This is a genomic window from Antribacter sp. NEAU-D49 (assembly GCF_057158775.1).
The window spans coordinates 1-83770 of sequence record NZ_JBXTSN010000024.1; the positions used below are offsets into that span (position 1 = coordinate 1).

The 83770-nt window shown below is 72.0% G+C and carries 71 protein-coding genes; 36 read left to right on the plus strand and 35 right to left on the minus strand.

The genetic code is table 11. From position 1 onward, the window contains the following. The 5 genes from AC060K_RS17010 to AC060K_RS17030 all read left to right on the plus strand — a co-directional run. A partial coding sequence (locus AC060K_RS17010) for an SRPBCC family protein (RefSeq protein ID WP_483766596.1) occupies positions 1–451 on the plus strand: 451 nt, incomplete at its 5' end. 182 nt (positions 452–633) lie between these two features. Continuing rightward, the gene (locus tag AC060K_RS17015; RefSeq protein ID WP_483763613.1) at positions 634–1902 is read left to right on the plus strand and encodes a sensor histidine kinase; all 1269 of its coding nucleotides are present in this window, start codon (positions 634–636) and stop codon (positions 1900–1902) included. Further along, positions 1899–2564, plus strand: coding sequence for a response regulator (locus AC060K_RS17020; RefSeq protein WP_483763612.1), 666 nt, complete (start codon positions 1899–1901; stop codon positions 2562–2564). Before AC060K_RS17015 ends, AC060K_RS17020 begins: the two co-directional genes overlap by 4 nt. A gap of 141 nt (positions 2565–2705) precedes the next feature. Then, entirely contained in the window at positions 2706–3041 is a 336-nt protein-coding gene (locus AC060K_RS17025; protein ID WP_483763611.1) for an SHOCT domain-containing protein, read from the plus strand. Between the two features lie 273 nt (positions 3042–3314). Next, positions 3315–3758: a hypothetical protein gene (locus AC060K_RS17030; RefSeq protein ID WP_483763610.1), complete on the plus strand. Its 444-nt coding sequence runs from the start codon at positions 3315–3317 to the stop codon at positions 3756–3758. Positions 3759–3910: 152 nt separating this feature from the next. On the opposite strand, the gene AC060K_RS17035 is transcribed toward AC060K_RS17030, so the two are convergent. The 7 genes from AC060K_RS17035 to AC060K_RS17065 form a co-directional block, all read right to left on the minus strand. After that, the gene (locus tag AC060K_RS17035; RefSeq protein WP_483763609.1) at positions 3911–6151 is read right to left on the minus strand and encodes a penicillin-binding transpeptidase domain-containing protein; all 2241 of its coding nucleotides are present in this window, start codon (positions 6149–6151) and stop codon (positions 3911–3913) included. Between the two features lie 205 nt (positions 6152–6356). Beyond that, positions 6357–7670, minus strand: a complete 1314-nt coding sequence (locus tag AC060K_RS17040) for a MalY/PatB family protein (protein ID WP_483763608.1) — start codon at positions 7668–7670, stop codon at positions 6357–6359. Further along, complete coding sequence (locus AC060K_RS17045) at positions 7657–7815, minus strand: hypothetical protein (protein ID WP_483763607.1); 159 nt, start codon at positions 7813–7815, stop codon at positions 7657–7659. The genes AC060K_RS17040 and AC060K_RS17045 overlap by 14 nt, the downstream gene beginning before the upstream one ends. Positions 7816–7929: 114 nt before the next feature. After that, positions 7930–8616, minus strand: a complete 687-nt coding sequence (locus AC060K_RS17050; protein WP_483763606.1) for a TY-Chap2 family putative peptide chaperone — start codon at positions 8614–8616, stop codon at positions 7930–7932. Between the two features lie 50 nt (positions 8617–8666). Further along, positions 8667–10004: an RNA polymerase sigma factor gene (locus tag AC060K_RS17055; RefSeq protein WP_483763605.1), complete on the minus strand. Its 1338-nt coding sequence runs from the start codon at positions 10002–10004 to the stop codon at positions 8667–8669. A gap of 12 nt (positions 10005–10016) precedes the next feature. Further along, on the minus strand, positions 10017–10388 hold the full coding sequence (locus tag AC060K_RS17060; protein ID WP_483763604.1) for a YciI family protein: 372 nt from the start codon (positions 10386–10388) through the stop codon (positions 10017–10019). 84 nt (positions 10389–10472) lie between these two features. Continuing rightward, the gene (locus AC060K_RS17065; protein ID WP_483763603.1) at positions 10473–11180 is read right to left on the minus strand and encodes a hypothetical protein; all 708 of its coding nucleotides are present in this window, start codon (positions 11178–11180) and stop codon (positions 10473–10475) included. A 293-nt stretch (positions 11181–11473) separates the two neighbouring features. On the opposite strand from AC060K_RS17065, the gene AC060K_RS17070 reads away from it, so the two are divergent. The 9 genes from AC060K_RS17070 (at position 11474) to AC060K_RS17110 (ending at position 21573) form a co-directional block, all read left to right on the plus strand. Then, positions 11474–11692 (plus strand): hypothetical protein, encoded by a 219-nt coding sequence (locus tag AC060K_RS17070; RefSeq protein WP_483763602.1) that lies wholly within the window; start codon positions 11474–11476, stop codon positions 11690–11692. An 89-nt stretch (positions 11693–11781) separates the two neighbouring features. Then, positions 11782–14922 (plus strand): helix-turn-helix transcriptional regulator, encoded by a 3141-nt coding sequence (locus AC060K_RS17075; RefSeq protein ID WP_483763601.1) that lies wholly within the window; start codon positions 11782–11784, stop codon positions 14920–14922. Between the two features lie 76 nt (positions 14923–14998). Further along, the gene (locus AC060K_RS17080) at positions 14999–17227 is read left to right on the plus strand and encodes a SpoIIE family protein phosphatase (protein WP_483763600.1); all 2229 of its coding nucleotides are present in this window, start codon (positions 14999–15001) and stop codon (positions 17225–17227) included. A gap of 3 nt (positions 17228–17230) precedes the next feature. Then, on the plus strand, positions 17231–18262 hold the full coding sequence (locus AC060K_RS17085; RefSeq protein WP_483763599.1) for a sigma-70 family RNA polymerase sigma factor: 1032 nt from the start codon (positions 17231–17233) through the stop codon (positions 18260–18262). A 24-nt stretch (positions 18263–18286) separates the two neighbouring features. Then, on the plus strand, positions 18287–18757 hold the full coding sequence (locus AC060K_RS17090; protein ID WP_483763598.1) for a universal stress protein: 471 nt from the start codon (positions 18287–18289) through the stop codon (positions 18755–18757). After that, on the plus strand, positions 18754–19293 hold the full coding sequence (locus AC060K_RS17095) for a fluoride efflux transporter FluC (protein ID WP_483763597.1): 540 nt from the start codon (positions 18754–18756) through the stop codon (positions 19291–19293). The genes AC060K_RS17090 and AC060K_RS17095 overlap by 4 nt, the downstream gene beginning before the upstream one ends. Next, complete coding sequence (gene crcB / locus AC060K_RS17100; protein ID WP_483763596.1) at positions 19290–19679, plus strand: fluoride efflux transporter CrcB; 390 nt, start codon at positions 19290–19292, stop codon at positions 19677–19679. The genes AC060K_RS17095 and crcB overlap by 4 nt, the downstream gene beginning before the upstream one ends. A gap of 150 nt (positions 19680–19829) precedes the next feature. Continuing rightward, positions 19830–20771, plus strand: coding sequence for a 5'-3' exonuclease (locus AC060K_RS17105; RefSeq protein ID WP_483763595.1), 942 nt, complete (start codon positions 19830–19832; stop codon positions 20769–20771). A 40-nt stretch (positions 20772–20811) separates the two neighbouring features. Further along, positions 20812–21573, plus strand: coding sequence for a VOC family protein (locus AC060K_RS17110; RefSeq protein WP_483763594.1), 762 nt, complete (start codon positions 20812–20814; stop codon positions 21571–21573). Positions 21574–21580: 7 nt separating this feature from the next. Here the strand turns inward: AC060K_RS17110 and AC060K_RS17115 are convergent, their stop codons facing one another. The 7 genes from AC060K_RS17115 to AC060K_RS17145 all read right to left on the minus strand — a co-directional run bounded on the left by AC060K_RS17115 (position 21581) and on the right by AC060K_RS17145 (position 32474). Next, positions 21581–22315: a sirohydrochlorin chelatase gene (locus AC060K_RS17115; RefSeq protein ID WP_483763593.1), complete on the minus strand. Its 735-nt coding sequence runs from the start codon at positions 22313–22315 to the stop codon at positions 21581–21583. An 84-nt stretch (positions 22316–22399) separates the two neighbouring features. Further along, the gene (locus tag AC060K_RS17120; RefSeq protein WP_483763592.1) at positions 22400–25087 is read right to left on the minus strand and encodes a phosphoenolpyruvate carboxylase; all 2688 of its coding nucleotides are present in this window, start codon (positions 25085–25087) and stop codon (positions 22400–22402) included. A 69-nt stretch (positions 25088–25156) separates the two neighbouring features. Then, positions 25157–26023: a DNA/RNA non-specific endonuclease gene (locus AC060K_RS17125; RefSeq protein WP_483763591.1), complete on the minus strand. Its 867-nt coding sequence runs from the start codon at positions 26021–26023 to the stop codon at positions 25157–25159. A gap of 98 nt (positions 26024–26121) precedes the next feature. Continuing rightward, entirely contained in the window at positions 26122–26904 is a 783-nt protein-coding gene (locus AC060K_RS17130; protein ID WP_483763590.1) for a deoxyribonuclease IV, read from the minus strand. A gap of 66 nt (positions 26905–26970) precedes the next feature. After that, positions 26971–28521 carry an outer membrane protein assembly factor BamB family protein gene (locus AC060K_RS17135; protein WP_483763589.1) on the minus strand — a complete coding sequence of 517 codons (1551 nt, stop codon included), beginning with the start codon at positions 28519–28521 and terminating at the stop codon, positions 26971–26973. Beyond that, positions 28518–30419, minus strand: a complete 1902-nt coding sequence (locus tag AC060K_RS17140) for an outer membrane protein assembly factor BamB family protein (RefSeq protein ID WP_483763588.1) — start codon at positions 30417–30419, stop codon at positions 28518–28520. Before AC060K_RS17140 ends, AC060K_RS17135 begins: the two co-directional genes overlap by 4 nt. 162 nt (positions 30420–30581) lie before the next feature. Beyond that, the gene (locus AC060K_RS17145) at positions 30582–32474 is read right to left on the minus strand and encodes an outer membrane protein assembly factor BamB family protein (protein WP_483763587.1); all 1893 of its coding nucleotides are present in this window, start codon (positions 32472–32474) and stop codon (positions 30582–30584) included. A 280-nt stretch (positions 32475–32754) separates the two neighbouring features. On the opposite strand from AC060K_RS17145, the gene AC060K_RS17150 reads away from it, so the two are divergent. Then, complete coding sequence (locus tag AC060K_RS17150) at positions 32755–34326, plus strand: HNH endonuclease signature motif containing protein (protein WP_483766597.1); 1572 nt, start codon at positions 32755–32757, stop codon at positions 34324–34326. Positions 34327–34521: 195 nt separating this feature from the next. Here AC060K_RS17150 and AC060K_RS17155 read toward each other — a convergent pair whose 3' ends face one another. Then, positions 34522–34686 (minus strand): hypothetical protein, encoded by a 165-nt coding sequence (locus AC060K_RS17155; RefSeq protein WP_483764987.1) that lies wholly within the window; start codon positions 34684–34686, stop codon positions 34522–34524. 456 nt (positions 34687–35142) lie between these two features. On the opposite strand from AC060K_RS17155, the gene AC060K_RS17160 reads away from it, so the two are divergent. After that, a complete protein-coding gene (locus AC060K_RS17160; RefSeq protein WP_483764986.1) occupies positions 35143–35616 on the plus strand; it encodes a M15 family metallopeptidase in 474 nt (157 codons plus the stop codon). 52 nt (positions 35617–35668) lie between these two features. On the opposite strand, the gene AC060K_RS17165 is transcribed toward AC060K_RS17160, so the two are convergent. From AC060K_RS17165 to AC060K_RS17205, 9 genes are all read right to left on the minus strand, one after another. Next, positions 35669–36925: an ABC transporter permease gene (locus tag AC060K_RS17165; protein ID WP_483764985.1), complete on the minus strand. Its 1257-nt coding sequence runs from the start codon at positions 36923–36925 to the stop codon at positions 35669–35671. Further along, entirely contained in the window at positions 36922–37860 is a 939-nt protein-coding gene (locus AC060K_RS17170; RefSeq protein WP_483764984.1) for an ABC transporter ATP-binding protein, read from the minus strand. Before AC060K_RS17170 ends, AC060K_RS17165 begins: the two co-directional genes overlap by 4 nt. A 96-nt stretch (positions 37861–37956) precedes the next feature. Next, positions 37957–38691, minus strand: coding sequence for a response regulator (locus AC060K_RS17175; RefSeq protein WP_483764983.1), 735 nt, complete (start codon positions 38689–38691; stop codon positions 37957–37959). Continuing rightward, positions 38688–40163, minus strand: a complete 1476-nt coding sequence (locus AC060K_RS17180) for a sensor histidine kinase (protein WP_483764982.1) — start codon at positions 40161–40163, stop codon at positions 38688–38690. Before AC060K_RS17180 ends, AC060K_RS17175 begins: the two co-directional genes overlap by 4 nt. A 96-nt stretch (positions 40164–40259) precedes the next feature. Continuing rightward, positions 40260–41078 carry an MBL fold metallo-hydrolase gene (locus AC060K_RS17185; RefSeq protein ID WP_483764981.1) on the minus strand — a complete coding sequence of 273 codons (819 nt, stop codon included), beginning with the start codon at positions 41076–41078 and terminating at the stop codon, positions 40260–40262. Between the two features lie 40 nt (positions 41079–41118). Then, positions 41119–41307 carry a YbdD/YjiX family protein gene (locus AC060K_RS17190; protein ID WP_483764980.1) on the minus strand — a complete coding sequence of 63 codons (189 nt, stop codon included), beginning with the start codon at positions 41305–41307 and terminating at the stop codon, positions 41119–41121. Then, positions 41304–43565 (minus strand): carbon starvation CstA family protein, encoded by a 2262-nt coding sequence (locus AC060K_RS17195; protein WP_483764979.1) that lies wholly within the window; start codon positions 43563–43565, stop codon positions 41304–41306. The genes AC060K_RS17190 and AC060K_RS17195 overlap by 4 nt, the downstream gene beginning before the upstream one ends. 145 nt (positions 43566–43710) lie before the next feature. Next, a complete protein-coding gene (locus AC060K_RS17200; RefSeq protein ID WP_483765097.1) occupies positions 43711–44757 on the minus strand; it encodes a S8 family serine peptidase in 1047 nt (348 codons plus the stop codon). Then, a complete protein-coding gene (locus AC060K_RS17205; protein ID WP_483764978.1) occupies positions 44664–45914 on the minus strand; it encodes a hypothetical protein in 1251 nt (416 codons plus the stop codon). The genes AC060K_RS17200 and AC060K_RS17205 overlap by 94 nt, the downstream gene beginning before the upstream one ends. Positions 45915–46053: 139 nt before the next feature. On the opposite strand from AC060K_RS17205, the gene AC060K_RS17210 reads away from it, so the two are divergent. Beyond that, on the plus strand, positions 46054–46899 hold the full coding sequence (locus tag AC060K_RS17210) for a CPBP family glutamic-type intramembrane protease (protein ID WP_483765096.1): 846 nt from the start codon (positions 46054–46056) through the stop codon (positions 46897–46899). Positions 46900–46902: 3 nt separating this feature from the next. Here AC060K_RS17210 and AC060K_RS17215 read toward each other — a convergent pair whose 3' ends face one another. Continuing rightward, positions 46903–47655, minus strand: coding sequence for a DUF305 domain-containing protein (locus tag AC060K_RS17215; protein ID WP_483764977.1), 753 nt, complete (start codon positions 47653–47655; stop codon positions 46903–46905). Between the two features lie 102 nt (positions 47656–47757). Next, complete coding sequence (locus AC060K_RS17220) at positions 47758–49218, minus strand: LVIVD repeat-containing protein (protein WP_483764976.1); 1461 nt, start codon at positions 49216–49218, stop codon at positions 47758–47760. 130 nt (positions 49219–49348) lie between these two features. On the opposite strand from AC060K_RS17220, the gene AC060K_RS17225 reads away from it, so the two are divergent. Next, complete coding sequence (locus AC060K_RS17225) at positions 49349–50053, plus strand: DUF305 domain-containing protein (protein ID WP_483764975.1); 705 nt, start codon at positions 49349–49351, stop codon at positions 50051–50053. Positions 50054–50146: 93 nt separating this feature from the next. On the opposite strand, the gene AC060K_RS17230 is transcribed toward AC060K_RS17225, so the two are convergent. Continuing rightward, positions 50147–51904: a hypothetical protein gene (locus AC060K_RS17230; protein WP_483764974.1), complete on the minus strand. Its 1758-nt coding sequence runs from the start codon at positions 51902–51904 to the stop codon at positions 50147–50149. Between the two features lie 273 nt (positions 51905–52177). On the opposite strand from AC060K_RS17230, the gene AC060K_RS17235 reads away from it, so the two are divergent. The 8 genes from AC060K_RS17235 (at position 52178) to rplI (ending at position 59085) form a co-directional block, all read left to right on the plus strand. Beyond that, positions 52178–52447 (plus strand): DUF7218 family protein, encoded by a 270-nt coding sequence (locus tag AC060K_RS17235; protein ID WP_483764973.1) that lies wholly within the window; start codon positions 52178–52180, stop codon positions 52445–52447. Positions 52448–52781: 334 nt separating this feature from the next. After that, positions 52782–55217, plus strand: a complete 2436-nt coding sequence (locus AC060K_RS17240) for a transglycosylase domain-containing protein (protein ID WP_483764972.1) — start codon at positions 52782–52784, stop codon at positions 55215–55217. Positions 55218–55401: 184 nt separating this feature from the next. Next, positions 55402–56109, plus strand: a complete 708-nt coding sequence (locus tag AC060K_RS17245; protein WP_483764971.1) for a PadR family transcriptional regulator — start codon at positions 55402–55404, stop codon at positions 56107–56109. Beyond that, positions 56106–57185 (plus strand): inositol-3-phosphate synthase, encoded by a 1080-nt coding sequence (locus AC060K_RS17250; RefSeq protein ID WP_483764970.1) that lies wholly within the window; start codon positions 56106–56108, stop codon positions 57183–57185. Before AC060K_RS17245 ends, AC060K_RS17250 begins: the two co-directional genes overlap by 4 nt. A 137-nt stretch (positions 57186–57322) precedes the next feature. Then, positions 57323–57613, plus strand: a complete 291-nt coding sequence (gene rpsF / locus AC060K_RS17255; protein ID WP_125772676.1) for a 30S ribosomal protein S6 — start codon at positions 57323–57325, stop codon at positions 57611–57613. Positions 57614–57725: 112 nt separating this feature from the next. Further along, positions 57726–58286 carry a single-stranded DNA-binding protein gene (locus tag AC060K_RS17260; protein WP_483764969.1) on the plus strand — a complete coding sequence of 187 codons (561 nt, stop codon included), beginning with the start codon at positions 57726–57728 and terminating at the stop codon, positions 58284–58286. Positions 58287–58378: 92 nt separating this feature from the next. After that, positions 58379–58615: a 30S ribosomal protein S18 gene (gene rpsR, locus AC060K_RS17265; protein ID WP_483764968.1), complete on the plus strand. Its 237-nt coding sequence runs from the start codon at positions 58379–58381 to the stop codon at positions 58613–58615. A gap of 20 nt (positions 58616–58635) precedes the next feature. After that, positions 58636–59085: a 50S ribosomal protein L9 gene (rplI, locus tag AC060K_RS17270; protein ID WP_483764967.1), complete on the plus strand. Its 450-nt coding sequence runs from the start codon at positions 58636–58638 to the stop codon at positions 59083–59085. A 94-nt stretch (positions 59086–59179) separates the two neighbouring features. Here rplI and AC060K_RS17275 read toward each other — a convergent pair whose 3' ends face one another. Continuing rightward, on the minus strand, positions 59180–59620 hold the full coding sequence (locus tag AC060K_RS17275; RefSeq protein WP_483764966.1) for an SRPBCC family protein: 441 nt from the start codon (positions 59618–59620) through the stop codon (positions 59180–59182). Between the two features lie 99 nt (positions 59621–59719). Here AC060K_RS17275 and AC060K_RS17280 point away from each other — a divergent pair, with 99 nt between their 5' ends. Continuing rightward, positions 59720–61357: an early set domain-containing protein gene (locus AC060K_RS17280; protein WP_483764965.1), complete on the plus strand. Its 1638-nt coding sequence runs from the start codon at positions 59720–59722 to the stop codon at positions 61355–61357. Between the two features lie 94 nt (positions 61358–61451). Here AC060K_RS17280 and AC060K_RS17285 read toward each other — a convergent pair whose 3' ends face one another. After that, a complete protein-coding gene (locus AC060K_RS17285; protein WP_483764964.1) occupies positions 61452–65522 on the minus strand; it encodes a S8 family serine peptidase in 4071 nt (1356 codons plus the stop codon). Between the two features lie 419 nt (positions 65523–65941). Between AC060K_RS17285 and AC060K_RS17290 the strand changes: the two genes are divergently transcribed. Further along, positions 65942–66793: a winged helix-turn-helix domain-containing protein gene (locus AC060K_RS17290; RefSeq protein WP_483764963.1), complete on the plus strand. Its 852-nt coding sequence runs from the start codon at positions 65942–65944 to the stop codon at positions 66791–66793. Here the strand turns inward: AC060K_RS17290 and AC060K_RS17295 are convergent. Beyond that, positions 66777–68171 carry an MATE family efflux transporter gene (locus AC060K_RS17295; RefSeq protein WP_483765095.1) on the minus strand — a complete coding sequence of 465 codons (1395 nt, stop codon included), beginning with the start codon at positions 68169–68171 and terminating at the stop codon, positions 66777–66779. The two genes, AC060K_RS17290 and AC060K_RS17295, sit on opposite strands and share 17 nt — an antisense overlap. A 331-nt stretch (positions 68172–68502) precedes the next feature. On the opposite strand from AC060K_RS17295, the gene dnaB reads away from it, so the two are divergent. After that, the gene (gene dnaB / locus AC060K_RS17300) at positions 68503–71094 is read left to right on the plus strand and encodes a replicative DNA helicase (RefSeq protein ID WP_483764962.1); all 2592 of its coding nucleotides are present in this window, start codon (positions 68503–68505) and stop codon (positions 71092–71094) included. 161 nt (positions 71095–71255) lie between these two features. Here the strand turns inward: dnaB and AC060K_RS17305 are convergent, their stop codons facing one another. Both AC060K_RS17305 and AC060K_RS17310 read right to left on the minus strand, forming a co-directional pair. Beyond that, entirely contained in the window at positions 71256–71771 is a 516-nt protein-coding gene (locus AC060K_RS17305) for a hypothetical protein (RefSeq protein ID WP_483764961.1), read from the minus strand. Beyond that, on the minus strand, positions 71741–72430 hold the full coding sequence (locus tag AC060K_RS17310) for a serine/threonine-protein kinase (protein WP_483764960.1): 690 nt from the start codon (positions 72428–72430) through the stop codon (positions 71741–71743). Before AC060K_RS17310 ends, AC060K_RS17305 begins: the two co-directional genes overlap by 31 nt. Before the next feature lie 207 nt (positions 72431–72637). Between AC060K_RS17310 and AC060K_RS17315 the strand changes: the two genes are divergently transcribed. Genes AC060K_RS17315 through AC060K_RS17330 form a run of 4 tightly spaced genes read left to right on the plus strand, consistent with a single transcriptional unit; the run spans position 72638 to position 79732 of the window. Then, a complete protein-coding gene (locus AC060K_RS17315; protein WP_483764959.1) occupies positions 72638–74188 on the plus strand; it encodes a DUF3375 domain-containing protein in 1551 nt (516 codons plus the stop codon). Beyond that, entirely contained in the window at positions 74188–75048 is an 861-nt protein-coding gene (locus AC060K_RS17320; RefSeq protein ID WP_483764958.1) for a DUF4194 domain-containing protein, read from the plus strand. Before AC060K_RS17315 ends, AC060K_RS17320 begins: the two co-directional genes overlap by 1 nt. Continuing rightward, complete coding sequence (locus AC060K_RS17325) at positions 75045–78530, plus strand: ATP-binding protein (protein ID WP_483764957.1); 3486 nt, start codon at positions 75045–75047, stop codon at positions 78528–78530. The genes AC060K_RS17320 and AC060K_RS17325 overlap by 4 nt, the downstream gene beginning before the upstream one ends. After that, on the plus strand, positions 78527–79732 hold the full coding sequence (locus tag AC060K_RS17330) for a Wadjet anti-phage system protein JetD domain-containing protein (RefSeq protein WP_483764956.1): 1206 nt from the start codon (positions 78527–78529) through the stop codon (positions 79730–79732). The genes AC060K_RS17325 and AC060K_RS17330 overlap by 4 nt, the downstream gene beginning before the upstream one ends. Before the next feature lie 167 nt (positions 79733–79899). Here the strand turns inward: AC060K_RS17330 and AC060K_RS17335 are convergent, their stop codons facing one another. Together AC060K_RS17335 and AC060K_RS17340 are read right to left on the minus strand one after the other, a co-directional pair. After that, the gene (locus tag AC060K_RS17335) at positions 79900–81027 is read right to left on the minus strand and encodes a HigA family addiction module antitoxin (RefSeq protein ID WP_483764955.1); all 1128 of its coding nucleotides are present in this window, start codon (positions 81025–81027) and stop codon (positions 79900–79902) included. Continuing rightward, on the minus strand, positions 81027–81395 hold the full coding sequence (locus tag AC060K_RS17340; protein WP_483764954.1) for a hypothetical protein: 369 nt from the start codon (positions 81393–81395) through the stop codon (positions 81027–81029). Before AC060K_RS17340 ends, AC060K_RS17335 begins: the two co-directional genes overlap by 1 nt. 105 nt (positions 81396–81500) lie before the next feature. Here AC060K_RS17340 and AC060K_RS17345 point away from each other — a divergent pair, with 105 nt between their 5' ends. From AC060K_RS17345 to AC060K_RS17355, 3 genes are read left to right on the plus strand one after another with little or no spacing between them, the layout of a single operon-like run. Further along, positions 81501–81782, plus strand: a complete 282-nt coding sequence (locus tag AC060K_RS17345) for a multiubiquitin domain-containing protein (protein WP_483764953.1) — start codon at positions 81501–81503, stop codon at positions 81780–81782. A gap of 2 nt (positions 81783–81784) precedes the next feature. Beyond that, positions 81785–82927 carry a ThiF family adenylyltransferase gene (locus AC060K_RS17350; protein WP_483764952.1) on the plus strand — a complete coding sequence of 381 codons (1143 nt, stop codon included), beginning with the start codon at positions 81785–81787 and terminating at the stop codon, positions 82925–82927. Then, complete coding sequence (locus AC060K_RS17355; RefSeq protein ID WP_483764951.1) at positions 82924–83322, plus strand: ubiquitination-like system serine protease family protein; 399 nt, start codon at positions 82924–82926, stop codon at positions 83320–83322. The genes AC060K_RS17350 and AC060K_RS17355 overlap by 4 nt, the downstream gene beginning before the upstream one ends. An 88-nt stretch (positions 83323–83410) precedes the next feature. On the opposite strand, the gene AC060K_RS17360 is transcribed toward AC060K_RS17355, so the two are convergent. Beyond that, on the minus strand, positions 83411–83770 hold a 360-nt coding region (locus AC060K_RS17360), incomplete at its 5' end, for a transposase (protein ID WP_483766598.1).

The window sequence follows — 83770 nt, forward strand, 5'->3', positions numbered from 1 at the left end:
CGTCCCCGTCGACGTCGACACCGCCTACGCGGTGTCGCAGACCACGGGCGAGGTGCGGCTCCTCTGGGACCCGTTCATCCGGCGGCAGCGGCTGCTCGACGGCGCCGCCCGCCCGGCCAAGGGGGTCCGCGTCGCCACCACGCACCGTTCGGGGCTGCGGATGACGAGCGAGTACGTGTCGTACAACCCGCCCCGGAACGTCGGCATGAAGATGCTCACGGGCAGCTGGTTCTTCCAGCACTTCGCCGCGGGCTGGCGGTTCACCCCCGAGCCCGACGGCCGCACGCGCGCCGTCTGGCGGTACTCCTTCAGCTGCCGTCCGCGCTGGCTCGCGCCGCTCGCCGAGCGGGTCGGCGTCGTCCTGCTGCGCAAGGACATCGACCGGCGGATCGCGGGCTTCGCGCGCGGTTGCCAGGACCCGCGGGTGCTGGACGCGGTCCGGGAGGGGTGACCGCGCCCGCCGCCCCGCCGGCCCGCGGCGCCCGCCGCCCCGCCGCCCCGCTGCCCCGCAGAGACAGTCACCTCGTCCGACGAGCGCACTGTCTCGGCGACCAACCGACCGGCACCACGGGACCACCCCGCCCGGCACCGCAGGACGACGCGTCGCACCGGCCGGCGGCGTAGCGTGCTGGCATGATGCCCGGCCCGGCCGGTCCCTCGGACCGCCTCACCGGTCCGCTGGACCGCCGTCGTCCGCGGATCTTCCTCGCCGTCCTCGCCCTCGTGGTCACCGTGCTGGGCTCGTTCGGCGCGGCGCACGGCCCGTGGGCCGGACCAGGCCGAGGCAGCGGACCGGGTCGTGGCCGGTGGAACCCCGGGACGTGGGAGTCCCTCGGGGCGCCCCCCGACGGCCTCGGGCTCGCCCTGCTGCTCGTCCCGCCGCTGGCCCTGGTGCTCCTGCTGCCGCGTCGCCCCGTCGTCGCGGTGGCTGCGTCGACCGCCGCGGCGGGCCTCTTCCTCACCCTGGGGTACGCGTGGGGGCCTGTGCTGGTCGGTCCGGTGACGGTGCTGGTCGGGGCGCTCCTCAGCGGTCCGTCGGCCCGCGGCCGGTGGGTGGCGTGGTCGGGAGCCGCGCTGCTCGGCGTCACGGTCGCTGTCGCCGGCCTGCTGCGCACCGCGCCCGGCAACCCCAGCCCCGCGTCCCTCGTCGCCGGTGGCGCCTGGGTCGCGGTGGTGCTGCTCGTGGCGGGCACGGTCCGCGACCGCGCCGGGCGCCTGGCCGCGGCCCGGGAGGCGGAGCTCCGCAGCGCGGCGGAACGGGAGCGCACCGCGGTGACCGCCGAACGCCTCCGGATCGCCCGCGAGCTGCACGACGTCCTCGCGCACTCCCTCTCCGCGATCACCGTCCAGGCGGGGGTCGGGCTGCACCTGCTCGACCGCGACCCCGGCCAGGCCCGGACAGCCCTCACCAACATCCGCGACACGAGCCGCGACGCCCTCGACGAGGTCCGTGAGGTGCTGGGCATCGTCCGGGACGACGCTCCCCTCGCCCCCACGTGGGACCTCGCGAGCCTGGAGCGGCTCGCCGCCCAGGCCCGCGCCGACGTCGCCGTCGCGCTCGACGTGGACCCCGCCGCCCACGACCTGCCCGACCGTCTCGCCGGCGTGGTCCATCGCGTGGTCCAGGAGTCGCTCACCAACGTGCGCCGCCACGCGGCGGGCGCCACCCGCGTCGACGTCGTGGTTCGCCGCCAGGGCGGCACGGTGGAGGTCACGGTGTCCGACGACGGCCGCGCACCCCGGGCGGAACCCTCGCCCGGGTACGGGCTGCTCGGCATGCGGGAGCGCGTCGAGGGGGCTGGCGGCACGCTGGAGGCCGGGCCGCGCGACCCCGGCCCGGGCTGGGAGGTCCGGGCCGTCCTGCCCGTCCACGCGCGCACCACGACCGAGGGAGACACGTGATCGACGTCCTGCTGGCCGACGACCAGGCGCTCGTCCGGGGAGGCTTCCGGGCCCTCGTGGACTCCGAGGACGACATGCGGGTCGTGGCCGAGGCCGCCACCGGCGACGACGCCGTGCGACTCACGCTCGAGCACCTGCCCCAGGTGGTCCTCATGGACATCCGCATGCCGGGGCTCGACGGCCTGGAGGCGACCCGCCGGATCGTGGCGTCGCCACGGGCCTCGGGCGTGCACGTGGTCGTCGTGACCACGTTCGAGCTCGACGAGTACGTGACCGAGGCGATCCGGGCCGGGGCGTCGGGCTTCCTCGTCAAGGACACGGAGCCGGCCGACCTGGTGCGCGCGGTGCGGGTCGCCGCGGCGGGCGACGCGCTGCTCTCGCCCACGGTGACCCGGAGGCTGCTGGCGCGGGTCGCCGAGGCCACCCGCGCCGTCGCGCCGGTGCCGGGCCTCGACGAGCTCACGCCGCGCGAGCGGGAGGTGCTGGTCGAGGTGGCGGGCGGGCTCGCCAACGACGAGATCGCCGCCAGGCTGTACCTCTCCGAGTCCACGGTGAAGACGCACGTGTCCCGGGTGCTCACCAAGCTCGGTGCGCGCGACCGGGCACAGCTCGTGGTGCTGGCATACGAGGCGGGCCTGGTTCGGCCGGGCTGGGCGGGGTGAGCAGGCCTCAGACCTCGCGCACAGGCGGTACCAGGGCGGTACGCGGGACGGTACGGCAGGCCGACGCGCCGCCCGGCGTCGGACGGGAGCCTTGAGGGGTTCCCGCCGGACCGTCCGGCGCGACCGACACTGGAGGTCGAGATGCTCACCACCCTCGCGGACGCCGTCGCGTCCGGGCCGCACGGTCACTGGGGCCCGGGCCCCTGGTGGTTCGTCTTCCCCCTGCTCTGGTTCCTGCTGTTCGCCACGCTGATCGTGCTGTTCGCGCGCCGGGCGCGGAACGGTCTCGGCCGGGGCCACGCCGGCCCGCCGCCGTGGGCGGGCCACCAGGGCTACCCGGGCTATCCGCCCATGGCCGGCAGCGACCCGGTCGCGATCCTCGCCGAGCGGTTCGCCCGCGGTGAGATCGACGAGCCGGAGTTCCGGTCACGGCTGGCAGCGCTGAGGTCGCCAGGCACGCCACCCACCGACGCCTGACCCCAGCCCGCGGGCCGGGGGCCCGGGCCCCGGGGCCCGGGCTCCGACCGTGTGATCGGTAGTTCGGTGCGTGTTCGGCAGTTCGAACTGCCGAACACGCACCGAACTGCCGATCACACGGTCCAGGGCGCGGACGCGCAGCCACCGGTGTGACCCGCAGACGTGAACCTGACCACACCAGACCCGGACCACCCGCAAGAAGCCGGGCATCTCGCTCGGATCGTTTCGATATCGACTTGCGAACGAGCCCCGCCACGGGATCAAATCGTTAGCATGCGTAAGTACCTTGCCGCTACCGCGGTCCTGACCTCTGCTCTGCTCCTCGCCGCCTGTTCGGACGAGGGTGCCACCACGGACGACGCCACCACCGCGAGCCCGTCCGCCACCGCGAGCGAGACCTCCTCGGCCGTCTACGACACCGTCGGTGCCTGCCGCACCTTCTTCTACGGTGAGGGGTCGCTCAACTCGTACATCCAGACGGCGGCCCCGCTCGTCGCCGCCCCGCTCGACGAGACCAGCACGGGTCCGGTCACCAGCGCGAGCCAGCGCCTCGCCGCCCTCATCCCGCTGGTGGACGACGAGACCGCCGCCTACCTCGAGCCCATCAAGCTGCCCTTCGACCAGGCGATCGAGGGCACCGTGGCAGACCCGGCCGCCGTCACCACCGCGGTGGACGAGTACTCCGCCGCCTGCGAGACCGCCGGCTACACGGGCTGACCCGGCACCACCGGGCACCACCGCCGCCCGGGCGTGCCGCAGGACCGACGAGGCCGCCGGACCCCCACGAAGGGTCCGGCGGCCTCGTCGTCTGCGGCGCCCGGCCGGGCACCTGGTCCCCCACCAGCAGGGTGAGGGGGCTTCGCCCGCGCTCAGCCGCCCAGGAACGCCTGCATGATCGGCCCGGCCGTGGTGGACCCGAACTCGCCCTCCGCGACGAACACGGCCACGGCCAGATCACCGGCGATCGCCACCATCCAGACGTGCGGCGGGCCGGAGTTGTCGCCGTGCTCGGCGGTGCCGGTCTTGGCCCCCACGATGCCCGGCACGTTCTGCAGCACCTGCGCGGAGCCCTCGCGCACCACCCCGGCCATCAGCTCGCGGAGCGAGGCCGCCTCCTCGGCGGTCACGCCGTCCGACGCCGGAGCGGCCGGCTCCTCCGACGGCACCAGCACCGGCGCCACCCGGTGTCCTGCCGCGACGCTGGCGGCCACGTTCGCCATCGCGAGCGGCGACGCCAGGATCTCGCCCTGGCCGATCATCGAGGCCGCGTGCGTGGTCGCACCTGCCTCCGTGGGGACGCTCCCGAAGAAGCCGCCCGTCCCCAGAGCCGACTCGACGCCCAGACCGAGAGCGGCCGCGGAGTCATGGAGCGCCTGCTGGCTCACCGTCTCACGCTGCCCGATCATCGCCGTGTTGCAGGAATGGGCGAACGCCGTGGCCAGGGGGATCTCGCCGAGCGCACTCGTGGGGTATCCGGGCACGTTCTGGAACGTCCGCCCGTCCACGCTGATCTCCGTGGGGCACGAGACGGTCGACGACGGCGTCAGGCCGGATCGCAGCATCCCGAGCGTGGTCGCGATCTTGAACGTCGAGCCGGGCGGGTACTGGCCGAGCAGCGCGAAGTTCTGCTGGTCGTTGCCCGGCCCGTTCGCGGCGGCGACGACCTCACCGGTGGAGGGCCGGATGGCGACGATCGCACTGGCCGGGGCCACACCCGCGAGAACAGCCTCGGCACGCGCCTGGATGTCGACGTCGAGGGTGGTCTGCAGGGGCGTCCCGCCGACCGGCTCGACGGCGAACACCTGCCGCGGCTCGGCACCCTCGGCCGCCTCCTCGGCGGGCTGGACCGTGACCGCGACGCCGGGGACGCCGCGCAGCTGCTCGTCGTACTGGAGCTGCAGCCCCGACAGGCCCACCTGGTCGCCCTGCTGGATCTTGCCCTCGGACTTCTCGATGAGCTCGGCGGTCGCCTCGCCGGACCGGCCCAGGACCGGTCGCGCGAAGTCGGAGCTGGGGGCCAGGTGCTGGATGTCCTCGCGCACCAGGACGCCGGGCACCGACCGGATCGCCCCCAGGTCGTGACTGGTGTCGCCCTCCCGGACCGGGTACGCCTCGACGTAGGCCTTCTCGCCCGCGTCCCGGACGGCCGCGGCGAACCTGTCCGCGTCGAGCTCCGGCATGAGGGCGGCGAGTGCCCGGGCCGACCTGTCCCACTGGTCCGCCGTGAGGTTGAACTTGTCGATGCCCACGCGGTAGACCGTGCGGGCCGTGACGATCTTGGCACCGCCGGCGCCGAGGATCTCACCGCGCTGCGGCATGGTGCGGTCGACCGCCAGCCGCTCCCCGGCCTGCAGCTCGGGGACCAGGACGGTGGGGTCCCAGGTGGCTACCCACTCACCGGTCTCCTCGCCGTCCGCCGGCTCCGCGTAGGCCAGGTCGACCCGGGTGGTGTAGTCCCAGGCGGCCTCGGTCGTGACCGGCCAGGACCACTGGAGGGTCGCGGTGGCCCGCTTGCCGGCGTCGTCGCCCTCGGTGACCTCCTCGAGGTCGGCGACGGAGACGCTGTGGCCGCGGTCGCCGACGGCGGCGGTGAGCTGCTCGAAGACGGCCGTGTACTGCTCCTGGGGCACCACGGAGGTGGTGGTGTGGACGGGGACGCCGGACACGTCGCCCGACTCGAGCGCGGCCGCCAGCGCGTCGGCGGCGTCCTGCGGCTCAGGGACCGACGGGCCGCGGAAGAAGAGGAACCAGACGAGGACGGCGGCCGCCACGAGAACGACGGCGGAGACCACCGCGGCCACGACCTTGCCGCGTGATCGCGCCGGACGGGCAGGGCTCGCCGGCTGCTCCGGCCCGCCCTGGGGACCGAAGACGTCGGGCCCACCCGGATAACCAGGCCCGCCGGGGTGGCCAGGCCCGCCGGGGTAACCCGGCCCGCCCGGCTGCCCCTGGCCCGGGTACCCGCCGCCGGGGTGGCCCGGGCCCGGGTACCCCTGGCCCGGCACGCCCGGCGGGTACGCCCCGCCTGGGTGCGCGCCGGGCTGCCCGGCGCCGGACGGCGGTCCGGGCACACCGGCGTACCCCGGCGTGCCGGGTCCGGACTGATTCACGGGATAGCTCGACTCTGGGCCCACGCGGGTGAGAGTAACGGAGGCCGACAGACCACGCCGCCGCCACGCGCCGGCCATGACCGGCCCGCACCGGCCCGCACCGGCCCGCACCGGCCGAGAACAACCTTGTGCAGGCAACGCAACCCCGTTGCCTGCACAAGGTTGTCCTCGGCCGCGCCGGCACACCGCAACGCGCCGCGTCGCCTCAGCGACGCTCGTCGAGCGCCCGCCCCAGCCGCTGGACGGCCTCGGTGAGGATCTCCGCGCTCGTCGCAAGGTTCACCCGCACGTGCCCCTGGCCACCGCCGCCGAACGTCGCGCCGTCACCCAGGGCGACCCGCGCCCGGTCGACGAAGAACCGGTACGGCGACACGTCAGGCAGGGCGGTGGTGGCGTCCACCCAGGCGAGGTACGTCGCCCCGCCCGCACGATGCCGAAGCTCCGGCGCGTGCTCGGCGATCAGGGTGTCGAGCAGCGTGCGGTTGCGGGCGATCCCTGCCAGCACGCGGTCCAGCCAGTCGGACGTGTCGCGGTAGGCGGCGGCGTGGACGAGGACCGCGAGGTGGTTGACCGCGTGGTCCGCCTCCTCGGGCACCCGCCGGAGGTCGGCCACCGCATCGGGCCCCGCGACCGCGACGGCAGCCCGCATCCCGGCGAGGTTGTACGCCTTGGAGGCGGAGTGCAGCGCGATCGCCGGCTCCGACCCGGGCACGGCGAGCACCGGCACGAAGTCGTCCCACGCGGCGGCCGGCGCGGGCCCCGCAGCCCCGACGGCCCCGGCGGCCGGCGCGCCACGGCCGCCACCACCCCCGCTGCCGCCTGGCAGCGCGAGCCCAGCCGCGCCGCCGTCGGGCATCCCGGCGTAGCCCGCGATCGGCGCGTGGATCTCGTCGCTGACGACCCGCACGCCGTAGCGCGCGGCGAGCGCGAGCGTCGCGGCCAGCTCCTCGCGCGTGTGCGCGGTGCCGGTCGGGTTGTGCGGGTTGCAGAGCAGGAGGACGGCGCGACGCCCCGCCCCAGGTCCGGGTCCGTGGGGGTTCACCGCGCGGTCGAAAGCGGTCTCGAGCGCGGCGAGGTCGAGCCGGCCGTCGCGCAGCGGCGCCTCGACCACCTGGCGGCCCTCGTTGCGCACGAACCCGTAGAACGGTGCGTACACGGGCGGGGTCACCACGACGGCGTCGCCCGGTCCGGTCAGCACCCGCAGGAGCTCCATGGCGCCGACCATGACGTCGGCGACGGTCCGCGTCCGGGCGGGGTCCACCGTCCAGCCCCAGCGCCGCTCGGCGAGCTCGGCGAGCGCCTCACCATAGGTGCGGCCGTGGTCGTAGCCGAGGTCGCCGGCCGCGAGCGCCCGTCCGACCGCTTCCGCGACGACCGGAGCCACAGGCGTGTCCATCTCCGCGACGAACATCGGCAGCACGTCGGGCGCGAAGGCGCGCCACTTGACAGAGGTCCGACGCCGGAGCTCGTCCAGGCCGAGCGCGTCCAGCGGGGTGGTGGTGAGGTCAGGCGTCCGCACGCCGCCACGATACGCGCCGCACCACGGGGAGCGGGGTGTACCGGGCGCGGGAGGCGGCGAGCGCGAGGAGGCGCTGCTGCTGCCGACGGTTCAGGATCTCCATCCGGCGGAGGTCACGCTCGTCCTGCGTCAGCGTCGCGGTCATGGTCCACTCCTGGTTCGACGTGCCGTCCATCACTGACCAAGACGCACGAGCACCCTGATCCGTTGGTGAGGGAGCGAAACGTCACCCGTTCGTGACATCGCAGGTCAAGCAGCGTCAGGGCAGCAGGTCGCCGAACACCGAGTGCACCAGCGGCTGCAGGCGACCGTGCGTGTGGAAGAGCGCCGCCAGGTCGTGCTGCGCGCCTCCGGTCCACGCGAGCCCGGAGTCGTGGAGGAGCGCCACGGGCTTGCCGTGCTGCTCCAGGACCCAGAACCGGTAGGCCTCGGCGGGTGCCCCCGCGGGAGCGAGCGCGGCGATGACGCCCTGGAACTCCGGGGGCGCGTCGAGGCGGCCGGTCCCGGCCTCGTCGACCACGACGGAGCGGCCCACGATGCGGTCCGGCGTCATCACCGTCACCGCCTGGAGGTGGCAGATCACCTGGTAGGTCAGGGTCCGGGCGGACGGCGGGCGCACGTCGACGGTGACCGGGAACCCGGCCGCCTCCTCGAGCACGTCCACGAGGGCTGTGGGCTCGTCGCGGACGATCTCGAACCACGGTTCGGTGACGACGAGCCGCATCTCGCGGCCGACGTGCAGGGTGCTGCCCAGGCGGTCGAGAGCCCACCGCTGGACGAACACGGGGGACGACGCGGCGCCCGTCCAGCCTCCGATCCAGATGCGGTCGGACAGGCCGTCGGCAGAGCGCACGTGCACGACGGAGCACGCGGGATGTCGGCGGACGAGCTCAGTCGCGAGAAACCAGGATGCGTGCTCGACCCACCAGCGGGCAGCAGGGGTCACGCCCGGACCGTACAGGTAACTCCCTGGAAGGACCATGCCGGCCCTGCCTTTCACCCGCCGCGGGGCTCGCCGTCCGGGGTCGCGCCGAGTGCGGCGGCACGCCGTCGTTCCAGGTGCCGCCGCAGGTGCGGGTCGGTGGTGAGGCCGATCGCGCGGGCGTACGCCTCGTCCGCCGCCGGGTCTCCCGCTTCGGCGAGCAGGTGGGCGCGCACGGCCCAGCCCGGCTGGAACGTCGCCGGTACGGGGCCGTCGGCCCGGTCGAGCTCGGCGAGGCCCGCGGCGGGACCGTCCGTCCGGCCGAGGACCGCCGCGAGCGCCACCCGTGCACCGAGGCTGGGCGCCACGCGGACCAGCGCCCGGTGCAGCACCAGCAGGGCGGCCCAGTCGGTCCTCCCGGTCCGGGCGCGGTCGGCGTGGGCCGACTGGACGGCGGCCTCCAGCTGGAACCGGCCGACCCGGCGGAGGCCACCGACCCGGCGCGCCCGCTCCAGGAGGACGTCGCCCCTCCGGACAAGGCCGCCGTCCCAGCGGCGGGGGTCCTGCTCGTCGAGCGGCACCAGCTCGCCGTCCACCACGCGTGCGGGCGCCCGCGCCACGGAGTGGCAGAGGAGCGAGGCCAGGCCGAGCACCTCGGGCTCGCGGGGCAGCAGGTCCGTGAGCAGCAGCGCGAGATGCAGCGCCTCGCCGCCGAGCGACGTCCGGACCTCGGGCGCGTCACCGCGCCAGTCCACGGCGTACGCGCCGTAGACGGCCTCGAGCACCGGTCCCAGCCGGTCGGGAAGCTCCTCGGTCCCCGGCACGCGGAACGGGATGCCGGTGTCGCGGATGCGCCGCTTCGCGCGGACCAGCCGCTGCGCCATGGCGGCCGGCGGTACGGCAAACGCAGCAGCGACGTCGCGCGCCTCGACGCCCAGCACCGTCTGCAGCATCAGCGGCGTCCGGATGCCGGGCTCCACCGCCGGGTGGGCGCACACGAACAGCAGGGCGAGCCTCCGGTCGGGCAGCTCGCCGAGCGCCGCGTCGGCCGGGGCGCCCGGGTCCGCACCGTCCGCGGGGACGCGCAGGACCGAGGCGAGCGCGGCGTCGTCGGGCAGCGGGCCGCTGCGGAAGGTGGCCGACCGGTACAGGTCGCGGAGCCGGTTGCGCGCCACCGTGAGGAGCCAGCCCTCCGGGTTGGCGGGCACGCCGTCGGCCGGCCAGGTCCGCAGGGCGCGCTCGAACGCGTCGGCGAGGGCGTCCTCGGCGCGCCCGATGTCGCCGTCGCGGGCCGCGAGGAGCGCCAGGAGGCGCCCGTACGACGTGCGGGCCACCAGCTCCGCCCGGGCGAGCACCGTGCCCGACGGCGGACCCTCACCCCCGGCGGTCGGCCCGCCGGGAGCAGGGGTCACGACGCCGTGCACTCAGCGCGTCCAGGCGCCGTCGGCGTAGTGGGTGGCCGAGGGACGCACCTCGACCGTGCCCCACTGGGCGCTGGGCGCCTTCCGGGCCCAGGCGAGCGCGGAGTCCAGGTCGGGCACGTCGATCACGAAGGTGCCGCCGAGCTGCTCCTTCGTGTCCGCGAAGGGGCCGTCCTGGACGCGGAGCTCGCCGTCGCGCAGGGTGACCGTCGTGCTGGCGCTCGAGGGCTGCAGCACCTCGGCCGAGATCAGCGCGCCCGCCTCGTCGAGGGCCGCCGCATAGGCCTGGAAGGCGCGCTCGCCGTCGGCCTGGACGTCGGGGCCCAGGTCGGCCGCCGTCATCTCGGGGTAGTGCAGGAGCAGGGTGTATCGCATGGGTCGGTCCTCCGGGTCGTCGGTGGTGCTCGGACACCACCATGACGATCCGGAAGGGTCCCGGTCGACAGGCGCCCGGGCGGGTCAGACGCCCGCGGGCGCCGGCTTGACCACCGGCTCCCAGACCTGCGGCTCCAGCGTCACCGGCTCCTCCTCCACGATGCCCGCCCAGCGACGCGCCTCGGAGATCGTCTCGCTGAGGAGCGTCCGGAGCCGGTCGTCCACGTCCGGGACGAAGGCCTCCGAGATGCCCTGCACCGCCGTCGAGACCACGCTCGGCGCCGCGTCCCGCACGAACCGCTTGGGTCGCACGGTGGTGCCCGCGCAGAAGCGCTCCGCCCAGGCCGCGGTGCGCGGCACGGTGGCCAGGGCGTCCCGGCTCGCGGGCGCCAGCGTGCCCTCCGGACGGCCGTCGAGGGCGTCGAGCATGCGCTCGCTGCCCAGGATGGCCACGGCGAGGGTCTGCTGGCGGTCCGCGGGGGCCACCGGCAGCGCCGCCTGCGCCGCGTGGAGGGCGATCTGGACGTCCCACCGCGGGTCGTCGCTGGTCAGACCGATCACGGACGGGATCAGCGGGGCCAGCTGGGGCCGGGCCTGGTCCGAGGTGAGGTCGTTCACCGCGCGCGCGAGCATCGCGATCAGCGGGTGCGTGCACTGCGGGTGATCGCTCCACCGCTCGCCGGCGAGATAAGACGCCAGCTCCATGAAGCACGCGCCCTTCTTCGGGTTCCTGTGCTTGCCACGGCCGAGCATCGGCAAGATGTCGTACGGTCCTGCTTCGGTTCCAGTCACGAGTCCACCCCCGTCGAGGTTGGTGCCTCTTCCAGTGTGCGACCGCTGTGACGCGGATCGCAACGGCTGGCAGGCCCTGGATGTGCAGAAGGTCGGAGCGTGCCCGACTCGTCCGATGCTGCCTCAGACCTCGCGGTCCCGCACCCCGGGCGCCGTCTGAGGTACCTCAGACCACCTGAGCACGCCCCTGACCGGCCACGACTGCGCGACCTCCCGATCCGCGGGCCCCCGACTCAGGACGAGAGTCGTGGTCATCGGGAGGCATACGGCCTGCCGAGGACGCAGGAGGAATCATGAGCACGCTGTTCGGACCGGCGCTCGACGCCGAGGTGGCATACCGCCAGGAGCAGGCTCGGTCCGCCTACGGCCGGGGCTCCGGCCGGTGGGGCGGGGTCGTGCGCGCAGGCCGGCGGGTCGCGGCGAAGGTCGCCGGGGCGGGACGGGAAGCCGCGAGCGAGTCCGGGGGGGCGCACGGCGGCGTCCGGAAGACGCACGGGCGCCGGTTCGCGTGACGGCCGCACCTGTGACCACCCCACCTGTGACCATCGCACCTGTGGAAAAGCCCGCCCTCGATGTGGGCGACCGGTGGCACGATGACGGCATGCGCAGGTCTGCCGGAGTACCGCTGGTCGCCCGCCGCGAGGAGGCTGCCGCCCTTCTCGCGGCGGTCGAGCGCGCCGCCGTGGGAAAGCCGGGGGTGCTGCTGCTGGGTGGCGACGCCGGGGTGGGCAAGTCCCGGCTGCTCGCCCACGTCACGGAGCAGGCCCGTCGCGCCGGGGCGGTCGTGGTCACCGCGCACTGCGTCGACCTCGGCGAGGTCGGCATCCCCTATCTCCCTTTCACCGAGGCCCTGACGCAGCTCCAGGGCGGCGGGGCGGGGCCCGAGGTCGCCGCACGGGTGCAGAGCCTCGTGGCTGAACGGCCCGCGCTGTGGCGCCTGCTCGAGCCGGGCGGCGGCGGCGAGGCCGACCACGGTGAGCGCCTGCAGCTCTTCGACGGGATCGTGCGCAGCCTGGAGGCCGCCGGCGAGGCCGGGCGCCCCCTGCTGCTGGTCCTGGAGGACATGCACTGGGCCGACGCGTCGTCCCGTGACGCCCTCCGCTTCATCGTGTCGCGGCTGCGGTCCCAGCACGTCGCGTGCGTCGTCTCGTACCGCACGGACGACGTGGACCGCCGGCACCCCTTGCGCCGCCTCCTGGCCGAGCTGCACCGGGACCCGAGCACCGAGCGGGTCGACCTCGCGCCGTTCACCACCGACGAGCTGCGGGAGTTCACCACCGCCCTGGCAGGCGAGCCCCTCACCGTCGGTGCGTTCGAAGAGGTGCGCGTCCGGTCCGAGGGCAACGCGTTCTTCGCCGAGGAGCTGCTGGAGGCGGGCCCCGAGGGTGGCCTGCCCTGGTCCCTGGCAGACGTGCTGCACGCGCGCCTCGAACGCCTCGACGCCGCGGTGCAGCAGGTCGTGCGGCTCGCGTCCGTCGCCGGGCGCCGGGTCCGCGAGGACGTCCTGCGGGCCGCCGCCCTCCGCCTGCGCCCGCCCGGGACGCCCGACGGGGTGGCGCTCGCCCCGAGCGCGCCCGCCCCGAGCGCGCTCGCCCCGGGCACGCCCGGCCCCGGCGGGGCGGTGGCCGGGTCCCCCTCGGCCGGTGCCGCGGCACCTGGTGCCACGGAGCGGATCGACGCCGCCCTGCGCGAGGCGGTCGCCCACCAGGTGCTCGGCGTGGAGGACGGATACCTGGCGTTCCGGCACGCCCTGCTCGCCGAGGCCCTGTACCTGGACCTGCTGCCGGGCGAGTGCGCGGCCGCACATCGCGCATACCTGGCGGCACTCGCCGAGGACGGCCCGTCGGGGCAGCCGCTCGGCTCGCCGGCAGAGCGCGCGCACCACGCGCTCCAGGCGCACGACCTGCCGACGGCGCTCGTCGCGTCGCGGGACGCCGCCCGCCGTGCCGCCCGCATCCTCGCGCCCGAGGAGCAGCTCCGGCACCTCGAGCAGGTGCTGAACCTGTGGGACTCGGTTCCTGGCGCCGCCGGCCTGCTCGGCGAGGACCAGGTCGACGTGGCTCTGGCCGCCAGCGACGCCGCCGCGCGGGCGGGCCACAGCAACCGGTCCGTCCGGCTCGCTCGGCGCGCGGTGGACGCCCTGGCCCACGACCCGGTGCGGCAGGCCACGGCCCGCCACGTCCTGGCCCGCCGTCTGCTCGACCTCGACACCGCGGGGGCGGTCGAGGAGTCCATGGAGCAGACGGCCGCGGCGCTGGCCGCACTCCCGGAGGAGTCGTCGTCGGCGAGAGCCTGGACGCTCGCGATCCGGGCCCGTGCCGCCATGTACCTCGCCCGGGAGGGCAGCGAGCAGGACGACGAGTCCCGGCGGGTCGCGGAGCAGGCGATCGAGGTGGCGCGCGCGGTCCCGGACCCGGGGGCCGAGGCCGACGCGCTGACCACGCTCGCCGTGCTCCTCGTGGACGACGCCGACGAGTCCGTCCGGCTGCTCGAGTCCGCCCGGCAGCGTGCGGCCGACGCCGGCGAGGTCTTCACCGAGCTGCGCTGCTGGTACAACATCTCGGCCAACCGCTTCTACGCGGGCCACCTCGACACGGCCCAGGAGGTCCTGGACAAGGCGCTGTCCCGGGCCGAGGAGCTGGGCCTCGGGTGGAGCGGGGCGGCGATGGAGCTGCGGGTGGTGGGCGAGGTGTGCCGGTACTTCCTGGGCGACCTCACGGACCGGCCGGTGGGGGACGTGACCCCCGAGGCGGCTCCGTGGCTGGCGGGCTCCGGCATGTACGCGGCCGTCGCGCGTGGCGACGCCGACGTGGTGGAGCGCGGGTTCGCCCTGCGGTCCGGGTGGGACCACGACGGCATGATCGCCCTCGTGGCGGGCGGGTGCCTCGTGGACGCGCTCACCTGGGCCGGCCGCTACGACGAGGCCGTGACCATCGGCGAGGAGCTCACCGCGCACCTGGGCGCCGTGTGGTCGGAGTTCTTCCTGGGGCGGGTGTGGCTGTCGGCGCTCGCCATCGCCGCCCTGGCCGACGCCGCCGACTCCGACCCCGGTCCGGGGCGCGCCGACCCGGACCGCGTGGCGCGCGGGGACGCCCTCCTCGCCGTGGCGCGAGAGACCGCCCAGCGAGGGCGACCGCGCGGGGGCGTCCTGGGCCCCGAAGGGCGGGCGTGGCTCCAGCGAGCCGCCGCGGAGAACGCCCGTCTCCGGGCGATCGCGGGCCTGCCGCCCCTCGACGAGACCGGCGGCGTCCCCGACGAGACCGGCGGCGTCCCCGACGAGCCCTCGGCGTGGCGCGCGGCGGCGCGCCAGTGGCAGGAGACGGTGACGGCCTTCGGCTTCGGCTACCGGTACGAGGTGGCCCGCTCGCGGTACCGGTGGGCCGAGGCCCTCCTCGGCGCGGGCGAGCGCGAGCTCGCCGGGGTGGAGGCCACCGAGGCCCTCACCGAGGCGGAGGCCATGGGCGCCGTTCCCCTGGCTCAGGCCGTCCGTGCCCTGGCCCGCCGGGGCCGGCTGGACCTGCCGGGAGTGCGCCACGCGACGACGTCGGCCCTCACGGACCGCGAGGAGGAGGTGCTGACCCTCGTGGCGCAGGGACTGTCCAACCGGCAGATCGGCGAGCGCCTCTTCATCTCGACCAAGACGGTCAGCGTCCACGTGTCCAACGTGCTCGCGAAGCTCGGGGCGTCCGGGCGGGCGGAGGCCGTGAGCCTGGCGCACCAGCGCGGCCTGCTCCAGGTCTGAGCGCGCTCCCGGACGGCACTGCGCTGACCTGGGTGCATCTCTCGCGCAGTGGGGCCTTTCCATCAATACTGGGCAGGTGCCGACGGATCTCCAGGCTGTGCGCGAGCTCGTGCACGTCGGCCTGGGCAACGCCGTGGCGGACGAGGCTTTCGACCGGTTCGCGCGGCTGGTCCGCCGTCAGCTGCGGGTGCCGATGGCGATGGTCGCCTTCGCCGTCCCGGGCGGCTACGTGTACCCGGGCGCCGAGGGCCTGCTCGAACCGTTCCAGACGGAACGCCGCTTCCTGAGCCCCGCCCCGTTCAGCCAGCAGGTGATCCGCACGGGGGCGCCCGTCGTCGTCCACGACACGCGTGCGGACCCCGAGCACGGCGACAGCTACGTGGTCCGCGAGATGAGCCTGGGTGCCTACGCCGGCTACCCCGTCTTCGACCTGAGGGGCCGGGCCGTGGGCGCCCTCTGCGCCATGGACACCCGGCCACGGCGCTGGCGGGAGGAAGACCTGGAGGGCCTCGCCGACCTCGCCGCCGCGTGCACCGCGGAGCTGCGGATGCGGGCCGAGCGTGAGCGGTCGCGCCGCATCCAGCAGGCCGCCGTGCGCGCGAACCGGCGCAGCCGCTTCCTCCTGTCGCTCAGCGAGGCGTTCGCCGACGCCACCACGGTCGACGAGATCGAGGAGGTCATCGCCGACGTCGCCACCACGGGCATCGGGGCGCGCTACTGCGCGCTGGCTCTCACGGACAACGACCGGCGAGGCCTCACCTACGTGTCCCTGCTGCACACCGAGCCCGGCCTCCCGGCGGGGTACCGGCACGCGCGGATCGAGGACCCGCGGCCGTGCGCCCAGGTGGTGCGCACCGGGGAGTCGCTGTTCTTCCGCACCACCGAGGAGATGATGCACGCCTTCCCCCGCTCCCGGGGGAACGTGGACGCGAGCATGGGAGCGCGCTCCTACCTGCCCGTGACCGCGGGCGGGTCGGTCATCGCGGTGATCTCGTTCGTGTGGGAGCAGGACCGCGAGCCGGACGAGGACACGTTCGCGCTGGAATCCGCGCTGGCGCACTACACGGCCCACGCGCTCGAGCGGGCCCGGCTGCTCGACGAGCGGCGCGAGGCCGCCAAGACGCTGCAGCTCTCCATGCTCTCCAAGCTGCCCGACGTCTCACGGCTCGACCTGGCGTGCACCTACTCGCCGGCAGCACGCGGCGACCAGGTGGGCGGCGACTGGTACGACGCGGTGCAGGTGGACGACGACGCGGTGCTGCTCATGATCGGCGACGTCACCGGCCACGACATGCGCGCGGCGGCCAAGATGGGGCAGCTCCGGTCGCTGCTGCGGGCGCTCGCGTGGAGCCACGACGAGTCGCCGTCGGCCCTCCTCACCCTGCTCGACCGCGCGAACGCGGGGCTCGGGCTCGGTGCGACCGGCACGGCCGTGGTGGCACGGCTCGACCGCCACACCGGGCCCGACTCGGGGGCGTACGAGCTGACCTGGTCCAACGCGGGCCATCCGCCGCCGCTGGTCCTGCGGGCCGACGGCCGGATCGAGCGGCTCAGCTCGATGCCCGACCTCATGCTCGGCGTGAAGCCGTCGGTCGCGCGCACTGACCACGTCACGGTGCTGCGGCCCGGCGAGACGCTGCTGCTCTACACGGACGGCCTCGTGGAGCAGCGCGGCGGGAACGCGGACGAGTGGCTGTCCGACCTCGAGGCCATGTTCGCCCGCCTGAGCACCACGGCCACGGCCGCGCTCCCGGTCACCCTGGTGCGCCGGCTCGTGGGCGACCGGCAGCGCGACGACGTGGCGGTCCTCGCCGTCCGCGTGCGCGTGCAGGCGCCGACGGGCCCGCCGTCGCCGTCCGGCCCGGCGCTCGCCGAGCGCAAGGTCGCCGCTCGGCTGAGCGAGCTCGCGCCCGCCCGGCTGTGGGTCGACGACGTGCTGGAGGCGTGCGGCGTGCCGCTGACCCAGCGCCGCACCATCATGCTCCTGACCAGCGAGGTCCTGACCAACGCGCTGGACCACGGCGAGGCCCCGTTCGTCGCCACGGTCGAGGTCGACGAGGAGCGCGTCCGGATCGGCGTGCGCGACTCGTCCCCCGCCCAGCCGCAGCTGCGGGAGCCCAAGATCCGGGACTTCGGCGGGCGTGGCGTCCAGTTCCTCGAACGGCTCGCGTCGCGGTGGGGCGTGGACCGCCACCAGGAGCCCGCGACCCGCGCGAGCAGGCGGTCGAGGCGCAAGGGAAAGACCGTCTGGTTCGAGCTGGACCGCCAGCCCGGGACCGTGTCAGTACCCCGGCGTACGGTGTGAGTCATGACACAGACAGCGAGCACCACGACCGAGAGCACGGTGTCCACCGGCCTCCGGGACGGCGAGCTGTCGTCGGCCCTCGAGGGGCACCGTCGTGAGCTGACCGGATACTGCTACCGGCTGCTCGGCGGCGCGTTCGAGGCGGACGACGCCGTGCAGGAGACCATGCTTCGTGCGTGGAAGTCGTACGACCGGTTCGAGGGCCGGTCGTCGCTCCGCACGTGGCTCTACCGGATCGCCACCAACGTCTGCTTCGACCAGCTGGGCTCGAGCCGGTCCAAGCGTGAGCGTCCGATGGGCCTGGGCCCGGCGTCCACGCCCGTGCTGGAGAACTTCGGCGACGTGCTGCCCGAGGAGTCGTGGGTGGAGCCCGTCCCGGACAACCACGTGCTGCCCGGCCCCGGCGACCCCGCCGACACCGCGGTGGCACGCGAGTCCGTCCGGCTCGCGTTCGTCGCGGCGCTGCAGCACCTGCCCTCGCGCCAGCGGGCCGTGCTCATCCTCCGTGAGGTGCTGCGCTGGCCGGCCACGGAGGTGGCCACGCTGCTCGACACGTCCGTCGCGTCGGTGAACAGCGCCCTGCAGCGGGCGCGCGCCACCCTCGCCGACCGCGACCTGAGCCGGTCGGAGGCACGGGCCGAGCGGGTGGCCGGCCCCGACGCCGCGGAGGACAACGCCCTCCTCGAGCGGTATGTCGAGGCGTTCGAGCGGTACGACATGGACGCGCTGGTGGGGCTCCTGCGGCAGGACGCGGTGCTCAACATGCCGCCGTACACGATGTGGGTGCAGGGACCGGAGGCGATCACGCGCTGGATGCTGGGGCCGGGGATGAAGTGCGCGGGCTCGCGCTGCCTTCCGGTACGGGCCAACGGGTCGCTCGCGTTCGGCCAGTACCGCCCCGACCCCGCGGGCGGGCACGCGCCGTGGGCGCTGGTGGTGCTGGACGACGACGGGGAGAAGGTCACCGGGATCACCTCGTTTCTCGACACGGCGACGTGGTTCGCGCGGTTCGGCCTGCCGGAGCACCTCGACTGAGCGTCGCACCCGTACCCTCGGGGTGTGAGTGTGCGATCCGTGGTGGTCGGCGTGGACCACAAGCAGCCGGAGCTCCCCCGGCGCGCGGCGGGGCTCGTCCAGTCCCTGGGCGGCAGCCTCGTCGAGCTCGTGTGCGTGTGGGTCGACGAGTCGGCGGTCACGAGCTCTGGTGGCTTCACCGTCTCGGTGGATCCTGACATCGCCGTGACGGGCGACGCGTACGGCGCCGACCCGCTCGACGGCCTGGGCCGGGCCATGGCAGACGTCGGGCTGCCGTGGAGCTGCGTACGCACTGCTGGCGACCCCGCACGGGAGCTTGCCCGCGTGGCCGACGAGGTGGGCGCCGTCATGATCGTGGTAGGCGCCCGGCGCGCGGGCCTGCGGAGCTGGACGACCCACCTGGTGGGCGGAACGGTCGCGGGCCGGCTCGTGCACGACCAGCGTCGGCCGGTCGTGGTGCTGCCGCCGGGCGCGCCGTCCCCCGACCTGTCGTGAGGCGGCGCGCGCCCGGTGGCGCCGGTGGGCACGGCGGCGAGCCGGGCGCCGGTCTGCGAGCGCCGGCCGGCCGCCGGCCGCCGCACCGGGAACCCGCGCTGATCGGGCTCGTCGCTGCCGGGGGTGCGGTCGGGTCCGTGCTCCGGTACCTGGTGGCCCTCGCGCTGCCCGCAGCGGGGTGGCCGGTGTCCGGCTGGCCCGTCGCGACCCTGCTGGTCAACGTCGTGGGCGCGTTCGCCCTCGGCTGGCTCCTGGAACGGCTCGGCCGCGCGGGCGCGGAGACGCCGCGGCGGCGCGGGCTGCGGCTCGCCCTGGGCACCGGGCTGCTCGGCGGCTTCACCACGTACTCGGCGTTCGCGCTGGAGATCTGGTCCCTGCTCGACGGCGGGCGGGGTCTGAGCGCCGTCGGCTACGTCGCCACGACGATCATCGTGGGCACCGCGGCGTGCGTCGCGGGGATCGCCGTCGGGGCGCGGCCCTCCGGCCGGGGCGGGCGGCGCAAGGACCTGCGAACGGACGCGGGAGGAGGCCGGTGAGCCCGTTGCTGATCGCTCTCGTCGCGGCCGGCGGCGCGCTGGGTGCCGCGGCGCGCTTCGTGCTGGACGGCGAGGTCCGGACCCGTGCGCGCGCAGGCTTCCCGTGGGGCACCTTCACGGTGAACGTGCTGGGCTCGCTCGTCATCGGGGTGGTGACGGGTGTCCTCCTGGGCCCGGAGGCCATGGACGGAACGGTGGAACCCTGGCGGGCCGCGCTCGCCACCGGCCTGTGCGGCGGGTTCACCACGTTCTCCACAGCCACTGTGGAAGCCGTGCGCCTCGCGCAGTCGGGACGGCTGCGGCTCGCGGTCGCGTCCGTGCTCGGCACGCTGCTGGTGACGGTCGCCGCGGTCGCCGTCGGGATTGCCGTGGGAACGCTGTTCTGACGTCGCGACCAGGCGATCGTGCAGCGTTTCCGGCCGGATTCGCTGCACGATCGCCTGATCACGGAGTGTGCGGCGGACGCCGGCGGGCACGCCGCGTCCAGCAGCCGCGCGGACGTGCCCGTGTCGGTGGCGGGTGGCAGGCTGACGGGCATGAGCCTCATGCTCCTCGACACCGCCAGCCTGTACTTCCGCGCCTACTTCGGCGTGCCCGACTCGCTGCGCTCGCCGGACGGCCAGCCCGTCAACGCCGTGCGCGGCCTCCTGGACACGATCGCGTGGCTCGTCACGGAGCACGGGCCGGAGCGCATGGTCGCGTGCTGGGACGACGACTGGCGGCCTGCCTTCCGGGTGGCGGCGATCCCCTCGTACAAGGCGCACCGCGTCGCCGTCCCGGGCGACGGCACCAGCCCCGACGTCGAGGAGGTCCCCGACGCGCTGACGGCACAGATCCCGGTGATCGTCGACGTCCTGGGGGCGATCGGCATCGCCCGCGTGGGCGTCCCCGGCTACGAGGCGGACGACGTGATCGGCACGCTCACCGCCCACGAGGTCGCGGCCGCGGGCGACGTGGACATCGTGACGGGCGACCGCGACCTCTTCCAGCTGGTCGACGACGAGGCGGGCGTGCGGGTCCTCTACCCCGCACGGGGCGTCCGGGACCCCGATGTGGTGGACCTCGCGTTCCTCCAGTCGAAGTACGGCATCCGCTCCGGCGCGGCGTACGCCGACCTGGCGCTGCTCCGTGGCGACCCGAGCGACGGCCTGCCCGGGGTGCCCGGTATCGGCGAGAAGACGGCGGCCAAGCTGCTCGCGCAGTACGGCGACCTCACCGGCATCCTTGCCGCGCGGGACTCGGGCGACGCGGGGCTCACCGCCACCCAGCGCCGGCGTCTCCAGGAGGCCGACGACTACCTGCGGGTCGCGCCGGCGGTGGTCCACGTCGCCCGGAACGCCCCCGTCGGAGAGGTCGACGCGACGCTGCCGGCCGCACCCCACGACCCAGCGGCGCTCGACACCCTCGCGGAGCGCTGGGGTCTTCGGTCCAGCGTCGACCGCGTCCTCACAGCCTTTGCCGCGCGCGCGGCCGGCTGAGCGCGCCGTCCACGACCCGCCCCACCCAGGAGGAACCCCCATGCCGACCACTCCCGAGCTGCCCAAGGGCGCACCCGTCTGGATCGAGCTCTGCACCACGGACCCGGACGCCGCCGTGCCGTTCTACACGGCCCTGTTCGGCTGGGAGCACCAGGGCTCCGGGCCGGAGCTCGGTGGTTACGGCACCTTCGCCAAGGACGGCCGGCCCGTCGCCGGCTCCACCCCGGTGCAGAGCCCGGAGCAGGCGGGGTGGTCCGTCTACCTGCAGACGGCGGACGCCGACGCGGCCACCGCGCGCGCCAGGTCGGCGGGCGCCACGGTGGTCACCGAGCCTGCGGACGTGGCCGCGCGGGGCCGCTACGCCTGGCTGTCCGATCCCAGCGGCGCGCAGGTCGGATTCTGGCAGCCCGGTACCCACCGCGGCAGCGAGCTCGTCGTGGAGCACGGCGCGCCCGCCTGGTACGAGCTCATGACGACCGGCTACGCCGCAGCCCTGGACTTCTACGCGAGGGCTGCGCTGTGGGACGTCCACACCATGAGCGACACGGCGGAGTTCCGGTACTCCACGCTCGGCGAGGGCGAGTCGGCCCGGGCCGGGATCATGGACGCGTCCGGCTTCCTGCCCGACGGCGTGCCCTCGTTCTGGGTGGTCTACCTCGGCGCCGACGACCCCGACGCCACGGCGAAGCACGCTGAGGAGCTCGGCGGCCGGGTGCTGGAGCCGCCGGCGGACACGCCGTTCGGCCGGCTGGCCACCGTGGCCGACCCGCAGGGCACCCAGTTCAAGATCATCGGCGTCTGACGAGCCGTCAGCGCAGCGCCGCCACCGCGGCGTCGTAGCGGTCCAGCACGAGCTCGACCAGCCGCGCGTCAGCCTTCTCGGCGTACGGCGCGCCGGCCACCGGCTCGCTCACCACGTCGGCCCCGGCCTCCAGCACCCGGTCGAGGAAGTAGCCGGGGGCCAGGAGGTACGACACGACGACGACCCGCGCCCCGGCGCCGCTCGACGCCCGGGCGGCCGCGACGGCGTCGGGCACCCGGGGGGTGGCGCCCGCGCCGTACGACGCGACGACCGGGCGGCCGACGCGCTCGGCGAGGCCGCGCGCGACCTCCTCGACCGCGTCGGCGGCGGCCGCCACGGACGACCCCGCGGCCGCGAGGACCAGGACGTCGTCGGGCCGGGGAGCCACGTCCGCGAGGCGGTCGGCGAGGATGTCGACGAGCCGCGCGTCGGGGCCGAGCGGCTGGGCCGCCGCGGCCGTGGTGCCCTCCGACGCCGCGTTCACCCCGGCCACCGCCTCCGCGATGTCGACCCGGACGTGATACCCGGTCGAGAGCAGCAGCGGCACCACGACCGCCGAGCCCGCGTCCGCGACGGCCTGGGCCAGCACGTCGGCGACCTCGGGCTGCTGCACGTCCACGAACGCCTCACGCACGTCCAGACCCGGCCGGGCGGCGCGGACGCCGTCGAGCAGGGCACGGACGGCGTGCTGCCCCGCTGGGTCGTCGGTGCCGTGCGAGGTGCCGACAAGCACTGGTTCCATGTGAAGTCCTTTCGGGTCCCGAGGTGTCAGAAGCTCCCCGGTGGATACGCCGGAGAGCTCCTGACAACTCGCCGAGGGGCAGCGTCAGCCGGTGTTCTGCAGGCCCGCCGACACGCCGTTCACGGTCAGCAGCAGCAGATGCTGCAGCCGGCCGGCGTAGTCGCCGTCCACGGTGGCGGAGCCGTCCACGCCCGTGCGCAGCCCGCGCAGCGCCCGCACCTGCAGCAGGGACAGCGCGTCGACGTACGGCGACCGGAGCTGGACCGCGCGGCCCAGCACCCGGCGGCCGGCCAGCGGCCAGGCGTTGCCGGAGATCTTGAGCACCATCTCGCGGGTGAGGCGCAGTTCGTCGAGCACCATCTGGGCGAGGTCGTCCCGCGTGCCGAGCGCCAGGTACTTGGCGGCGATGCGCTCGTCGGTCTTGGCGAGCGACATCTCGACGTTGTCGAGCAGCGTGGCGAACAGCGGCCACTCCGCACGGGCGGCCCGCAGCGCGTCGAGGTCGCCGAAGTCGCGCAGGGCCGTGCCCAGGCCGTACCACCCGGCGAGGTTGATGCGCGCCTGCGACCAGGAGAACACCCACGGGATCGCGCGGAGGTCGTCGAGCGACGACACGGACAGGCCTCGGCGGGCGGGGCGCGAGCCGATGGGCAGCAGGCCCACCTCCTCGAGCGGCGTCACCTGGGCGAACCACTGCGGGAAGCCCTCGGCGCGGACCAGCTCGTGGAACCGGGCGCGGGACGACGCGTCGAGCGCCGTCGCCAGGCCCGCCCACCTGGCTGCGGTCTCCGCGTTCCGCTTCTCCGTGGAGGGCGCGGACGCGAGCAGCGTCGCGGCCGCGACCTGCTCGATGTGGCGCGCGGCGATGGTGGGGTCGCCGTAGCGGGCCAGGATGACCTCGCCCTGCTCGGTGAGCTTGAACCGGCCGTCCACCGAGTGCGGCGGCTGGGCCAGCACCGCGCGGTTCGCGGGGCCGCCACCACGGCCGAGCGCCCCGCCGCGGCCGTGGAACAGGGTGAGGGTGATGTCGTGGCGGCGGGCCCAGTCCGCGATGCGCGACTGCGCGTCGTGCAGCGCGAGCGTCGCGGACACGGGGCCCACGTCCTTGGACGAGTCCGAGTAGCCGAGCATGACCTCGACCCGCCGGCCGTTGGCCGCGAGCCGCGTCTGAACCTGCGGCAGCTCCAGCATGGCCTCGAGGATGTCCACGCTGTTCTCGAGGTCGGCGAACGTCTCGAACAGGGGGATCGCGTCGAGCACCGGCGCGGCGGCCGGGTCCTCGAACGCGGCCTCGGCCAGCTGGTAGACGGCTGCGAGATGCTCGGGCGCCTGCGTGAACGACACGATGTACCGGCGGGCGGCCCGCTCACCGAAGCGGCGCTGCACGGCACCCAGCGCCCGGAAGGTGTCGAGGACCTCCGCAGTGCGCTCGGAGAGGTCCCCGTGCGTGCCCTTCTCGGCGATCTCCTCGAGCGCCGCGGCGTGGACCTGGGAGTGCTGCCGCACCTCGAGCTCCGCGAGGTGGAAGCCGAACGTCTCGACCTGCCACACGAGACGCTGCAGGTCGCCGTAGGCGGCGCGCGGCGCCCCGGCCTCGACGAGCGACTCCTGGACCACGCGCAGGTCGGCCTCGAGGTCCTCGGCCGACGCGTAGGCGAGGTCGGCGTTGCGCGTCCGGGTGGCGGCGATCCGCTCGGCGATCGCGAGCAGCACCGCCCGGTGCGGCTCGCGCGGCGACGCGGCGGACGCCCGCTGCGTCACCTCCTCCGACAGCTGCCGCAGCCGCTGCCAGAGCGCGTTCAGCCCGGCGGAGGCCGGCGTGCCGTCCTGGTCGAGCGTCAGCTTGCGGCCCACCTCGCGGGCCACGCCCTCCAGCGCGGACAGCGCGTGCTCCGACGCCAGCGTGGCGGCCTGCCGGGTCACCTCGGCGGTGACGTTGGGGTTTCCGTCCCGGTCACCGCCGATCCACGATCCCAGCCGCACGAACGGGCGTGCCACGGGAGCGGTCCGGCCCGCGTCCTCCGCCAGCAGCCAGTCGTCGAGGCGGCGGTACACGTCGGGGAAGACGTCGAACAGGGTGGCCTCGAACACCCCCATGACGGTCTTGACCTCGTCGATCACCGTCGGCTTGGACACCCGGATCGGCGACGTGCGCCACATGGTGTCGATCTCCGCGAGCAGCAGCCGCTCGTTCTCGACGAGGGACACACCACCCGGGCTGCGCAGGTCCCGCTCGGCGAGCAGGCTGTGGATCCGGCGGATCGCCCCGCTCACGGCACGACGGCGCGCCTCGGTGGGGTGCGCAGTCAGGACCGGGCGGAACTCGAGCTCGCCGAGACGACGCAGCGCCTCCTCACGGCCCACCTCCTCCGTGAGCTGCGCGAACGCCTCGGGGAGGGTGTCCTCGAGCACGGCCGGTCCGGTCCGGGTCTCCGCCTCGCGGGCCCGCAGGACGCGCACGCGGTGGTACTCCTCCGCCAGGTTGGCCAGGTGGAAATAGCACGTGAACGCGCGCGCCACCTGCTCGGCCCGGTCGAGGGCGAAGCCGTCCACGAGCGCGGCGGCCTCGTCGAGGGCAGCGGCGTCGCCGTCGCCGTACGCACGGATGGTCAGCTCGCGCAGCCGCTCGACGTCGTCGAGCAGGTCCTGCCCGCCGGCCTCGCGCAGGATCGTCCCGAGCAGCCCGCCGAGCAGGCGTACATCGTCACGCAGCAGGTCCGGCACCTCGTGCCGAGCCACGCCACGGGCGGTCTGGAGTTCGGTGTCGCTCACAGCACTAGACCTTATGCCGATCCGGGGTTGAAGATCTCATGGCGTCCGGGTGATGGGCAGCACATCTCCTCACCCCAGTCTGATCTGCTCCCTCGTCCGCAGGTGGGCCCACCGTCGCGCCCGCGGCAGTCGCTGGATCGTCACCTCAGGCGCCCGCTCGCTGCCCGACGGCGGCAGCTCGCCCCGGGAGAGCACGTCCGCCTCGCGCAGCGGCCCGAGGTCCAGGCCGGTGAGCGCCGGGACGTCGGCCACCGGTACCTGGTACGTGCGGTACGGGCCCAGCGGCGGGATCCTGTCGGCGGCGAGCGCCTGGGCAGTCACCATCTCGAGCTCCGCGTCCTCAAGCTGCGGCGTCTGGTCCAGCACGAAGGCGGTGGCGGCCAGACCCTCCGGCCCGGGCGCCCAGACCACCACCTTCCAGAAGAGCCGGGGGATGCCCACGCCGCGGTAGACGGGGTCGTCGCCGGCCAGGACGGGGCCCGTGTGGACCACGATGCGGTGGTCGTGGGCTCCGGCGTACTCCAGGACGTGGTCCTCGAGCCCGTTCCACAGCTCCTTCGACTGGTTGAAGCGCGCCACCTGGGGAGCAGCGTTGGTGTACGAGAACGTGTCGCCGTTGGCACGGCGGGCCGTCTCGGGGTCACCCCAGACGGGATCGAGCCGGCGGACGAGGTGCCCGCGGTCGAGCGGGTTGCTGCGGTACAGCTCGGGCCCGGCCTGCTCGTGGACGGGGACCCGCTCGTCGAGGTGCCACCTGCCCGAGCGCGGGAGCGCGCGCAGGCCGGCGCCGTCGATCACGCAGGAGGTCACCGCCGCGAGGCGGCGCGCCGGGTCGAGGAGGACCGTGAAGTGCGTGTAGTCGAGGCGGCGGACAGCCTGCCCGGGAACGGGGAGCGGGACGGTGGTCCCGAGGAATGCGGGATCGTAGCCGGTCACGGCGCCCAGCCAACCAGGTTCAGGCGTTGTGGGTATGGCTGGGGCGTGAATTCTGGACAGGATTCACGCCCCAGCCATACCCACAGCGGAGGGGCGGGTCAGGCGACCCGCTCGCGCAGCCAGGCGATGTCGGGCCCCATGTCGCCGTGGGTCTCGCAGATGACCGGCGCCCCTGCCGCCACGACCACCCCGGCCAGCAGCTCCCCGGGGATCTGCCCCTCGCCGAAGTGGGCGTGCCGGTCGGCACCCGACCCGGCCGTCTCACGGGAGTCGTTCGCGTGCACCAGGTCGATGCGGCCGGTGATGGCGCGCACCTGCTCCACGGCGGTGGCGAGGTCGATGCCGCCGGCCCAGGCGTGGCAGGTGTCGAGGCAGAAGCCCACGTTCTCGGCCCCGTCGGCCGACGACACTGCCGCCCACAGCTGCTCGATCCGCTCCAGCCGGCGGGCCATCGAGAACTCGCCGCCCGCGGTGTTCTCGATGAGCACCGGGACGTCCGTCTCGAGCGCGTCGATCGCCTTGCGCCAGTTGTCGAAGCCGACCGCCGGGTCGTCCTTGGCGGTCACGTGCCCGCCGTGCACCACGACGCCCTTCGCGCCGATCAGCGCCGCGCCGTCGACCGTCTGCTGCAGCAGCTTGCGGCTGGGGATCCGGATGCGGTTGTTCGTGGACGCCACGTTGATCAGGTACGGCGCATGCACGTACAGGTCGAGGCCCGCCGCCTCGGCGTCGGCCCGGAGCGCCTCCGCACCGCCCGGGTAGATGAACTCCGGGCCCTTCCAGCCCTGCGGGTCGCCCAGGAACACCTGCACCTGCTCGGCCCCGATGGCCTTCGCCTGGGCGATCGCGTCCTGCTGGTCCACGTGCGCGCCGATCTTCATGCGTCCACCCTAGGACGGCCCACCCACAGCGGCGCCCGGTCGACGCGGCCCGGTCGACGCGGCACGTCACCCGAGCCCCGCGATCCCGTCCTCGCTCACCACGACGAGGTGCCCGTCCACCGCCACGAGCGTGTCCCAGCCTTCCCGGGAGTCCTGCCACACCACCTCCCCGGTCCGCAGGTCCACGGCCACGGAGAAGACGAGGACGGAGGTCTCGTCCGGCACGCCGCGCATCGTGACGAGCGCGTGCCGCCCGTCGGTGAACGCCTGCTCGATGGTGGGCGCCCAGGCGGTGAGGTCCAGCCCGGCGACCGCCTCGAGCCGGGTGCTGGCCCACAGCTCCTCCCCGGTGCCGACGTCGAGCGCGGTGACGTTGCCGGCGCCGTCGTCCACGAGCACGACGCCGCCCGCGAGCGCCGGGACCCGGTCCACGACCATCTCGGTGCTCCAGAGCTCCTCGCCGTCGTCGTCCTCGGCGCGCACCTCGCTCCCGAGGTCCAGGAACCGCACGCCCGTCACGGAGCCGTCGGACGCCAGCGGCACCATGAGACGGCCCGGCAGCTCCCGTCGCGACCCGTCCGGCCCCACGACGACGTCGCGCAGGACGCCGCGCACCAGGTACCCCTCGCCCAGCGGCTCCACGCCGCGCCACTCGTCGGTGTCGAGGCGTTCTCCGTCGGCGGTGAACGCGGCGCGGACGCCGCACCCGACGATCGTCAGGGCAGCCCCCTCCGCCCACGCGGACACGATCCCCGGATCGGCTTCCATCCCGGTCTCCGTGAGCTCGAGACAGGCGCCCAGGTCGGTCTCGGCCGGGTCGAACGGGACCACCTCCGTCCAGCGCGGCTCGCCGGTCACCGAGTCCTCCGCACGGACCTCGAGGTCGCGGCCCCTGACGACCAGGTCGGCGTCCACGCACCCGTCCTCGGCGCAGCCCGGCCCGGCAGGCACGGAGCCGACGCGGGCGAGCCGCACGACAGTGCCCTCCGGGCCGACGGCGACCCGCTCGTCCGCGGCCACCTCGGACGTCCCGAGCACCTCGCCGTGGGACGTCACGGTCGAGAGAGCCGCCGGGCCCACCCCGCCGCCGAACCCACCCTCCGCCGCGTCCCGCTCCGGCGTGAGGCAGACGAGCACCTCCACGGCCGCGGACTGCTCGTACGCGGACGGCCCGCACCATGAGCCGGCCCCCAGGGGCACCGACCACACGGACGCGCCCGTCAGGGGATCGACCGCGACCAGGTCGCCGTCGTCCACCACCGCGACGGTCTGCGCCAGGCGCACCACCTCGCCCGGCGCCACGTCGCGCGACCAGGTCTCGGCCAGAGGCGCGGCGAGGCTCAGGACGCCACCGGCGGCGGCCCGGAGCCGGGCCTCGTGGGCCCGGTCGCGCAGGGCGTCGACACCGAGTGCCGCCGCGACGACGAGGACCAGCCCACCGGCCGCGACAGCCAGCCGGCGCGGCGACAGCCAGGCTCGGGTGCCCGACGCCGGGCCCTCGCCCGGGCGCACCGGCCCTCCCTCACCTGGGGCCGGGCCGGGCAGGGGAGGGGTCCCGTCACCGGGGTCGGCGTCGAGATCGATCCGGAGCGGCTCGTCGCCGGGTGCCGGTCTCATCCCAACCCGACAAGTCCCAGCGTCTCGACCCCGACGAGCCGCCCGGCCACCGCCCGGAGCTCGCGCAGGTCCGGGTAGACCTGGGACCAGAGGAGGTCGCCGGTGCGGAGGTCGAGACCGTGGGCCACCACGCCGAGCCCGCCCGTCCCGCCCGCGTCCAGGCTGTTGACCACCATCAGGACCCGGCCGTCGGTGAACACCGACGAGACGTACGGTTCGCCGAGGTAGCGCGTGGACCCGTCGGGGTGGTCCACCTCCCGGGGCGCCACCCAGCGCCACAGGTCTTCGCCCGTCTCGAGGTCCAGCGCGGTGAGGGCCTCCTGCTGCCCGTGGACCACCGCCACGCCGCCTGCTTGGGCGAGCACCTGCCAGACCTGGACCGGCGACGACCACAGCTCCTCCCAGCCCGGCCCGAACGCCCGCACGTCCGACCCGTCACCGCCGCCGGTCAGGGTGACCTCCGGCGCGGCGCTGTCGGACGCGGCCGGGACCAGGGGGAAGCCGTCCACCTCGGCGAGGACCGTCCCGTCGGGCGACCGGACCGTGCTCGTCACGGACACCGGGCCGTCCACGTCTGTCTGGTCCACCGCGACGTCGGCCATCTCCCCGCCGGGCAGAGGGACGACGTGTGAGCTCAGCCCTGGAGCGGCCTGCTGGAGCGCGCCGTCGGCCGTGATCAGCCCGTTGACGCCGCAGCCCTGGACCTGCACGGACTCGGCGATGGGAGAGACCCAGAACCCGTCGGGGCTGTACTCCGCCTCGTCGGACGAGAAGTAGGAGAAGCAGCTCGAGTCAGCGATGCCGGGGTCGTCGCTCAGCTCGAAGGGGATGGTGACCTCCCACACCTGCTCGCCCGTCGGGCCGGTCAGGCCGACTACGAGGTCTCGGCCCTCCAGCGCCGTCCCCGGCTGCACCGTGCAGGCCCCGGTCCCGGTCGTGTCGCAGTCGAGCTCGACGTCGACAGGCTCGAGGTCGGGCCCCACCCGCTGCGCCCGGACCACACCGTGCTCCTGCCACAGCTGCGGCTCGGGCCCGCCGCCCGGGCCGAACCGGGAGTCCGACTCGGTATCTGGATCGACGGCGCCGAGCGGTGCCCGGGAGGTGATGTCACCGTCAGGACCCACGACCACGAGCTCGCGCTCGTCGGACCTGCCGGCCAGGCACAGCAGCTCGTCCACCTCGGGGAGGAGGACCTCACCGAACACGCCCCAGGCCTGCGAGCTGCCACACTCCGCATACTGGAGCTCCGTACGCCACCGCACCTCGCCGGTACCCGGCTCGACCGCCACGAGCTCGTCGTAGCCCTGCAGCACGAGGGCGCCGTCCAGGACCGCCGCGGCGGTACGCGTCTCGTCCAGCTCCCAGACCTGCTCGGGCGCCTCGAGCAGCGACACCACCCCACCGGCCGCGGCAGCCAGCCGCTCGACCCGTGAACGCTCCTGAGCTGCGCCGATGCCGCCGCCCACCAGTGCGGCCACGGCCACGGCGGCGGCGACGGGAACCACGACACGACGGTTCCGGCCGGCCCAGGAACCGAGGTCACGGGCCGCGAGGCGCACCGGCTCGGTCAGGGTGCCCCACCGGGTCGCCCGCGCGCTGCCTGGTCCCTCCGGTGCCGGCGCTCCCGCGACGACCTCGCCCTCGCCGTCCGCGTCGAAGACCAGATCGAAGGTGAGCACGCCGCCGTCACGGCCAGGCTCGGCCTGCCCCGCCCGCTCCACCGGCGGAGCGGCCGGCGTGGTGCTCGCGGGCGGGTCGACGTCGTCGGGCGCTGCGCCCTCCGGGAGGGCGTCACGGACCGCCGCCGGCGCGAGGGCCTGCGGGGCCGCGACGGAGTCCGCGTCGTCGTCGACCAGCTCGAACGTGTACGCGGCGTCGTCGCTCCGCTTGCGGCCCATGCGGGGAGCCTAACCACGGGAACCCGCGGGGAGAACAGGGAGACGCGAAGCGGGTCAGCGTAGGCCGACGAGGTCGAGGCCGAGCCGGTCGAACGAGGAGCCGGCGTCGTCCACCAGCCGCAGCCCGGCCGGGCACACCCGGCCGGGCGCACTCCGCCCGGCTCACTCCGCCGGCGGCGCGAGCCCGGCGACGCCCTGCTGCGTGACCTGCACCAGGTTTCCGTCCACCGCCAGCAGCTGGGTGTACGGCGTCTCCTGCTCCAGCTCCCAGCGGACGTCGCCCGAGTCGAGGTCGAGAGCGATCAGGCGCAGACCCGAGTCCCCCGCGGCGGGCGGCGTGGCCAGGAGGAGGGTGCCGCCGTCCGTGAACGCCTCCGTGACGACCTGCTCCACGGCCGTCCACTCGCCCTTGGCGAGCAGCTCGGGCTCGGTGGCCCAGAGCTCTTCACCGGATCTCAGGTCCACGCCGACGAGCCGCCCGTGGAAGTCAACGACGACCGCGAGGTCCTCGGTCCGCGCGAGGAGGTGGTTCCCGGGGAGCTCGGTGGACCAGCGCACGGCGCCGTCGTCGTCCACCGCCACGAGACCGCTGGGCCGGTCGAGCAGCCTGACCCGCGGCTCGGAACCGTCTGTGGTGAAGGGGTCGAGGAGCATGCCGTCCGGCGTGCTGACCACGCCGTCCTCGTCGACGACGGTGCCGTCGACCCGCAGGAAGCCGCCGTCCACGAGCGGCATGCGCGTCCCCGCAAGGCTCGCCCCGGCGGCCGACAGGTACGGGAGACCCCCCTCCGAGTAGAGGCTCCAGCCCGCTGGCAGCCGGGTCCCGGAGGCGGCGTGGTCCGGGACAGGCTCGCCCTCGGGCGTGAAGACCCCCACGGTGCCGCACCCGGCGACGGCCACGACGGTGGGCGACGAGAAGGTCGCGAGCGGAGCGTCGGGGGCGTAGGCGGGCGCGCCTGTCGTGCCGTCGTACTGGACGCACGCTCCACCGGCGCCGAGACTGACCGGCGAGAACGGCACGTCATGCTCCCAGCGGACCTCTCCGCTCGCCGCGTCCTCCAGGCGCACGGACAGGTCCCAGCCGTCCTCGACGGTGCCGGCCAGGCTCACAACCTTGCCCTCGGCGTCCGTCACGCTCTCGACGGTCGCCGCGTCCGGGTCGGGCGGCGAGCCGGTGCGCTCGGCCACGAGCAGCCCGCCGTCGGCCGACGGGACGACGGCGGTGGCCGCCGCGACCTCTCGCGTGTCCTCGACGCCGTCCGGGCCGATCACGGTGACGGTCCGAGGGCCGCCCGCGTCTTCCGTGCTCACGCAGACCAGGCGCTCCGCCTCCGCCGCGCGCTCGGCCCGAGCGACCGGCAGGGGGCCACACTCGCCGGACGCGCGGTCCACGGTCCACAGCGTGGTGCCGGTGGCGGCGTCCAGCCCCAGCACCACGTCCCGGCCGACGGCGGCCACGACGCCCCCCGGCATCCGGACGAGCCGGGTCTCGATCGCGCCCTCGACGGGCACCGACCACGTCTCCCGCAGCTCACGGTCCAGAGCCGCCACCCCGCCTGGGGCGGCGGCCAGGTGCTGCCGGTCGATCGCGGCCTCCAGAGCCACGCCGCCCGCGACGGCCGCGGCAACCACCACCGCGGTCCCGCCCGCGAGCAGCGCGCGGCCCCTGCGCGACGTCGGGATCCGGGACCGGACGGCGGCGACGCCGGTGCGCGCGGCGCCTGCTGTGGCTCGGGCCGCGGCTCGGGCCGTCCGCGACGTGGCGGCGGCCGTGGCTGAACCGGCACGGCGGAACGGGGTGGTGGCCTTGCCGATCGAGCCTGCGACCTTGCGGCGCATCGCGGCAGCACGGCCGACTGGTTCCGGCGCCGCGTCAGCCGTCCGGGCTCGTTCGAGCGTGTCCGGGTCGGTCAGCGACGTCGGTACGCCGGTGATCATCTCCGGGCTCGCGGGGGCCTTCGCCGGGGACGGGGCGTCATCCTGCGGAGGCGCCGCAGGGGGGTCCGGCACCAGGTCGAAGGTGTGGGATTCGTCGTCACCGCGCCGCGAGCTCACGAGGAGAGGCTAGCGGCGACCCTCCGTCCGGTGTCGTATCGACGGTGGTGTGAGGGTGGGAGGCCGACCACAGGTCGTGGTTTCGGGGTTCTGTGCACAGATTGGCTGGTCAGCGGGCCGTCAGAACGCGTGTTCGATAGGATGGGGAGGGTCAGGAACGGCCGGATCATGCGGGTTTCGAGGAGGTGCGGGGATGGTGATCGAAGCGATCGATACGCGTGTCTCTGTGCCCGGGACAGGCCTGGCAGGGACTGACGCTGGGTCCGGCACGGACGCCACGGTGCCCCGTGCGACGCCCGCACCCGCGGGACTGTCCTCTGCCGGGCCTGCCGCCCGCCGCCCGTTGGAGGTCGTGCTCGCGGACCTGGAAGCGGTCGCGGATGAGCTGGTCGCGGTGGCCGGGCCGGGGGCGCTGGACGCCCTGGAGGTGGCGGGCGGGTTGGTGGTCGCGCGGCTGGTCGAGGCCGGGACCCGGGTCCGGACCCTGACGAGCCGGTTGGACGCGTTGCGCCTGTCGTTCCTGCCCCGGGTCGAGGCCGACGGCCGGTGGGGCACCGGGTCGGGGGCCGGGGCGAGGTCGTTCGCGACCTGGCACGCCGCGACGAGCAACATCTCCGTGCCCAGCGCCCGGCGTGAGGTCCGTGCCGCCCGGGTCCTGGACCAGGACCTGCCCGCGACCAGGGCCGCGGCCCTGGCCGGGACCCTCGGCCCCGACCACCTGACCATCCTGGTCAACACCGCCCCCACCAGCCCGGCCCGCAAGGCGGCACTGGCAGCCCCCCTGCCCGGCACCGGGCCCGTGCCCGGCCCCGACGGCCCCTTCGGCCCGGACGGTCCGGCGGACGGCCCCGACGGCCCGGCGGGCGGTCCGGCGGGCGGTCCGGGCGCGGACGGTGTGGAGGCGGTCTCGGGTGAGGTGTTCCTCCTGGCCCAGGCCCGCGCGCACCGCCCGGCAGCGTTCCGGCGGCTGGTGGCCCGGTTCGCGACCGTGGCCGACCCGGACGCGGACGAACGCGGTCACACCCACGCGCGCGACCGTGAGCACCTGGAGCTGTCCAAGACGTTCGGCGGGTACCACCTGAACGGGTTCCTGACCGACGAGCACGGCCTGACCCTGACAACAGCCCTGAACTCCGTCATCCGACCCCCGACCCCCGACACCGCACGCACCACGACCCAGCGACGCGCCCAAGCCCTGGCCGACCTGGCCCGCATCGTCCTGGACAACGGCCACACCGGCACCGGCGCCGCAGTCCGCCCCCACCTGACCGTCACCGTCTCCTGGACCGAGCTGCAGACCCTGGCCGCCCGCACCGGCGTCACCCTCACCACAACCACACCCACCACAACCGGGACCACAGCAACCGGGACCCCCGCCACCACAGCGACCGGGACCACAGCGACCGGGACCGCCGCCACCCCGGGCGGGCTCACCCCCACGGGCGGGGCGGTGTTCACCGAGACCGGCACCCCCGTCCCCCCAGCCCTGCTCGCCAAGATCGCCTGCGACAGTCAGGTCACCCGGGTCGTGTTCGGCCCCGAGTCACAGGTCCTGGACGTGGGCCGCACCCGCAGAACCATCACCGGCGAGCTGCGCCGCGCCGTCATCGCCCGCGACCGGCACTGCACCTGGCCCGGCTGCGACGAACCACCCTCCCGCTGCGAAGTCCACCACGCCACCCACCACTGGGCCGCCGGCGGCCACACCAGCGTCCCCAACAGCGCCCTGCTCTGCTGGCACCACCACAACCACGTCGACACCAACCACATCACCATGACCCACCACAACGGCACCTGGAACTTCACCGACCATCACGGCAAACCCATCACCGAGCCCCGACCCTGGCAATGACTGGCGACGACTGGCGATAGCCGGTGATGACGGGCCCCGCGCTGCCGTCGGTCCCCGGCAACCCCTCCGTCAGCTCCGGCTCGGAGGCGGCATCGGCTGGGTGCGGGCGTCCTCGAGGGAGTCGCCGGACACCCGGACCGAGGCGTGCGAGTGTGCCGTGCTGTACCCGTACACGCCTCCGGGTGATCCGGCGGCTCAGCCGGCGCGACGGGCAGCCCGCTCGATGGCGAGCTCCAGGAGGGCCGCCGTCGCTCTGCGCTTGCGGTCCACGGGGTCGACGGTCAGCTCGTCGCCGGGGTTCCCGCGCGGCTCGGCCGGAGTCGCGGCGGCCGTCGCGGCGTACGCAGAGTGGTTCTCCATGTCGTCCTCCTGCTGACGGGGCGCTCGGGGTGGGCACCTCGTTGTCTCATGGTGCGATGCCGTCGTTTCCCCGGTGTTGCCGCCGTGGGACACGGACGTGACCGCTTCCCGGAGCAGGCAATCCGCGGACGCCCTGCGACGACCGCGTACCGCGCCTATCCAGGTCAGACTGACCGGGTGCCCGCCACCCGCCCCGCAAGACTCACCACTGTCCTCGCCACAGCGCTCGTCGCGACGGTGACGTGCGTCGGCTGTACGACGCCACAGAGCGGCACCGCCCCGTCCAGCGCCCCGCCGAGCAGCCCGAGCAGCCCGAGCAGCCCGGACAACCCGAGCCGCCCCGCGACGCCCGCGCCGGCGCCGCCCTCAAGCCCTCCACCGGCTCCCGCACCGTCACCTACCGCACCTGCTTTCGAGGCGACCGTCTCCACCCTGCCGCCCGAGGTGATCGACCGGATGACCGGGGTGTCCTGGCGGGAGGGCTGCCCCGTCCCGCTGGGCGACCTCCGGTACCTCACGCTCACGCACCACACGTTCGACGGCGGGACGGCGCAGGGCGAGCTAGTGGTCCATGCCGACGTCGCGGAAGGGCTGGTCGGGGTCTTCCGCGAGCTGTTCGAGGCCGGCTACCCCCTCCGGTCGGCGCGCCTGGTCGACGACTTCGGGGGGGGCGACGACGCCTCGATGGCCGCGGACAACACGTCGGCGTTCAACTGCCGCCCCGTAGCGGGCACCGGCCGGTGGAGCGAGCACGCGTACGGCCGGGCGATCGACGTCAACCCTGTGGAGAACCCGTGGGTCCGGGGCGACGCGGTGGAACCGCCGGCGGGGCGTCCCTTCGTGGGACGCCCCGCCGAACCGGGAGTGATCCTGCCCGGCGACCCCGTCGTGCAGGCCTTCGAGGCTGCCGGCTGGCACTGGGGCGGGTAGTGGGACTCGCCCCTGGACTACCAGCACTTCTCGACGACGGGCAGGTGAGCCGTCAGCCCTCCGCGGCCAGCGCCTTGCGCCAGGTGATCCTGCCGCCGGTCTGCAGCAGCGCACCCCGGTAGGCCCGCTCGCAGAGCAGCACCGCGCCCACCGTGAACAGCGCCATGACCACCAGCGACACTACGGGCTCCCACCACATCGCCTCGCCGGCGAGGACCCGGATCGGCATCGACACGATGGACGCGAGCGGCACGTACGACAGCACGACCTCCAGCACGCCGCTCGCGGAGAACGTCGCGACGTAGATGCCGATCAGGAGGAACGTGATCGGACCGGTCGTGTTCTGGAGGTCCTCCGTGCGGGAGGCGAGCGCGCCCGCCACGGCGAACAGGGCCGCGACGGCGATGAAGCCGACCGTGAAGAACGCGACGAACCAGATCAGCGTCGCCGAGATGGACGGCAGCATCGTGGAGAGGTCGGTGAACGAGACCCCGATCAGGCCCACCGCGGCGAACAAGAGGTTCTGCGCGAGGGCGATGACCGAGCTGCCGAGGATCTTGCCGGCGAGCACGTGGCGCAGGGGCACGGCTGTCGCGATGATCTCCGCGAGCCGTGACTGCTTCTCCTCGATGACGCTGCCCGCGATCATCACGCCGGACCCGAGCGTGCCCAGGTAGAACAGGAAGGCCAGGATGAAGCCCGCGAGGAACACCACCTGCGGGTCGATCGCGTTGCCGTCGAGGCGCTCCGTCTCCAGGGTGGCCCCCGCGGACAGCTCGGCGATCGTGGTCCCGGCGTCGGCCGCGTTGGCGGCGATGGTCTGCTCCTCGACGGTGGCCGTCAGCAGGGCGGACAGGTCACCCTCCGGCTCACGCCACCCGGACAGGGTCCAGCCGTCCGCGCCACTGGTCAGCCAGACGTCGGCGTCCTCCTCCTCGAGAGCGGTCCGCGCCGCGTCGGCGTCGGCCACCTCGACCGTCTTCAGGACGATCTTCCCGTCGTCGTCCTCGGCTGCCTCGCGGGCGGCGTCGAGCACGGTCGCGGCGTCGGCGTCCTGCGCCTCGACCGCCACCGTGTAGGTCTCGACCTTGCTGCCCTGCCAGGCGAAGAACCCCGTCAGGCCAGCGATCATGACCAGCGAGATCACCAGGCCGAACAGGAACGACTTGTTGAGCGCCCGCACCACGATCTCGCGGTTCATGACGATCAGCCAGGCGCCACGGTGGCCCTGCCCGACCCGTGCGGTGGGGGTGGCGCTCGCCTCGGGCGTGCCGGTCGCCTTCGGGGCCGGGCCGGTCGTGGCGGTCATGCGGTCACCTCGCGGTAGATCTGGGCCAGCGTCGGGCGGACGGGCGTGAACTCGTGGACGGGGCCGCGTCGGACGGCCTCCGTGAGGAGGAGCTGGCCGGCCGCGTCGTCGGTGAGCTCGACGAGCGCCTCGGGGCCGTCGACGTCGATCGCGTGGACTCCCGCCACGCCGCGGACCCAGCCGGCGTCACCGCCGACGACCAGGCGGTGCCGCACCGCCCCGACCCGCTGCAGGTCGGCGGGCGTGCCGGAGGCGACGACCTGCCCCTGCTTGAGGATGACGAGGCGCTCGCACAGCCGCTCCACCAGGTCGAGCTGGTGTGAGCTGAAGAGCACGGGCACGCCTCGGGACGTGTGCTCGCGCAGCAGCTCCACCATGCTCTCGACGGCTGCCGGGTCGAGGCCGCTGAACGGCTCGTCGAGGATCAGCGCCCGCGGGGAGCCCATGAGCGCGGCGATGACCTGCACGCGCTGCTGGTTGCCGAGGGAAAGCTTCTCGACGTGGTCCTTGGCTCGGCCCGCGAGGCCCAGCCGGTCGAGGTGCTCCAGCACCTCGGTCCGCGCGGCTGTGGCGGAGATCCCGCGGAGCCGCGCCAGGTAGACGAGCTGGTCGAGCACCGGCTGCTTCGGGTAGAGGCCGCGCTCCTCGGGCATGTAGCCGAACGCCCGGCGGTCCTCCTGGGTGACGGGCCGGCCGTCGAAGCGCACCTCGCCGCTGGTGATGGCCAGGACGCCCATCATCATCCGCATTGTGGTGGTCTTGCCGGCGCCGTTCCCGCCCACGAAACCCGTGAGCACGCCGGAGGGAGCAGTGAACGAGACGCGGTCGACGGCCCGCACCGGTGCGTCCGACGGGGAGCCGGCCGGCGCGCCGAAGACCCGGGTGAGGTCCACGACCTCGAGGTCGGCACCGTGCCTGCTGGGTGGTGTGGTCATGTGGCCCACGCTAGGCGGGGCGGGTGGCGGGCGGATCCGCCGCGGGGCGGAACCGCCGAGCTCCCCCTCTGGACGGAGCGACGACCTCAGCAGGGGTCAGACGAGACCGCAGCGGTGGGCGAGGACCACCGCCTGCACCCGGTCGCGCAGCTGCAGCTTGGCGAGGAGGTTCGAGACGTGCGTCTTGACCGTCGCCTCCCCGAGGAACAGCGTGGTGGCGATCTCCGCGTTGGACAGGCCGGTGCCGATCAGGACGAGCACCTCGCGCTCACGCGGCGTCAGGTCGGCGACCCGCGGGTCCACGTCGCGCGGTGACCGGGGGGCACCGGTGGCGGCCTGTCCGCCGTCGGCCACGGCGGGACCCTCGCCCGAGGCGACCAGCTGCTGGATCACGCGGCGCGTGACCTGGGGCGCGAGCAGGGCGTGCCCGGCCGCGACCGTCCGGACCGCCTCGACGAGGTGGTCCGCGTCCGAGTTCTTGAGCAGGAATCCCGAAGCGCCCGCCGCCAGGCCGTCGAAGACGTACTCGTCGTGGTCGAACGTGGTCAGGACCAGCACCTTCGCCAGGTTCTCGGCGACGATCCGGCGGGTCGCCTCGATCCCGTCCATGACAGGCATCTGCACGTCCATCAGCACCACGTCCGGGCGTAGCGACCGGGCGAGCTCGATGGCGGCACCGCCGTCGGCCGCCTCCCCCACCACCTCGATGTCGTCCTCCACCGAGAGGATGAGGGCGAACCCCGAACGGACGAGGTGCTGGTCGTCGACAAGCAGCACACGGACTGCAGGAGCAGGAGACGCGGCAGCGTGGTGAGCGTCAGTCCTGGTCACGGGCAGTCCTCAGGCAGGGGAAGGCGCACCCGGACACGGTAGCCGCCCGTGACGCGAGGACCGATCTCGGCGACCCCGCCGTGCGTCGCCACCCGCTCCCGGATCCCGAGCATCCCGAGTCCCGAGCCGGAGGTGCCCGAGCGGGCCCGGCCCGCGTCGAGCACCTCGACCTCCGCGAAACCGTGCGGGAACCGTTCTGTGCCCGCGGCGCCCGAACGCCGGTCCACCCGGACCACGACGCTCGCGCTCCTGGCCGTGGAGTGGCGCCGCACGTTGGCGAGCGCCTCCTGCGTGGTGCGGTACAGGCTGAGGCCCACGGCGGTGGGGACCGTCTTGGCCGCCTTCTCCGGCTCCTCGACGAGCCGGTACGTGACCTCCAGGCCGCCGTCGGCGTCCGCGAGGCGCGCGATGTCGTCGAGGCCCGGCTCGGGGGCGCGGCTCTCCGTCCGCGGCCGCGCGACGCCCGGGTCGCCCGGCGCCACCCCCGTCCCGACGGGGCCCTGGCCAGGGGCCGACGACGTCGCGGCGCCCGCGGGCGTCGGCGCCGGGACCGCCCAGTCCATCTCCCGCAACGTGCCGAGCAGCCCCCGCATCTGGCTGACGGCGTCCCGCGACGCCACCTCGATCGTGGCGAGGGGGGCCGCGGCTGCGTCCGGGTCCCTCGCCAGGAGCCGGCGGGCGGCGGCGGCCTGGATGCCGATGACCGACACGTGGTGCGCGACGACGTCGTGCAGCTCGCGGGCTATCCGCAGCCGCTCGGCGACGACCGCCTGCTGCTGGAGCTTGACGGTCTGCCGCTCGATCGTCTCCGCCTGCTCCGCGAGCTGCTCGCGGCGGCGCGCGGCGTGCCACATGTGCTGACCTGCCGCGAACGCCCCGCCGAAGTACGCCACGTTGGTGAGCCCCATATAGATCGTGTACGCGACGAACGGGCTGAAGAGGCCCGGCTGCGCCGGGCCCACCTCGTCGAGCCACGCGGTCAGTCCGGCGTCCACCGCGAACTGCCAGGCGAGCCACCCCAGCATCGCCAGGATCGCACCGGTGACCACCACCAGCATGGCGCGCCGGTCACGGGCCCAGGCCACGGCGGTGTACAGGGCGACGAAGTACACGACCTGCAGCGGCATCAGGGCCGGCACCATCGGCACGGTGAGGCCCACGCCGAGGAAATGGGCGTAGACGACCATCAGCACGACGAGCGGGAACCGGCGACGCCACGCGAGCGGCAGGGCGCCCGCGGCCGCCAGCAGGTAGATCAGCCAGGGAGGTTCGCCCGACTCCTCGAAGTAGCCGAAGCTACGGCCCAGCTCGGCGCCGAACACCGCCAGCGCCGTGAGGACGCCCGCCAGGTACAGGTCGTTGCGGTAGGCCCCGGGGGGCGGCACGCGCTCCCAGCCGACGTCCACGCCGAACCACTCGAGCGCGCGCTCGGTGCGGCGGGGTCGGCTGACGGGGGCGGTCGGACGGTCCACCCCGCCACCCTAGGTTCGGACGGCGGGGGACCGCCTCCCCCGGAAGACGGAGTCGCGGACCGAGACCGAGACCCACACCGAGACCCAGACCCAGGGCTACGTCAGGTGGTCGAAGTCACCACGGGTCCACGCCGCGTGCCGTTCGGCCGAGCGCAGGACCACGTCGCGGGCGTCGCGCGCGATGACGCCCTCGAAGTTGTTGTACAGGCGGTCGAAGCCGAACCGTGCCACGTGGTGGGCGACGCGCTGCGCCACGGCCCCCGACAGCGGCAGGCGGTTCGGGTACGACCGCATGAAGCTGACGGACTTCCGGTCCGGGTTCGGGAAGATCGCGTCACCCGCGAGGATGACGCCGCGGCCCTCGGCACCGTCGGCCCAGTGCACCACGGCGCTGCCCGGGAAGTGCCCGCCCGGCTGGGTCAGGGTGACCCCCGGCAGGATCTCCCGGTCCTCCTTCCAGGTCTCCACCACCGGCGCGGTGCGGGCGAGCCAGCCCGCGTCCGCCTCGCTGACCAGGACGGGGACGTCGCCGAGCCGTCGGCTCCACTCCACCTGGACGCCATACATGTGGGGGTGGCTCGCCACGATCGCCACGACGGGGCCCAGCGCCTGCACGGCGGCGACCGCCGCGTCGTCGAGGAAGCCCGTCGGGTCCCAGAGGAGGTTGCCCTCGCCGGTGCGCAGCAGCTTCGCCTGCTGCCCGATCCCCACCACGGGCGGCTGCACCGTCAGCGCCGTCAGGTTCGGCTCCAGCTCGGTGACGTCCACCCGGGCCCCCGCGGCGGCGAGCTCGTCGAGCGTGGTCCAGAGCTGACCCTCGGCCGGCACCCACTGCCGCTCGTCGGCACAGATGGCGCAGACCTGCGGCCGCTCGTCGTGCTCCACGCCGCAGGTGCGGCAGATCCAGAACGTCATGCACTCTCCTCTTCTCGCGGACCGCGGGGTGCGCGGTCCTTCAGCAGCAGCGCGCGCCCGGGTGGGCGTCCTGCTCGGCGTACCTCGCCCGCCAGTACGAGCCCACGTCGGGAACGGGTTCCCCCGGGTGGGCGCGGCGCAGGTGGGCCACGTACCGCTGGTAGTCACTCTCGCCCAGGACGCCCTTGACGTACCAGGTCAGGGCGTCCCAGGCGCGGCGAAGCGTCATACGTGCGTCCCGGTCCGGGCCGCCTCGGGGTTGTCGTCGTAGTAGGCGGCCCACTCGGCGGCGACCTCCTTCTCGGCGTCGGTCGCGACCAGCCCGGACGGTGCGAAGAGCGCCGACGGCACGGCGGGTTCCTCCGTGGTGGGCAGGCCACCCGCCCGGATCGCCTTGACCCACACCACCACCGCGGCGAGGACCACCACGACCACGAGCAGCGCGAACACGATCGACAGCGTGCCCTGGACGAACGTGTTCCGGATGACGGCGTCCATCGCCTCCGGCGTGGTGGCGGTGCCGAAACTCGTCTCGCCGGCGTCCCGGGCCTCGCGGAAGGCGGTGTGCTGTGCCCAGTACCCGATCGCCGGCACGTCGGAGAAGATCTTCTGCCACGAGGCGGTCAGCGTGACGGCGAGGTCCCAGAGCAGGGGCACGCCGGGGATCCACGCCCAACGGAGCAGGCCCTTCTTGATGAGCACCGTGGTGACGAGGGCCAGGGCCATGGCGGCGAGCAGCTGGTTGGCGATGCCGAACAGCGGGAACAGCGTGTTGATCCCGCCGAGCGGGTCGGTGACGCCCATCAGCAGGATCGCGCCCCACAGGCCGCAGACGACGACCGAGCAGACCCAGGCCCCCACGCGCCATGACGGGTCGCGGAACCGGCGCAGCGGCCCGCCGACGTTGCCGAGCGTGTCGGACAGCATGAACCGGGCCACCCGCGTGCCGGCGTCGACGGTGGTGAGGATGAACAGGGCCTCGAACATGATCGCGAAGTGGTACCAGAACGCGATCATCCCGGAGCCGCCCAGGAACGAGCCGAGGATCTGCGCCATGCCGAACGCGAGGGTCGGCGCGCCACCCGTACGGGAGACGATCGACTCCTCGTCCACGCTGTCGGCGGCGCCCTGGATGTCCGCGGCGGTGGCGGGAGGCCCGGAGAGCCCGAGCCCGTTCACGTACTCGGCGGCCGACGCTGCCTCCCCGCCCGTGAGCCCGGCGGGCGCGTTCATCGTGAAGTACAGGTGCTGGTCGATGGACACGGCGGTGACCAGCGCCATGATCGCCACGAACGACTCGGTGAGCATGCCGCCGTAGCCGATGAGCCGGAGCTGACTCTCCTTCTCCACCAGCTTGGGCGACGTGCCGGACGAGATGAGCGCATGGAACCCGGACAGCGCACCGCACGCGATGGTGATGAAGAGGAACGGGAACAGCGCACCGGCAAAGGCGGGGCCGTTGCCTTCCAGGGCGAACGACGAGACCGCGGGCGCCTGGACCGCCGGCTGGGCGACGAGCACGCCGACCGCGAGGAGCACGATGGTGCCCACCTTCATGAAGGTGGACAGGTAGTCGCGCGGAGCCAGCAGGAGCCACACCGGCAGCACCGAGGCGAGGAAGCCGTAGCCCGTGATCAGCCAGGCGAGCGTGACCTTGTCGAGCGTGAAGAGCGCCACGCCCCAGTCGGTCGACGCCACCCAGCCGCCCGCGACGATCGCGAGGATGAGCAGCGCGACGCCGATCAGCGACACCTCAGCCACCCTGCCAGGTCGCCAGAACCGCAGGTAGACACCCATGAACAGGGCGATCGGGATGGTGCAGCCCACGGAGAAGACGCCCCAGGGGGACTCGGCGAGCGCGTTGACCACCACGAGGGCGAGCACCGCGATGAGGATGATCATGATGACGAAGACGCCGATCAGGCCTGCGACGCCGCCCACGGTGCCGATCTCGTCGCGGATCATCTGTCCGAGGGACCGTCCCCGGCGACGGGTCGAGAGCCACAGGACGAGGTAGTCCTGTACGCAGCCGGCGAGCACGCCGCCGATGATGATCCACAGGGTCCCGGGGAGGTAGCCCATCTGGGCCGCGAGCACGGGCCCCACGAGCGGCCCCGCACCGGCGATCGCGGCGAAGTGGTGCCCGAAGAGCACCCGCCGGTCGGTAGGCGCGAAGTCGCGCCCGTTCTCGTGCTGCTCGGCGGGTGTGGCGCGGGAGTCGTCCGGGCGCACCACCTTGTACTCGATGAGGCGCGCGTAGAAGCGGTACGCGATGACGTAGGTGCCCACGGCCGCGAGCACGAAGTAGGCGGCGTTGACGTCCTCGCCGCGCAGGATCGCGACGAGCGCCCAGGCGATCGCGGCGACCAGCCCGATGACCGCGAACACGATCTTCTTGCCGGGGGTCATGGGCCGTCGGTCGACGATCGCGACCGGGGGCAGACCGGGGTCGGTCCGGACCTTGTCAACAAGCTCGGGTGAGCGCACTGCGGCCTCCTTGCCGGGTGGACCACTGGGTGAATTGTTCCGTCCACACCCTAGGTCGGGGCCACGTCCCGGTAAAGCGCTGACCACGCCAGGGTGGTCGCCTTCCGGGAAGGCGACCACCCGGCGTGGGGCACCTAGGGGCGGGTCAGCGCACCGACGCCGTCAGCGTGAACCCGCTCCAGAGCTCGGGCGTCGTGCGACGGCCCTCCACGACGAGCTCCCACACGCCCGGGACGACCGGCTTGTTCGGCAGCCCGTAGGTGCGCGCGAACGGGTCGCAGACCGTCGCGTCGGAGTAGCTCGTGTAGCAGTCGAGCGTGCCCTGCGTCGCGGACTCCGCCGAGACTCCGGTGGGCGAGAAGGCCCACCAGCGCACCTGGTCGCCCTCGGCGACCCCGCTCAGCGCCACGTCGAGGTACGTCGCCCCCTCGGGGACCACGACCGTGTAGTGGGTGGTGCCGTTGCGGCTCACCGTGCCCGAGACCACGTACGGCTCGGCCAGGTCCGCCCCGGCCTCGACCGCGAGCATCGTGTGGTTGTCGACGGCCGGGGTCTTCGGGTCGTCGATGGTCAGCACGGCCGACGAGACGCCGACGGGCACCGCGGTGGCGTCCACCTCGATCGTCGTCGGCACTCCCTTGGCGAGGAACACCAGGCGCGGCGCGGAGAACACGTCGTCGCCCGCGAGTCGGACCTGGACCGGCGTCCTGCCCTCGTCGCCGCCCGTGCGGGTCACGGTCAGCTCGTAGGTGCGGGACTCGCCCGGGGCGAGGCCACCGGCCGACGGCGCGCACGAGGAGAACACGCCCGGGCCGCGGAACGGCACGAGGAGCTGCCCCGCGAGCGGCGTGCACACGTCGGTCTCGATGATGATCCCCGAGGTGCCGAGGCCCTTCGAGGAGATGTACTCCCACGCCATGGGCACGTCGAACAGGCCGCGGCCCTGGGCCACGGCGTCCACGCCCTTGATCGGGGCGGCGGACGAGTAGATCGCGGTGCGCAGCTCGGCGGCCGAGAGCTCGGTGCCGTTCGCGCGGGCCGCGCCCACGAGGAGCGCCGCGGCGCCCGCTGCCTGCGGTGCCGCCATCGACGTGCCGTTCAGCAGCGAGTACCCGGCGGGCAGCGAGTAGCCGATCGCGGACGTCGGGAGGTACGCCGGGTACGACGCGATCGCGCCGCCGGGGGCGACGATGTCGGGTAGTTCAGGTTCGCGAGCGTGTAGTTGATGACGCCCGCGAGACGCACGGTGTCGACCTGGACGGTGTACGGGATCGCCTCGGACACCGCGGTCGCCGGGTCGTCCTCGGTCCGGTGGCCGACGTCGCCCGAGACGTCGAACTCCTGCATTCCCGGCGCGTCGGTGAAGTCGAGGTCGTGGTCCGTGTCGACCCAGACCGTCTCGGTGACCGGGTCGATCAGGGTCGCGAGAGGGGTCTCGGAGCCGTCCGGCAGGGTCTGCAGCTTGCGACCGAACTTGAAGCCCGACCCGGAGTCGTCCGGCAGCGTGTAGACCTCGGTGTGCCGCTGCCCCTGGTAGGTGAAGCTGTACGAGTGGGTCTCGCGCCCCGTCGGGACGTTGTTCGTGGTGAGCTGCCACGTGCCGTCCAGGATGAGCGACAGGAAGTCGGTCGGGTCCACGGCCACGCTCGAGCCGACGAGCTTGGGCTCCCCGGTCGACGTCGTCGCCAGCGCCGGGTGTGTCGGGTCCACGCCGGAGTCGAGGATGCCGATCGTGGTGCCGCGGCCGTCGTACGCCGGGTGCTCGGCCTTGAACCGGGTGGACCCCGTGTCCTGCGTCGGCAGGTACGGGTTCGCGTCCGGCGTCGTCGCGCCCGGAGCCGGAGCCGGCACGGGGGCCGCCGCGGCGGCGGCCGCCGCGATGCTCTCCGGCGACACGGAGACGTCCTCGAGCGCGAGGATCTCCTCCGCGTCGACGGCCAGGACGGCGTCGAGGGCGAGCACGTCCTCGACCGCCGTGAACGGCACGCTCGCCTTGACGTAGCCCAGGGCGTCGTCGGTCCTCGTGACGAACGCGCCGAGCGCCTCGATCTGGGCCGCTGCCTCCGCGGTGCGGCCCGGGTCGGTCGCGATCACGACGGTGTGCGCGGCCGGCATCACGATGTCCGTGTCGGGAAGGGTCTCGAGCGAGCGGGTGCGCGCCTGGCGCTGGTACTCGCGCTGGGCCTGGGCGATGACGGCCCGGTCGTGCGCCCCGAGCTTGTCGGTGCCCGACGACGCCGTGGTCGCCTCGACGTCGGCCGTCGCCGGCAGTCCGGGGAGAAGGAGGGCGCCGACCGTCACGACGGCGGCGCAGGCCGCCGACGCGGCCTTGCGGACGGGTGGTTGCACGTTGAACCTCACAGGTGTCTGTCCTGCCGCGCTCCACGGCAGTGTGGTGTCGCACACCGTGGCACCGCCGTGTAACGAGCGATAGCACGACGACCCCCTCCGGGGTGGCGGAAATCCGTCATCACACATGCTCGCCACCATGTGGGAGGGTGCTCCCGTGACCGACGCGACGACGCTCCGCCATCCGGCAGTGCCCGCCCTGCGCCTGACCGCCGCCGTGCTCGTCTCGGCGTCGGCGGTGCTCCTCTTCGCGGTGCACGTGCGCCCGGTCGCCTACGTGCCGCTGGTGGCCGGGATCCTGCTGGGCCTGGTGGTGGACCGAGCGCTCGGGCGGGACCTGGCGCTGATCGGCGTGGGTCTGGGGATCATCTCCACGATCTCCCTGGAGGCGGACCTCTCCGACGAGGGCATCCGCCGGTTCGCCGTGGTGCTCATCGCGTCCGTGGTGGTCCCCTGGGCCCTGTCCCGGTACGTGTTCCACCAGGACACGATCCAGTTCCCGCTGATCACGGGTCGTCGGTGGGGCCGCGGGCAGTGGACCTACCTGCTGATCGTGGTGGCGGTGGGCTACCTGATCCTGCCGTTCTACTTCCTCGGCTCGGGCGCCTACCTGAACTGGCCGGACCTCGACGGCTCGCAGGACATCTGGCGGCTGCTGGTCGGCGTCAACGCCGTCGGGATCTGGGACGAGCTGTTCTTCGTCTGCGTCGCCTTCGCGCTCTTCCGCAAGCACTTCGGTCTGTGGACGGCGAACTTCCTCCAGGCGGCGATCTTCGTGTCGTTCTTGTGGGAGCTCGGCTACCGCGAGTGGGGACCGCTCCTCACGATCCCCTTCGCGCTGGTCCAGGGCTGGATCTTCGCGAAGTTCAAGGACCTGGCGTACGTCGTGACGGTTCACCTGCTGTTCGACGTCGTCGTGTTCATGGTGCTGGTGCACGGGCACCACCCGCACCTCTTCGACATCTTCGTCACCGCGCCGAGGTAGCGGCTACGGGTTCGTCTTGGCGAACATCTTGGGCCCGAGCAGCTCACGCAGCGTCTCCAGCTGCGCCTCGGTCTCGGTCTTCTCGGCCTCGGCCAGCGCGACCAGCTCGTCGTCCTCGCCCGCGTAGATCTCGTCCCCCGCCAGGGTCACCGCCCCGTCGTGGTGCCGGATCAGCCCATCGAGCAGGTGCAGCTCGAACAGCGTGCCCTCCAGCCCGGCGATGACCTCGACCTGCTCGGGCGTCAGCATGCCGTGCGGCGGGGCGTTCGCCCCGTGCTCGTGCCCGCCCTCGCCGGCCGCGCGGGGTCCGGAGCCATCCTCGGGCGCCTCTTCGGCGGCGAGCGCGAGGGCCGACGACGCGGCGTCGGGCACCGGGATGCCGCGCTCCCGCATCCAGGCGCCCAGCTCCTCGATCCGGGCCGACGACACCTCGGTGATCTCGTCGGCCGTCGCCAGGATCTCGCCGTCCTCGGTGCGGCCGGGGGCCAGGGAGGCGAGCTCGATGGCCTGCGCATGGTGCACCAGCATGACGTCTGCGTAGATGGCGTCCGACTCCGAGTAGCCCGCTGCCTCCTGGCGAGCCGGGACGCTCACGCCGAGCCAGAGGTAGAGCCCGGCGTTCAGCGCCACGCCGAGGGCGAGGACGATCAGGACGGCCTTGAGCCGGCGCCGCCAGAGCGGTGCGGGCGGCGGCTCGGGCTGCGGCTCCGGCTGCGGCTCGGGCGCCTCGACGTCCAGGTCCGGGTGAGTGGTCACGTGCGGAAGCGTCGCACAACGGTCAAGCCGAGGGAAGACACCGGGCAAGAAGTACGGGAAACCCCGTGCCCGGCGCCGTCCCTCGGCTCGTCGGTCCGCAGGTCAGGAGTGGAACTTCTCCTGCAGCTGCGGGTTGAACTCGCGGTTCCACATGTTCGGCTTCTGCTTCGGCACGATCTCGTCGGAGATCTCGAGGACGTCGAAGCCCTTCTGGATGTCGTTCGAGAACACGTAGCCGTTGTAGTAGTACGCCGACCAGCTGCCGCCGAGGATCAGCCGCTCGGTGGACAGCGGGCCGCGGTCGAACCACGCCAGCTCGACCGGGTTCTCCGAGTCGGTGAAGTCGTACACCGAGATGCCGCCCTGGTACCAGGCCTGCACCATGATGTCGCGACCCTTGACCGGGATCAGCGAGCCGTTGTGGGCCACGCAGTTCTCGGTGTTCGTGTTGGTGCGCGGGATCTTGTAGTAGCTCTTGAACTCGAGCTGGCCGCCGGTGAGGTCGTAGATGCCGTTGGCCCCGCGCGTGGACCCGACGGTCGGGTTGCAGGTGGCACCGCCGCCTCCGCCCAGCTCGTCGGTGAAGACCACCTTGGTGGCGTCGTTGTTGAACGTCGCCGAGTGCCAGAACGCGAAGTTCGTGGTGTCGCGGACGGAGTCGATCACCACGGGGTTCTCCCGGTCGGAGATGTCCATGATGATGCCGTCGCCCATGCACGCGCCGGCGGCGATGTCCTTCTCCGGGTACGCGGTGATGTCGTGGCAGCCGCTCGTCGCGGACGTGTTGAAACCCTGCTCGTTGGGGCCGCCCGGGTGGCCGCCGTCCGGGAAGAGCACCGGGGTGGCGACGACCGACGCCGAGGCGGGGTCCTTCACCGGGATCTTCACGATCGAGATGAGGTCGTGCGGCGGCTGGCAGTCGGGCGCGGCGGCGCTCGGGCTGTACGAGGACACGTACGCGTAAAGCGTCTGGCCGTTGCGGGTCGGGGCCAGCGTGTGGGTGTGCGAGCCGCACGCGGTCTCGACGGCCGACACGTAGACCGGGTTGAGCGGGTCGGAGATGTCGAAGATCTTCAGGCCCTCCCACGAGTCCTTGATCGCGGCGCTCTGCGAGGTGCTTGCGCACGAGTCGTCGGACCGGGAGGAGTCCGTGGACAGGACCAGCAGGTCCTTGTAGACCGAGATGTCGTTCTGCGAGCCCGGGCACACGACCTGGACCGCCTGGACCGGCGCGGTGGGGTCGCTGATGTCGTAGACGGTGAACCCGCCGTAGTTGCCGGCGTAGGCGTAGTCGCCGGAGAAGGCGAGGTCGGAGCTGTACTGCCCCTCGGGGGCGAACGCCCCGTTCTTCGGAATGGTGGCGAGCAGCTCGATGTTCGCCGAGGCGACGTCGCCCGGCTGGTCGAGGAGCGGCAGGACCGCCGAGTCGTCGAGGGCTGCGATGGCCTCGGCGGCTGAGCCGTCCGAGCTGTCGCCGGGCTCGGCGAAGCCCGGGGCGGCGACGGCGAAGGACCCGACGAGCAGGGCAGCGGTCAGCGTCCCCCCGGCGACTCCGGATCTCATGGTTGAACGACGCACAGGCGTCACACCTCCTTGGTAGTGTCCGGCGAGTCTCGTCTGCGAGTTGCCTGAGGAAAAGAGCTTTAGGCGATATTTAACACAGTAGTGACATTCAATCCGGAAGGATGGATTCGTGCGCTCCCCTGTGGCCCGACGCCGGCGGCTCGTCCCGGCCCTGTCCCTCACTCTGCTGGGCACCGTCGCCCTGACCGGGGCGTGCACCGCCCAGGGTGACGTGACCTCGGAGCCGAGCTCCGTCGTCGTGCAGCCGGGGAGACCCGGCGAGGCCGCCAGGACCGTGGCGCCCGAGGACTTCGACGGTGTGGACGACCCGTACAGCGAGTGGAACGACGCGGACGTCGACTTCGTGACGGTCATGATCGACCACCACGCGCAGGCCCTGGAGATGGCGGCGCTGGCGCCCGACCGGGCGGCGTCGGAGCAGGTGCGGACGTTCGCCGAGCGCATCGAGGGCGCCCAGGCGGGCGAGATCCACGCTCTTGCCGCCTGGCTCGAGGCCCGCGGCCTGCCCGTCCCCGTCTCCGCGGAGGTGGCCGACGGGACCGGGCCGCGGACGCCGTCGGACGGGCACGGCCACGCGGAGATGCCCGGCGCGGTGTCCCCGGAGGAGCTGGACGACCTGGCCGCGGCGACCGGCGCCGCGTTCGACCGGGCGTTCCTCGAGCTGATGATCCGCCACCACCGCGGGGCCGTCGAGATGGCGCACACGGTGATCGCCGAAGGGGCCGACCTCTACGCCGGGGAGATGGCGGACGAGACCGCGGCGGGGCAGGCGGCGGAGATCGCCCGCATGGAGGACCTCCTCGCGGGGATGTGAGGGCGCCGCCGGCCGAGCACGGACGTCACGCCGAGACAGTGCCTTCGTCCGACGAAGGCACTGTCTCGGCGGGTGCGGGTGGTGCTGGGAAGCTCAGGCCCGGCGGCGGAGCGCGAGGCCCAGACCGGCCGCCAGCAGGCCGATGACGGCGAGCGCGCCGCCCGCCGGCGGCACGACCCCCGCCGCGCCGGTCCCGGCCGAGGCCCTCAGGGTGCCCGTCCCGTCGACGAGCGTGCCCGTCCCCGCAGCCAGCGTGACCGCGCCCTCGGCGAGGTCGCCGCTCCCGTCGGCGAGGTCGCCGGCGCCGTCGGCCAGGTCGCCCGCTCCGGCCGACAGCTTCTGCGCGCCGGCGTCGAGCGTCACGACACCCTCCGCCAGGGTGCCGGTCCCCTCGGCGAGCGTGCTCAGCCCGGTGCTGAGCTGGAGAGCGCCCGCCTCGGCCTCGCCGAGCTTCACGGCGAGGGTGTCCGCTCCGTCGGCCAGCTGCTGCGACCTGCCCACCTTGGGGACGACCCGGTCGCGGATCTCGACGGCCCCGGCGTCTACCTGGCCTAGTCCGCCCTGCAGGGTGACCAGACCACCGGCGACCTGCTGGGCACCGGCCTGCAGCCGCGGCGCGCCGGCCGCCAGCTCGGCGGCCCCCGCGTCGAGCTGGGCCGAGCCGTTCTTGAGGCGAACCGCCCCGGCGCGCGCCTCAGCGGCCCCTGCCCGAGCCTCGGCCGAGCCGACGACGAGCTTGTCCAGGCCGACGGCAAACGTGTCGGCCCCGGCCGCGAGGCCGTGCGCACTCGTACGCAGCGTGGCCGCACCGACGACGAGGCCCTGCTTCTCGTCACGGATCCCGGCGAGCAGGCCGTTCGCTCCTGCCTGAACGCGCGTCGCCCCGGCCGCCGTCACTGCGGCGGCCTGCGCGAGGTTCGCGGCCTGGTCCGCGAGCGTCTGGAGCTGGACCTTCAGCTCGCCGTCCGGCGTGGCCGCGGCGAGCTCCGAGAGGTTCGCGGCCAGTGCAGCGTTGCCGTCGGCCACGCCGGCCGTTCCCGGGGCGACCTGGTTCGCGCCCGCAGCGACGAGCGCGAGGCCCTCATCAACCACATCCACCCCGGCCACGATCTTGTCCGCGCCTTCGGCGACGCCGTGCGCACCGGCCGCGAGCTCGCCGGCCTTCGCGTCGGCGTTCGCGGCCCCCTCGGCGACGGCAGCCGTCCCGGCCGCCAGGCGGTCGAGCCCGCCGGCGAGCTGCACCGCTCCTGCGGCGAGGGCGTCCGCTCCCGCGGCGAGCTCCGGCCCCTTGGCCGCGAGGCGGTCCACCCCGCCCTGGAGCTCTACCGCGCCGCCGTAGAGCTGGCCTGCTCCGGCGACGAGCGTCTCCGTCCCGTCAGCGAGGCGGGTCGACCCGTCGGCGAGGTCGCGGACGTCGGCGGCTGTCTCGGCGGTGCCGTCGGCGATCTTGAGGGCGCCTGCCCGGAGCTGTGCGGTGCCGTCCGCGAGCTGCTGGGAGCCGGCGAGCGCCGTCTGGGCGCCCCCGTCGAGCTCCCAGGCTCCTGTGCTGAGCTTCGCCGTCCCTGCGGTGAGGTCACCGGCTCCCTCGGCCAGCGTGCCGGCGCCGTCGGCGAGCCGGCCGGCGCCGTCGGACACCTCGTCGGCGCCGTCGGCGACCTTGGCCGCCCCCGCGTCGAGGTCGCCCGCCCCGGAGTCGAGCCGGGCGGCCCCGGAGGCGAGCTGCCCGTTGTAGATCAGGAGAAAGCCCACGAGCACGACCATGGCGAGGGTCAGGAGCGCGAGCCCGGCGATGCTCAGGGCGGTCGCCGCGGGTCTCGGGCGGTATGTGGCTGCGTTGGCGTGGTACGCCATCTTTCCGTCCTCTCGTCGCGGCGCCATCGCCGCGGTGCAGGTACGTCCGGCGCGAGGAGGCGCCGGAGCCCGCCGACTCTGGCGGGACTCCTGATACCCGGGGTACCGGGAATCTCTGAGGACCGAACGTACTCACCACGCCCCGGGAAGGGAACGGCTCCAGGGCCTCTTATTGATCACATTTCAGTAATGCGCCGGAGTTCACCCGGTAGTTGCGACCACGCGGGCCGGGAGCGACCGTGGAAGCACCTGCCCTCACGGAAGGAGACCACGATGCCGCGACGTTCACCGGGACCGAGCGTGAAGGACCCCGAGCTCTACGAAGAGCTCCGCGAGGAGGGAAACAGCAAGGAGAAGTCCGCACGGATCGCGAACGCGGCCGCAGCACGAGGCCGCAGCAGCGTCGGGAAGAAGGGCGGCAAGTCGCCGGCCTACGAGGACTGGAGCGTGGCCGACCTCCGCAAGAAGGCCGCCGAGGTGGGCGTGGAGGGCCGTTCGCGCATGAAGAAGGACGACCTCGTCGACGCGCTCCGGAACCACTGACGCGGCCCGCCGGGCTGTGTGGATTGTGTGAAGCAGGGGGCAGGGGCCTGAGCGGACCTGGCAGGAACCGCGCAGACGGCCCTCTTCTTCGCCGCCAGGATGCCTCTCCCACAGACGGACCCCCTATTGTTTCGGATGGTCCGCTGTACCTTGAGCGCGCTCTTCGAGCCGTCGCCTCGGCTGCGGACCCGAAGAGACCGACGAAGAGGAGAAGCAGGACGTGGCGAACTGGAGCATTCCTCCGCAGGTCCCGCGCCGGCGTCAGAGGTTCTGGAATTACCCCCGCCCCTACCGGCGGGGATGGCGCGCGTGGGTACCCTCCTGGCGAATCGTCGTGGGCACCATCCTCACGGGGGTGTCGCTGGCCACCGGCGTGCTGTTCATGGGCTACACGAGCACGGTGATCCCCGAGCAGGGTGAGGACGTGGGTAACCAGACCACGACCGTCTATTACGCGGACAACTCCGTGATGGGCGAGTTCGCGGCGCTCGACCGCATCATCCTCACCAAGGAACAGCTTCCGAACTGGGACCTCATCACCAGCACGCTCGTCGCGTCCGAGGACCAGACGTTCTGGACGAACAGCGGCGTGGACCCGATGGGTATCGTGCGCGCCTTCCTCAACAACGTCACGGGCGGAGCGCAGCAGGGCGGGTCGACGCTCACGCAGCAGTACGTCGAGGCGTACTACGGCAGCGGTCCCACCTACAAGGACAAGGTCCGCGAGGTGATCCTGGCCTACAAGGTGACACAGGCGCAGGACAAGGAAGAGATCATCGAGCGGTACATCAACTCGATCTACTTCGGCCGCAAGGCGTACGGCATCCAGGCTGCCTCGCAGGCGTACTTCGGGATCGACGCGGCTGCCCTCAACTACAACCAGGTCGCTTTCCTCATCGGCATCATCCCGTCCCCCAACCAGTGGGACGGCAAGAACGACCCCGAGTTCAGCCGCGCCTGGGGGATCGAACGCTGGGAACGCTCGATCCGGTTCATGGCCGAGCAGGGCGTCATCACGCCGGAGGAGAAGGCCGCGGCGGTCTTCCCCGAGCCGCAGCCCCTCCAGAATGCCAACAGCAAGTCCGGCTACACCGGTTACCTGCTGGACATGGTCGAGGCGGAGCTCGCGTCCAGGGCACAGGTCTCGCAGGACAAGCTGATGACCAACGGGTACAAGGTCTACACCACGATCGACAAGCGCCTCATGGACGCGGCGATGGCGACGATGGCCCTGCCTGCCGACGCGAACCCCCTCACCCGCGCGTCCCTGACGTCGATCGACCCGGCCACAGGGGCGATCAGGTCGATCTACGGCGGCCCGGACTACCTGTCTCATCCCACCAACGCCGCGACGGTCACGCTCGCGCAGGGTGGCTCCACGTTCAAGCCGTTCACCCTCATCGGCGGTCTCGAGGAGGGCATCTCGATCCGCAAGCAGTACGACGGCAACGACGACATCGTGATCAAGGGCTACAACAACGGACCGGGAGACCCCGACCGGGCGGTCACGAACTTCGCGGACGCGGACTACGGGCAGGTCGACCTCATCAAGGCGACGCAGGACTCGATCAACACCGCCTACGTGGCGCTCAACGTCGAGATCGGGGCAGAGAAGACCGCCGAGGTGGGCTACCGTCTCGGCATCCCGGAGGAGACGTGCATCGCCGGCACGTGCGCGGAGACGATCCAGCCGGTCCTCTCCAACGTGCTGGGCTCGGCGGCGGTACGCAACATCGACCTCACCCACGCCTACGCGACGATCGCCGCGAGCGGCGTGGAGCGCGACCCGTACATCATCCAGAAGGTGACCGACCTCCGCGACACTCCCGTGTACGACGTCACGGTGGAGAACAACCCTGTGGTGAACCCCGAGATCGCCAACGCCACGACCTACGCCATGACCCAGGTCGTGGAGAAGGGCTCGGGCAAGCCGGCGCGCGACCTCGGCCGGCCCGCGGCCGGCAAGACCGGTACCGCGAGCGAGAACAAGTCGGCCTGGTTCGCCGGCTACACGCCCCAGCTCGTGACGGTCGTGGGTCTGTCCCAGTACAACCCGGACAACCCCGAGGAGAAGAACGAGGACATCACCCCGTTCGGCAAGTGGGCCGGCAAGGCGATCACCGGTGGTACGTGGCCGGTGGAGGCGTGGACCGCCTACATGAAGATCGCCATGGAGGGCCAGGAGATCAAGGAGTTCCCGGAGTACAAGCTCCCCAAGCCCTCCGCCTCCCCGAGCCCGACGCCCTCGCCGACCCCGACGCAGGAAGGGGTCCAAGTCCCGGGCGACCTCGTGGGCAAGCCGATCGAGGAGGTCCGTGAGCGCCTCCAGCAGCTGGGCCTGCGCGCGCAGGAGCGACTCCAGGAGTCGAACGAGCCCAAGGGCACCGTGATCCAGGTCGACAACGCCGGCCAGATGGTGGGCCCGGGTGCGAACATCCCGGTGACGGTCTCCAGCGGCCCGGCCACCCAGAACAAGGTCCGGGTCCCGAACGTGGTGGGGATGACCCAGCGGGACGCCACCAACAGGCTCACGAGCCGCGAGTACCAGCTGACGCCGGCCTTCTCGACCGTGCCGAGCTCCGAGGCGGACAAGGGCAAGGTCATGTCCATGCAACCGGGCGCCGACACCGAGGTGGACCGGAACAGCATCGTGACGCTGGTGGTCGGTGCCGGACCAGGCGAGGAGCCGCAACCGTCTCCGAGCCCGACCGTCTCCCTGCCGGGTGGCGGGAACGGCGGCGGCAACGGCGGCGGCGGAATCCTCCCGTAGCAGGCCGCCCGCAGTACCCAGGAGCCCGGTTCACCTTCGTGAACCGGGCTCCTCTCGTTCATCCCGCGTTCACTCCGCGTTGCGTCCTGTTCATGCCCGTCCTATCCTCACGATGTATCGACTCGATAGGTCATTCCCGCAGAGTTCGCGCGATGGCCCCGGGCACCGAGGGGAAGGAGTCGTCGTGCGCAGCAGGTCGGACGTGCTCGAGACCGCCATCCTCGGGCTGCTCAGCGAGGCGCCGCTCCACGGCTACGAGCTGCGCAAGCGGCTCAACCTCCTCCTCGGCTCGTTCCGCGCGTTCTCCTACGGCAGCCTCTACCCGGCCCTCAAGAGCCTGGTGACGCGCCGCCTCATCGTCACGACGGAGGGCGAGAGCCCGGCGTCGGGCAGGACGACGCCGCCACCCCCGCCCCTGGCCGGCCGGCGCGGCCGGATCGTGTACGAGCTGACCGCCGAGGGCAAGGAGCACCTCCAGACCGTCCTGGCCACCTCCGGCCCCGCGGCCTGGGAGGACGAGAACTTCGACGTCCGGTTCGCGCTCTTCGCGCAGACCGACGCCGAGACCCGCCTCCGCATCCTGGAGGGCCGGCGCACCCGGCTCACGGAGCGGCTGGAAGCGGTCAAGGAGTCCGCGACGCGCACGCGTGCGCGTCTCGACGAGTACACGCTCGAGCTGCAGCGCTACGGACTCGAGAAGGTCGAGCGCGAGGTGCGCTGGCTCGACAGCCTCATCACCACCGAGCGGGGACGCGTCGGAGCACGCGCCCGCGCACGGGCCAGCAGCACCACACCCACGTCCGGGCCGTCACGCACGGCCGGCGGGGACCACGAAACACACCCCGCCGAGGGTGCTCCTCACCCCGGCACGAACGAGAAGGAGCGAGGATGACCTCCATCCGCGTCGCCATCGTCGGCGTAGGCAACTGCGCGTCGTCCCTGGTGCAGGGCGTGCACTACTACCGTGACGCCGACCCCGCCGGTACCGTCCCGGGCCTCATGCACGTGCAGTTCGGCGACTACCACGTGTCGAGCCTGGAGTTCGTCGCGGCGTTCGACGTCGACGCGAAGAAGGTCGGCTTCGACCTCTCCGACGCGATCAACGCGTCCGAGAACAACACCATCAAGATCGCGGACGTGCCGCCGCTCGGCGTGACCGTCCAGCGCGGCGTCACCCACGACGGCCTGGGCAAGTACTACCGCGAGACCATCGAGGAGTCCGACGCGGAGCCGGTCGACATCGTCGCCGCCCTCCGCGAGGCTCGTGCGGACGTGCTCGTCTGCTACCTGCCCGTGGGTTCCGAGGTCGCCGCGAAGTTCTACGCGCAGTGCGCCATCGACGCCGGCGTGGCGTTCGTCAACGCCCTGCCGGTCTTCATCGCGTCAGACCCCGAGTGGGCCAAGAAGTTCGAGGACGCCGGCGTGCCGATCGTCGGCGACGACATCAAGTCCCAGGTGGGCGCCACGATCACGCACCGCGTGCTGGCCAAGCTCTTCGAGGACCGCGGCGTGGTGCTGGACCGCACCTACCAGCTCAACGTCGGCGGCAACATGGACTTCAAGAACATGCTGGAGCGGGACCGCCTCGAGTCGAAGAAGATCTCCAAGACGCAGGCTGTCACGTCGAACCTCGAGCACGACCTGGGCGCGCGCAACGTGCACATCGGGCCGTCCGACTACGTCGCCTGGCTGGACGACCGCAAGTGGGCCTACGTGCGCCTCGAGGGCCGCGCGTTCGGCGAGGTGCCGCTGAACCTGGAGTACAAGCTCGAGGTGTGGGACTCGCCCAACTCGGCCGGCATCATCATCGACGCCGTGCGTGCCGCGAAGATCGCGAAGGACCGCGGCGCGGGCGGCCCCATCCTGTCCGCGTCGACATACTTCATGAAGTCGCCGCCCGTGCAGATGGAGGACACCGCCGGCCGCGCCCAGCTGGAGGCCTTCATCCGCGGGGACGTGGAGCGGTAGACCGTAGATCCTCCGGTAGACTGGTGGGGGGGGGGGGGGGGGGGGGGGGCGTTGTGTGCCCACCCCCCCCCACGCACGTAACCCTCCTGCCACGGAACGACCGTGGCCGCTGAGACCAGAGGAGGTGGGTTGTCAACATGCGTCAGTACGAACTGATGGTGATCCTTGACCCGGAGGTCGAGGAGCGCACCGTTGCCCCGTCGCTCGACAAGTACCTGTCGGTCATCACGACCGAGGGTGGCACCGTCGACAAGGTGGACATCTGGGGTCGTCGCCGCCTGGCGTTCGACATCGCGAAGAAGTCCGAGGGCATCTACGCCGTGGTCGACTTCACCGCCACCGCGGACACCGCGAAGGAGCTGGACCGTCAGCTCGGCCTCAACGAGGTCGTCCTGCGGACCAAGATCCTGCGCACCGGCGTCCGCTGAGCCGCGTGAGCTGAATCCGCGCCCCTGAGGCGCGCGTGTCGGTGGCTCGTGGTGGGATTCCCTCACAACCACGGACACAGCAAGCGTCGACGACGAGAATCGAGGAATTGGCATGGCTGGTGAGACCGTCATCACGGTGGTCGGGAACCTGACCGGAGACCCGGAGCTGCGCTTCACCCCTGCGGGTGCGGCGGTGGCCAACTTCACGGTGGCGTCGACGCCGCGCACCTTCGACCGCCAGAGCAACGAGTGGAAGGACGGGGAGACCCTGTTCATGCGCTGCTCGCTCTGGCGCGAGGCTGCCGAGAACGTCGCGGAGTCGCTGACCAAGGGCACGCGCGTCATCGTGCAGGGCCGTCTGGTGCAGCGCTCCTACGAGACCCGCGAGGGCGAGAAGCGCACTGTCGTCGAGCTGCAGGTGGACGAGATCGGTCCGTCCCTGCGCTATGCGTCGGCCAAGGTCACCCGGACCCAGCGTCAGGGTGGCGGCGGCTTCGGCGGAGGCGGCGGTGGCGGCAACTTCTCGGGCGGCGGCAACGCCGGCGGGAACGCCGGCGGCGGCTTCGGTGGAGGATTCAGCTCGTCCGGTGGCGGGCAGAGCAACGACGACCCGTGGGCCACGGCTGGCCCCGCGTCGTCAGGCGGGTCGTTCTCGGACGAACCGCCGTTCTGACCGGCACCTAACCCCAGATCAACATTTGAGTCCGCAGCCCGACGGCGCCCCGCGCCCCGGCGAGCGGACCGCCCTGAAGAAGGAGCAACACCATGGCAAAGCCTGTGGTGCGCAAGCCCAAGAAGAAGACCAACCCGCTCAAGTCCGCGAAGATCGCCTCGATCGACTACAAGGACACCGCACTGCTGCGCAAGTTCATCTCCGACCGCGGCAAGATCCGCGCCCGTCGCGTCACCGGCGTCTCCGTCCAGGAGCAGCGTCAGATCGCGAAGGCCGTGAAGAACGCCCGTGAGATGGCCCTGCTGCCGTACTCGTCGTCGGCTCGCTGACCAGGAAGGGATCGAGAATCATGGCAAAGCTGATCCTGACCCACGAGGTCACCGGTCTCGGTGAGCCCGGCGACGTGGTCGAGGTCAAGGACGGGTACGCCCGTAACTACCTCATTCCGCGCAGCCTGGCCACCCCGTGGTCCAAGGGCGCCGAGTCCCAGCAGACCGCGATCCGCAAGGCCCGCAAGGCCCGCGAGATCGCCACGCTGGACGAGGCCAAGGCCACTGCCGACGCGCTCGCCGCGAAGCCGGTGGTCGTGAAGGCGAAGGCCGGCGAGTCCGGCCGTCTGTTCGGCCAGGTGACGACCGGTGACATCGCCGGCGCTGTCGCCGAGGCCGGCGGCCCGTCCGTCGACAAGCGCAAGATCGAGATCGGTCAGTCCATCAAGACGACCGGCGACTACAAGGTGTCCATCCGCCTGCACCCCGAGGTGTCGGCGAAGATCGCGGTGAAGGTCGTCGCTCTCTGACCTCGGTCAGCTGAGCAGCGCCCGCGCGGTCGGGTAGCACCACGAGCGAAGGCCCGGCCCTGCAAAGGTCCGGGCCTTCGTCGCGCCCCGGCCCTCAGGACCGGTGCAGCGCCTCCGCGCGCTCCTTGATCCCGGCAGACATGCCGGCGAACCCCGTCCTCAGCTGCTCGCCCAGGCGCGACACCACCAGACCCCGCGCCCAGCCGCCCAGCTCGAAGTGCGACGTGTAGCGGGTGGCCCCGTCGCCATTCGTTGTGATCGTGTGGGACCGCGTGCTGTGCAGGGCACCGAGGGGCGCGGGCTTCATGCCGTAGCTCAGCTCACTGCCCGGTGTGTGAGTCCGGACCACCTCGACCTGCCGTCGCGGCTCACCGAGCTGGACGACCATCACGATGGGCTCGCCCGGGACGAGGGTGCTCGTGCACTCGGTGACGAAGGGGTTCCACTCCCCGTAGCGGGGCAGGTCCGTGACGACCTGCCACACCAGGCCGGCGGGAGCGTCGATCTCTACGACGTGGTCGATGACGAAGTTCATGAGAGCAACGTAGGGCACACCGGACAACACCGTCCGTTCGGCCCCGAACTGGGCATCCGCCGTGATCTGGACGCAACAGGACAGTTCTAGGGTGTGGCGATGCAGCGTACGAAGCCACGATCGTCCACGTCCCTCGCCGCGGTGTCACTGACGCTGCTGATCACGACCTCTGTCCTGGGGGCCGAGCCGGCGACGGCCACCTCCGCCCCCGAGGAGGCCGCGCCGTCGTCGCCGGTCGACGGGACCTCCGGGCTCGAGCCCGCGCCCGTCGTCGAGGTGGCGACCGGCTGGGAGCGTGACGAGCTGGAGGACGCCGTCCTCGTCGTCAAGGCGTACAACCTGACCGGGCAGCCGGTCGTCGTCGAGCTCGACACCCCGTACGGACCGTCCAAGGAGCCTGTGACGCTGCAGGCCGGCGAGGCGCAGGAGCTGCGCATCCTGACCGGCCGCCCGAGCGTCACCACGGGAACACTGACCGTCCTCGCCACCCCGGTCCTGTCCGGCACGCCCCGGGCCACCACCGTGGCGTACGACAGCTTCGTGGCGACGCTGCCACCCGGCGGCACGGCGACCGCGACGAGCCTGGTGTCGCCCACGGACTGGCTGGTCCACCTCGGCGCCGGCTACACCAACCCGGGCCCGCATCCCGTACGCGCCCGGCTGGTGACCGACTACGGCACCAGCGCGGAGGCCGACGTCGCCGTGGGCGCCACCGTGGCGTTCGACGTGCCCACCGGCCTCACCTCGGTACCGTCCGGCTCGGCCCAGGTGATCGCGACCAAGACGCGTGAGGGCGAGGACTTCACCTCCACGTTCCCGCTGGCGATGCCGGCGGCGGTGAACGCGCCGCCCGTGCTGCGGATCGCGGCCCCGGCGCTCTCGGCGCAGGTGGTGGGCAGGTTCACGGTGTCGGGCACGGTGTCCGACGACTACGGCCTCCACCGCCCCGAGGTGGCCGTGCGGCTCCGCCCGCGGCTGGCGGACGGGACGTGGGGCACCGCAGTCCAGACGGTGCGGGCCCCGGTGGTCGACGGCGCCTGGGCCGCCACCCTCGACGGTCTGGCTCTGCCCGCAGGCACGTACCGGGTGGTGGCCGTCGCGACCGACAACGCCGGGCAGCGCAGTACCAGCCGCGTGGACCTGACGCTGCTGGAGGCACCGAAGACCGCCCCGGCGGTCGCGAGGCTGTCGGACGACAGCTCGTACGACGGCATCCGGGGCGGCGCCTACGCCCTCACGGCGAACCTCTGGTGGGGCCAGAACGCGACGACGTTCCGGCTCTACGAGAACGGCGCGCTCGTCGCCACCCGCGACCTCGTCGACGTCTCGCCCGCCGCACAGTCGGTCACCGTCCCGCTGACGGGCCGGCCGAACGGCACGTACGTGTACACCTGCGAGCTCGAGAACGCGCGGGGCGTCACGCCCTGCGCCCCGCACACCGTCACCGTGACGGAGGCCGCGCCCGCACAGCCCCGGCTCTCCCACGACAACGGCGACAGGGACGGCGCGTACACCGTGAGCGCCGACCTCTGGTGGGGCACCAACGCCACGTCCTGGACGCTGTTCGAGGACGGCGTGGAGGTCGCCACGGGCGATCTTGTCGCCGCGACACCGGGCAGCCAGCACGTGGACGTCCCCCTCACCGGCCGGGCGCGCGGCGAGCACGTCTACACGGTGGTCTTCGCCAACGAGCTGGGCGCCACCCGCAGCAAGGAGCTCCGGGTCACGGTGCGCTGAGCCGGCCCGACGCGTGCGCTGAACCCGGCCACAGACCGGCGGCCCGGTCACCTCGCGAGGTGACCGGGCCGCGTGCGTCAGGTGTGCGTGACCGCTACGGGAGCGGGGACAGGTTGTAGTTGTAGACGGTCGTCTGACCGGCCACGATCTGGGCCCGTCCGGTCTTCGGGACGAAGCCCTCGGCCGACACGGTCACCTGGAGCGGCGCGTTCGACTTCTGCATCCAGTACGAGTACGTACCGTCCGCGTCCGTCAGCAGCGTCACGTCGTACGAGACCCCGTCCAGGTGGACGACGGCGCCGTCGAGCGGCGTCCCGTCACCGGAGACGGTGCCCGTGATCTTGCCCCACCCGGCCGGCGCCTTGACGGTCATCGTGGCGGTGACCGGGGCGACGGTGTACGGGGTGGTGTTGCCGACGCTGATGTTCGCCGTGTAGGTACCCGGCTGGTCGACGGCGGCGGTCATCGTGGCGATGGCGACGACGCTCTGGCCCGGGGCCAGCGTGAACGTCGGAGGCTGGATGTCCAGCCACTCGACGCCCGAGCCGCCACCGGCCTCGTCACCCGTCACGTTGATGACGTAGTGCACGCCGGGGAAGCCCTCGCCCTCGACCGGGGCCGGCTCCGCCATGCTGCACGTCTCGGACGCGATGTACGACGGCGCGGTCTCGCCGTCGTCGTTGGAGCCGATGTAGAACGAGCCACCCACCTCCTGGGCGATCTCGACCACGAGGGTGCCGCCGGCGGCGACGGTACCCGTGACCGGGACCTCCACCATCGTCAGCTCCTGCGCGGGCAGGTTGACCGTGGTGGTGCCGATCGGGGTGAGGTTCGCGTACACGAAGTCACCCGTCAGCGTGTAGAGGTTGACGTCGACGTCCTGCGCCTGACGGTTCATCTCCACGCCGAAGGACACGCTCGACACGTCGAACGCCCCGTCGATGCCGAAGTCGCTCAGCGTGAACGTCCGCAGGTGCTGGGTGGGACCGCTCGGGCATGCGACCGAGTTGACCGCGAGGATCTCCTGGGACGCGGAGTGCGTGATCGTCGTGGCGTTCGGGTCCACCGAGAGCTGCGGTGTCACCGAGGTCGCGGCGGCCGCGAGCCCCTTGCTCTCTGTGGAAGCCGTGGTGAACGCCGAACCACCGGCCGTGCCGGGGGTCTTCACGGCCGTGGCCGCCTTCTCCGCGCCCTGGATCACGCCGGTGGTGCCCGTCGCGCCCAGCATGCCGAAGTCGTCGCCACCCGCCGACAGGTTCACCTCGGCCGGCGCGGAGCCGGTGTTGGTGATCCGGATGTTGCGGGACACGGAGCCGCCCATGGCGAGGCTGGAGGTGATCGCCGTGGTGCTGACGGTCAGCTTGCCTGCCTTGAGCTGCGCGTTCGAGGTGAGGGCCGCGCCGTCCGTGACGTTGACCGTCTTGGTGACGGTCTCGAAGCCGTCCGCCTGGAAGACGAGCGTGTACCGGCCGATGACCAGGTCCGCGCTGTACGTGCCGTCGGCCCCGGCCGTGAGCACCTTGGCGGTGCCGTCGGCAGCGGTCACGGTGACCGTGGCCCCGGAGATCCCGGCCTTGGTGTTGTAGTCCTTGACGACGCCGGAGACCGTGCCCATGGGGGCGAGGTCGTACGTGAGCGACAGGCCGTCGGACAAGCCGGCGGTGTTGTACGAGAACTGGGACGCGATGGTGCCGTTCGCGTTCTCGATGCCCACGGTGGCCGAGCTGCCCTTGGCGGTGGCAGTCTCGGTGAGGTCGCCGTAGCCGTAGACGACCTTCCCGTCCTCGAACAGGGTGGCCGAGAAGTTCAGGCGGTCGGTCGACGGGCTGTACTTGCGGACGTTGCGCCACTCGAGCGTGAACGCCTGGACCCCGTCGATCGTGCTGGTCGCCGTGTAGACGCCCGACGACGAGTCGATGAGCAGGTCGTCCCAGAACGGGTAGAGCGCGGCGTTCGGGACCCCCGCGGCAGGGATCGCCACGTTGCTCAGCGACGTCGAGCTCGCCAGGAAGTTCAGGAAGCCGTTCGAGGACACGTACGCGGTGCTGTAGTCCGTGCCGTAGAACGGGAAGGCGAACGGCAGCGGCACCGAGGTGGCCACGTCGTCGCCGGTCAGGGTCAGCTTCGTGTCACCGGACACGTAGCCGCCGGTGCCGACGGCGCAGAAGTAGCCGCCGCCGTCGTACTTGAAGGAGATCTTGACCGGGACGGTCTCGTTCCCGTCCACGACGACCGTGGTGCTGGACGGCGCCGCGCACCCGCTGGCGGGCGTCGCGAGGGTGTAGGTGCCGGCGGGCACGTCGGCGAAGGAGAAGCCGCCGTTCGCGCCGGTCACGGCGCTCAGGCCACCGGGCGAGAGCGTCACGGTGGTGCCCGACACGGTCCCGCCGGTGAGGGCCTCCGACACGGTGCCGGAGACGGTGAAGCGGGGGGCCGCGGCGAGGTCGAAGTCGACCGTCGCCGTGCCGTCGGCCTCGACCGACGCCGAGACCGTCTCGGCCACGAACCCGAAGGCTGAGGCCGTCACGGAGTAGGTGCCGGACTCGACGCCGACGGAGAACGTGCCGTCAGCGGCGGTGGTGACCGTCCGGTCCGTCGCGCCGTCGAAGACGACCGACGCGCCGGCGACGGGGGCGCCGCCACCGGTCACGGTGCCGGAGAAGGTGCCGGCCGAGAGCGGCGCGAGCTCGAGGAGGCGGACCACGTCGAGCTTGCCCTCCCCGTACACGTTGTTGTTCCCGGCGGTACCACCGCAGGTGGTGTCGTCGGCGTCGACAGCCGACTCGGCGAGCAGGCGGCGCGTCTCGGTGACGTCACCGACGAGGGCCGGGGCGTAGCTCCACAGGAGGGCGACTGCTCCCGCCACGTGCGGCGCCGCCATCGACGTGCCCGACAGGTTGCCGTACTGCCCGTTGATGATCGACGAGCGCACGGACGCGCCCGGTGCCGCGATGTGCGGCTTGATCTGGCCGCCCTCGCCCTCGCCACGCGAGGAGAAGGACGCGATCGTGCCGCTCGACTGCAGCGCGCCCACCGAGTAGGACGAGATGTTCGCGCCGGGGGACGACGTCGTGTCGCACGTGGGTCCCTTGTTGCCCGCAGACCAGACGGCGAAGATGCCGGCCGCCTCCCAGGCCGCCGTGACGTCCATGTACCACTCGGGGTCGATGGAGCCCGCCGTCGACATGCCCCACGAGTTGTTCACCACGTGAGGACGCTTGGCCGGGTCAGGGTTGGCACCCGCGAGGTCGGTCGGCGCGGTGATCCACTGGCCGGCCTGGATCAGGTCGGCGTCGGAGCAGGTGTCGCAGCCGTTCGACTCGATCCACTCGGCGCCGGGAGCGACGCCGATCTGGTTGGAGCCGCCGTCGAACCCCAGCATGGTGCCCATCGTGTGGGTGCCGTGGCTGCTCGCCCCCGCGTAGTCGCAGGGGACGCCGCCGCAGCGACCGGAGGTGTCGAACCAGTTGTAGTCGTGCGTGAACGTACCGTCGCCGTCGTTGCCGCGGTACTGGTTCACGAGCGCAGGGTGGTCGTACTGGACACCGGAGTCGACGCTCGACACCACGATGCCCTCGCCCGTCACGCCCATCGCCCACGCCTCAGGGGCGCGGATGGCGTTGATCCCCCACTCCGGGGCGTCCAGGCCGATGGGGCCCGACGGCGCCGCCTCGACCGGCTCCGGGAGCTCCAGCGTCTGTGTCTCGTGGATCTGCTCGACCTCGGCGCTCCCGGCGAGCGCGGTGGCCAGCTCGAGCGAGCCGCCCTTCACGAGGATGCGGTTGCTGATCCAGAAGGCCTCGTACTCGGCCCCGGCCGCCTGGATGGCGGCGATGGTGCCTGCCTGCGAGGCCTCGGCCGTCTTGATCAGCGCGTCGTAGACGTACTGACCCCGGTCGGCCCAGCTGACGATCCCCTGCGCTCCCGTGAGGTCGGTGGTGTCCGCCATCTTGACCCAGAAGTCGGCGTTGCCGGCCTCGAGCTGGTCCTTGGCGGCTGTGGTGAACTTGTCCTCCGCGGCGACTGCCACGTCGGCTGTGGACACCGAGGTCGGTGACGGCGCGGCGAGCGCCGGTGCGACGCCGAGCGCTGAGGTCACGAGGAGCGACGCGAGCGCTGTGACAGCGACCGCCCCGCGCCTCGCCAGCATGGTGCGATGGTGCATGGAGCCTCCAGGTGCGAGCACACCCTCCGGTAGGCGGGCATGCATGCGACGACCCACGGTCGTGGGCCTCACCAACCGTCGCGTTAGTCGTCCGGAGCAACAAGGTTGGTCGCCGGTCAAGTTACGGACATTTACCGGTCAACTGGCAGACTCTTTGCGGTCACTTCACCGAGTAAGGCCACTTTCACGGCCCGGCCATACCGGACACAACCCCCATGCCGCAAGGTCTACGTCAAGAACTTCACCCCTAGTCTGCGCAAACCCGCCACCCAGGCAGGAATGCGCCAATTTCACCTCGTCACAGGCCGGTAACCAACAATTGACCTCGACGGTACGGTTTCGGGCAAGACTCTGTGCGGGACTCCGGATCCACGGGTCTCGAACACCCCGAAGGTCAGCGTCGTCAGGGAGGGTGGTCCATGACGCACGAGCCCGTGGCGGGTGCGGACGGCGGATACGTCGTCTGCGTCGGCCTGTCACTCAGCCAGGTCAGCGAGATCGCACGGCTTCTCCGGGGGCACGGCGTCGTGCTCGCCACCGCCGACACGGAGGGAGCCCGGGCGCTGCTCGGCCCGCCCGCACCGCGGGCGGACGGTGCCCCCGGCCCGCGTGCGGTCAGCGTGGTCCCGGCCGACCCCGTCCCCGCTCCGACCGGTCCCGGCATCGAACCACCCGTCACCGTCAGCACCCGGAGCGCGACCGGCGCGCGGTACCGCCGGCGGCAGCACGCGGCGGAGTCCGGGGCGGTCCCCGCGACGGCGACGCAGGCGATCCCCGTGGTCCGTGGTGCGGTGCCGGTGAGCGGCACCCCGGCCGCTCCACCTCGGCCCCAGCCGGAGGCCGTCCCGGCGCCCGGCACCGTCCGGCGCGTCGCGGCGATGCACCGGGGCACCCCGCGGCTCACCCTGCGCCCCCGGTTCTCACCGGGCACGGGCCGCGCCCCGGTGATGCACGACCTCGTCGAGCGTCCGGCGCCCCTCGTGCGTGGCCCGCTCACGCTGGACCCCGCCACGCGCGAGGTCACGGCGTACGGACGCCAGATCCACCTGTCGGTGCGGGAGTTCGACCTGCTCGCGGTCCTCGCGTCGCGGGTGGACCGGGTGTGGTCCTTCGCCGAGCTCACCGCCACCGTGTGGAACAGCGAGTACCTGGGCGACCCGGACCACGTGACGTCGGCCGTGAAGCGCCTGCGCAAGCGCCTCACCGCGGTACGGGACCTCGAGGTCGCATCGGTGCGCGGGGTGGGCTACCGGCTCATGGTCGCGTCCTGAGGGTGGGCCGGGGCTCAGGCCCCGTCACGAGCCAGGCCTCACCACGGGCGCGTAGTCCCGTGGTGACGGCCCGGGCCGCCATGAACACACCGGCGAACGCCGCCCACAGCCACGCGAGGCCGGGTCCGCCGTCGGGCGCCCATGCCCGGACGGCGAGCGCGAACGGGACGTAGACGGCGAGCGTGACCATGCCCGCCCAGGCGAGGTAGCGGCCGTCGCCGGCGCCGATGAGGACGCCGTCGAGGACGAACACCCAGCCCGCCATCGGCATGAGCAGGCCGCAGACAGCCAGCGCGAGGGCGCCGGCGACGCGCACCTCCGGGTCCGGCGAGAAGAGGGGGACGATCCACCAGCCCGCCGCCGCGAGGACCAGGCCGATCGCTGCTCCTGCCCCCACGCCCCACTGCAGGCACCGGCGGAGGACGCCCCGCACGTGGCCTACGTCCCCCGCGCCCAGCCCGTGCCCGACGAGGGCCTGAGCCGCGATGGCGAGCGCGTCCAGGGCGAACGCCGCGAGACCCCAGAGGGAGCTCACCACCTGGTGGCCGGCCAGCGACACGTCACCGAGGTCGGTGGCGACCACCACCGTGAGCAGGATCGCGAGCCGCAGGGAGAGGGTACGGACCAGGAGCGGTGCCCCCGCCGACATGCCGGCACCGATGCCTGGGAGGTGCGGCCGCAGGCTCACTCCGCGAGCACGCGCCCCGCGCACCACGACCGCCGCGAGCACGGCGCCCATCCCCAGCTGGGTCGCCGCCGTGCCCAGGCCCGATCCCGCGATCCCGAGGCCCGCCCCGTACACGAGCACGACGTTCAGGATCCCGTTGACGACCGCTCCCGCCGTCGCGACGACGAGCGGGGTCCGCGTGTCCTTCATGCCTCGCAGGACCCCCGTCGCCGCCAGGACGAGGAGCATCCCGGGCAGGCCGGGCGCGGACCACCGCAGGTACGTCACGGCATGCTGCCCGACGCTGCCACGGGCGCCGAGCGCTTCGACGGCGAGCGGGGCGGTGGTGGCCAGGGCGACGGCCAGCACCGCACCGAGGCCGAGGGCGAGCCACAGTCCGTCGATGCCGGACCGGAGCGCCTCGCGCTCCCTGCCTGCGCCGACGAGCCGGGCCACCTGGGCGGTGGTCGTGTAGGCGAGGAAGATGCACAGGCCGACGAGGGTGAGCAGCAGGTTGCTCGCCAGGGACAGCCCGGCAAGCTCGGGGGTGCCGAGGTGCCCGACGACGGCGCTGTCCACCAGGACGAAGAGCGGCTCGGCCACCAGAGCCCCGAGGGCGGGTACGGCGAGCGCGAGGATCTCGCGGTCGACGCGGCGCCGGGAGGTGGTGTCGGCAGCCCTCTGGGGGCGGGTGTGGCGGATGTCGCCCAACTTCTTTTTCTCCACAGGCTGAGGGAACTGTTACCGCAGGTCAGGCGGCATGTGTGGCGTTGTGCACAGGGGCTATCCCCAGTTGTGCACAGGGTTGTCCACCCTGTGTGCACAGCCCGGTGCCACCTTTCCACACTCCTGTGCACACCACTGTCCACAGGTCTCCTTGCGGTGGCTGAGGCGCAGCCGTACGGTCATCGGGCGCGCGTCGGGGAAACGCCTGAGGACGAGGTGCACGATCGTGTCGGTCACCCGGAGTAGAACTGGTGTGAGGGACACGGTGCCGGGCAGGCGGCCCGCGTCGGGCAGTGACGGTGAAGCGGAGGTGTGGATGTCGATCGAGGAGCTCGAGAGCTTTGCCCCGGCCAGGACGCCGGGCCTCGACCGGACCCCGCCGCAGGACATCGCGGCCGAGATGAGCGTGCTGGGCGGCATGCTGCTGTCCAAGGACGCGATCGCCGACGTCATCGAGCAGATCCGTGGCAACGACTTCTACCGCCCGGCCCACGAGGCCATCTACGACGCGATCATCGACCTGTACGGGCGCGGCGAGCCGGCCGACGCGATCACGGTCGTGGCCGAGCTCGCGCGCCGCGGCGAGCTGGCGCGCATCGGCGGGGCCCCGTACATCCACGACCTCATGGCGGGCGTGCCCACCGCGGCCAACGCCGGCTACTACGCGCGCATCGTGCGCGAGCGCGCCGTGCTGCGCCGGCTCGTCGAGGCGGGCACCCGCATCGTGCAGATGGGCTACGCCACCGACGGCGGCGAGGTGGACGACATCGTCAACAACGCCCAGGCCGAGGTGTACGCGGTCACGGAGCGGCGGGCGTCGGAGGACTACCTCCCGCTGTCCGAGATCATCGGGCCCACGTTCGACGAGATCGACGCAGCGCAGGGCCGCGGCGAGGGCATGACGGGCGTGCCGACCGGCTACTCCGACTTCGACCGCCTCACGAACGGCCTGCACCCCGGCCAGATGATCGTGGTGGCGGCCCGCCCGGCCGTCGGTAAGGCCCTCGCGCTCGACACCCCGTTGCCCACACCGACCGGCTGGACCACGATGGGCGAGGTTGCTGTGGGCGACTGGCTCCTCGGGGCGGACGGCACACCGACACAGGTCGTCGCCGCCACGGACGTCATGAACGACCGCCCCTGTTACGAGGTGGTGTTCGACGACGGGACGACGATCGTCGCCGACGCGCAGCACCAGTGGGTGACGAGCGACCGGGCGCAACGGCGCAAGACCCCCACGGGAGGTACGCCGGCGACGTCGGTGCGCACGACCGAAGAGCTCGCGTCCACGGTTCGTTGCGCGACCTCGGACCAACGGGCCAATCACTCAGTGTCCACAGCAAAGCCGCTCAATCTGCCCGAGGCGGACCTGCCGATCCACCCGTACGCGTTGGGCATCTGGTTGGGGGACGGCAGCTCACGCCGGGCGGAGTTCACTTCGGCCGACCCGGAGATCGCGGCGCGGATCGAGGAGCTCGGCTACGTCGCCCAAGCACGGGGCGCGGTCAAGGGTTCAGCGCGCACCTACCAACTCCTGCTGCCGGCTCCGGAGACGGTCGTCCGCGAGTGCGTTGTGTGCGGCATCGAGTTCACTCCGAAGATGAGTTGGATCCGCACCTGCGGGCGCTCCTGCGGCGGGCGAGCTCGACAGGTCTCAGCTCCGGCCAAGCAGCCGACCTGCCCTGACTGTGGGAAGCCCACCTGGGGATTCCGCCGCTGCCAGGCCTGCCACAACACCAACGGCACCATGGGGGGCCGACTGCGCCACTTGGGGGTCTTGGAGAACAAGCACATCCCGCCGATGTACCTTCGCGCGAGCGAAGACCAGCGACGGGCGCTGCTGGCTGGGCTGCTGGACAGCGACGGAACCGTCAACCCGCAGGGAAGCGTGCAGTTCACGGTGACGAACCGCCGTCTGGCGATCGACGCCCGCGAGCTGGTCCTGTCGCTCGGCTACCGGACGGGGTGGTCGGAGAGGCCCGTAAACGGACGGACCGAGTCGACGGCTACGGCGTTCACGATCACCTTCACGACGCAGGACGACGTGTTCTTGCTGGAGCGGAAGCGGCTAGTGCACAAGGAACGCCGTCGCCCACCCACGGCCAAGCTGACGTCGCGCTTCGTCGTCGATGTGCGGCCCATTGCCTCCGTGCCCGTGCGTTGCGTCGAGGTGGACAACCCAGCGCACCTGTACCTGGCAAGCCGGTCGATGGTGCCCACGCACAATTCCGTGCTCGGCATCAACGTGGCCAGCCACGCCGCTATCCACCACAACATGGCTTCCGTCATCTTCTCGCTTGAGATGAGCCGCAACGAGATCACCATGCGTATGCTCGCGGCCGAGGCGCGGGTGCCCCTGACCAGGATGCGCTCGGGAAAGATGGACGACGGCGACTGGCAGAAGCTCGCCGCCACCATGGGCAAGGTGTCGGACGCGCCGCTCTTCATCGACGACTCGCCGAACATGTCGCTCATGGAGATCCGGGCCAAGTGCCGCCGGCTCAAGCAGCGTCACGACCTCAAGCTCGTCGTGATCGACTACCTCCAGCTGATGTCGTCCGGCAAGCGCGTCGAGTCGCGACAGCAGGAGGTCTCGGAGTTCTCCCGTGCGCTGAAGCTCTTGGCGAAGGAGCTCGAGGTGCCGGTGATCGCGATCTCGCAGCTGAACCGTGGTCCTGAGCAGCGCACGGACAAGAAGCCGCAGATGAGCGACCTCCGAGAGTCCGGCTCGATCGAGCAGGACGCCGACGTCGTCATCCTTCTGCACCGCGAGGATGCGTACGAGAAGGAGTCCCCGCGCGCCGGCGAGGCCGACCTGATCGTGGCCAAGCACCGTAACGGCCCCACCGACGTCATCACGGTCGCCTTCCAGGGTCACTACCAGCGCTTCGTCGACATGCAGGTGTAGCCGGGCGCCCTTGTCGACGTGCAGCCTAGATTGCACAATCCTGCGCCTCTGTAGCATGACGATTTCTTTACCCGGAAGTCCTCACCTAACAGGATGGTGTCGGCGTGGTGGCGTGCAAGCGTGCGGGTTCTGGTGCTCGACGGGGTCTCGAGTTCGATCGGTCAGGACGCTTGTGCCGACTTACGGATCTCTCGGATGCCGTTGCGGAGGACCGGGTGCATGGTCCTGGCTGCGAAGTCGGTGATGGACCAGTCGACCGCAGTGGGTGGCACGTCCTGGAGTCCTTCGAGCGCGGCGAGGGCGTGTTCCGGGGCTCGGATCGACTGCAGGAGTGCGGTCAAAACGTCGCGGACATGCCATCGGTTGTGTGCTTCGCCAACACGGGCGAGCGCTCCGCCTCCTTCTCGCAGGACGTCGGTGTCCCCAGTGACAGCGACGATCATGCTGGTGGAATTGGCAAGTGTGTCGCAGAAGCTGAATTCGAAGCCTTGCGAGCGCATCCATGTGGTGACCTCGGCCCAGCCTCGGCGGAGCCCGGAGGGGTTGGTCGTCCACAGGTACTCGACGGTGTCGTGGGAGGCGCTAATGAGGGCGCGACCCGCAGAGTCGATCTCGGCGTCGATGTCGTCACTGAGGAGCCACTGGATCAGTTCGTCGGCGGCGACCTGGTCGAACACGGGGCCGGAGACGCGCGGGCGGAGCCTGGCCAGGCGGTCCGCGGGGTCTTCCCACGCGAGGAATAGCTGGCCAGGCCCTGGTCGGTCGCCCGCTGCACGGAGGTTGTGTCGGGGTAGCGGTTGTCACGCGGGCCAGTGGCTCTCTGGATGACAGGTCGCAGCGGCGACTCGGGCATCTGGTCAGCAGTATCCATGGGGTATTGACCTGTGAGCGCGTGTTGGAGGATCTTGCCGATGGCGAAGATGTCGTCTCGCGGGTCGGCGTACTTAGGCTGACGCCACTGCTCGGGGGATGCGTAGATCCGGGTACCCATGCCCTGGGCGAGCGTGGACGTCAAGGCGAGAGACCGGCGCTCGTCTTCACGAGCCAGCCCGAAGTCGCTGACCTGCCAGTTGCCCTCGGGACTGCGCAGGATATTGCCGGGCTTGAGGTCCCGGTGCAGGACGCCGCGCTCGTGCACGTGACCGACCCCGGCGCACAGTTGGCGCGCGAGGTCGGCGACCTTCGCCAGGTCGTTCGTCACCTGGTCGATCTCGTCGGCCAGGCTGCCGACGGCCAGCGGCATCGCGCACCAGATCTGGTCAGTGTCCGTGAAGTCGCCGTGGTCGATGATCTTGGCCACGTGGGGGTGGTCCAGTTCTTCTTCCATCAGGCGCATCGGCGGACGTGTCGTGCTCTTGGTGGGGAAGGTTGCGGTCCTGTCGACGACGGCCGAGGCCGGGTTGCGTGTCCACGCACGTGGGGGAGCCTGTCGGGTTCACCCGTGGGCGCAAGCGTCACTGTCAGTGCCTGCCGCTAGTTTCTAGATGGCTGCAGGTCGCTCTTCGCTGGCTTGCTTCACTACTAGGGATCGTCCGGAGGCCGCATGAGCGACGTTGTGGGCACGTACGCCCGTGTACGTTCCGCCTTCGATCAGCCCACCTTGACGTTGCTGCACAGGCCGCGTGCACACTTGACGGTGTCGCTGCTCATCACGTGCTTCGGCGGGCAAGATCAGGCCGTCCCGGTGTCGGTCCTGCATGTGCGGATCACGAACTTGCTCAACGACCTGCGCCTGGAAGGCATCGACGGTCTCCCGGACGTCGAGGGCCGTGCCCTGTGCCAGATGTGGGTCAAGGGCAAGTGGCTCAACCGACCCGCGGTCGAACCCGGTGAGGAGGAGGTCTACACACTGTCCTCCTACGCTCGGCGGGCGCTGGACCTGGTCGAGAGCCTCGGCAACGAGCGTGCGACACTGTCCGAGCACCGCATCGCAACAATCCTGAACACGGTGCGCCGGTTCAACGCTACGACGAACGTCTCCCGCACCGAGCGCATCCGGTTGGTCAACGAGCAGATCGCGAAGCTGGTCGAGGACCGCGACCGGCTCCTGGACGACACGGTTGCGATGCCCGCGCCGAGCACCGATTTCCTGCTGACGGGTTACGGCGAGGTGCTCGACCTCATCTCGGGCCTGCCGTCGGACTTCAAGCGGGTCGAGGAGTCGTTCGAGGCGATCCGACGCCAGGTCCTGGAGGAGTTCCGCACGCACGAGGGACCGGTCGGTGACACTGTCGGGCGCTACCTCGAACGAGCCCGGGACCTCATGGCCACTACACCCGAGGGGCAGGCGTTCGCCGGTGCACTGCAGCTGCTGCGCGACGACGAGGTGCGTGACCAGCTACAGAAGGACCTGACCGCGCTGGTGGACAACGAGTACGGGCGCGACATCCTCAATGACACTGACCGGACCCAGCTGCGCTCCATCGTCCAGCTCATCCATCGCGGCATGAACGCGGTGCTGCGTCAGCGGGCCGCAACCACCCGTGCCCTGAAGAACTACCTGTCGACCCACGACGTCGCCCGTGACCGCGAGCTCGACGAGACTTTGCGCGCTTTGGACCACGAGTTCTCCCGGTGGCTGACCCGCACCGGCCCCCGCACCCGGGTGCCGTTCGACATGCTTCCTCAGCGCCCAGAGCTGGACTCCCTGCCCCGCCGGTTCTACGACCCGCAGCGCAACGCTCCGCCGCCACCGATCGACCTGGACGGGCCCGAGGACGAGACGGAAGAGACCAGTGTTCGAGACATCCTTGCCTTCGGTGGGCCGTCCCTCGCCGACCTGCGCCGGATCCTGGCCGGCGCACTCGCTCAGGCCGACCCGAACGACCCGGCAACGCTTGCGGGAATCTTCAACGATCTTGAGCCCGACCGGCGTCGACCGGTGGAGATCCTCGGTCTGCTGCACCTTGCCGCAGGCGGCCACCTGACGACCGGGGTCGAGGACGCGACGCCCGCATCGGACAGAGAAGTCGACTCCTACTACGCGGTGCGCCCCGATGGCAGCACCCGGACCTTCTACACCGCGCGCATCCCGGTCATCGGACCACCGGAACCGCGGCCCGACGAGGCCGGCACGCCCGGCGGAGGACAGTGATGGAACAACACTTCCCGCTCCGCAGCACTCCGACTTGGCCGATCAGCAACGACACCGCACGGGACGTGGACTCCCCGGCAGCCGACGCCGATGAGGACGACTGGGACGGCTACCGCGACCCGGAGATCAGCCCGTCCACGTCCCTATCGGAGTTCGAGGGGGACAACGGCGGCCTGGACCCCGCCGGCCGGCGGGCGCTGGTCGTGCTGATGAAGAACCGGTTCATCACCTCGGCGTCCCACCCGCAGGAGTACAGGGCGCTGGTCGCCAACCAGGTCGGGATCGGACGCCGCCTGAACGACATGTACCTCACGTTGCACCTGGACACCGAACGCGAGGTCGCGTTCAAGCGACAGGTCCCCAGCCCCACCCCAGGCAAGTTCCCCACACTGCTGCACGCGACCGAATGGAACCGGGAGGAGACGATCCTCCTGGCGCACCTGCGCGCCCTGGCACGGGCCGAGGTCAACGCCGGCCGGACCAGGGCGTTCGTCGACCGCGCAGACTTGCTCGAGCACGTCGCCAGCCTGCGCCCCCCAGACACCACCGACCAGCTGCGGGACGCCCAGCGCACCAACCGGGCGATCGAGTCCCTGGTCTCGACCGGGCTGCTCATCGGCCGCAAGGACGCGGACCGGTTCGAGATCGCGGTGCGCGCCCTGGAGGCTCTGCTCGACCTGGCCACCCTCAAGTCACTCCTGGCGTGGATCCGGTCCGATACCGAGCCCGAGCAGGTCATGGACGACTACGTCGAGGCGGCTCGCGCCGGGCACTACACCCGAGAGACGGACCCCGATCCCGGGTCTGGGCCTGCTAGCGAAACAATCCAGCCCGCCACGACCTCGCGGGAGCAGGTGTGAGCACCGCTAATGAGGACCACGACCCCTACCTACCCGGTATCGAGGCGGACCTGAGCCCTGGCGACGGGCTGTTCAGCATCCCGGGCGCATCACCCGGCACCACCCAGTGGAAGGCGTATCGGCTCCAGCTGGTCAACTGGGGCGGGTTCCACGGCTACCGGCAGGTCACGTTCCAGCCCGGCACCACACTCCTGACCGGGGCGTCCGGCTCGGGCAAGTCGACGCTCCTGGACGCGTACACCGCGCTGATGATGCCGTCCGACACCGCGTTCAACGGCGCGTCGAACACCGGCGTCGGGCGTGCACGGGGTGCCGAGCAACGTTCCCTCATCTCCTACCTGCGCGGGCAGACCGACATCACCACAGACGCCGATGGCGAGGAGCACGCCCAGGTCATGCGCGGCGACGGCACCGCGACGTGGGGCGGGGTCGCGATGGTTTTCCTCAACGACAACGGCAAGCAGTTCACCGCAGCTCGCATCTACCAGGTTCCCGCGCACGCCCGCCTCGGCGGCGAGGTCAACGCCCGCATGCTGACCCTCGACGGCGACCTCGACTTGCGCGTGTTCGACGAGATCCGCAGCGCGGGCCTTGACGCCCGCCGAATGCGCGACCTCGTGCCCGGCCTCACTGTGCTCGACACCTACACCGCCTTCGCCGCTCGCCTATTCGACAAGCTCGGGATCGGAGCAAACGGCAACGGGGCCGAGGCGCTGCGCCTGCTGGCCGATGTTCAGGCAGGGCACCAGTTCCGCACCGTGGACGAGCTGTACAAGAAACTGGTCCTGGAGAAGCCCGACACCTACGCCAAGGCCGACCACGCGCTCGCCCACTTCGCCGACCTGGAAGCCAACTACCGCAGGGCCAAGAACGCCGAGGACCAGGCCGCACTGCTGCGCCCGGCCGCGACAGCCTGGCAGCGACTGCAGACCGCCCGCGACCAACTGGCCGAGCTCGACACGTACGGCCTTGACTCCACCGGCCCGTCCCTGCTGACCCTGTGGAGCCTCGAGCGGGAGAACGACCTCCTGGAGGCTGCTGGCGTGCAGGCGAAGGAGGACCTTGACCAGGCCAAAGAGGCGGCCGCACACGCGGCCACCGTCAAGACCTCCCTCGAGTCCCAACTGGCCGACCTCGAGGACCGGCACAGGGCGGCCGGCGGCGGACAGATCCAGACCATCGAGGCGTCCTTGTCCACATTGACCGCCCAACGTGACGTCCGCGCCGGCGAGCTGGACAGGCTGCGCACGCGGGTCACCGCCGTCCTGCCCGATGGTCAGAACCTGGCCGACCGAGACACGTTCACGGGCCTGCTGGAAGCCGGCCGTACGTTCCAGGGGACCTACAAGGCCCGACGGTCGGAGCTCGACGCCGTCGTGCTGCGGGTGCAGCGCACACAGTGGCAGCTGCGCGACCAGCTGGAGACCGCGCAGAAAGAACTCGTCGAGCGCCGTGGATCGGGCACACGCATGGACCTGCACCTGGCCCGTCTGCGTGACCAGGTTTGCGCGCACACCGGGCTACCCGTCCGCGATGCCCCGTTCCTCGCCGAGCTCGTCGCCGTCGCGCAGGACGAGAGGGAGTGGACGACCGCCGTCGAGGTCGTGCTGTCCACCGCTGCCCGCACGATGCTCGTGCCCGCCGACCGGTACGAGGACTTCTCCCGCGCGATCAACGAGCTCGACCTGCGCGGGCGAATCACGTTCGACAAGGCCGAACGGAACCAGGACCTCCCTGAACCGCTCGACCCGCAGACCGTGGGCGGTAAGCTCGACTTCAAGACCAGCCCCTACGAAGGGTGGGTCGCCCGGTACGTCTCCGCCCACGGCGGGCGCACCCTGTGCGTGCGCACCCCGGCCGAGCTCTCCGGCCCCGGGTCCCGGGTCACCCTGCGAGGCCAGACCCGCAACGGCACCCGTGGTGCGCACGGACGCCGGTACGACCAGAACATCCTCGGGTTCTCCAACGAGGACCTGATCGCCGAGTGCGAACGCACGGTCGCCCGGCTCACCCACGAGCTAGGCACCCTCGACGACCCCGCGCGGCAGGCCGGCGACAGGCTCAGCATGCTTAACGCTCAGCGAGACGCCTACATGGTGCTGTCTGGCGCCACCTTCGAGCAGATCGACGTCGCCAGCCTGGACGACCAAGTCGCCCGGTTGCACGAGGAGCTCGCGGCGCTGCTGGACTCGAGCGGCGAACTCGCCACGCTCACGGCCCGCATCGCCGAGACGAAGGCGGACCTCGAGGACGCCCGCAAGGCTGCCTACCAGAGCGAGCAAGACGCCCAGAATGCAGACGAGACGTGGCTTGCCCTGGCAGAACGCAAGGACGACGTCGTTAGCGACCTCGATGCCATCGCGCGACAAGAGAACCTGGCGCTCACCGACGCGCAGCGCACCGCACTGCACGCACACTTCCGTGACGCAGTCGGTGAGGACGACCCCGATGACCTCGACCGCTGGGACGTGCACCGGGCCGCGCTGCGCCGGCTGCTGCTCCAGCAGGGCGCCAGCGCCCGCACCGAGGTGCAGCGGTCCACCGACGAGATCGAAGGCATCTTCGAGCGGTACCTCAATCAGTACCCGGACGGAGCCCTGTCCCCGTCCCTGGCCTCCTACCCGGACTTCGCGCGCAAGCTGCAAGACCTGTCGTCCGCCAAGCTCGCAGAGCTCAAGGAGACCTTCCGCGCGAACATGGTCGAGTGGTCTGCTGACGACCTGCTCCAGCTGCAGACCGCGGTCAGTGACGCCCGGCGCGAGATCAGCGCACGGCTCGACCCGATCAACGCGATCCTGGCCACCCTTCCGTTCAGCGCCACAAACGACCGGCTCAAGATGCGGCTGCGCGTGCTGCGCCGTGACCGGCTGGAGAAGTTCACCAGGGAGCTTCGCGACCTCGCCCGCACCGCGACCGCGAACCTCAACGACGACCAGCTCGAGGCCCGCTACCTGCAAGCCTCAAGGTTCCTCGCCCAGCTGCGCAGCCCGAAGGACCCGCAGTACGACCCGAAGATCTCCGCGCGCGACGAGTTGCTCGACGTACGCCGGCACCTGGAGATCCTTGCCGACCGGTATCGCATCAGCCCCGACGCGCCAGTCGGGCAGCGCGAGCAGGTCCTGGCCTCCTACACCTCGCTCGGGTCCAAGTCCGGCGGAGAGACTCAGGAGCTGATCGCGTTCATCGTCGGCGCCGCGCTGCGCTACCGGCTCGGTGACCAGGACAAGGCAAGGCCCCGGTTCGCGCCCGTGTTCCTCGACGAGGGGTTCATCAAGGCCGACGCCGAGTTCGCCTCCCGCGCCGTGCAGGCCTGGACCAACCTCGGATTCCAGCTCATCGTCGGCGCGCCGTTCGACAAGTGCGCCGGCCTGGAACCGCACATGGACGCCGTCCTGCTCGTGACCAAGAACCTGACCACCGGACGCTCCGCCGTCCAGGAGATCGGCGCAGAGACCCGCCAGCAGATGCGGATGACCGCGTGAGCAGCCCCAAGACCCGGAAGGATGTCTTGGATGCGCTCGAGCGCAAGCTCCAGCGCGCGTGGGCGCCCGCTGCTGCCGGCGCCACGTACTCCTGGGAGCCGTCCGTGTCGCTCGGCGCGCCCACGGGTGCCGAGCTTGAGGCGCAGTTCTCCCGACTTGTGCCGTGGGTGCACCAGTGGCGGGCATGGGCGACGGAGAAGGAACTGCCGCTGGCCGAACGATCCCGCCGCGTCACGGGCACGGCCCAGTCGATCCCCGTTGCCGTGCTCGTCCCGGACCCGTGGACCGCGGCGAACGTCCTAGGCGGAGCATGGCCGGCGCGCCTGGAGCGCGCGCGGGCACGCGCACAGGTGCTCGCCGACCAGTTCGTCACGATGGCCGAGCCGGACCCGCGCACACGCGTCGTGCGCGCCGTGGCCGACTGGACCGAGCTCGACTTCCACCTGCTGATCGACGCCGGCCGCTTCTTCCGCGACGACGGCGCCCGCGGGCGAACCCCGCGACAGATCCCGATCGCCGGCATGCACGCCAAGTGGCTCAACACCTCCCAGCACCTGGTGAGCGCGCTTGCCGGCCTGGACGACCTGGAACTCGCACCGACGCACCCGTCCCGGGTCCACTTCACCTACCTCGACCCGCACCACCTGCGCACAGGAGGCCGTCGTCACGACTGTCACACGGCGGGAGACACCGAGGAGCTCGCCTACCCGCCGCAGATCGTGCTCATCTGCGAGAACAAGGACACGGTCGTCGCGTTCCCGGACGTTCCGGGAGGCATCGCCATCGAAGGAAACGGGGCCGGACCCGGAGCGATCGCATCCCTGTCATGGGTGCATCGCGCGCCCGTGGTGCTGTACTGGGGCGACATGGACGCGGACGGCCTGGAGATCCTGTCTCAGTTCCGTACCGCCGGCATCATCCACCGCTCCCTGTTGATGAATGTCGACGCATACACGACCTGGTCACGCTGGGGCACCTGGCACGACCGGCACGGGAAGCTCCTTACCGTCCGACCGCCACGCGTCAACCTGGCTCTCGAAACTGACGAGAGAAAGCTGTACGAGTTGCTCTGCGACGCCGAGCACACAGGGCCGCGCAGGGTCGAACAGGAACGGATCCCGCTCGACATCGCCCTCCAACACCTGCACGAAGCAGCTGAGGGCGTCGTACGGCCGGACCCTGCCGACGACAGGTCCACGTAGAGCGGCGTTCGCGCGAAGCTCGCGGCCGCTCACCGGCACTCGTCGTGGCGTGTGGCACCAGTTCGGGCAAGCGCTTCGGGGAGCGTGAGGAAGCAGAGGTCACAGACGAACTCCTCATCTGGGAAGTTCCACCGTTTACGGTACCGACCCGTCTGACGCACCTTAGGTCAATGGAGGACTGCAGTCAGGTCCGCTCGGGTTCGTAACTTCCCGAACTTCCTCCAGTCGTCAGTTGTGTGACCATACTGACCAGCGATTACACCCGATGAGACTCCAGCGCGCTGTGCGAGCGAATGCAGCTGGGCATCAGTGCTGAGGTGCTTGAGTTCGTGGCGGAGACCATCGTCGAGGATGAGTTCGCTAGCAAATGTGTTCGCGGCCGTCTCTTGCTGGTCCTCATCGTCGCGCACGGCGCCACCGTCGACGTCGAGGTATGTCGCACGCTTCGGATGCAGGAGGACGTGACCGATCTCGTGAAGCAGCGTAAACCAGAAGACGTCCAGGTACTTGTAGCGCCCCGATAGTGCGATCACCGGATGGCCAGATGTGAGCCACCTGGACGCACCGGTGATGCGCGTGTCGGCGATCTCAGGAACGAAGACCAGAAGAACACCCGCCTTCTTGAGGAGACCCTGGGCGCTCCTGAAGCCCGTCTGGATCGGCTCGCGCGTGAGCGGCAGCAGCATGCGTGCGACAGATCGAAGCCTGTTGGCGTCAAACGGAGGGCACTCCGATCGGGACTCTTCGGCCTCAACTTCAGCAAGCCGGAGCCAGAGCGCGGTCGCGTAGGAGTCGATGGTGAACTTCTGGCTCCTCTTGTAGTTCGCCTGCGGTGCGAGCCAGACCTTCTCGAAGGCCGTCACGTCGGCGACCTGGAAGAACCTCAGGAGCGCATCTGCCCGCGCGGAGACCTCAGATCCTGAGTCAATGATATTCCGCTCTCGCAGCACGTCGGCTGGGAATCGGCGCAGCCACGATGCGAGTCCGGCGAATGAGGCCGCCGAGTTCTCACGTGCTCTGTGAGCCTGCCATGTCGCCTCGAGCGCGAGCCAATGATCCGCGGTGACGCCGAGCACTCGCTCCAAGGCGATCGCGACTTCGGGGGACAGCGGAACATGCGCCTTGATCACCTGATTGAGGTGCTTCGCGCTGATGCTCGCTCGGGCCGCCACGTCGGCCTGAGTGAACCGCAGGTCCTCCAGCGTCTCTTGGATCATGGTGCCTGGAGCCACCGCCCAGTCAGGTTCAAAATCGCGTGGGATGTACCGCATCGTGCTGGTGTGGGGTGTGGACATCAGATTGCCTCTCGAAGGCTGCCGGATCCCTCTGTCATGAGGTCGGTGATGAGCAGTGCCGTCGTAGTGCTCGCATGTTGCAGGAGTTGGTCCGCCTCGGTCATGCCAAGGACTTCGCCGGTGCGTGTCAGCGCCATCCCGTGCATCTGCGCCTCACGCATCTGGACGCTCAGGGACGCCTCCGCGCGGTGACTGCCCAGTGCGACCCTGACGGACGGGTGCCTCAGTAGTGCGGCGAGATCCCGACAGTGCTTGACGGTCCACAGGAGGCGCTTGATCGCGTCAGCCGACTGCGGCCAGCGGAGCTCAAGGGCGTCGCTGGATGCGCACGTCTGCTCGAGCGCGGAGTCGCGCCACGCCAGTTGCACCTTTACCTCCCAGGTAAAGCCGTCGTGGTGTATGGTCGTTTACCAGACAGGTAAAGCCTACCGCGTCGCGGCGTGGCTCCCTGTGCGACACACAGGAGGTACCCAATGGCTTCCCCCGATGCGCTGACCGAGCAGGCAGCGAACGGCCCCAAGACGATCGAGATCTTCATCAACGCGCGCCCACACCTCATCGCCGACAAGGACGTGTCGTTCGAGCAGGTCGTCGGGCTCGCCTTCCCTGGCCAGAACCCGGACGCCAATACCGAGTACATCGTCACGTACACCCGCGCCCAGCACGGGAACGAGTCGGGCTCTCTGGCCCCAGGCCAGAGCGTTCGTGTCAAGAAGGGCACGAGCTTCGGCGTCCAGATCACGACGCGGTCCTGATCATGGACGACCTCACGCGCCTCCTCAACGAGGGCTACGACGTCGAACTGCGTGACGGCCACCTGGTCGTCTACAACGTCCCCTACGTCACCGCCGACAAGACCGTCGCCCGAGGGAAGCTCGTCATGCCGGCCACGATGGCCGGCGACGTCCTGACGACGCCGCCGGACCACACGACCCACTTCGCGGGCTCTGAGCCCTGCGACAACGAGGGAAGGCCGCTGTCGAAGGTGATCAACGGTGCGCAGGTCAGCGAGTTCCTTCCTGGCTTCCGAACCAACATCTACTTCTCCGCCAAACCTCCCGAGGGCAACTACCGCAGCTACTACGACAAGGTCACCATCTACGTCGACCTGCTCTCAAGGTGGGCCCGACGCATCGACACCCACGCCACCGCGCGCACCTATCCGGTCTACGAGGTCCCCGAAGACGACGACTACCCGTTCGCCTACCGCGACTCGGCCTCCAGCCGGGCCGGCACCACCGCACTCAACTCCGTCTTTCGCGGCATGCGGATCGCGATCGTCGGCCTCGGCGGCACGGGTTCGCACATCCTGGACCTAGTCGCCAAGACGCCGGTCACCGAAATCCACCTCTACGACGGCGACGTCTTCATCAACCACAACGCCTTCCGTGCACCAGGCGCCGCTGACATCTCGGACCTGCGAGCCCAGCCGAACAAGGCCGAGCACTGGGCGGCGCAGTACTCGCGCATAAAGCGCGGGATCATCGCTCACCCCACCTACTTCGAGGTCGACGCCGCCGCGGAAGTGTCTGGGTTCGACTTCGTGTTCCTCGCGCTCGACGACGACTCCGACCGCAAGGGCCTCATAGCCGCCCTCGAGGACGCGGACGTGTCTTTCATCGACGTGGGCATGGGTGTGACTGACACCGGGTCCGGACTGACCGGCATGCTGCGCGTCTCGACCAGCACCCCAGGCCGGCGCGTGCCGATCCCGACCGGCGGCACTGAACCCGACGAGTACGCGCGCAACATCCAGATCGGTGATCTCAATGCCCTGAACGCAGCACTCGCGGTGCTCCAGTGGAAGCGCCACCTCGGCTTCTACGCGGACATGGCATCTGACATGCAGGCCTTCGCCTACCCCGTGAGCGACAACACGATCAACAGGCTGATCGCATGAGGCGCCACCACGAGATGGACCACCGGTTCGTCGAACTGCTGCCGACCGAACTCGACCCGGGTGTGCTCTACATCAGCGGTACCCACAACATCGTCGCCCACCTGTGTTGTTGCGGATGTGCCAGCGAGGTCGTCACTCCGCTCGGCCCGGCCGGGTGGACCCTCCGGTACGACGGACGAGTCAGCCTCTCACCGTCGATCGGCAACGGGGCCTACGACTGCAAGTCCCACTACGTCATCCAGTCGTCTCGTGTGCGGTGGTTGTCGAACATGACCCCCGAGCAGCACGTCCGTGCTCAGGCTCGGGACCAGGCGGCAGCGCTCCACCTCAACCTGTCCTGGCTGGCCCGTGCCAAGCGAACGCTCGCAGACCTCTTCCGCCGTACGCGGTCCTGATTGCACGCCCGTTAGCCCCGGTGTCGCCTCGACAGCGAAAGATCTGAGAGATGCGCTATGTACATGCGAGGTGTCCGGTCCACCACCACTAGGGCGTGTCCTGTGAATCGCGGAGCCAGAGGATGATGGCTGCGATCGTGAGTTCGGACCGGTAGTAGGCGGCTCGTTTGGTGTATCGGGTGGCCAGGGCGCGGAACTGCTTGAGGCGGTTGAAGCACCGCTCGACGACGTTGCGGCCCTTGTAGGTCTGCGGGTCGAACGCGGGCGGTCGTCCGCCGGCTCTGCCGCGGCGGAGCCGGTGGGCGGCGTGGTCCTTCTTCTCGGGGCTGGTGAACGCGATCCCGCGCCGGCGTAGCGCGCGGCGGGTCGCGGGGCTGGAGTACGCCTTGTCGGCCAGGACCCGGTCGGGCCTCTTGCGGGGCCGTCCGGGTCCGTCGCGTTTCACGCT

Excerpts from the sequence above, each read along its gene's own strand:
- AC060K_RS17015 (WP_483763613.1), top strand. The coding sequence starts at position 634 with ATGATGCCCGGCCCGGCCGGTCCCTCGGACCGCCTCACCGGTCCGCTG.
- AC060K_RS17025 (WP_483763611.1), top strand. The coding sequence starts at position 2,706 with ATGCTCACCACCCTCGCGGACGCCGTCGCGTCCGGGCCGCACGGTCAC.
- AC060K_RS17030 (WP_483763610.1), top strand. The coding sequence starts at position 3,315 with ATGCGTAAGTACCTTGCCGCTACCGCGGTCCTGACCTCTGCTCTGCTC.
- AC060K_RS17045 (WP_483763607.1), bottom strand. The coding sequence starts at position 7,815 with ATGACCGCGACGCTGACGCAGGACGAGCGTGACCTCCGCCGGATGGAG.
- AC060K_RS17060 (WP_483763604.1), bottom strand. The coding sequence starts at position 10,388 with ATGCGATACACCCTGCTCCTGCACTACCCCGAGATGACGGCGGCCGAC.
- AC060K_RS17070 (WP_483763602.1), top strand. The coding sequence starts at position 11,474 with ATGAGCACGCTGTTCGGACCGGCGCTCGACGCCGAGGTGGCATACCGC.
- AC060K_RS17075 (WP_483763601.1), top strand. The coding sequence starts at position 11,782 with ATGCGCAGGTCTGCCGGAGTACCGCTGGTCGCCCGCCGCGAGGAGGCT.
- AC060K_RS17085 (WP_483763599.1), top strand. The coding sequence starts at position 17,231 with ATGACACAGACAGCGAGCACCACGACCGAGAGCACGGTGTCCACCGGC.
- AC060K_RS17105 (WP_483763595.1), top strand. The coding sequence starts at position 19,830 with ATGAGCCTCATGCTCCTCGACACCGCCAGCCTGTACTTCCGCGCCTAC.
- AC060K_RS17110 (WP_483763594.1), top strand. The coding sequence starts at position 20,812 with ATGCCGACCACTCCCGAGCTGCCCAAGGGCGCACCCGTCTGGATCGAG.
- AC060K_RS17115 (WP_483763593.1), bottom strand. The coding sequence starts at position 22,315 with ATGGAACCAGTGCTTGTCGGCACCTCGCACGGCACCGACGACCCAGCG.
- AC060K_RS17130 (WP_483763590.1), bottom strand. The coding sequence starts at position 26,904 with ATGAAGATCGGCGCGCACGTGGACCAGCAGGACGCGATCGCCCAGGCG.
- AC060K_RS17135 (WP_483763589.1), bottom strand. The coding sequence starts at position 28,521 with ATGAGACCGGCACCCGGCGACGAGCCGCTCCGGATCGATCTCGACGCC.
- AC060K_RS17140 (WP_483763588.1), bottom strand. The coding sequence starts at position 30,419 with ATGGGCCGCAAGCGGAGCGACGACGCCGCGTACACGTTCGAGCTGGTC.
- AC060K_RS17155 (WP_483764987.1), bottom strand. The coding sequence starts at position 34,686 with ATGGAGAACCACTCTGCGTACGCCGCGACGGCCGCCGCGACTCCGGCC.
- AC060K_RS17160 (WP_483764986.1), top strand. The coding sequence starts at position 35,143 with ATGACCGGGGTGTCCTGGCGGGAGGGCTGCCCCGTCCCGCTGGGCGAC.
- AC060K_RS17165 (WP_483764985.1), bottom strand. The coding sequence starts at position 36,925 with ATGACCGCCACGACCGGCCCGGCCCCGAAGGCGACCGGCACGCCCGAG.
- AC060K_RS17170 (WP_483764984.1), bottom strand. The coding sequence starts at position 37,860 with ATGACCACACCACCCAGCAGGCACGGTGCCGACCTCGAGGTCGTGGAC.
- AC060K_RS17185 (WP_483764981.1), bottom strand. The coding sequence starts at position 41,078 with ATGACGTTCTGGATCTGCCGCACCTGCGGCGTGGAGCACGACGAGCGG.
- AC060K_RS17190 (WP_483764980.1), bottom strand. The coding sequence starts at position 41,307 with ATGACGCTTCGCCGCGCCTGGGACGCCCTGACCTGGTACGTCAAGGGC.
- AC060K_RS17210 (WP_483765096.1), top strand. The coding sequence starts at position 46,054 with ATGTGGGAGGGTGCTCCCGTGACCGACGCGACGACGCTCCGCCATCCG.
- AC060K_RS17220 (WP_483764976.1), bottom strand. The coding sequence starts at position 49,218 with ATGAGATCCGGAGTCGCCGGGGGGACGCTGACCGCTGCCCTGCTCGTC.
- AC060K_RS17230 (WP_483764974.1), bottom strand. The coding sequence starts at position 51,904 with ATGGCGTACCACGCCAACGCAGCCACATACCGCCCGAGACCCGCGGCG.
- AC060K_RS17235 (WP_483764973.1), top strand. The coding sequence starts at position 52,178 with ATGCCGCGACGTTCACCGGGACCGAGCGTGAAGGACCCCGAGCTCTAC.
- AC060K_RS17250 (WP_483764970.1), top strand. The coding sequence starts at position 56,106 with ATGACCTCCATCCGCGTCGCCATCGTCGGCGTAGGCAACTGCGCGTCG.
- rpsF (WP_125772676.1), top strand. The coding sequence starts at position 57,323 with ATGCGTCAGTACGAACTGATGGTGATCCTTGACCCGGAGGTCGAGGAG.
- AC060K_RS17260 (WP_483764969.1), top strand. The coding sequence starts at position 57,726 with ATGGCTGGTGAGACCGTCATCACGGTGGTCGGGAACCTGACCGGAGAC.
- rpsR (WP_483764968.1), top strand. The coding sequence starts at position 58,379 with ATGGCAAAGCCTGTGGTGCGCAAGCCCAAGAAGAAGACCAACCCGCTC.
- rplI (WP_483764967.1), top strand. The coding sequence starts at position 58,636 with ATGGCAAAGCTGATCCTGACCCACGAGGTCACCGGTCTCGGTGAGCCC.
- AC060K_RS17275 (WP_483764966.1), bottom strand. The coding sequence starts at position 59,620 with ATGAACTTCGTCATCGACCACGTCGTAGAGATCGACGCTCCCGCCGGC.
- AC060K_RS17280 (WP_483764965.1), top strand. The coding sequence starts at position 59,720 with ATGCAGCGTACGAAGCCACGATCGTCCACGTCCCTCGCCGCGGTGTCA.
- AC060K_RS17285 (WP_483764964.1), bottom strand. The coding sequence starts at position 65,522 with ATGCACCATCGCACCATGCTGGCGAGGCGCGGGGCGGTCGCTGTCACA.
- AC060K_RS17290 (WP_483764963.1), top strand. The coding sequence starts at position 65,942 with ATGACGCACGAGCCCGTGGCGGGTGCGGACGGCGGATACGTCGTCTGC.
- dnaB (WP_483764962.1), top strand. The coding sequence starts at position 68,503 with ATGTCGATCGAGGAGCTCGAGAGCTTTGCCCCGGCCAGGACGCCGGGC.
- AC060K_RS17310 (WP_483764960.1), bottom strand. The coding sequence starts at position 72,430 with ATGCGCCTGATGGAAGAAGAACTGGACCACCCCCACGTGGCCAAGATC.
- AC060K_RS17315 (WP_483764959.1), top strand. The coding sequence starts at position 72,638 with ATGAGCGACGTTGTGGGCACGTACGCCCGTGTACGTTCCGCCTTCGAT.
- AC060K_RS17320 (WP_483764958.1), top strand. The coding sequence starts at position 74,188 with ATGGAACAACACTTCCCGCTCCGCAGCACTCCGACTTGGCCGATCAGC.
- AC060K_RS17335 (WP_483764955.1), bottom strand. The coding sequence starts at position 81,027 with ATGTCCACACCCCACACCAGCACGATGCGGTACATCCCACGCGATTTT.
- AC060K_RS17345 (WP_483764953.1), top strand. The coding sequence starts at position 81,501 with ATGGCTTCCCCCGATGCGCTGACCGAGCAGGCAGCGAACGGCCCCAAG.
- AC060K_RS17350 (WP_483764952.1), top strand. The coding sequence starts at position 81,785 with ATGGACGACCTCACGCGCCTCCTCAACGAGGGCTACGACGTCGAACTG.
- AC060K_RS17355 (WP_483764951.1), top strand. The coding sequence starts at position 82,924 with ATGAGGCGCCACCACGAGATGGACCACCGGTTCGTCGAACTGCTGCCG.